The following is a 95,136-nucleotide window of genomic DNA, read 5'->3' as shown; positions in this document are numbered from 1 at the left end:
CTCGCGGTCGAACTCGTCGATCGCCTCGGCGATGACGCGAACCCTCGCCACGAGCGCGGTGAGGGTGCCGTCGCGCGACCAGCGCCAGAACCGGTTGTAGACCGTCTTCCACGGCCCGTACCGTTCGGGAAGGTCACGCCACGCGATCCCGGACTTGGCCTTGAACAGCATCCCGTTGATCACCCGACGGTCGTCCACCCGAGGACGACCCTTCGCGCCCGAGACTGGCAGCAACGGCTCGATCACCCGCCACTGCTCATCGGTCAACTCGTGCCTGCGGATCACGACCCGAAATCAAAGCAGATCAGCTACAACTGCTTTGAGGACACGCCCTAGCCCTCCGCCGCTCCGGGCCGGCTGCTACGGGTCGGCTGCTCCAGGGCCGCTGCTACGGGTCGACGCGCAGGCGGTCGATCAGGTCGAGCACGGCGGCGTGGAAGGTCTCCGGCTCCAGGTCCGGGTGCGCGAGCGCGGTGAGCACGAGGCCCTGCAAGGTCGCCGCCACCGCGAGCCCGGCGGTGCGCCCGCCCACGCACGGCGCCAGGTGCTCGGCCAGGTGCTCGTGGTAGGCGTGGAACGTGGGCCGCAGCGCCGGGTCGTGGGCCGCCGCGACGATCATCTCCTGCACGGCCGCCGCCGCGTCCCGGTGCTCGGTCACCAGCGCCAGCACGTAGTCCGCCGCCAGTCTCGGCAGCTCCTCCGGCGGTCCGGTGGCCGCCGTGGCGGTGAGCCGGTCGTCCACCACCTGGAGCGCCCGCTCGAACATCGACCGGCGCAGGTCCTCGATCGAGGAGAAGTGGTAGGTCACCGACGCGAGCGAGGCGTGGGCGGTCGCGGCGACGGCGCGGTGCGTCAGCACGCCCGAACCGCCTGCGGCGACCACCGCGATGGCGGCGTCGAGCAGCTCGGTGCGCCGCTGCGCGCCGCGGGCGGTCAGGGCGCGTCCGTCGTTCACCACCGGCCCACCCTACGTCCGGGCGTCCTCGCGCGGCGGGAGGCGCCGCGTGATCAGGTCGAACAGGTCCGTCAGCGGCTGCCCGACCTCGCGGCCGAACGCGGTCAGCCCGTAGGTCACCTGCGGCGGGGTGGTGGGCTCGACGCGCCGCCACACCAGGTCGTCCTCGACCAGCACGCGCAGGGTCTGCGAGAGCATCTTCTCGCTGATCCCCCGGACGCTGTCGCGCAGCTCGAAGAACCTGAGGTCGTTGCTCCGCAAGGAGATCAGCACCCAGATCCCCCACCGGCTGGTGACGTGGTCGACCACGTCGCGCGCCGGGCAGTCGGTGTGAAACACGTCATACCGGGCCCCGGAACCACCCTGCGCCAACTGCGAGCCTCCCGCCACGTCCTGAACTTACCCCGAGGTACGTCCTTACCAAAAGTAAGTTCCGGCTCCTAGCGTCCCGTCTCGCGGAAGAGCAACGCTGTGACGAGGAGTTCTCCATGATCGTGGTGACCGGTGCGACCGGGAACATCGGACTGCCGCTGACGCGGGCGCTGACCGGGGCGGGTCGGCGGGTGACGGCGGTGTCGCGCCACCAGGCGCAGGCGCCGGACGGGGCGGTGCACGCGGTGGCCGACCTGTCGGTCCCGTCGAGCATGGCCCCGCTGCTGGACGGGGCGGAGTCGCTGTTCCTGCTGCTGTCCGGCGACCTGCACGCCGCAGGCGCCAACCCCGTCGACCTGATCGACCTGGCCGCGCGCAGCGGGGTGCGCAAGGTGGTGCTGCTCTCGACGCTGGGCGTGGTGACCCGGCCGTTCGGCAGGACCCGGATCGCGATGCGCGAGCTGGAGGACGCCCTGCGCGGCTCCGGCCTCGACCAGGTGGTCCTGCGGCCGGGCGGGTTCGCGTCGAACGCCCTGTGGTGGGCCGAGTCCGTCAGCGCGCAGCGGCTCGTGGTCGCCCCGTTCGGCGACGTCGGCGTGCCGGTCGTCGACCCGGCGGACATCGCCGAGGTCGCGGCGGCCTGCCTGCTGGACGAGACCTGGAACGGGTCGGCGCTGGAGCTGACCGGCCCCGAGCTGATCACGCCCCGGCAGCAGGCCGAGGCCGTCGCGGACGCGCTGGGCGAGCCGGTGCGCTTCCACGAGCTGAGCCGGGCCGAGGCGAAGGAGGCCATGTCCCGGTCGATGCCCGGCGAGCTGGCGGACGACACCCTGGACATCCTCGGCTCGCCGAACGAGGCGGAGCTGCGGGTGAGCCCGGACGTGGAGCGCGTGCTGTCGCGGGCGCCGCGCGCGTTCGCCGAGTGGGCGGCGCGCAACGTCGCGGCGTTCCGCTGATCCCGGCGCGGGCCGGTGGGTGGCCGAAGGCGCGCCGACCGGCCCACGCGCGCCCGCGTCCCCGACGGCCCCGGCGACCGTAGAGTGGCCGGGGCGGGCGCCCGCCGGTGGTCGGGCGGGCGGAGAGGAGCGGGGCTTGTCGGACAGCCGGGAGCGGACCGATTCCAGCAGGCCGGTCACCATCTCCTACATCGCCGCCAGCGCGGGCGTCTCCGTGCCCACCGTCTCCAAGGTGCTCAACGGCCGCTCGGGCGTCTCGGCGGGCACCAGGGCCCGCGTCGAGGCCCTGATCGACGAGTACGGCTACCGCAAGTCCAGCGCGACCGGGCGGGGCGCGGTCGTGGACCTGGTGTTCGACGAGCCCGCCGACATGTGGGGCGTGGAGATCATCCGGGGCGTGCAGCGGGTCGCGCGCAGGCACGGGGTCGGGCTGGTGCTGTCCGAGTTCGGCCCGAGGGGCAGCTCGGTGCGCTACTGGATCGACGACGCGCTGGACCGCCGTCCCTCCTGCGTGGTCACCGTCGCGCAGCTCTCCGCCGAGGAGCGGGACCGGTTGCGCGCCAGGGGAATCCCGTTCGTGGTGTTCGACCCGACCGGCGAGCTGCCCGACGACGTGCCGTTCGTCGGCGCGACCAACTGGTCGGGAGGTCGCGCGGCCACCCGGCACCTGACCGCGCTCGGCCACCGCAGGATCGGCGTGCTCACCGACCGGGACGACGTGCTGTTCTGCCGCGCCCGCCTGGACGGCCACCGCTCCGCCCTGGAGGACGCGGGCATCGCCGCCGACCCCGCGCTCGTCGCGCGCGGCCCGCTGACCGTGGAGGGCGGGTTCACCGCAGCCCGAGCCCTGCTGACCCTGCCCGACCCGCCGACCGCGCTGTTCGCCTGCAACGACCTGCAGGCCCTCGGCGCCTACCGGGCCGCCCGCGAGGCCGGGCTGCGCGTGCCGGAGGACCTGAGCGTGGTGGGCTTCGACGACCTGCCCGTGGGCGACCTGGTCGACCCGCCGCTGACCACCGTGCGCCAGCCCCTGGCGGAGATGGCCGCCGCGGCGGCGGAGCTGGCGCTCGCGCTGGGCCGGGGCGAGCGCCCGCCGCAGCTGGGCGTGGAACTGGCGACCACCCTGACCGTCCGCCGCAGCACGGCCCCGCCGCGAGCCTGAGCGGCTACCGGTGGTCCCCGCCGAACGCGGTCGGCGGGGACCACCGCTCAGCCGACCAGGTTCACCCAGAACGTGTCGTCGTGGAGGACGCGGTCCCAGTTGTACCAGTTGTTGAGCTGGGTGCCGCCCTCTCGGTTGTGCGTGGCGGAGATCAGCCTGCCGGACACCGGACCACCGCTCGCCCCGCCCTCCCGCACCGAGGCGAACGGGTACTCGTCGCATTGCTGGATCCGCCAGTTCCACCCGCCGGGGTTGGCCTGGCGGCACTGGGCCTTGGGGCGCTTCCGGTTGTCCCGCTGGATCTTGGCGTCCCTGACCCTGGTCAGCGGTGGGCCGTCCGGTCCCCCGTTGTCCCAGCGGCCGGGCGCGCCCAGCTGGTTCTGCGCGTGGCGGATGTGGTCGATCAGGTCGCCGAGGGGGTAGGCGGTGTCGTTCTTGTCGTAGGTCAGGTACGGGCTCACGTTGTGGAAGACGCACGCCTTCTTGCTGCGCAGCTTCACCGAGTCGCACCGGCTCTCGACGTGGTCGCTGTCCAGCTGGAACGTCTCGCCCGCGTGCCCGGCGCCACCGACACCGGTGAACCGGCTGTGGATCCGCACCGGGACGACCGCGTCACCGGTCAGCTTGAGGTCGATGATGCTGTTGTCGGTCAGCACCGTCTCGAAGACGTTGTTGCGCTTGGCCTTGACGTCCCCCAGGGTGGCGAGCTGGGCAGGTTGGTGGTACGCGCTGCACGAGGACTTCCCCCGCACGGCTACGCAGCCCGCCAACGCCCCCACGCGGGCGTCGTCCTCGAAGCTGCCCAGCCTCTCGACGGCGTCGAAGGTCTTGCCCCAGATGTGGAACTTCCGGTTGCGCGCGTCCGCGTAGCCCAGCCAGATCGTCTGCACCGCGAGCAGCGCGTACACCCGGCAGTTGCCGTTGTTGCAGGTCGACCGCTCCCAGTTGACCGTGACTGCTCGGCACCACCGGTAGTGGTTCTTCGTCCACCCCTTCGCACTGCCCGTCTGGCTCGCACGGGCCGGGTCGCGGCACTCCGCCTCGAAGGCGGCGTCCCACCCGGTGGCCACCTCCGGCAGCGGGTCGGCCTTCTTCTCCGCGCCCACCTCGCCCGGTCGTGGGGTGCCGAAATCGGCGATCTTCACCTCGTAGAACTGGTCACCCGACTCGGAAAGCGGTTTCCCGTCGAGCGTGGTCTCGAAGACCCGGCTGACCAGGGTCTCCCCCGTCCCAGGCGCGGCGGGTGGCGCGGCGATCGCCGCCGGGGTCGAGGTGGCGATCAGGACACCGACGACCAGTAAGGACACCAGGACGCGCACGCGCTCCCCCATCGTCTTCGCCGCTCCGGTTCGCATCGACCGGGGGCTCACGCGATCAGATCCATCGTGTCCCACCCGTAGCCCACGACGGTCGGGCTGTGGAACGTCAGGTCGCCGTTGTGCGCGCCCGCGTTGCGGTAGACCACCAGCTCGCCCCGGCTGTTGCGGGTCACGATGTCGGTGTGGTCGTCGATGGTGACCGTCATCAGCGTCATGATCTGCACCGTGTGCCAGCCGAGGCCCACCCGGACCGGCGGTTCGAAGGTCGCCGTGCCCTCGTACCAGAGGCCGTGCCGGTACAGCTGGAGCGAGCCGTCGCTCCGGCGCGCGACGACGTCGGCGCGGGCGTCGTCCGAGGTCAGCTCGGCGACCCCGAGCCAGTCCACGGTGTTCCAGCCGTAGCCGATCGGCTCCGGCGGCGCCCAGGTGTTGACCTCGTCGAACACCCCGGTGTGCTCGTAGACGTACAGGGTGCCGTCCGGCCACCGGGCGACGATGTCCTGCTCGCCGTCGTCGGTGACGTCGGCCACCGCGAGCGCGGTGATGGGCGCCCAGCCGTAACCGACCTCGATCACCTCGCCGAAGGTGCCGTACCCCTGCAGCAGACCGCTTCCTGGGTACACCACCAGCGTGCCGTCGGTGCGCCGACCGATGAGGTCCGGGGCGAAGTCGCCGGTCACCTCGGACACCGCGATCCAGTTCAGCGCCTGCGTGCCGGACAGCACCGCGTGACGCGTGGGGAACGTGCTCGTGCCGTTGTACGTCCCGCTGTGCGGGTAGAGGTAGATCGTGCCGGTGGCCGCCTCCCTGGCGAGCAGGTCGGACCGCCCGTCACCGGTCAGGTCGTGCCACTGGGCCGGGATGGTCACGGCCGCCGCGGACACGTCGGACGCCGTCGCCGGGGCGTCGGGCCCTGGGGCGGCGACGACCGGCGCACCCGAGGTGGTGGCGAAGGTCAGCGCTACGGCCGCAGCGGCCAGCGCACGGCGATTCTTCCGTTTCCGCCCCGGTAAAAGTGCTCTCACGTGGGTCTCCTCCTCGGTGCTTCTCCCCCGCGCCCGCCGGATCGGCGGTGCGCGCACCCGCCCGCCAGCTCAGCTCCTGCCCGCTCAGCGCCCGGCGTCCCGCAGCGCCTTGTCGTAGAACTCCCGCAACCGGTCACCGCCCGCCTTGCGCCACCGCTCGCCCAGACCGTCCACTTCGGACAGCTCGGCCCGCCCGCGCAGGACGTCCGCCGTCCGGTCCGCGAACTCCTTGGCCAGGGTGGCGAACTCCGGCGGCTCCTCCACCCGCAGCCCGAACGCCAGCGGCTTGGTCTGGTGGCCCCACTCCCGCGCGTACCAGGCGTGCTGGGCGCGCACGAGGTCCGGGTGGTCGGTGGTCGTGATCGCCTCCGGCGGGCCCGCCGCGAAGCCGTAGGTCAGCGTGATCTCCTTCTGCCCCAGCGGGGTCAGCGCCGGGTTGCCCCGCTCGTCCCGCGCGCTGTGCACGCCCTCCACCCCGTACCGCAGCAGCCGGTGCTCCTCGGTGCCGATCGGCGCGGCGGCGAAGTCGCACAGCCGCAGCAGTTCGCGCACCCGGTCGTCCGGGACGTCCTTGCGCACGAACGCGACCATCGCCGTCGGCGCGGCCACCGGGTAGGTCGGCTCGCCGCCGTCGTGCGCGAACAGCGGCAGCGCGGTCATCCGGAAGCCGGGGTCGGCCGGCCGCTGCTGCGCGACCTGCTCGGCCCACGCGCCCATGCCGCCCTGGTTCACGACCATCTGCCTGGACGCGAACAGCTCGTTGCTGCGGTTCCAGTTGCCCGCCACGATGTCCGGGTGCACGCACCCCGCGTCGTACAGGGACCGGGTGAACCGCACCGCCTCGGCGTACCAGGGCGCTTCGAGCTGGTTGAGCAGCTTGCCCGAGTCGTCGCGCACCCAGTCGCCCCGGCCGCCGAAGGCCCGCACGAGCGAGCGGAACACGTCGCCGAGCGCCCACCGGTTGTTCGCGGGGTCGTTGAGCCGCTTGGCCATCGCCGCGAACTCCTCGGCGCTGCGCGGCGGCTCGACCCCGAGCTGCTCGAACACGTCGTCCCGGTAGAACAGCACCTCGGGGAACAGCTGGCCGGGGTAGGGCACGCCGTGCAGGCGCCCGTTGTGCACGCACGCGTGCCACGAGTCGGTGGGGATGTTGGCCAGCATCGGGTAGTCGGCCACCCGCTCGCCGGACAGGAAGTCGGTCAGGTCGCGGAACACCTCGCCGACGCCCTCGCTGAACCTGGGCGGCATGGTGAAGGTGGGCACGACGGTCAGCTCCGGCACCTGCCGCGCCGCCATCAGGGCGGCGAGCTTGGCCTGGTAGTCGGCGCCGGACACGGTCTCGAACCTCACCGCGCCGCCGAGGCGCTCGTTGACCGCGTCGTAGTAGGAGTTCTGCCCCAGACCCGGCGCGGGCGGCCAGAACGACGGGGTCATCGCGGTGACGTCGGCGCTGAGCACCGCCCCCTGCACGGCCCGCACCGGGGCGGCCGGGTAGGACAGGTATCCGGGCACCGAGCCGTTCACGCCCGGCAGGTCCGGCTTGGCGAACTCCACCGGCCGGTGCGCGGGCAGCAGCGCCGCGAGCGCGTCGCCGCCGAGCGCGGAACCGCCGCGCGGGGCCGGGGCCTCGCACCCGACCAGCGCGGCGCCGCCCGTGGCGGCGAGGAGCCCTAAGAACGCCCTGCGGTCCACTGCCATGTCGGGGTTCCCCTCATCGGGTCGGGTCGACGGGTTCGTGCTCGAACCGGTCGAAGTGGACGGTGCCGCTGGTGGCGCGCACGCCGACGACCCGGCCGGTGAAGCCGCCCGCGACCTCGGTGGACAGGTAGCGGCCGTCCAGCGCGGCGAGTTCGGTGACCGCGCCGTCGGGGTGGACGACGCGCAGTGCCACGGTGTCGGGGCCGGTGCGGGCGTCGGTCAGGCGCCGGGTCTCGGTGATCCCGATCTCCAGGACGACCTCGCCGGGGCCGACCTCGGCGCTGCCCAGCTCGGAGCGGAACGGGCCGACGTGCGCTCGGGCGGTCGCACGGCCCCCGGACACCTCGATCCCGTAGTGGTGCCGGTCGTCCAGGCGCACCACCAGGCCACCGCTGCCCTCGGTGGCGTCGACGACGACGCGGGTCCGGCACGAGCGGTGCTGCTGGCGGATGCCGACGAACTCGCCCTCGGCGGCGTTCTCGGACCCGGCGGCGTTCTCGGGCACAGAGGCGTTCTCGGGCCCGGAGGCGTTCTCGGGCACGGAGGCCTTCTCGGGCCCCGCGCGCAGGGTCAGCCAGCCGGGGCGGGCGGTGGTGGTGCACCGCTCGGGGGAGCGCTCGCGGAGCGAGATCCAGCGCGGGTGCAGCCTCGGCGCGTCGAAGTGGTCCAGGACCAGGTCGGCCCACGGCTCGGCGGGGCCCGCGACCGGCTCGCCGACGACCGGCCAGCCGTCGACCCAGGTCACCGGGGCCAGGAACGTCTCCCGGCCCAGCACGTGCCACCCCGGCGTGCCGCCGCCCGGTCGCACGCCGAGGAACACGAGCCACCAGCTGCCGTCCACGGCCTGCACCAGGTCGCCGTGCCCGGTGTTCTGCACCGGGTCGTCGGTGCCCCGGTGGGTGAGGACGGGGTTGTCGGGGTTGGGGGTGAACGGTCCGTTCACCGACTCGCCCCTGGCGATGGACACGGCGTGCCCGCGCTCGGTGCCGCCTTCGGCGATCAGCAGGTACCAGTGATCGCCGATCTCGTAGAGGTGCGGCGCCTCGGGGGCCTTCGCTCCGGGGGTGCCCGACCAGATCCGGACCTGGTCGCCGAGCGCCTCCCCGGTGGTGGTGTCGATGCGCACCTGGGTCACCCCGGCGCAGGTGCACCAGCAGTTGCCGTCCTCGTCCCAGGCCAGGTCCGGGTCGATGCCGTGCACACCCGGCAGCGGGATCGGGTCCGACCACGGCCCGGCCGGGTCCTCGGTGTGGAAGAGCAGGTTCCCGCCGCCGGAGACGTTCGTGACGATCAGCCAGAACCGGCCGTCGTGGTGCCGCAGCGTCGGCGCGTAGAGCCCGCCGGACGGGGTGGCCTCCGCGAGCCGCAACTGCTCGGGCCGGTCCAGGGCGTTGCCGATCAACGTCCAGCTCAGCAGATCACGGCTGTGGAAGACCGGGACGCCGGGGAAGTACTCGAAGCTCGAACAGGCCAGGTAGTAGTCCTCACCCACCCGGCACACGCTCGGATCGGGGTGGAAACCAGGGATGATCGGGGTGCTCATCTCACCGTCTTCGGTCGGGCCTCATCGGTGCGGAAAATTTCGGGAAGTGCTCGGGAAACTTTCTGCCGTGCGGACCGTACCCACGGCCGCAGTGCAGGTCAACGGGGCTGCCGCATTCGACTCGCGTTCGACCAGAATATTCGACGGCGCGCCGGGAAAATAATGCTCACATCGTCGATGACAGGTCAGTCGTTGACGCTTTTCCGACCCGCTGCGTAGCATCCGGCACCGAAACTCCCCACGTTTGCGTGAAAGAAACTTTCCTGCGCTCCGAGCGGTCAAGGACGGTGTCGTCGTGAACTCGCACCCGCGCGCAACCCGGTGGTCCACCCGCCTGCTGGCCCCGGCCCTCGCCCTGCTGCTGGCGGCGGGCCCGCTCTCCGCCACCGCCTCCCCCGCCCCACCCGAGGTCGCGCCACCGGAAATCGCGGCGCCCGCCGACGCGCGGTCGGTGGTCGCGGCCATGCAGCCGGGGTGGAACCTCGGCAACACCCTGGACGCGATCCCCGACGAGACCTCGTGGGGCAACCCGCGCACCACCAGGGCGCTGCTGCGCCACGTGCGCGAGCAGGGCTACCGCAGCGTCCGCCTGCCGATCACCTGGAGCAACCACCACGGTCCCGCGCCCGACTTCACCATCGACCCGGCGTGGCTGGCCCGCGTCCGCGAGGTGGTCGACTGGTCGCTGGCCGAGGGCCTGCACGTGATGGTGAACCTGCACCACGACTCGTGGCAGTGGCTCAACACCTACCCGACCGACCGCGCGAACGTCCTGGCCCGCTACACCGCGCTGTGGACGCAGATCGCCGCCGCCTTCCGCGACCACTCCTCGAAGCTGGTGTTCGAGAACATCAACGAACCCCAGTTCGCGGGCACCTCCGGCGACGAGGAGAACTACCGGGCGCTGCACGAGCTGAACGCCGAGTTCCACCGCGTCGTGCGGGGTTCCGGAGGTGGCAACGCCACCCGCCTGCTGGTGCTGCCCACCCTGCACACCAACGCCGACCAGGGCCGTCTCGACGCGTTCCTGGCGGGCTACGAGTTGTTGCGGGACACCAACATCGCGGCGACCGTGCACTTCTACGGGTTCTGGCCGTTCAGCGTGAACATCGCCGGGTACACCCGGTTCGACGCCGAGGTGGAGCGGGACCTGGTCGACACCTTCGAGCGGGTGCGGCGCAGCCTGGTCGACCGGGGCGTCCCGGTGATCGTCGGCGAGTGGGCGCTGCTGAACTACGACCACAACCGGCCGGGCGTGATCGAGCGCGGCGAGTTCCTGAAGTTCCTGGAGGCCGTGGGCCACCACGCCAGGACCCGAGGCCTGACCACGATGCTGTGGGACGCGGGCCAGTTCCTCGACCGGACCGCCCTGCGCTGGCGCGACCAGGGCCTGCACGACCTGATCAGGTCGAGCTGGACCACCCGCTCCGGCACCGCCGCGAGCGACCGCGTCCACCTGCCGCGCGCACTGCCGATCACCGCGAAGTCGCTCGCCCTCAACCTCAACGGCACCGCGCTGCGCAGCGTGCGGGCGGCCGGTCGAACCCTGAAGGCGGGCACGGACTACACCCTCTCCGGCACGACGCTGACCTTCACCGCCGCCGCCCTCACCAGGCTGGCGGGCAACCGCGCCCACGGCGTCAACGCGACCGTGGAACTCCGCTTCTCCCAGGGCGTCCCGTGGCCGGTCGACGTGATCAGCCACGACCCGCCGGTCCAGTCCGCGGCCACGGGAACCACCGCGTCGTTCGCGGTCCCCACCCGGTTCCTGGGCGACCAGCTCGCCACGATGGAGGCCCGCTACGCCGACGGCAGCCCGGCCGGACCGGCGAACTGGACGCCGTACAAGGAGTTCTGGCAGCACTTCCAGCCCGATCCAGCCGGGAACCGGATCATCCTGAAGCCGGAGTTCTTCGCCGAGGTCGCCGACGGCCCGGTCACCCTGGTGTTCCACTTCTGGAGCGGCGAGCGCACCACGTACCGGATCACCAAGGCGGGCGACCAGGTCACCGGGAGCCCGTGAGCCGCCCGGTAGGGAGGGGCGGTCGGGCAGGGCAGTCGGGACGGGCGGTCGGGACGGGCGCGAGCCGGTCGTCCCGACCGCCCCTCAGACCGGGAACCCCACGCCGGTCAGCCGCTCGGAGACGTCCCACAGCCTGCGCTGGACGTCCAGGTCGTGCGACTGCGGGCTGGACAGCACCACCCTCGGGTGCCCCTTGACCTCGCCCCGCCCGCCGGGCCCGTAGTACTGCGCGCCCAGCACCGCCGGGTCGGTGGCCGCGCGCAGGGTCGGCAGCGCGCCCATCGGCGCGGGCTGGGTGAGCAGCGGCGCGAGCCAGCCGATCGGCACGCGGATCGCGGCCGGGGTGTTGCGGGCAAGCTCGGTGTTGGACACGCCGGGGTGCGCCGCGACCGCGACGGTGCCGCCGCGCGCGGCGAGCCGTCGCTGGAGCTCGTACGTGAACATCAGGTTCGCGAGCTTGGACTGGCCGTAGGCGCCGACCCGGCTGTACTCGCGCTCCCACTGCAGGTCGTCGAAGTGGATCGCCGCCTGGATGCGGTGCCCGGTGCTGCTGACCGTCACCACCCTGGAGCCGGGCACCGGCAGGAGGCTCTCCAGCAGCAGCCCGGTGAGCGCGAAGTGCCCGAGGTGGTTGGTGCCGAACTGGAGCTCGAAGCCGTCGCGGGTGGTCCGCCTCGGGGTGTGCATCACGCCCGCGTTGTTGATCAGCAGGTCGATCCGGGGGTGGGCGGCGCGCAGGGCGGTCGCGGCGGCGCGGACCGAGTCCAGCGACGTCAGGTCGAGCTCCTGCACCAGGACCTTCCCCGCGATCCGCTCGGCGGCCCGCTCCCCCTTCGCCGCGTCCCGGACGGCCAGCACCACCGTCGCGCCCCGCTCCGCCAGCACCCGCGCGGTCTCGAAGCCCAGCCCGGTGTTCGCGCCGGTCACCACCGCGACCCGGTCGCTCTGGTCGGGGACGTCCCGCTCGGTCCAGTTCGCACTCATCTCGCACCCCTCTTAACGCACCGCCGGTCTGTTACCGGTCGGAACATTAAGAGACCGGCGGTCTCATGTCAAGAGACCGCCGGTTCGTTGTAAGCTGCCCCGGTGACGTTCCAACGGGCCAGGAGCGAGGAGCAGCGGGAGATCCGCCGCCGCGCGATCCTGGACACGGCGGCGGCGATGCTCGACGAGATGCCGGTCGCCGAGCTGAGCCTCAACGAGCTCAGCCGCCGCATCGGTCTGGCCAAGTCCAACGTGCTGCGCTACTTCGAGACCCGCGAGGCCGTGCTGCTGGAGCTGCTCAACCGCTTCCTGCGGGAGTGGCTGGCCGCGATCACCGAGGAGCTCGGCGACGTCGACCCGAGCCGCTCCGCCGAGCAGCGGGCCACCCGCCTGTCCGAGGTCCTGAGCCGCTCGCTGGCCGACCGGCCGGTGCTCTGCGACCTGTTCGGCGCGCAGGGCGGCGTCCTGGAGCAGAACGTCTCCGCCGAGGTCATCGCCCGCCACAAGCGCGCCTCGCTGGCCACCCTGGCCGACGCGACCGCCCTGGTGCGCGGCCACGTCCCGGAGCTGGGCGAGGCCGCGCAGGCGTACTGCCTCCAGGTGCTGGTGCTGGCGGGCGCGCTGTCGGCGTACGTCCCCCCGCCCGCAGGCCTCCTGGCCGCCTACCGGGCCGACCCGACCCTGCCCGTGCTGCACACCAGCCCGGAGGACACCACCCTGCACGACCTGCTGCGCGGCGCGGTCGCGATGACCACGACGGGGGCGCTGCCCAGGCCGTGAGCTAGAGCTCGTGCCCGGTGGTCACGTCGACGTGGTCCGGCAGCGGGTCGTGGCGGTCGCCGACGGTGAGGGTGCCGGTGAGCTCGAACAGCAGGATCGTCGCCCCCTGCTCGGAGAACGGCTTGTGCTCGGCGCCGCGCGGCACGACGAGCACCGCGCCCTGCGGGAGGGTCACGACGCGCTCCGGGTCGCGCAGGGCGATGTCCAGCTGTCCGGACAGGACGAGGAAGAACTCGTCGGTGTTGTCGTGGCGGTGCCACACGTGCTCGCCCCGGACCTTGGCGACGCGGACGTCGTGGTCGTTGACGCGCGTGAGGATCCGGGGGCTCCACAGGGCGTCGAAGGTGGCCAGCGCGGTGGTGAGGTCGACGGGTTCGGTGCTCATGCCCGTCATCGTGCGCGCTGCGGACGACGGGTGGTGAGTGCTAGAAATCGCACATGTCGCAAGAATCCTCTCAGGACGTGCACCGGGTGGTGGTGCTCGTGGACGAGGGCTCGAACCCGTTCGAGCTGGGCGTGGCCGCCGAGCTGTTCGGCCTGCGCCGCCCGGAGCTGGAGCGGCCCTGGTACGAGTTCACGCTGTGCGCCGCCGAGCCGGTGACCAGGATGCACGCCGGGATGTTCGCCCTGACCGACGTGCCCGGCCCGCAGGCCGCCGACCGCGCCGACACCCTGATCGTGCCGAACCGCCCCGATCCCGAGGTGCCGCCGTCACCCGAGGTCCTGGCCGTGGTCCGCCGGGCCGCCGCACGGGGCGCGCGCCTGGTGAGCTTCTGCACCGGCGCCTTCACCCTGGCGGCGGCGGGCGTGCTCGACGGCCGCCCCGCCACCACCCACTGGCGCTGGACCGACCTGTTCACCGCCCGCCACCCGCGCGTGCTGCTGCGGCCGGACGTGCTGTTCGTGGACGACGGGGACGTGCTGACCTCGGCCGGGAGCGCGGCGGCGCTGGACCTGGGGCTGCACCTGATCCGCCGGGACCACGGGGCGGAGGTGGCGAACGCGGTCAGCCGCAGGCTGGTGTTCGCCGCGCACCGGGAGGGCGGGCAGCGCCAGTTCGTGCCGCGCCCGGTGCCGGTCGTGCCGGACGTGTCGCTGGCGCCGCTGCTGGACTGGGCGCGGGAGCGGGTGGACCGGCCGCTGGGCGTGGGGGACCTGGCGGCGCGCGCGGCGGTGAGCCCGGCGACGTTGCACCGGAGGTTCCGCGACGAGCTGGGCACGACGCCGCTGGCCTGGTTGACGCGGGAGCGGGTGGCGCTGGCGTGCCGGTTGCTGGAGGCGGGTGAGCGGCGGTTGGACGCGGTGGCGGTGGGGAGCGGGTTGGGGACGACGAGCAACCTGCGGGCGCAGGTGCGGCGGCATACGGGGTTGTCGCCGGACGCTTATCGGCGGAAGTTCACGACGGTGGCGGGGGTTCGGGCTGAGCCGGGTGGCGCGGGGTGATCCGCTCGCGCGGCGGGGGTGGTGGGTGCTCGAACCCGTCGTCCACGGGTGCGCGGGCTTTCCGGCGTGACCGACCGTGCTTTCGGGACGGCGCTGCCCACGGGCGGGGGACGGGGCAAGCAGGACAGGCATGATCGACATTCCGTGGGCGGGGTGTGACCGGAGCAGGTGGGGGTTGGGCGTGGCGCGGTGGGGATCCGGTTCAGCGTGGGCGGTGGGGTCGGGGTGGCTGGAGCCGGTTCGGGTTCGGGTGGTGGCTCGGCGGCGGGCGGCCGATCACCGGCGGGCCCGCGCGGTGGACCGGGCGCCTCGGCGGCGGGCGGCCGGGGTGGTCGGGGTGCTGGTGGGGGTCTTGGCGTTGCTGCTGGCCGACCGCGTGCACCGGGGGGCGGTGGACTGGCGGCCGGTGTGGGAGTGGGTTCGGGCGCGCGGGGTGGTGGCGGCGCTCGTGGTGGTGGGTGCGGTGGCGGTGATCGGCGGGGTGCGGCGGTGGGGTCCCGACCGGTGGAGCGCGCGGGACGAGGAGCGGCGGGTGCGGCCGATCCGGTGGTGGGTGGTGGCGCTCGCGGTGGCGCTGGTGGTGGGCGCGGGGTGGGCCTCGGTCGTGGTGCTGCTGCGCGTGCTGCCCGGTGCGGCGGCAGTGCCCGAGGGGTCGGCGGTGGTGGCGCTGGAGGTGGTCCGGCTCGGGTTGAGCGTGGCCGCCGGGGTGGCCGGGGCGCTGGTGCTGGCGGTGACGGTGCGGCGGCAGTGGCTCGGCGAGCGCGCCCAGCTGCACACCGAGGCGGACACCCGCGAGCGCCGGGTCAACGACCTCTACGGGTCCGCCGCCAAGCAGCTGGGCAAGGACTCCGACCCGCTGGTGCGGGCCGGGGCGCTCCGGTCGCTGGAGAGCCTGGCACAGGCCTACCCCGAGCAGCGCCAGCGCGTCGTCGGCCTGGTCTGCTCGCTGCTCCGGGCGCCGTGGACCCCGCCGGGCGCGGTCCGGGCGCGGGGGACGGCGGAGGAGGTCGAGCGGCAGGAGGAGTCGCTGGTGCGGCAGACCGCCCAGCGGTTGTTGACCGACCACCTGCGGCCGGAGCGCGGGCGGTGGGGGCGCGTCCGCGACCCGCGCTTCTGGGCGGGGATCGACCTCGACCTGACCGGTGCGCGCCTGGTCGACTTCGAGGCCGACGGCATCGAGGTGGGGAGCGCCCGGTTCGACCGGGCCGCCTTCGACGGCGACGCCCGGTTCGACGACGCCGCCTTCCTCGGTGGCGCGCGGTTCGACGCCGCCGCCTTCACCGCGACGAGCCGGTTCTCCCGGACCGCCTTCACCCGCGACGCCTCGTTCGACGACGCGGTCTTCACCGGCGCCACCGAGTTCCACGGCACGGCCTTCACCGGGGAGGCCCGGTTCACCGGCGCGACCTTCAGCGGCGACGCCCGGTTCACCGAGGCCGTGTTCACCGGCGACGCCGGGTTCCACCGGGTCACCTTCGCGGGCGACGTCCGGTTCACCGGGGCGGTCTTCAGCGGCGCCCGGTTCAACGACACCGCGTTCGCGGGTGACGCCTGGTTCCATAGGACGGCCTTCGTGGGCACGACCCTGTTCCGCAGGGCGGCTTTCGACCGCGACGCCCGGTTCGACGAGACGGTCTTCACCGGTGACGTCGACTTCCGCGAGGCGGAGTTCGCCGGTGACGTCTGGTTCCAGGGCACGGACTTCGGCGGTGGCGCGCGGTTCGACGACGCCGCCTTCGTCGGCACCACCCGGTTCTACCGGGTCGACTTCGCCTCGGCGCCTGCTTTCGACCGCGCCGGGTTCGCCGTTCCGGCCAGGTGCAGAAACGTGCTGGCGCCCGGCGGTTCCGCCCCGCCGGGGTGGGTGGTGGACGGCGCCTCGGACCCGGTGGCGCGCCGCCGGACCGGGTCGGCCCGCTGGGCGCCGGTGCCGCTGGTCCTGCCCTGCGGCGCGGGACCGGAACCGGGTGGCCACCTCACGCGCGGCGCGGTCGGCGGCGCGGCGAGAGCGGCGCGCCGGTGGAGCGTGGCGAGCCGGGGATGATCACGGTGCCAGCATCACGGCACCGACATCACCACGCTGAACCCCCGCACCGCCCCCGAGTCCTCCCCCACCGGCTCCCCGTCGACCGCGATCCAGGCGTGCGCGGCGAACGGCTGGGTGACCACGCCGGTGCACCACTGCGGCCACGTGCCGCGCAGCCTGCACAGCAGCGCCGCCGCGATGGAGCGCTGCAAGCACCTCGGCCCCGCGCACGCGATGCTCACCGACACCACCGCCGTGCGCGCCCGCAGGGCCTGGGCGGTGGTCGCGGGGCGGGCGCCCCGGCTGGCGAGCAGCAGCGCGCGGCGCAGGCGGTGCGGGGGCAGCCTGGTCAACGCCCTCGCCGCCGTGACCGCCAGGAGCGCGGCGGGGCGCTGCCGCCACGGCAGGCGGTCCGCCGATTCCAGGGTCATGCGCAGGCCGCTCACCCGGCGGTCACCCCCGCGTCGCGCAGCGCGGACACCAGGTCGTCCACGTCGGCCCTGACCGCGTCCGCCGCGTCGGGGAAGCGGGCGCCGAGGTCGGCCGCCGCCGTGTCGGGGGTGCCGCCGTCCAGCAGGTGGCGCAGCACGAGCGCGCCGGTGCCGTTGACCATCCAGTAGCGGCCGGTGCGGCCGTCGAGCAGGACGAGGCCGTGCGGGGTCGTGGTGACGGTGACGTGCGGGACCAGGGCGAAGGTCATCGTGCCTCCTCGGCGGGCAGCGCGGCGGGGTCCAGGGCCCGGAGCCACAGCTCGCAGGCGAGCGTCGGGTCGAACGGCATGAGCGGGCGGGCGTCGGCGTGCGCGCCGCGCAGGACGTGGCGCAGCGGCGCCGGGTCGATCAGGCCGCGCGCGGCCAGCCGCGAGTCGGCGAACAGCGCCAGCAGCTCGTCCCTGCGCGCGCGCAGTCCGGCGTACAGCTCCGCGCTGGCGTCGTTCTTGGTCTCGCGGCGCAGCACGTCGGCCGGGACGAGGCCGCGCACCGCCGTGCCGAGCACGGGTTTGAAGCGGTGCTGGTCGATCCGGTCGGCGAACCGCAGCGACAGCACCGCCTCCAGCACCCGGTCGTCGGTGAAGGGCGCCTCGAAGGTCACGCCGGACGCCGAGGCGATGCCGGAGTTGCGGCGCACCGCCCTGCCGTTGACGGCGGTGATCCGGATCATCTCGTGCTGCGCGGGGATCGGCGAGAGCGGTTCGAGGTCCGACGCCGCGGCGTCGCGCAGGGCGCGCCGGACGGTCGCGGCGGCGTCCCGGCCTGCCCACGGCGGCAGCAGCGGCTCGACCTCCCACGCGGGCGCGCCGAACGCGGTCGGCGGGCGGCCGAGGCGGTCGGCCTGGTCGGCCAGCCAGCGCGGGTAGGAGCGGTGGAACGCGAGCACGCCCGCCGTGGCTGCCAGCGACCAGCGGCGGTGGGCGCGCATGGCGCGGGCGTGCCGCACGGCCGCCGCGGGCCGCTGCCGCGCCAGGGCGTGCAGCGCCATCGTGCCCGCGTGGAACAGCTCGTCGCCGCCGATGCCCTGCAGGTGCCTGCGGGACCCGAGCGCGGCGACCGCACCGGCCAGGTGCTCGTTGGTGGCCCGGCCCCTGGCGAACACCAGGGGTCCCTGGCGGTCGTGGCGGACCCGCTCCAGCGGCGCGAACCAGTCCGGCGCCCGGCCCGCCGGGACGACGACGTGGTGCGCCTGCCCCAGCGCGGTCGCGGCGCGGGCGGCCTGCTCGCGGTCGTCGGAGAAGCGGCCCAGCGCCTCGTAGTGGACGGTGACCAGGTCGGCCGGTCCGCGCGCGGCCAGGAAGCACAGGGTGGTCGAGTCGAGGCCGCCGGACAGGTCGGCGCTGACCGTGCCGCCCTGCCGGGTACGGGCGGCGACGGCGTCGAGCAGCGCGTCGCGGACCGCGCCGCCGTCGCCGAGCGGCAGGACCGGGTCGGGCGGGGTCCACCACCGGCGGGTGCGGCAGGAGCCGTCCCGGTCGACCTCCAGGCACTCCCCCGTCCTCGGGACGCGCACGCCGCGCCACGCGGTGCGCTCGCCCAGCGGCCACGGCGGGCCGAACGGCGCGAGCAGCTCCAGCGCGAGCTGCTCCTCGTCGACCTGGGCGCCGATCAGGTCGGCGAGCAGGTCCGGCCGGTCGGAGACGAGGGTCGCGCCGTGGACGACGGCGTGGCAGACCTGGCGGGCGGTGGACAGCGTGCCCTGGGCGCGCACCCGGCCGTCGATCGAGGCGAGGGCGTGGAAGCTGCCCGCGATCGCGCGGAGCAGCGGGTCGAGGTCGGCGGTGGAGCGCACCGCGCCCAACCGGCGCGTCAGCTCGCCGGGGGTGGTGAGCGCCGGCCCCAGGAGCACGAGGCGGTTCGGGCCGTGCTCGGCAACGGTGATGTCGTCGTCGTGCCAGTCGCCGACGAGCCACGGCCTGCCCGAGTGGTGCCTGATCTCCTTCGGGCCCACCCCGTCGGCCGGTGTCGGTGGGAGCGCGCGGTCCGGGAGCACCAGGAAGGTCATCGTGGATCTCCGCCCGTCAGCAGGGGAACGCGCCCGCGACCGGTCCTGCGCGGCGCCGGTCGCGGGCGCGTCGTCGATTCCTCAGCGTCGATTCCTCAGCGTCGATTCCTCAGCGGTCCTTCCCCGGTCGGGGGATCAGAACCACCAGGCGCCCCAGGGACCGTCCAGCCAGTAGCCCCGGTTGGTGAGCTGGGTCAGTTCGGCGAAGTCGCCGATCTCGACCAGGCAGGGGGCCTCGTACACCTCGACCGCGTTCTCCATGCTGTCCTCCGGGCACTTCGTGGATGAACCGCGCGGCGACCGGGAGAACCGGCCGCCGGAACCATCCTCACCGCCCGGCCCGGCCGCCGTATTGGACGAAATCGCCATTCCCGCCGCGCGGCGCCGCACCGCTTCGGGGGTCGATCCGGTGAGCAGGCGGCACTCGCGGGTGAAGTGGGCCTGGTCGTAGAAGTCGCACTCGGCCGCGACGCGCGAGCCCGGCAGGCCGTCGGAGAGCAGGCGCAGCGCCCGGTGCAGGCGCAGGACCCTGGCGGCGGTCTTGAGGGGGACGCCGAGCTCGGCGGTGAAGCGGCGCGAGAGCTGGCGGTGGCTCCAGCCGGACGAGGCGGCGACCTGCGAGATCAGCGCGGCGCCGTGGACCTGGCTGAGGGCGTGCCAGGTCTGCCTGACCGGGGTGGGGACCGGGGTCGCGCGCTCCCAGAGGCGCAGCAGTGCCGCGTCCAGGGCGTGCAGGCGGGTGGGCCGGTCCGGTGCGGTGGCCGCCCTGCGCAGCGGTTCGGCCAGGGCGGTGGCGTGCAGGCGGGCGCCGCGCGAGCCGAGGACGGCGGCGGGATCGGCGTGGCCGGTCAGCGCGGCGACGGCCCAGGGGTGCACCAGGGCGTCGATCCGCGCGCAGTCGCGGCAGGCGGGGTCGGGGTCGGCGGTGAAGCGCGCCAGCGGTGGTTCGCAGACCACGTGCGCGGGTGGCGGGAATCCGGTTCCGGCGCGCGCGGGAAAGTGGAAGGACAGGGTGGCGGTGGCGTCCGGGGGTTCGCGTCCGTCGACTCCGGTGCGGTAGCGGATCACCGCTTCCCGCAATCCGCCGCGCGGGTGCGGGGTGGGGACGGTGAAAGGCGCGTCGGCGGTGGCTGTCACGAAAACCCCCAGGCTTCGGACTCGTCGGGGGAACGTAGCAATCGCGTTCGACGCCGGGTATCAGCCGAACGGTTCACGTGTTGGCGGAATGATTTTCGTGTTTTTGCGGATCATTGGCGCGTGGTGGCGCTTCGGGGTTTTCGTCCGCGAGGCGCGGGAGTCGGCGCTAGCCTGCGGCGAGTGGACTCACCTGCGGCCCAGCCCCGCCCCCCGCGCCCCGTCGAGCAGTACTTGCGGGAGCTCCCCCGCAAGCGGATCGCCGCCGGGGTGGTGCTGCGCGACGGGGCGGGGCGCGTGCTGCTGCTCCAGACCAGCTACAAGGCGAACTGGGAGGTCCCCGGCGGGGTCGTGGAGGAGGGTGAGTCGCCGTGGGCGGCGGCGGCGGCGCGGGAGCTGCGGGAGGAAGTGGGGCTGTCCCGGCCGCACGGGCGGTTGCTGGTGGTGGACCACGTGGCCGAGCACCGGCACGAGGGGGTGGTGCGGCCGGAGGGGGTGGCGATGCTCTTCGACGGTGGGCTGATCACGCCGGAGCAGGTGGCGGGGCTGGTGTTCGGGGACGGGGAGATCGTCGCGGCCAGGTTGTGCCCGCTCGACGAGGCCGAGCCGCTGGTGCGACCGATGATGGCCGCCCGGTTGCGCGCGGCGCTGGAGGCGGTGGCCGAGGGGGTGGTGGCGCTGTGCGAGCAGGGGCGGCGGGTGGGGTGACGCCTGCCCCGCTCGCGGGGGCCGGTCAGGTCCGGGGGCAGCGGGTGGGCGGGCAGCGCCCGGTCCAGCTCCCGGCCAGGGGCGCCCGGCCAGTCCCGGTCGAGCGCGGGCACGCCGGGCAGGGGGCGGAGCCGGCGCGCGACCGCCTCGCCCGCGCGCACGCCGGTGACCGGTGGTGGCGGCAGCGGGACGCGCCGGGCGGCGACACCGGTGGGGCTCACCGGAGGCTCCCGCGCACACGGGCCGGGTGGCCGTAGGCGATGGCGCCCCCGCGCAGCACGGCGAACGGCCCGGCGTGCAGCACCACCGGCCTGGCCACTCCCAGCTCGTCGCAGGGCACGAACAGCGCGAACCGGCTGATCGCAACGCCCCGGTCGGCGTGCAGCAGCCCGAGCCGCTCCAGCTCGGCGGCAGGGCGCTCGCGCCCAGGGGTGGTGGGCGCGTTGTCGTCGGTCTTCATCCTGGCCTCCCGTCGCGGCGCGGGTCGGTGAGGTGGCCGCGAGGACCCCAGCACACCGGCCGGGGCGGTGGAACGACCAGGGTTCTTGCACGCTGCGGCACGGTTTTGCGCAACACGCACAACGGCAGTCCGCACCCGGAAGACCGGAGCTGGGGTCGGATCGCGGGTCTGAGCGAGGAGAGCGCGGGCGATGCCGGACTGGCTGACCGACCAGGTGCGAACCGCCGTCGAGAGCGGCGACGCGGGTTCGATCGTGCGCGCGGTGCGCACCCCGCCGAGCCCCGCTGGGGTCGGCCGGGTCTTGGCCGCGCCGGAGGAAGACGGGCCCATGCGTCGACGCACCGTGCTGACCGGTCTCGTGGGGTTGGCGGGCGCGGGCGCGCTCGGCGCCCCCAGGCGGCGGGAGCCGTCGTGGACCCGGTCGGGGTGTTGCGCGCGAGCGTGCTCGACCCGTTCCCGGCCGCCACCCGGCCGGTCGGGCTGGAGGCGCTGCGCCGAGCAGGCGCGCCGGGAGGCCGCCGAGGTCGAGGACCACTGATCGCCGAGGCTGCGGCCGTCGCGCCGGACCCCGTCGACGTGCGGCTCCACGAGATCAGCGTCCGGTGCGCCCTGGGCGACTGCGGCACCGCCGTGGCCCTGGCGCGCGGGCTGGCCCCCGACCGCGTCACCCCGGTCGAGCACCGCGCCCCCTGCTGGACCGACCTCGCCCAGGCCCTGCACGGCTGGGGCAGGCACGCCGACAGCTACCGGGCCCTGCGCGCGGCCGGACTCCTCGCGCCCGCCGAGGTGCGCTACCGCAAGTCGGTCCGGGCGGTCACCGAGGGGCTGCTGCGGCAGCGCTCCGGTGACGACCTGCCGGGGCTCAGGGCGCTCGCGGCCCGCGCGGGCATCACCGGCTGACCCACCGGTCCGCCCGCGCGGGCCCACCCGGTCAGGCGAACAGCTCGCCCAGCAGTTCCGGGCCGATCTCGATCGGGGCCGGGCGGTACGACGGGGGTTCGCCCAGGCCCAGCTCGCGCACCAGGAAGTCCCAGCAGCGGGTTCGGACGTAGGACAGGTGGTCGATGAAGGCGTGCTCCGCGCCCGGCACGATCAGCAGGTCGAAGTGCTTGTTCGCGGCCACCAGGGCGTCCGCCAGGCGCAGGGCGTGGGTGGGGTGGACCCGGTCGTCCAGCTCGCCGTGGACCAGGAGGAGCTTGCCCCCGCAAGCGGTCCGCCAGTGCGACGTTGGAGGTTCGGGCCCAGGCCTCGGGGGCGTCCGCGCCGTCGTAGGCCTCGATGAAGTCGGCGCTGAAGGTGGTCGCGTCGTGGTAGCCGGACAGGGACACGCCGACCCGGTAGAGGTCGGGGTGGTCGAGCAGGGCGCGGACCGAGGCGTAGCCGCCGCCGGAGTGGCCGAAGGCGGCCACGCGGGTCAGGTCGAGCCAGGGTCGGGTCTCGGCGAGCTGGCGCAGGGCCGCGACGTGGTCGGCCAGGTTGCCGCCGTCCGCGAGGCGGCCGTAGGAGGCGTCGTGGAACGCCTTGTCCCGGCGTGCCCCGGCCGTCCAGGGCGATCACGGCGAAGCCCAGTGCCGCCAGCGGGTCCGCGTCAAGGCCCATGCCTCCGGGGTCGAAGCACGGGTCGACCCTGGTGACCTGCGGGCCGGGGTAGATCGTGTCCACCACCGGGTAGCTGCGGGACGGGTCGAAGTCGTGCGGGAGGTGGAGGACGCCGTAGAGGTCGGTGACGCCGTCCGCGGCCTTGACGCGGAAGCGCTGGGGCGGGGTCCAGCCGGTGGCGGTCAGCGCTTCGGTGGAAGCGCTCTCCAGTTCCAGCAGGACCTCGCCCGACCAGTCGCGGACCACGGTCACCGGCGGGATGTCCACTGTGGACATGGAGTCCAGGTGGAAGTCCGCCGCCGGGATGACGGCGTGGTCGAGGGCGTCGTGGGTCAGCGGGGTGAAACCGGTGCCGTCCAGGCGGACGCGGCACGTGGTGCGCCGGTACGGGTCCTCCGGGACCAGGCCCGGAGGCGGTGAAGTGCACGACGCCGTCGGCCACGCGCAGGATCCGCCGCACGGCCCACTCCCCCGACGTCACCCGCCCGATCAGCTCTCCGGTGCGCAGGTCGTAGCGGTAGAGGTGGCCCCAGCCGTCGCGCTGCGAGTACCACAGGACCTCGTCCGCCAGCACCCGCACGATCGGCGGCTCGTACGCCCACTGGTTCGGCTCGACGCGGGTGGGTCCGGACTCGCTGAGCACCGTGGTGACCTCGCCGGTGGACGGGTCCATCCGGTGCAGGGACAGGGTTCTGCGGTCGCGCGGCTGGCTCAGGTAGTAGACCGCCGCGCCGTCCTCGGACCACCACGCCCACCCGGCGGCGACCGGGGAGAGCATGGCCGTCGTGAGCGGTTCGCCCTGGGAGCGGACCACCTCGCCCGTCCCGACGTTCAGGACCACCAGCTCGCACAGCGGCAGGTGCTCGTCACCGGCGTGCGGGTAGTGCTGGGGGTGGGTGCGCGGGGGCGCGCCGTCCGGCGGGGCGGACTCGACCAGGTGCGCCTGGCGCACCAGGCGCTCGTCGGTGCGGTGGGTGAGGACCCTGGTGGAGTCCGGGGACCAGGACGCGGCGGGCGGCAGGTGGGGCAGGCCGATCTTGCGGAGCAGGGTGGCGTTGCCCAGCGCCTGGGGGCTGGCGCCGTAGGCGTGGTCCGGGGCGCCGTCGGTGGTGAGCGGGCGCTCGGCGCCGCCGGGCAGGGCGCGGACCCAGAGGTCGTCGCCACGTCTGGAGATCGCGTGCCCGCCGTCCGGGGACGGCACTTCGAGGGGCGCGATCGGCGGTGGGGGTTGCTGGGTGGCCAGGAGGTCGGCGAGGGCCTGCTCGGTCAGGTCGGTGCGGGTGCGCGCCGCCGGGTCGGCCAGGGTGTGGCGCTTGCCGTCCGGGGTGTCGATCGAGTACCAGAAGCGGGCGCCGCCGTCGATCCACTGCGGACGGACCTTGTCGCCGACGACGAGCTCGCCGGGGCGGGCCGGGCGGCGGAGGAGGAGTTCGGCGGTGCGGTAGTTCTCGGTGAGGTCCACGGCGGGTTCTCCTTGTGTCGCCCAAGTCCTGGGCCCGTTGTTTCTGACATCGCAAACGCTACGTTGCGTTCACTGATCGAGCAATCAGCTTGTTGCGTTGATCGGGAGTTTCAGCAGTTCAAAGGCATGGTTTCATTGCAATGGGTTTGAAGATCAACGCAACAGGGGTGAGCTTGCGTTGCAATGAGGTGAGAATGAAAGCTAAGCTTCGGGCGTTCGACGAGAGCGCAGAGGAGAACCGGGTGCCCGGAGGCAGGCTCACCACGCAGGAACGCCAGCAGATCGCGCTGGGGCTGGCCGACGACCTCCCGTACGCGGAGATCGCCCGACGGCTGGACCGGCCCACCTCCACGATCACCCGCGAGGTGATGCGCAACGGTGGCCCCGTCGCCTACCGGGCCGACCTCGCGCACCGCGCCACCGAGCAGCGGGCCCACCGGCGCAGGCAGGCCGCCCCGCGCGGGCCGCAGGCGCACGGGCAGGACGCGCGGGCCGTCGACGAGTTCGAGGAGTCGTTGGCGGCGCTGTTCGTGCGGCAGGGGCTGCCGAGGATGACGGCGGGCGTGCTGGCCTGCCTGTACACCACCGACACCGGCTCGGTCACCGCAGCGGACCTGGTGCGGCGGCTGCGGGTGAGCCCGGCGTCGGTGTCGAAGTCGGTGGCGTTCCTGGAGGGGCAGGGGTTGATCCGGCGGGAGCGCGACGAGGGCCGCCGCGAGCGGTACGTCGTGGACCCGGACGTCTGGTACCAGTCGATGATCTCCAGCGCCCGCTCCAGCGCGGACATGGCGGTCGCGTTCCGCTCGGGGGCGGCCGTGCTCAGCCCCGGCGCCCCGGCGGCCGTGCGGCTGGAGAACATGGCGCGGTACGTGGACTTCGTCGCCGAGAGCCTGGCCACCGCCGCCGAGCAGGCCCGCGCGCTCCTGCACGGCGGGGTGGACGAGCGGGCGGCGGGATCGCCGGAAGTGTCAGGGGGGAGCGCTAGCGTCGCGCCATGACCGATCTGCCCGGAATCCAGCGGCGTGAACTGGCCGCTCTCGTCGAAGACCTGGACGCGCTCGCGCCCGAGCGGTGGCGCGCGGCCACGCTGTGCCACGGGTGGGACGTGGAGGAGGTCGTGGCGCACCTGGGCGCGGCGGCCACCACGAGCATGGGGCGCTGGGTGCGCAGCATGGTCGGCGCCCGGTTCGACGCGGACCTGCACAACCGGCGCAGGCTCAGCGAGTTCCGGGGCGCGGACCCGCAGGAGACGCTGGAGCGGTTCCGGGCGGTCGGGCCGATCTCGCTGCCGACGCGCTCCTCCCCCGCCGGGCTGGGCGAGCTGCTGGTGCACGCCGAGGACATCCGCAGACCGCTGGGGCTGCGGCGCTCCCCCGACGCCGAGGGGCTGCTCGCGGTCGCGCGCTTCTTCGCCGCCAAGGACTTCGCGGTGAACAGCAGGACCCTGGTGCGGGGGCTGGGGTTGCGGGCGTCCGACGCGGACTTCCGCAGCGGGGACGGCCCCGAGGTGCGGGGGCCGCTGCTGTCCCTGGTCATGGTGATGGCGGGGCGGCGGGCGCACCTGGCCGACCTGGCGGGCGCCGGGGTGGCCGAGTTGGACGGTCGGCTGGGCGCGACGGGCGCGGCCTGAGCGCTGGCGTGCCGGCTGAGCGGGCGCGGCCTGAGCGGGTTCGGGCTGAGCGGGTTCGGGTGGGCGCGCGGGGAATCGTGGTCGGTTCCCCGCGCGGGGCCTGGTACGGTGGCCGCGATGAACACCTACGTGAACGGAACGGGGGTCTCTTTCGCGCAAGGTGAGTGCTGATGCACCACGCCTTGACCGCGAACGAAGATCTCCGCCTCACCGCCTGGTCGCACGCGCGCTCGTTCGCCGTGCCGACTTCCATGATCGAGTCCGTCGCTGCCCGCAGGGCGGTCGGCGACTGGGCCGGTGCGTGCGCCGCAGCGCGCGTCGACGTCGATCTGGACCTCAAAACCGCAGGTCGCGCCCGTGGCGAGCAGTTCGTCGCCCGACTTCGCGACGACCTGCGCCACCTCGCCCCCGACCTGCTGCGCTGGCACTTCCCCCGGATCGCCCCGGACGGACTGCTGCGGTCGGGGATCACCGCCACGCTGGCCCGGTACGGGCCCGGCGGGGTGCACCTCGTGGCGCGCACACCACCGTCGTGGGCGGGCGCGGGGCAGCGGATCAGCCTGGCGCTGTGGGACCCCGACCGGCCTCGGGACGGGGCGGGGCGGCACCCGCACCCCCGACCCGACCGGCGGTTCCGGTTCGACCTGCACCGCCACCTGTGGGACGCGCGCAGGGCCGGTGAGCTGCGGGAACGCGGTGGCTGGCCGACCATGTCCGAACCGGACGCCCCCGGCCCCGCCGCGTCCGGTCCCGCCGCCCCCGGCGCTGTCACGTCCGGCGCTACCGCGACCGGTGCGCTCGTGGTGGAACCGGACGCCGCCGAGGTCCTCGCGCTGGTCGACGGCTGCGCCGTGGACCGGTGGGCGGACGAGGCTGCGCTGCTGCTGCGGGCCGACGGGTCCGAGGGCCGCGCCGTCACCGTGCGGCTCACCTCCCGGCACCGGCTGGTGCTGCGCCTGGACGACGCGCGGGAACCCCGGCTCACCGGGGAATCCCGGCGCGACCGCAGTCGCGTGCGCGCGGTGCTGCCCGACGCGGCCACCTGGGTGCCGCCGGACGTGGAGCTGCTGCGGGCCGGGTTGATCGAGCTCGACCGGCTGCACCCGCTCGTCGCGGCGGCGCTGCGGCCCGGTCACGGCCCACCCGGCGCGCCGCGAAGTCCTGACGCGCCAAGGGGTTCGCGCCTGGTCGACTGCCGGGGCGCGGCGCACCGGATCGCCGTCGTCGACGGGGTTCTCGTCCCGCTCGACCACGACCCGGTGGAGCTGCGGCGCGAGGAGCTGCTCGTCGCGCTGGGCGGTCCAGGGCTGCCGTGCCTGCGGGCGATCGACGAGGTGCACCGCGCGCCGGAGTCCCTCGTGGACGTCCGGGCGCGGTTGGACCACGGCGACGCGGCTGGCGCGCTCGACGTCGTGGAAGGCCTGCTCGGGCCGGAAGCCGTGCTGCGCCAAGGGGTTCTGCGCGACGAGCTGGACGCCGCCGCGCGGGGCAGGATCGCGCACGGGCTGTTCCGGGCCGGGCTCGGCGGGCGCAGGACGCCCTTCCCCTGGAACTGGGAGAACCGTCGCGGGGTCGCGCCCCGCCTGCGCCGCTCCGCGCACCGGATCCCGCTCCACCACTGAACTCCTCCCCCCGCAGGCCGCGCCGTCGTCGACGCGCGGCCAGCGACTCGACCCCAAAAGGTGAACTGATCATGACTTTGACGCTGACCACCGCTCCCCCGACGACCCGCCCCGATCCGCTGGGCGCCGCCGCCGACCTCCTCGCCCTGCTCGGGGAAACCGACACCGAGCCGCGTCCGAACGAGCAGCTGGAGGCGTTGGCGCTGGCCGTGTCCGCCGACCTGCCGGTGCTGCTGTGGGGTGAGCCGGGCATCGGCAAGACCGCCGCCCTCACCCAGCTCGCCGACTCGCTCGACCTGCCGCTGACCACCGTGATCGCCAGCGTGCACGAGCCGTCCGACTTCGCAGGGCTGCCGGTGGTCGGTGACGACCCGGCCGTGCAGGGCGTGCCGATGGCCCCGCCGGACTGGGCGGTGCGGCTGGTGCGGGCCGGTCGTGGGCTGCTGTTCCTGGACGAGCTGTCCACCGCGCCGCCCGCCGTGCAGGCCGCGCTGCTGCGGGTGGTGCTGGAGCGCCGGATCGGGGCGCTGCGCCTGCCGCCGGGGGTGCGGATCGTGGCCGCCGCGAACCCGCGCTCCTCCGCCGCCGACGGCTGGGAGCTGAGCCCGCCGCTGGCCAACCGGTTCGTGCACCTGGGGTGGTCGCACGAGCACGAGGTCGTGGTGCGCGGGCTGGGCGGGACGTGGCCTCGGGCCGAGCTGCCTGCGCTGGACCCCGACCGGCTGCCCGAGGCCGTGGCGTTCGCGCGGCGGGCGGTGTGCGGGCTGCTGACCGGGCGGCCCGCGCTGGTGCACCGGCTGCCGAAGAACGAGGTGGCGCGCGGCGGGGCGTGGCCGTCGCCGCGCAGCTGGGAGATGGCGCTGCGGCTGGTCGCGTTCGCCACCGCCGCCGACGTCTCGCGGGACGTGCTGTCGCTGCTGGTGCGGGGCGCGGTCGGGGACGGGCCGGGGCTGGAACTGCTGGCCGCCGTGGACCGGATGGACCTGCCCGACCCCGAGGAGCTGCTGGCCGACCCCGCGTCGGTCGTGCTGCCCGAGCGCGGCGACCTGCGGCAGACCGTGCTGGACGGGGTGGTGGAGGCGGTGCGCTCGCGGCCGGACCGGGGGCGGTGGGACGCGGCGTGGGCGATCCTGGCGCTGGCGCTGGAGACCGGCGCGCCGGACGTGGTGGTGGTGCCCGCGTCCACGCTCGCCGCGCTGCGCCGGGAGGACTGGGAGGTGCCCGCGACGGTCGAGCGGCTGGCCGCGGTGGTGTCGCTGGGCAGGCGGGCGGACGCGGCGGCGGCTGCGGGGCGCGGGCGGTGACGGCGCTGGACGAGGAGAAGCTGTACGCGGCCCGGTTGCACGCGGTCCGGCTCCGCCCGTACCTGGCGACGGCGCTGTTCGCGCTGCGGGTGGTCGAGTCGCGGGCGGTGCCGACGATGGCGGTGGACGAGCACTGGCGGTGCTACGCGTCGCCGGAGTTCGTGGAGCGCACGCCGCTGGTGGAGCTGGCGGCGGTGTGGGTGCACGAGGTGTCGCACCTGCTGCGCGACCACCACGGGCGGGGCGAGCGGTTCGCGGACGAGCACGGGCTGCGCGGGCCTGCCGAGCGGCTGCGGCGCAACATCGCGGCGGACTGCGAGATCAACGACGACTCGTTCGACGACGAGCTGCCGCTGCCGGAGGGCGCGGTCCGGCCGGAGCTGCTGCGGCTGCCCGCCGGGTTGCTGATGGAGGAGTACCTGCGCCTGTTCCGGCTCGGGCCGCACACCGACGCGTTCGCGTGGCTGGACTGCGGAAGCTGCGTCGACGGGTCGGCGCGGGGGTGGGACCTGGGTGCGGACGGCGCGCGCGGGCTCAGCGCGCGGGAGCGCGACGCGGTGCGGTTCCGGGTGGCGGAGGGCATCAGGGGCAGGCCGGGGAGCGCGCCGAGCGGGTGGGAGCGGTGGGCGGAGAAGGCCTTCCACCCGCCGCAGCCGTGGCGCGAGCTGCTGGGCGCGGCGGTGCGGTCGGCGGTGACGAGCGGTGGCGCGGCGCAGGACTACACCTACGGGCGGCCCTCGCGCCGGTCGGCCGGGCTGCCCGGGGTGGTCCTGCCGAGCCTGCGCCGCAAGCCGCCTCGGGTGTGCGTGGTCGTGGACACCTCGGCGTCGGTGAGCGACTCGGAGCTGGGCAGCGCGCTGGTGGAGATCGCGGCGATCGTGCGGGCGGTCGGCGGGCGGCGCGACCTGGTGACGGTGCTGTCCTGCGACGCGGCGGCGCACGTGACGGGGCCGCTGTGCGCGGTGGAGGGGATCGAGCTGGTGGGCGGGGGCGGGACGGACCTGCGGGTGGGGTTCGCGCGGGCGGTGCGCCGGTACCGGCCGGACGTGATCGTGGCGCTGACGGACGGGCAGACCCCGTGGCCGAGCGCGAAGCCGCCGTGCCGGGTGGTGGTGGGGCTGTTCCCGCGCCCGACGTGGGTGAACGAGGCCGATCCGGACTACGCGCCTGCCGGGCCGCCCGCGTGGGCCCGTGTGGTGGAGGTGGGGTGAGGGGGCTCGCGGCGACGGCCTCCCCCGCTCACTCCGACCGCAGCGTCCGCGACGGCGGTTCGCCGTAGGCCGCGCGGTAGTGGGCGGCGAAGGCGCTGGCCCGGCCGAAGCCCCAGCGGGCGCTGACCTGGGTGACCGTGGTGTACCTCGCGTCCGAGGCGCGCAGTTCGGTGCGGGCGGCGTCGAGGCGGACTCGGCGCAGGTAGGCCATCGGGGTGGTGGACAGGTGGCGGCGGAAGGCCAGTTGGACGGCCCTGGGGGTGACGAAGGCCGCCGCCGCGATGTCCGGCATGGCGATGTCGCGGTCCGCGTTGGACTCGATGAAGGCGATCGCCCTGCGCAGGGTGTGGAAGTGGGCGTCCCGGCGGGTGGCGGCGGTCGGTTCGGCGAGCACGGTGCTGGGGAAGGCCGCCAGGACCGACGCGGCCAGGTAGCGCTGCGCGGTCGCGAGGAGCAGCGGGGTGGTGGTGGCGTCGGGGGCGGTGAGCACGTCGTCGCGCAGGTGGGTGATCGCGGCGCGCAGGCGGGTCGCGGCGGCGTCGTCGTGGGGGCGGTGGTGCAGGAGGACGGCCCGGCCGCCGCGCGCCCGCGACCTCGGCGAGCAGGGCCGGGTCGAGCGCGGTGACCCTGGTCCTGGCCCTGCGCACCCGGCCGGTGTGCGGCAGGTCCGGGGGGCCCGCGGAGAACAGGTCGCCGGGGCCGAACGACTCCAGGGACCGGGTCCCCTCGCCGAGGTGGCCCTCCGCGGAACCGGCCACGACGTCGCACAGGAGCACCGCGCCCAGCGGTTCGACGGCGTAGGACAGGTCGAGGTCCAGGTCCAGGTCGTCGACGCTCACCGCGTCCGCGACGACCCTGGTGGCGCGCAGCCGCGCCGGGCCGGTGGAGCCGGTGATCCTGGTCGGCGCGTACGCCTCGCTCAGGAACTCCTCGACGCGGCCGAGGTCGGTGCTCTCGAACGTCAGCACGTGCGGCTTCGGCGCGGGGTGGTCGGCGGTGGCGGCGAGGGCCCGGTCGAGCGAGTCGGTCCTGGGCGCCGACCGGCCGGGGTCGACGAGGTCCAGCGCCTCGGTGACCGCCGGGGTGGCGGGGTCGACCAGCAGCGCGCAGGGGGCTTTCCGGCGGGCGAGGGCGATCAGCGCCCGCGCGGTCCGCACCGGCAGCACGGTGACCGCCCGCAGGTCGAGCACCACGCCCGAGTCCCGGTCCACCTCGGACAGCGCGCGGGCCAGCTCGTCCCACGCCGCGACCGACCGGTCCGTCAGCGCCAGCACCGGGACGCCGCCGTACCGGCGCGTGCCGAAAGTCGCGCTCCCCACCACCCGCGCCCCTCCCGATGATCGGCGCCGTCTTCCCCCGGTCGTCCGGACGGGCACCTTCCCCCATTTCACGCAGACGGTGCGACGGGAGGAAACGCGCGAAGCGAAGTGCGCGGACCGGAAAACGAACAGTACGCGTCCCGCTCAGCCGGACGAGTGATCGATTCCACCTGGACGGGGCGCGATCGGGCCCGTCCCCGCGCTCGGCCGCGCGCACCGCGCACGGCGTGCTCGATCCCGGTGGACAATGGCTGCCGCAGGTGATCACCGGAGGGTCCGCGGAGGGGTCGGCGATGCTGTCGGAGCACGAGCGCGGGGCCGTCGACCGGCGGGTCGGCGAGGCGTCGCCGGTGCGGGAGGTATTCGACCAGCTGCCGCTGCTGGTGTTCTCCATGGCCGGTCCGGAGCTGAGGCTGGTGGCGACCACGGCGGCCTACCGGGCGTTCGTCGGCCGCTCGGAGGTGATCGGGCTCCCGGTCCGGGAGGTGTTCGCGGAGACCGAGGAGCAGCGGATCGTGGAGATCTTCGAGCGGGCCCGCGCCACCGGCGAGCCCGCCGAGCTGCGCGAGATGCGCGCGCACTTCGACCACGACGAGGCCGGGCGGATCGAGATCTTCGTGGACTTCACCGCCACCCCGCGCCTGGGGCCCGGCGGCGAGGTCGTCGGCGTCACCGTGCACGCGGTCGACGCCACCGAGCGGGTGCGCGAGCGGCGGGCCGCGCAGGCGCGCACCGACGAGGCCGAGCGCCGCTACGAGCAGGCGCTGGACGTGATCGACGCCCTGCAGCGCCACCTGCTCCCCGAGGGGCTGCCGGTGCTGCCGGGCGTGCGGATCGCGGCCAGCTACCTGCTCGCGGACGCGGGCACCGCCGCCGGTGGCGACTGGTTCGACGCGGTCGCGCTCGCGGACGGGCGGGTCGGGCTGGTCGTCGGGGACGTGGTGGGGCACGGGGTGGCGGCCTCGGCGACGATGGGGCAGCTGCGGGTGCTGCTGTCCGAGCAGCTGGCCGCCACCGGGGACGTGCTGGCGGCGGTCAGGGCGGCCGACGCGGCGGGCGAGCGGGTCAGGGGCGCGCGGGCGGCGACGGTGTGCGCGGCCGTGCTGGACCCGGCGACCGGGGCGCTGGAGTACTGCACGGCGGGGCACCCGCCGCCGCTGCTCGCGCCCGCCGGTGGCGCGGCCCGCTACCTGCCGACGACCGGCGCCGGACCGCTGGGCGTGGGCGCCGAGCGCGGACCGTCGGCCGTGCGCGCCGAGCGGCTCGGGCCCGGTGATCTGCTGCTGCTCTACAGCGACGGCATCCTGGAGCGCCCCGGCAGGCCGCTGCCGGAGAGCGCGGCCGAGCTGGCGCGGGTGGCCGCCGACGCCGCCGCCGCCGACCGGATCATGCGCGGGGACGTCGAGCTGGCGGTGGAGCGGGTGTGCGCGCAGACCGTGGAGCTGCTCACCCGCGTCACCGGGCACACCGACGACATCACCCTGCTGGCCGCCCAGCTCGCCGAGCCGCCCGCGCCGCTGGCGGTGACCGCCGTGGCGGACGAGAGCGCGCTGGCGGGGATCAGGGTCGCCCTGGACGGGTGGCTGGCGGGCGCGCACGTCGGCGCGGGCAACCGCGACGCGGTGCGGCACGCGGCGGTCGAGCTGATCACGAACGTGCTGGACCACGCCTACCTGGACTCGGCCGAGGAGCACGCCTTCACCCTGGACGCGGCGCTGTCGGCGACGGGCCGGTTGTCGATCCGGGTGGCCGACCGGGGCCGGTGGCGGGAGCCGCGACCGTCCGCCGACCGGGGGCTGGGGTTGCAGATGGCGCAGCGGTTGATGGACGGGCTGCGCGTGGAGCACGACGAGCGCGGCACCTCGGTCACCGCCGAGCTGCGGCTGACCCGGCCCGCGCGGTTGATCACCGCCGGGCTCGCGGCTCCCCCGCAGGTCGGCGCGCAGTCCGATCCGCTGCTGGTGCTGGAGCAGCCGGGCGCGCCGGGGCCGAGGATCCGGGTGGACGGGCCGGTGGACGCGGCGACCACCGCGACGGTGCGGCGGGAGGTGCTGTTCGCCGGGTCGACGGGGGCGCGGTCGTTGACCGTGGACCTGACCGGGGTGACGCACCTGGCGAGCGCGGGGGTGGCGGCGCTGCACGGGTTGGTGGCGCTGCACCGGGAGAACGGGACGGAGCTGGTGCTGTTCGCGCCGCCGGGGACGAACGCGGGGCTGGTGCTGTCGCTGGTGGGGTTGGCGCACCGGACGGCGGACCCGGACTCGGACTCGGACCCGGACTCGGACCCGGACCTGGGCTCGGCGGAGGAGAAGGACGGGGAGGGCGGGGGCTGAGCGGCCGGGACGAGGGCTGAGCGGCCGGGACGAGGGCTGAGCGGCCGGGGCGGGCGCACGAGTGCGGTGCGCGGGGCGCGCCACCACCGCTAGCCTGCCGCGATGACCGCAGGGGGCATCGTGCGCCGCTCGGCTCGGGCGCTGCTGTTCGACGGACGCGGGCGGGTGGTGCTGATCCGCCGGACCAGGCCGGGCCGGGAGCCGTACTGGGTGCTGCCCGGCGGCGGGGTCGAACCCGGCGACGCGGACCACCGGGCGGCGGTGGCGCGTGAGCTGGTCGAGGAGCTGGGCGCGGTCGCCGCGATCGGCGAGCAGGTGTTCCTGGCGAGCGAGGCGGTCGCGGGCGGGGTGCTGGTGGCGCACGTGCATCTGGCCCGGTTGCTGGGCATGGACTTCGACGCGCGCACCGACGACGAGCCGACGGACCCGTCGTACGGCAAGTTCGCCCCGGACGTGGTGGCCCTGCACGACCTGCCCCGCCTGGACCTGCGGCCACCGGGGCTCGCCGGGTGGGTGGTGGCCAACGCGCTGGCGCTCGGCGTCGACGCGGCGGCGCTGTAGTCGGCGCTGTAGTCGGCGCGACTGATCGTTTCGTGCCGCTTTACGTGCCGCCACCCAGCACGTATTACTATTACGTGCCATGACCTGCCTATCCTGCGGAACCCCCCTCCCACACCGCACCGGACCTGGCCGTAAGCAGCAATACTGCGACTCGACCTGCCGCAGCGCCGCACGCAGGCAGCGGGAGTCCGTCAACTCAGACTTGACATCCCCCGCCCCCGCCGGAACACTCGGCGCCGTCAAGGCCGCGCACCGCCAGCTCCTCGAATCCCAGGAACTCCTGCGCGACGCGGTCGAGCGGGCCCGCGCCGAGGGGCGCACGTGGCAGGAGATCGGAGAGGTCTTGGGCACCAGCAGGCAGGCGGCGTTCCAGCGGTTCGGGCGGCCGGTCGACCCGGACACCGGGCAGCCCGCCGTGGGCCTGGCCGGGGCCGCCGACCGCGCTCTCGTGCTGCTCGGCGACTGCGTCGCGGGCCGGTTCGACCGGATGCGCGAGGACTTCGACCGGACCATGCGGCGCGAGTTGACGCCCGAGCACCTGGCCACGGTGTGGGCTCGGGTCGTCGGCAGCGTCGGGCGCTTCGAGCGGTTCGGGGAACCGGTGCAGCACGCCGCCGGGGACATCACCGTGGTCGACGTCCTGCTGGAGTTCGAGGCGGGCCAGGTGACGGCCACCGTCAGCTTCGACCGCGAGGGGAAGGTCGCCGGGTTGTTCTTCCGGCCGGCCTGACCCCTCGGAGGAAGGAACCATGATCCGTCGTTTCCTCAGCGCGGGCGCCGCGATCGCGCTGCTGCTCGCGCTCACCGCAGCACCGGCCACGGCCGCCCCACCGTCCACTCCGGACAGCCAGTTCGCCTGGCTGCTCGACGCCTCCACGCGCGTGCCGGTCCCGGCCGACGAGGTGGCCGCGCACCTGGACGCCCCGATGCTGGCCGCGATCGGCGGGGCGGACGGGTTCAACCAGACCCTCGGGTCGCTGGGCGTGCTCACCGCCGGGGCCGTGGTCGAGCGGACCGCGACCGAGCTGCGGCAGGTCGTCGGCAGCGCGGTCGGCGACCTGCTCGGCGTCGTCACGGTCGACGGGACCGGGTTGGTCGTGGGGCTGCGGTTCTCCCCCTACCTGCCCGCGCCCACCTCGTGGGAGCAGGTCGACTCGGCGCTCACCGCGCTGGCGCCGCGCGTCTCCTTCACCGCCGCCACGATCACGCCCGAGGGGTGCGTGCCCGTGCACGGCCTGGACGAGCGCACCGCGCGCCCGCTCGGCTCCGCGTTCAAGCTCTACGTGCTCGGCGCGCTCGCCCGCGAGGTGAAGGCCGGGCGGCTGTCCTGGGACACCGAGCTCCCGCTGCGGGAAGCGTGGAAGTCGCTCCCCTCCGGCGTCCTGCAGGACCAGCCGGACGGGACCGTGCTCACGCTCGCGGAGCACGCCGAGCACATGATCTCCATCAGCGACAACACCGCCACCGACCACCTGATCCACACCCTCGGGCGCGGTGAGGTGCAGCGGCAGTTCGCCCGGTTCGGCAACACCACCCCGAACTCGCCGATGCCCACCACCCGCGAGCTGCTCACGCTCAAGGGCTTCCAGTACCCGGTGGCGGCCACCGTGTACGGCGCGCTGCCGAACCGGCTGCGCGAGGCGGCGCTGAACGCGATCGGCCGGGTGCCCAGGACCTCCGTGCAGCCGTGGGCCGAGCCCAGGAAGATCGACCAGCTGGAGTGGTTCGGCTCGCCGGTGGACATGTGCTCCGCCATGGCCGGGCTGTGGGAGGACCACGACCCGCAGGTCGACCGGGCCATGTCGCTCAACGACGGCGGGATCGCGCTGCCATCGGACCGGTTCCCGACGGTCTGGTTCAAGGGCGGCTCCGAACCGGGGGTGCTGACGCTGAGCTACCTGGTGCGGCGGGCCGACGGCACGCTGCTCACGGCCAGCGCCATGCTGTCCGACCCGGTGAACGCGATCGACGAGGCGACCGCGGCGCCCCAGCTGCTCGCGGTGCTGCGCGGGGCGCTCCAGCTCGCGTGACCCCGTTCAGCCGCAGGGAAAGCGGGCCGCACGCGAGGTGCGGCCCGCTTTCGCGTCGCGGGGTCGGTGCGGGGTCGGCGCGAGGTCAGCGCAGGGACGGCCCGGTCGGCTTCAGCGCCGCGGCCCGGTCGGTTCCGCGCTCGACCGGTTCCGCCGCGCAGGCCAGGTCGCGCGCCGGGCGCTCGCCGGTGGCGAGGAACGTGGACACCGCGTCGTTCGCGCACCCGTTGGCGCCGAACAGGTACGCGCCGTGCCCGCCCTGGTCGGCGGTGACCAGGACGGCCCGCCCGCCCAGCGCCGCGCGCATCTCCCGCGCACCGGCCAGCGGCGTGCCGGGGTCGCGCTCGTTCTGGGCGATCAGCACGTTCGCCGGGCCCCGGTCACCGATCCGCACCGGCCCCTCGACCCGCTCGCGCGGCCAGAACGCGCACGGGTTGACGCTCGCCGTGGACCCGCCGAGCATCGGGTGGCGGATCCGGTCCACCGCCGCGTTGCGCTGGTACTCCCGGACCGACGACGGCCAGCGGGTGTCACCGCAGACCACGTGGAACCGGGCCGCCAGCAGGTTCTCCACGCCCGCGATCGGCGGGTCCTCGGGCAGCGGCCGGTCGGCTTCCAGCGCCTGCCAGATCCCGGCCAACTCCGGCATGTCCGCGTCGCTGTAGAGCGAGCCGAACGTCACCGCCCGGAACATCGTCCCGTCGACGCCCCGCACGGGCGTGACGTCCAGCCGCTCGGCCAGCTCGAAGAACTTGGCGGTGACCTGCTCGGGCGTCGCGCCCAGTCCGTACTCGGGGTGGGCGACCACGTGCGCGGCGAAGTCCGGGAACCGGTCCTGGAGGCCGAGTGCGAAGCGCCGCATGGCCTTCACGTCGTAGCCGTCCGGTCCGAGGCTGCTGTCGAGCACGATCCGGTCGCCCCGGTCCGGGAACAGCGTCGCGTACACCGCGCCCAGGTAGGTTCCGTACGAGTAGCCCAGGTAGGAGATCCTGCGCTCCCCCAGCGCTTCCCGGACGCGGTCCACGTCACGCGCGGTGTTGGCGGTGGTGATGTGCGGCAGCAGGTCGGCCGTGCCGGAGGTGGCGCACTGCCGGGCGATGGTGCGCGCGTAGCCGACCTCGCGCGCGACGTCGGCGTCGGTGCGCGCGTACGGCGGGAAGTTGCCGCGCGCCTGCTGCTCCGGGGTGAGGTCGCAGGTCACCGGGCTGCTGCGGCCGACGCCGCGCGGGTCGAAGCCGATGATGTCGTAGGAGTCCAGGACCTCCTGGGGCATCCCCAGCGCGGGGAAGTAGGCGGGGAGGTCGACGCCCGCGCCGCCGGGACCGCCGGGGTTGGTCAGCAGCACGCCCCTGCGGCGCTCGGGGTTCCGGCTGGCCAGCTTGGAGATCGCGATCTGGATCTTCCGGCCGCCGGGGTCTCGGTAGTCGAGCGGAACCTCGACGGTCGCGCACCGCAGGGTCGCCGGGACTGGTTGCTCGCACGGGCCCCAGCGCACGGCGGAGCCGGGTGTGGCGGCGCCGGGCGCGGCGGACGCGGTGGGGACGATCGTCACCGCCAGCGCGGTGAGCACGACGGCCAGGGAGAGGTTTCTGCGCATGGTGGAAAGCGTTTCCCGGCGGGCGGGTGCGGCGCATCGGCCGGACGGCTCGGCCGACCCCCGACCCCGGTCCGGGGCACGACCGCGACTTAGGTCGAACCCGGTCGCGCCTTCGGTCGGCTGCGCGGACCGGCGCGGACGGGCCATGATCACCGGGTGGACACGGGTGGCGCGCCTCGGCTGGAGTGGTGGCAGCACGCGTGGCGGTTGGCGGTGGCCGGGGCTTGCGCGGTCCCGTTCTGGCTGATCACCGGTGAGCTGCTGCCCGAGGGCGCGGCGCGCGCGTGGTTCGCGATCGGCGATCCGCTGGTGGGGCTGGGGTGCCTGGTGCTGCTGCTGTGGCGGCGCGGGTTCCCGCTCGCGGTCGCCGTGCTGACCTCGGTCGGCGCGGGCGCGTCCATGCTCGCGGGCGGGGCGGCGCTGCTGGCGCTGTGCTCGCTGGCGACCAGGCGGCGACCGGTGGAGATGGTGCCCGCGGCGGTGGTCTACGTGGTCGCGTCGCAGGTCAACGCCCAGGTCTACCCGCTGGACACCGGCAACGCCCCGTGGTGGCTGCTGCTCGTGCTGCCGGTGCTGATCGCGGACACCGCGCTGGCGGTCGGCGTGGCCGTCGGGGCGCGGCGGGCGGAGCTGCGGTCGTTGCGGGAGCGGGTGGCGAGCGCGGAGCGGGAGCAGAGCGCGCGGGCCGCGCAGGCGCGGGCCACCGAGCGGAACCGGATCGCCCGCGAGATGCACGACGTGCTGGCGCACCGGATCTCGCTGGTGGCCATGCAGGCCGGGGTGCTGGACCACCGCAGGGACCTGAGCGGGGAGGACGCGGCCGAGCTGGTGCGGGGCATCGCCGAGGGGTCGCGGCAGGCCCTGGAGGAGCTGCGGGACGTGCTGGGCGTGCTCAGGGCCTCCCCCGACCTCGACCTGCCGCAGCCGCCGTCGCTGGACCGGGTTCCGGAGCTGGTGGAGGGCGCGCGCTCGTCCGGGCTGGACGTCGGGTTCGACAGCGCGGTGTCGGGCCGGGCGCCGGAGAGCGCCGGGCGGACGTGCTACCGGATCGTGCAGGAGGGGCTGACCAACGCGGCCAAGCACGCGCCCGGTTCGCGGGTGGAGGTCGGCGTGAGCGGTGGGGCCGGGGTGGGGTTGCGGGTGCGGGTCGCGAACTCGCGCGGGGCGGGGGCGGCTGTGCGGGCGCCGTCGTCCGGGTACGGGTTGCCGGGGTTGGCCGAGCGGATCGCCCTGGTGGGCGGGGAGTTCGAGCGCGGGCCGACGCCCGGCGGCGGGTACCTGCTGGTCGCGTGGTTGCCGTGGCGCGACGCGGGGAGGGCGTGAGCCGGTGGACCGGGTGCGGGTGCTGGTCGTGGACGACGACCGGCTGGTGCGGATGGCGCTGCGGCTGGTGGTGGACGGCGAGCCGGACCTCGTGGTGGTGGCGGAGGCGGCGGACGGGGACGCGGCGGTGGCGGCGGTGGCCCTGGAGCGGCCGGACGTGGTGCTGATGGACGCGCGGATGCCCGGCCGGGACGGGCTGAGCGCGACGGCGGAGATCCTGTCCCGGCCGGAGCCGCCCGCCGTGCTGGTGCTGACCACGTTCGACTCGGACGAGCTGGTGCTGGGGGCGCTGCGGGCGGGCGCGCTGGGGTTCGTGCTCAAGGACACCCCGCCCGCGCGGATCGCCGACGCGGTGCGGACCGTGGCGGGCGGGGAGCCCGCGCTCTCGCCGCAGGCGGTGGCGCGGCTGATCGCGGCGGCGACCGGGCCGCACTCCGGCGAGGCGCGGCGGGCGGTGCGGGAGGGGGCGCGGGAGCGGTTGGCGGGGTTGACCGAGCGGGAGCTGGAGGTGGCGCGGGGGATCGCGGAGGGGCTGGGGAACTCCGGGATCGCGGCGCGGTTGGGGATCAGCGTGGCGACGGTCAAGGCGCACACCGGGAACTTGTTCGGCAAGCTCGGGGTGGACAACCGGGTGCGGATCGCGTTGCTGGTGCGGGACGCGGAGGGGTGAGGCCGGAGGGGTGGCGCTCAGGGGGTGACGCTCAGGGGGCGGGGATCAGGGGGCTCGGTTGAAGCGGGAGCAGGACGGCTCGGACCAGTGCGCGGGGAAGGCGTGCTCGGTCCAGACGGCCTCGGTGATCCGGAAGACCGTTTCGCGGCCGGTGCTCGGCGGGAGCGCGGGGGTCGCGGCGGGTCGGACCTCGGCGGCGCCGGTGAGCTGGAGGGTCGCGCCGGAGTTCCAGTCGGGGAAGAGCAGGCCCGCTTCGGGGTTGGTGGTCAGGTTCCCGTTGGTCATGAGCATGGCGTTGCCGCCGTAGTCGGGCCAGACCAGCTCGGTGGGCGAGATGGGCGTGACGAAGCCGGGGTCGCCGCCCCGGTGCGAGACGTCGGCGCCGGTGGGGGCCGAGGTGGCGATGAAGAAGGTGTCGGCGCTGGCCACCAGGAGGGAGGCGCGCAGACCGAGGGATGACGTGCGGCGGACCACCGGTTCGCGGCTCGGGGGCGCGCTCCCGGTGGGGACTCGGGACTGGATGTGCTTGGGGCAGTTGCCGAACGCCTGGTGGACGTCGATCTCGCCGCCGGTGTCGGTCGGGCGCCAGCGGCCGTTGACCCGGAACCTCCTGCGGGCGGCCAGGTCGATGGCGAGGGCGCCGACGTCGGTCTCGTGGCGGAGGGCTTCGGCGAGGGGGTCGGTGGGGAGCGGGGCGGCGGTGGCGCGCAGGGTGCGCGGGGTGGGGGCGGAGAGGAAACCGCGGTGCCCCAGCAGGGTCGTGGCCCACGGGCGGCCTTCGCGGTCGCGGGCGCCGAGGACCAGCATGGTCTGCCGGGCCAGGAAGTCCTGGGCGGCGGGCGGGAGGGCGTCGGAGATGATCGGGCGGATCCTGGCCGCGAGCTCGGTCAGTCCGGCGGCTCTCTGTGCGGCCAGTTCACCGGGGTGGTAGGCGAGCCGGTCGACGCGGGTGGTCATGGCGCTCCCTTCGCTCAGGTCGGGAGAGGTCTGCGCGAGTTATTTTTACCGATCGTTCGGTAAATATCAAGTGGCGGAGAACCACCGGGACGTGCCTGCGGACGGTCGAGCAGCAGGGGCCGAGCGGAAGGGGCGAGACGGAGAAGGCGGAAACGAAGGGGCGGAAGCGCCCCGCGTCACTCCCCCGGCGCCAGGAGGTCCGGCAGCAGCGCCAAGGTCTCGCCGAACGTGCCGTTGTCCCCGGTGACCCGCGCCAGCACCAGCGCGCCCTCCACCCGCAGGAACGCCTGCTTCGCCGCCGCCTCGGCCTCCTGCGGGGCGCGGCCCGCGCGGCGGGCGGCCTCGGCCATCGCGGCGATCCACGACTCCGCCAGCGCGCGCGAGCGCTCCCGGACCGGTTCCGGGGCGCCGGTCAGGGTCATCGTGTCCAGGGCGCAGGACAGGGCGCCCGCGCCGTAGAACCCGCCCAGCCTGCGCGCGGTCTCCGCGATCCCCGCCCGGACGTCCGCGTCCTCGCGCATCGGGGCCAGGACCACCGCGAAGCGGCGTTCCACCTCCGCCAGGACGGCCAGGGCCATCCCGTCCTTGCCCTCCGGGTAGCGGTGGTACAGGCTCGCCCGCTTCAGGCCCGTCGCGGCCGTCAGGTCGCCGATCGAGGTGCCCGCGAACCCCTTCTCGCGGAACACGCGCACGAGCAGGTCCAGCAGGCCCGCGTCGGTGATCGAGGGTGGGCGGGGCACCCGGTCAGGCTACCGAACCCCCGGTCGACCACGCCCCCGTCGCGGGTAGCCTCGCCCGATGCGACCGCTCAGGTACTCCATCAACGTCACCGTCGACGGGTGCTGCGACCACCGGGTGATCCCGGCGGACCTGGAGCTGCACCGGCACCACGCCGCGAACATCGCGCGGGCCGACGCGCTGCTGCTCGGGCGGGTGACGTACCTGATGATGGAGCAGGCCTGGCGGTTGCCCGCCGGGAGCGCGGGGGCGACGGGCGAGGACCCGTTCGCGCGGACGATCCACGACGCCCGCAAGCACGTCGTGTCGAGCACGCTGGAGCGGGTCGACTGGAACGCGGAGCTGGTGCGCGGGGACCTCGCCGACGCCGTCCGGGAGCTCAAGGACGAGCCGGGGAACGGGCTGCTCGTCGGCGGGGTGGCGCTGCCGCTGGCGCTGGCCGGGCTGGGGCTGATCGACGAGTACGAGTTCGTCGTGCACCCCCGGATCGCCGGGCGCGGGCCCTCGCTGTTCGCCGGGCTCTCGGAGCACGTCGACCTGCGGCTGACCGGGACGACCGGGTTCGCGTCCGGCGCGGTCGCGATGCGGTACGAGCCCAGGGGGTGACGCCGGGGTCGGGTCAGCTGCGGCCGAGCAGGTCGGCCGTCAGCACCGTCCCGCCGAGGCCCCAGCCGCCGTCGGCGACCTCCTCCACCAGCACCAGGGTGCTCGCGCGGGCGCGTTCGCCGTACACGTCGGCGTAGGCGTCGGTCACGGCGTCGATCAGCTTCTTCTTGGACTCCGGGGTCAGGGTGCCCCTGGGGACCTTGAGGTTGGCGAACGGCACGGCGGTGCTCCTTCTCGTGGTGATCGGCTAGAGGGCGGCGTCGGCGGGCAGCAGGTCCGCGATGCCGACCCGGCGGTAGAACTCGACCCGGAGGCGGTCCGCGACCGCCGAGACGACCTCGCTGCCGTCCCGGCTCGGGTCGACGTGGACGCGGAACGGGCGCCGCGCGGCGGGCAGCCCGACGACGCGGGTGATCTCGTCGGCCACGTCCTGCGCGTCCGCGTCCGGCGGGACGAGGGCGGCCAGGCGGTCGGCGATGGTGGCGCGCAGGTCGCCGTAGTGGTGGTCGTAGGCGGCGGCGCGGGCCTGGTCGGCGGGGCGGCCCGCGTTCGCGAAGTGGTTGGTGCCCGAGGTGAACGCGCCGGGGACGACGACGGTGGTGCCGACGCCGAAGCGGATCAGCTCGGCCGCGCCGCTCTCGGCGAGCGCGTCCATCCCGGCCTTCGCGGCGAAGTACGGGGCCAGGAACGGCGGGTGGCCGCCGCGCGTGGAGGAGCTGCCCACCCACACCAGCAGGCCGGAGCCCCGCTCGCGCAGCAGGGGCAGCGCGGCGCGGTTGACCCGGTGGGCGCCGATGGTGTTGACGTCGTACAGGTCGGCCAGCTGCTCCGGGGTGAACGCCTCGGCCGGGCCCTCGACCATGTGCCCGGCGTTGTGCACCACCACGTCCAGGCGGCCGTGGCGGCGCGCGGTCTCGGCGACGGCCTCGTCGGCCGACTCCTGCGAGCGGACGTCCAGGTCCACCGTGGACAGTTCCAGGCCCTCGGTTCCGGCCAGTCGGGCGAACTCCTCGGCCACGGGGGCGTTGCGCCCCGCGACCGCGCGCATCCCGGCCACGACGGCGTGCCCGGCCCTGGCGAGGGTCAGCGCGGTGAGGCGGCCGAAGCCGCTCGACGCGCCGGTGATCAGGACGACCTCCGCCGGGTGGCCGTTCGCGGCGCTCCGGTGCTCGGTCATGACGCCCTCCTCCGGTTGGTAGCAGCGATAGCGCTGCTTCGTTTCGTTGATACGAGAACCGTAGCACGGTGCCCGAATCAGCGCTAGCGGCGTGACGTACCATCGATTCGTGGAGGTCACCCCGGAGAGCGGCGCACCCCGCCGCAGGCGCGGCGCGGCAGGTCCCGACGACGACGCGGCGGTGCGGGCCGCGCTGGTGGAGGCCGCCGGGCGGCGGCTGGCCGCGTCACCGGACGGCGAGGTCGCCACCCGCGCGGTGTGCGAGGAGGTCGGCGTGACGCAGCCGGTGCTCTACCGGCTGTTCGGGGACAAGCGCGGGCTGCTCGACGCGGTCGCCGACGCCGGGTTCGAGCGGTACGCGCGGCGCAAGCGGGAGCTGGAGGCGACCGGCGACCCGGTGGCCGACCTGCGCGCCGGGTGGGACGACCACATGGCGTTCGCCGCCGCGAACCCGGCGCTGTACCAGCTGATGTTCGCGCCCCGGCCGCACGCGGGATCGACCGCGCACCAGCGGATCCTGGAGCTGCTGGAGGCCACGCTGGTGCGCTGCGCGGCGGCGGGCGCGCTGCGCACCAGCCCCGAGCGCGCGGCCCGGCTGATCCTGCCCGCGAACGTGGGGGTGGCGCTGAGCCGCATCGCGCAGCCCGCGCTGTACGACGACCCCGAGCTGTCCCACCGGGCGCGGGACGCGGTGTTCGCCGCCGTGCTCACCGACGCGGGCGCGCCCGCCGGGCCCGATCCCGTGCGGGCGGCGGCGCGGCAGCTGCGGTCCCGGCTGGCCCTGCACGGGACCGGCGAGCTGGAACCGGCCGAGAGCGCGCTGCTCGACCGGTGGCTCGAACGCCTCGACCAGCCCGGCTGAGCGGCGGGCCGGGGGTCAGTCGCGCAGCCCGTCCAGCAGCTCGACGGCGCGCTCCCACTCGTCGGGCACCCGCACGAGCCAGGCGCCGCCGTCGAACGCCTCCACCTCGGCCACCCGCTCCCCGGCGCGCTCGGCGACGATCAGGCAGTCGATCGTCTGCTCCTGACCGTCCGCGAACCGGAGCAGCTCCTCCCAGGTAAACGGGACGCCCTCCGCCCGCACCCGGTCGCCGAACTCGGGCATCCCGCCGGGCGCCACGCCGACGCCGTCGAAGTCCAGCACCACCCACGTCCACCGGTTCTCGGGGATCGCCGCGAGCACGTCGGACAGGTGGACCGGCCCCGTGGCCCGCGTGCGCGTGGGCAGCTCCACCTCGATGATCAACGGCCTGCCCTCCCGGTCAGCGGGTCGTGGTCGATCCCGTCCGCACCAGGCTATTACCGGCGCCCAAACCGGTTTCCCCGCCGGGACGGGAGTTCCGGCGCAGCGCGCGGCCGAGGAGCAGCAGGCCGAGCAGGAACGGGTAGATCGCGGTGCGCTCGACGAGACCGACCAGCACGCCGGTCTCCGCCGCGAGCAGGGCGACGTAGCCCACGATCCCGGCCAGGCCGAGGACGCCCAGCGCCACCAGGGCCCTCCCCCGCCGCCGGGGGACGCCGAGCGGGTGGTGGGCCGCGCCCAGCAGGATCACGAGCGCGTTGCCCGCCGTGAACGCGGCGAACGCCCCGAGCGCGTGGTGATCGGCCGCGCCGCTGTCCAGCGCGTCGCCGTCGCCGGGGAACAGCGCCACCACCGCGCTGCCCGCCGCCAGCACCGCCGCCGTGACGACGACGGGCAGGTGGCGGGTGCGCGGCAGGGGCAGCGCGAGCACGCCCGCCAGCACGACCAGGCCGAACAGGACCAGGCCCGCGTTCATCACCGGGGCCAGCGGGGAGAGCATGAACTGGCCGAACGCGGTCGCCGGGCCGCGCACGCCCAGGGCGCTGATGAAGTGGTGCGTGTAGCTGTAGGGCGGGTCGGTCCAGGCCGCGGCGGTGGTGAACTCGGCCGCGAGGTAGACGCCGGGACCGGCGATCAGGGCCGCTCCCGCCGCGCGGTAGGACTTGGGGGTGGGCACGTGCTGCCTCCTGCGCTGTCGGATCGGTGACGCGGGCAGCGTGCGGCGGGGCGCTGACACGGCGCTGACACGCGGCCGACGCGGCGCGGAAGCCCTTGTCCCGCACTGGGAGGATCAGCGGGTGGACGGGAGCGCGGGGGTGCGGGTCGGGCTGCTCGGCGCGTTCCGGGTCCGCCGCGACGACGTAGCCCTTGACGTGCTGGGGAGGCGGGTGCGGGCGCTGCTGGTGCGGTTGGCGCTCGCCGGTGGGCGGGCGGTGGAGCCGGGCGCGCTGGTCGACGCGATCTGGGGCGACGAGCCGCCCGCCGGGCCGGGACCGGCGTTGCAGGCGCTCGTCTCCCGGCTGCGGCGGGCGCTCGGCGCGCCGGGCGCGGTCGTGCTGGGGGTGGGCGGGTACCGGCTCGTGGCGGACGTGGACGTGGCGCGGTTCGAGGAGCTGGCCGCGCGGGGTGGGGAGGACGCGCTGCGGGAGGCCGCCGCGCTGTGGGGCGGGCGGGTCGGGGCTGAACCGCAGGCCGTCGCGGCCGTCGCGCCGCGCGTGGCGACCCGGTTGGCGCGGCTGTCGATCGAGGTGGTGCTGGACCTGGCGGAGGTCGAGCTGGCGCTCGGGCGCACCGGGGCCGCCATCGCCGGGGCGAGCGGGGTGCTGGCCGAGCACCCGGCGCACGAGCGGGCCGCCGGGGTGCTGGTGGACGCGCTCGCGGGCGCGGGTCGGCAGGCCGAGGCGCTGGCGGTGTACGAGCGGGTCCGCGCGGCGCTGGCCGACGAGCTGGGCGCCGACCCCGGCACGGCCCTGCGCGAGCGCCACCTGCGGCTGCTGCGCGCCACCCCGCCGCCGCTCCCCCGGCCGAACGCGCTGCCCGCGCCGGTGACGGGCTTCCTCGGCCGGGACGCCGACCTCGCCCGCGTCGCCGACCTGCTGGCCGCCGGGCGGCTGGTCACCGTCGTCGGGCCCGGCGGGGTGGGCAAGACCCGGCTGGCCGTGGAGGCGCTGCGCCGGGACCCGGACGCGCTGCTGGTGGACCTCGCGCCGGTCGCCGAGCCCTCGGAGGTCGTCGCCGCCGTGCTCGCCGGGATCGGGCTGCGCGGCGACCGCGACCGGCCGGGCGGGGACGCGGTGGCGCTGCTGACCGCCGAGCTGGCGGCGCGCAGGTCGGTGCTGCTGCTGGACAACTGCGAGCACCTGGTCGACGCCGTGGCCCACCTGGTCGCGCTCCTGCTCCCCCGCTGCCCCGAGCTGCGCGTGCTCGCCACCAGCCGGGAACCCCTGGCGGTCGACGGGGAGGCGCTGGTCCCGCTGGGCCCGCTCGCGCTGCCGGGGACCGGGGACGGGCTCGCCGAGGCGGTCGGCACGGCCTCGGTGCGGTTGTTCGCCGAACGGGCGTCGGCGGTGCGCCCCGGTTTCGCCGTCGACGCGACGACGCTGCCGGACGTGGTGCGCCTGGTGCGGGCGCTGGACGGGCTGCCGCTGGCGCTGGAGCTGGCCGCCGCCCGGTTGCGCGCCCTGCCGCTGCCCGACCTGGTGGCCGGGTTGTCGGCGCGGTTCCGCCTGCTGGCGGGCGGGAACCGGGCCGCGCCGCCCCGGCACCGCACGCTGCGCGCGGTGATCGCGTGGAGCTGGGACCTGCTGGACGGGCCCGAGCGCGCCGTGGCCGAGCGGATCTCGGTGCTGCCCGGCGGGGTCACCCCGGAGTCGGCCGCCGCCGTCTGCGCGGGCGCCGTGCCCGCCGACGAGGTGCCCGAGCTGCTCGCCGCGCTGGTCGACCGGTCGCTGCTGAGCCTGGTCGGGGATCGGCGGCGGATGCTGGAGACGGTGCGCGCGTACGGGGTCGAGCGCCTGGCCGCCGCCGGGGACTTGAGCGCCGTCCGCGACCTGGCCGCCGCGCACGTGGCGGGGGTGCTGACGGGGCAGGACGCGGTGCTGCGCGGGCCGGGGCAGCGCGCGGCGGTGGCGGCGATCGGCGCCGAGCACGACAACGCCCTGGCCGCGCTGCACCACCGGTGCGCCACCGGGGACGCGGACGGGGCGCTCGCGCTGGCGCTGTCGCTGGTCTGGTACTGGCAGGTGTTCGGCCGCCAGTCCGAGGGCGCGCACTGGCTCGGGCGGGCGCTGGCGGTGCCCGGCGGGCCGTCCCCTGAGCGGGACTGCGCGCGGGCCGCCCACCTGCTCGGCCTCGCCGACGGCGGGCACGGGGTGGGTGATCGCGGAGAGGTGGCGGCGCTCGCGGACCGGGTGCTGGCGCACCGGGGGCTCCCCGGTCACCTGCGGGTGTTCGGGGCGGTCCTGCTGTTCCTGCTGGGGCGCGGCGAGGGGGCGTTCCGGGAGCTGGGCGCGGGTGGCGGGTGGTTGTCCGGGCTGGCGCACCTGTTCCTGGCCGAGCTGGCGGAGAACGCGGGCGAGCTGGACCGGGCGCGCGGGCACGCGGAGGTGTCGCTGGCCCGGTTCCGGGCGGCCGGGGACGGGTGGGGCGTGGCGGGGGTGCTGCCGGTGCGGGCGCGGGCGCGGCGGTACGACGACCTGGACGGGGCGTGGGCGGACCTGCGGGAGGCGCGGGCGCTGGAGGGGGAGTTCGGGGCGCTGAGCCCCGGTGACCGGGTGCGGGCGGACCTGCGGTGGGTCGACCTGCACGAGCGGCGCGGTGAGACCGGGACGGCGCTGGAGGTGCTCGCCTCGGCCCGTGCTCGGGGGGAGCAGGTCGCGGTGGTGGACGCGCGGGAGGCCGCGCTGCGGGTGCGGCTCGGGGACCTGGGGCGGGCGGGTGAGCTGCTGGCCGGGGTGGGCGGGGCGGTGGGCGACCTGGCGCGGGCCGCGCACCGGGTGGCCTCGGGGGACCTGGCGGGCGCGGAGCGGGCGTTGCGGCGGGCGCGGGTGGTGGCGGCTGCGAGCGGGGAGCTGCCCGCGCTGGCCCCGGTGGCGGTGGGGGCGGCGGCGCTGGAGCAGGCGCGGGGGCGGTGGGCGGGGTCGGGGGTGCTGCTCGGGACGGCCGCGCGGTTGCGGGGCGCGCACGACCGCACCGACCCCGTGGTGCGCGAGCTGGTCGACCGGGGGCGGGCGGCGGTGGGCGCGAGCGCGTTCGCGGCGGCGTACGCGCGGGGGTGGGAGGCGGAGCGGGACGTGGCGGCGGCGTTCGTGGTCTGAGCGCCGGGGGCAGGCGGGCGGGGTCGGGCAGTCGGGGGCGGGCAGTCGGGAGCAGGCGGGCCGGGTCACACGTCCAGGGATGCCGTCCAGTCCGCGATCGTCCGGACGTCGGCCTGCGTCGGGAAGACCTTCCCGGTGAGCACGCGGTGCACCTCGGGGTCGTCGTCCAGGCAGCCGTCGGCCAGGACGGTGAGCTGGAAGTCCAGGTCGGCTGCCTGGCGGAGGGTGGACAGGACCACGCCGCTGGTCGCGATGCCGGTGAGCACCAGGTGGTCGACGCCCTGGGCGCGCAGGACGAGGTCCAGGTCGCTGCCCGCGAACGCGCTGACGCGGCGCTTGGTCACCACCACCTCGTCGTCGAGCGGCGCGGTCTCGGGGTGGAAGTCGGTGGCGCCGGAGCCTCGGGGCGCTGCGGCGAGTCGGCCGAACATCTTGTTGCGCGGGTGGACCTCGGCGTAGTCGGGGCGGAAGCCGACGCCGACGTGGATCACCGGCACGGACGCGGCGCGGGCCGCCTCGAGCGCGGTGGCGAGCCTGGGCAGGTAGGTCGGGTCGGGGTAGCGGGCGACAACGGCGGGCTGGACGTCCATCACCAGCAGGGCGGGGGTGGGGATCTCGGGCCTCGTTTCGGTGGTGGCGGCGCGGGGGGCCGCCGGTGGGGGTCAGGGGTGCGGGGGCGCCGGGGTGAGCAGGCTGGTGACGGTGAGCAGGCGGTCGGCGAGTTCCTCGGGGCGCAGCGGGTCCTCGGCGCGCACGACCCAGTCGTGGACGATCGCGCCGGTGCCGTGGGAGATCAGCACGGCCAGGTCGCGGGCGGCCTGCTCGTCCACCTCGCCCAGGTTGGCGCGCAGGGCCTCGGTGGTGATGAGGGTGCGGAAGAGCTCGGCCAGGGCCTCGGCGAGCCGCCACGCGCACGGGCCGGTGAGCACGGCGCGGTAGAAGGGTCGGTGGTCGGCGAAGTGGCGGGCCACGACCAGGAGGCGGGCGTGGCGCGGGGCCCGCGGGTCGGCCAGGTGCGGCAGGAGCTCGCGCCGCACCAGGTCCGCCGCGGCGGCGACGAGGAGCGTGTCGCGGTCGCCGAAGTGCTGGTAGAGCAGCTGCCTGCTGACGTCGGCGGCCTCGGCCAGGTCGGTCACCGGGACCGCCGCCCCGCGCTCGGCGACCAGGTCGACGGCGGCGGCCATGAGGGCGGCCCTGGAGCGGGCGACCCGACGGTCGGGGCGGGTGGTCACGGAGGAGAAACTAGACAGGTGTCAATAAATGAGCAAGTGTCGCCGAACGTGCGCGCGGGAATCTCCGGTGCGCGGGGCGGGCCCCTGGCGACATGATCACGCGATGACCGAGGTGAGGACGCGCCCGTACGCCGACCCTGCGGACCTGCGCGCGATGCAGGGGTTGGCGCGGCGGATCTGGACGCCGTCGAGCCGGTGGCACGTCGGCGATTTGGCCTGGCAGCGGGGCCAGCACACCGGGCGCGAGGCCGAGTGGCCGACCGCGCTGTGGGAGGCGGGCGGCGAGGTGGTGGCGTGGGGGTGGGCCGAGCTGCCAGGTGAGCTGGCGCTGCTGGTCGACCCGGCCCGGCCGGAGCTGGCGGGGGCGGTGCTCGACTGGTTCGCGGGCGTGGCCACCGCGCCCCGGCGGTCGGTCACCGTGCTGGACTCCGAACCGCACCTGGTCGCCGCGCTGGAGGCTCGCGGGTACGCGGCTGGGCGGGCCGCACTTCCGGCACTCGGTGCGCGCGCTGGACGACCTGCCGACGCCCGAGCTGCCCGCCGGGTACCGGGTCCGCGCCGTGCGGGGCGAGGAGGACGTGGCGGCGCGGGTCGCGGCGCACCGGGCGGCCTGGTGGCCGTCGCGGGTCACCGAGGAGAGCTACCGGGCGGTGATGGGGACGTGGCCGTACCGGCCGGAGCTGGACCGGGTGGTAGAGGGGCCGGACGGGCGGTTCGCGGCCACCTGCCTGATCTGGTTCGACGAGCGCAACGGCGTGGGCGAGCTGGAACCGGTCGGGGTCGACCCCGGTCTTCGGCGGCGCGGGCTGGGGCGGGCGGTGTGCTTGGCGGCGCTGGGCGCGCTGCGCGAGGCGGGCGGGCGGTCGGCGGTGGTGTACCCGCTGCACGGGCACCCCGACCACCCCGCGCCCGCGCCGCTGTACCGGGGGCTGGGGTTCCGCGAGCACGCCCGCACGATCACCTTCACCGCGCCGGAGGCGCGCGGGTAGCAGCGGCCGGGCGGGGTGGGCGGACCCGGCCTGGCCGCTCGCCAGGGCGCCGATGGGGCGCGCACCGGCTGGGCGGGCTCGTCGACGACCGTCGCAGCGGTGAGCGCGCCCTGCCAGCAGGCCCTCGGCGGGTCCGCCTGGAACTGCCCCGACGGCCTCCCCGCCTGCCCGCCTGCCCGTCCGGCCGGGCGCCGAACCCGCCTCAGGCGTGCTCGACCGCGCGCACCGATCCCCCCGCCACCACCGGCATCGGGACGTGGTGCACGGTCGTCGGGCCTCGGTCCCGGCGGGGGCGGGACAGGAGGAGTTCCACGGCCGTCGCGCCCAGGCGGTGGTGCGGCAGGGCGACGGTGGTCAGGCGTGGGCGCATCCAGGCGGCCACGGGGTGGTCGTCGAAGCCCACCACGGAGACGTCGTCCGGCACGGACAGGCCCGCCTCCGCGAGCGCCTGGCAGGCGCCGAACGCCAAGCGGTCGTTGAAGCACAGGAGCGCGCGGGGGCGGTGGTGGGACAGGAGGTCGAGGGTGGCGCGGTAGCCGTTCTCGGGCATCCACTCCTGGCACGGGCGCACGCTCTCCACCTCCACCCCGGCCGCCGCGAAGGTCTCCAGCGCGCCGGAGAGGCGGGCCACGGCGGCGATGTGGCGCGGGTCGATCGCCTCGGCCGTGGGCCCGGTGCCGATCAGGTGCACGCCCTCGCGGTGCCCGGCGTCGAGCAGCACGCGCGCCGCCGAACGGCCGCCGCCCCGGTCGTCGGGGAGGACGGCGTGCGCGGGGAAGTCGTTGGCGGGCAGCACGTTCAGCAGCACGGAGGGGCCGTCGCGCAGCGCGTCGGGGACGTCGAGGAGCCGGGGGAACCTGGCCGCGAAGACGACGCCCTCCACCCGCTGGGCGCGCAGCGAGGCCACCAGCGCCGCCTCGACGTCCCGGTCGCCGCCGCTCTCCCCGGCGAAGAGGGTGAACCCGTGCCGGTGGGCGGCGTCGACCGCGCCCTCGATCAGCTCGCCGGACAGCTTGGCCGAGGCGACGGCGTCGGAGACGAAGCCCAGGGTCCTGGTGCGGGAGGCGGAGAGCAGCGTGTCGCGGCGGTAGCCGAGCTGCTCGGCGGTGGCCCGGACCCTGCGCTCGACGGCGGTCGAGATGCGCAGCTCCCTGGCGCGACCGGAGAGCACCAGGGAGGCGGTGGGCACCGACACCGCGCAGGCGGACGCGACGTCGGCCAGCGTCACGCGCGTCCGCCTGCCCGCCTGCGGGGATGTGCCCGTCACCCGTTCCTCCCGTCACCGGTCGCGCGGCAGCCCCGCGCGAGGTCCTACCCCATCGTGCAGGCCGCGCCGTTCAAGGAGAACCCCGAAGGTGGGGCCGCGTCCCCGCTGTGGGTGACCTGGTAGCCGATGCCGACCCTGCCACCGGGTGGGATCGCCGCGTTGTAGCCCGCGTCGCGGGCGGTCACCCGGCCGGAGCCGGGCGCGTACGAGGCGTTCCAGCCCGAGGTGATCACCTGGCCTGCGGGGAGCGTGAACTCCAGCGACCAGCCCCGCACCTGCGTGGTCCCGGTGTTGGTGATGCCGAGCTCCGCCGTCAGGCCGTTGCCCCAGGCGTTGACGGTGGCCGACACCCGGCAGGCGCCCGGCTGCGGTTCGCCGGGCGTGGTCGTGGTCGTGGTCGTGGTGGTGCCGGTGGGGTCGGGGTCGGTTCCGGCGAACTGGGTGAAGAACCGCCAGGTCTCGTCCGGCGCCCACGTCCTGGCGCCGCTGTCGCCGGGCGCGCCGTCCTGCGGCGCGGCGATGTGGCCCTCGTCGAACGCGACCCAGCGCACCGGGTGGCCCGCACGGCAGCCGGTGTAGGTGGTGCCCCGGTGGGTCAGGCTGCCCTGGGACGGCTCCGGCGGGTTCTGCGCGGCGCAGCCGTTGTTGCGCACGAACCGGTCGCGCATCGAGCGCCCGCCGGAGATGGCCAGGACGCTGTCGCGCAGGCCGTGGATCCCGAGGTAGGCGATGGGCTGCGCGCCGCCCGCGCAGCCGCTGAGCACGCCGCCCGCGATGACCGCGACCGCGCGGAACGCGGTGGGCCGCGAGCAGGCAACCGAGTAGGACATCGCGCCGCCGTAGCTGAAGCCGGTGGCGAAGCGCTGGGTGGTGTCCACGCACAGGCCGGTGTCGAGCTGGCGGACGATGTCGTCGACGAGGGTGATGTCCTCGCCGCCGTTGTTGGCCCAGCCGTTGTTCAAGCCCTGCGGGGCGACGAAGATCGTGCTGTCGCCCGCCAGGCGTCGCAGGCCGTAGTAGGACCAGACGTCGCGCTGCACGGTCTGGCCGGTGGCGACGTCGTTGGCGGTGCCGCCGAGCCAGTGGAAGCCGAACACGACGCGGTGGGCGCGGGTGCGGTCGTAGGTGTCGGGGAGCTTGAGGACGTAGGTGCGGGTCTTGCCGCTGCTGGTGATGGTGCGCGTGCCGCTGGCGAGGGCGGGGGCCTTGCCGCAGCCCTCCGTGGTGGCGCTCGCGCCGGGATCACCCGCCGCTCCGCTCGCGCTGGTGGTGATCAGCCCCGCCGCGAAGGTGAGCAGCGCGATGGCCGCTGCCGCGAGGACCCTGTTGCGCGCCAAGGGATCTGCCCTTCGTGTGGTGGTCATGGGGTGGTCAGGTCGAAGCGCCGGGCGGTGACCGCGCCGCCGAGGGCGGTGGTGGCGTGGTTGAAGACGGCGAAGCGGTAGCCCATGAAGAAGCGCCAGTCGTTCTTGAGCGTGAAGGCCGGGCCGAAGGCGGTGAAGTCGACGCCGTTGGTGCTGTAGGAGAACCTGACCTGCCTGCCGCTGCCGGGGCGGATGTCGGCGTTGGCGCGCAACCAGATCCGGGTGCCGTTCAGGTCGGCCCCGGCGACCTCGTAGCCGGTTCCCGTCGTGCGCCACGAGCCGTCCATGGTCAGGCCGGTGACGGAGACGACCCGGTTGCGGCCGTTGTCGCGCTTGACGCCGATCCACGCCGAGGAGTCGCGCAGCACGGCCAGTCCGGTGCGGTCGCCGTCGCGCATCGCCGACAGGTCCAGTTCCACGGTGCCGGTGGAGGTGGGGCCCTGGATGCGGTGGGTGAGGGTGTTGCGGGCGGAGTACAGGTCGTTGGTGACGGTGGCCGTGGACAGGCGCAGGCCGTTGCCGACGCTGTACTTGGAGGTGTCCGGGTTGTGGTTCCACTCCCACTGCGGTCCGAGCGCGGAACCCGCGAAGGTGTCGGCGCCGATCATGGGTTTGACCTGGCGCGGGGGCGCGGGCAGGTTCGGCTTCGGGTAGGTGGCTCCCCAGCCTCCGTTGACGGTGGTGACGCGCGGCCAGCCGTCCGAGGTCCAGGTGATCGGCGCGAGCACGGGCACGCGCCCGCCGGGGTAGGCGTCGACGAACGCCAGGTAGTGCCAGTCGCCGTTCTGGGTCTGCACCAGGCCGCCCTGGTGCGGCACTCCCCCGCCGGGGATCGGCGACGGCAGGTCGAGCAGCACCTGCTGGATCGAGTACGGGCCGAACGGGCTGGCCGACTTGAGCACGTACTGGCCGTTCGCGGGCCTGGTGAGCCAGATGTAGTAGTTGCCGCCGCGCTTGTAGAAGCGGGCCCCCTCCAGGGTGCCGATGTTCGACGGGGTCTGGAACACCTGCTGCGAGCGGACCTCCGACTTCCCGTCGGCGGAGAGCTGGGCGACGCTGATGGTGGTGTTGCCGTGGGCGACGTACAGGGCGTCGTCGTCGTCCACGAGCATCCCGGCGTCGTAGTAGCACTTGTTGATGGTGGTGTGCTTGGACCACTGGCCGTCCACGGCGGTGGCGGTGTAGAGGTGGGTGCGGGCGAAGTCGACGCAGCCACCCCAGTAGAAGGTGCGGTTGCTCTTGCGGTGGGCCAGGAACGACGCCCAGATCCCGTTGACGTAGGCGCGGGAGCCGTTGGCCAGGTCGTACTTGGCGTCGAAGTCGAGGCGCGGCACGGAGTGGCCGGCGAACTCCCAGTTGACCAGGTCGTAGGAGCGCAGCACGGGCGCGCCGGGCGAGTAGTGCATGGTGGAGGCGGAGTAGTAGTAGGTGTCGTCCACGCGCAGGACGTCGATGTCGGCGAAGTCCTGCCACAGCACGGGGTTGGTGTAGGTCTCGGCCGCGCGGGCCGGGTGGGTGGTGGTGGTCAGGCTCGCCGCCACGAGGCCGAGCACGGCCAGGGCGATGGGCGCCCATCGGCGTTGACGGGGCATCGGTGTGCCTCTCCTGGTGTCCGGGAGTTGGCTCTGGGCGCGGCGGCGGTCGTGGCGGCGGTGGACTTGTCGGGCGCGGCGGCGGTCGTGGGGGTCAGCAGGGGGAGTTGGTCTGGGTCAGCAGGCCCAGCCGCCAGGGCAGGCGGTTGTAGTCGCCGGAGGCGTTGGGGTCCAGGCCCTGGTACAGGTAGCTCAGCTTGCAGGGGTTGATCTCCATGCTCTGGTCGGTCCCGCTGCGCACCAGCTCGCCGTGGCTGATGTCGCGCGTCCACTGGCCGCCGGGGAACGTGGTGTTGTTGGCCCTGGCGAACGGGTTCGACTCGCTGTCCGCCAGCGCGGTCCACGGACCGGTGATCGCCGGGGCGGTCCAGGAGCGGAACCAGCGGCGGCCGTCCGAGCCGATCGCCTCGTGCAGCATGAGCCACTGCTCCCTGCCCGCGACCTTGTAGACGTTGGAGGCCTCGAACAGCCGGTTGCGGTTGCTGTCCTGCATGGCGATCACGGTGTTGGTGAAGCCGTTGGGGAACTGGGCGAGGCTGGTCTCCGAGCGGTACAGGTGGCCGTTGTCGTCGGAGGAGAACAGGTAGCACTTGGCGGTGTCGCAGACGGTCCAGAAGTCGACCCAGTAGCCGTTGCCGATGTTGTCGCGGATGATCTGCGGCATCCCGTTCGCGTAGAAGTTCCTCGGCGCGGACCAGGACGCGGGGTTCTCGATGTCGGCGGTCGTGGAGTACGAGGCGTTGGAACCGGTCTGGTACACCAGGTACCACAGGCGTTGCGGGGCGAAGTAGAACACCTGCGGCGCGGCCCGGTAGCCCGTGCCGATGCCGGAGCGGTCCAGGTAGTAGTGCGGGGCCGAGGCGGCCTGGGACCAGTCGGTGAAGCTGGTGTGCACGAGGTTGTAGCCGGTGGTGTAGACCGAGGCGAACACGTGGTAGCGGCCGTTGTGCCGCACCACGCTGGGGTCCTTGACCGCGACGTTGGCGTGCGCCTGGTCCGGCTTGGGGCCGATCAGCGCGCCGCTGGAGGACCAGCGGAAGCTGCTCGGCAGCGAGCCGCCCGGCTGCTGCGGGGTCGTGGTGGTGGGCGGTGTGGTGGTCGGGGGCGTGGTGGTCGTGGGACCGGCTCCTCCCGTGCACGCGGTTCCGTTGAGGCTGAAGGAGGTCGGGTCCGGGTTGGCCCCGGTGGCGGTCGCGGTGAACCCGAACTCGACGCGACCGCCGGTGGGGATGGCGGCGTTGTAGGAGGCGTTGCGGGCGCTGACCCGCTCGCCGCTCTGGGACACCTCCGCGCTCCAGGCCTGCGCCACCCGCTGGCCCGCGCCGTAGGCCCAGGTGAGCGTCCAGCCGTCGACGGCGTCGCCGACGTTGGTGATGGCCACGCTCGCGGTGAAACCGCCCTGCCACTGGGAGGTCGTGGTGTAGGCGACCGAGCAGCCGGGGGCGGCGGAGGCCAGGGGCGGGAGTGCGGCGAGGGTGGCCACCAGGGCCAGCGAGGTGGCGGCGATCGCGCCGACCCCGGTCCGCTGCGGGGTGAACAGCCTTGCGAGGCGCATGGTCGCCCTTCGTCGTCGTCGACGGGTGGTCGGCGCGGCCGACCGGGAGCGGCGGGGTGGGGCGGCACTCCCCCGCCCACTGGACTGTAGCCAGGCGGTTTGCGCTGGTCAAAGCTAAAGTCCGGGGGGCGTTTTAGCTTCGCGCGCAAAGGTTTCGCAAGGTTTTCGGGTGCGGGCGGCGGGGTCAGGGGCGGACCCGCACGACGGTGAACGGGAGGTTCGGCTCGGCGATCTGGTACTGGAAGTTGACCACCAGCAGGTCGTCGCCGTCGAAGGCCGCCGTCGACGGGACGTCCATGCCCCTGCCGTTGATCCGGCGCAGCACCGTGGCGCGCGAGTCGTCCTCGCTCAGCCGCAGGACGCTGATCTCGCCCTCCGGGTGGAACAGGCTGGTGACGCTGTACAGGTCGCCGTCGCGCAGGAGCAGGCCGTCCGAGCCGATGTCGGTCACCCCGCCCAGGTCGACCGGGGTGACGGCGCCGGTCCGGGTGCTGACGCGGTAGAACGCCTGGGAGTTGGTGTCGGCCATGATGACGTGGCGGCCGTCCGGGGTGACCACCAGGCCGTTGCCGTTGATGCCCTCCTCGTAGCGCACCGGGGAGTCGGTGAGGTCCACGAACGTCCGCAGTGGCTGGTGGACCTGCGGGCTCGCCAGCTGCGCGGCGGTGATCCGGTAGAGGACCGGGCGGAACGAGTCGGTGACGTAGGCGTCGCCGTTCGGGGCGATGGCGACGTCGTTGACCAGGCCGTCGCGCGCGCCGGAGTCGAACACGTGCAGGAGCGCGCCGGTCCGGGTGCTGTGGACGAAGACCTTGCCGGTGGCCCCGCCCGCGACGACCAGCCTGCCGCCCGTGATCTTCATGCCCACGGCGGTGGTGCGGCCGTGCTGACCGGCCGGGAGGAAGGGCTCCAGGGTCGGGCGGCCGACGTGGCCGCGCCAGATCGTGCCGTCGGTCGTCCCGCTCACGTAGAAGTGCGGCGTTCCGGGGTCGCGGGCGATGCCCTCGGGGTAGGCCCGGTCACCGGGGACGGTGTAGCGGTCGACGCGGTGCTGGGGTGCGGGGTGGTGGTCTGCGGGGTGGTGGGACGCGGCTGCGGGCGGGGTGAGGGGGGTGAGGAGCAGGGTCGCGGCGAGGGCGGTGCCGAGGAGGGGGCGCATGGTGGGCTCCGGGGTGGTGAGCGGATGGGAACTGCTGCCATGCAAGCGGTTCCGGGCCCGGGGTGGCAGGAGGCGTTCATCGGGGGGATGATCTCCACCCCCCTCGCGGGAGGAGGGGCCGCCTAGAGTGGTGGGGTGGGCAACGGGGTGCGCTCGGTGGGGAACCGGGCCGACGTGCGGGACTTCCTGATCAGCAGGCGGGCCCGGATCAGTCCGGGGCGGGCCGGGTTGCCCTCGGGTGGGCGGCGGCGGGTGCCGGGGTTGCGGCGGGAGGAGGTCGCGCTGCTCGCCGGGGTCAGCGTCGACTGGTACACCCGCTTGGAGAAGGGGCACATCGGCGAGGTGTCGCGGGAGGTGCTCGACGCCGTGGCGGGGGTGCTGCGGCTGGACGAGGAGGAGCGGGTCTACCTGTTCGACCTCGCGCGCGCGGCCCGGCCCGCGCGCCGGGTCGCCGAGGTGGAGGAGGGGCTGCCGGAGAGCGCGCGGTGGTTGCTGGACGGCATGACGCTGTCCTCGGCGATGATCACCGGCAGGCGCCAGGACGTGCTGGCCGCGAACGCGCTGGCCCGCGCGCTCTACGCGCCGCTGTTCGCCAGCGGCGCCACGACCGGGAGCGGTCGGGCGAACCTGGCCAGGTACCACTTCCTCGACCCCGGCGCCCGCGACTTCTACGGGGACTGGGGCGGCACGGCCGACGTGCTCGTCGCCGCGCTGCGCGCCGAGGCCGGGCGCGATCCGCGCGACGTGGGGATCCGCGAGCTGGTCGGGGAGCTGACGGGGGCGAGCGGCGAGTTCCGGGCGCGGTGGGCCGCGCACGACGTGCTGCTGCACCCGCGCGGCGCCAAGGTCTTCCGGCACCCCGTGGCGGGGACGCTGAGCCTGAGCTACCACTCGGTGGACCTGCCGGTCTCCGCCACCGAGACCCGGCACGTGTGCGCGTGCACCGCCGAACCCGGCTCGGTCGACGAGGAGAGGCTGCTCTCGCTCGTCGGACGGGCCGGGGGCGCGACGCGGGTCGGGGGCGGGGTCGAGCCGGAGGTCGACGGACGCTGACGCGCTCGCGGCGGTGGCACGCCCCCTGCGCGTCCGGCGCTAGAGCGTCAGCGCCATCCCGATCGAGTCGGGCGCGGTCTCGGTGAAACCGTGCTTCAGGTACAGCGGGCGGCCGGGCGGGTCGGCCAGCAGGGTCACGAACGCGCCGGGCGGGGCGGCCTCGCGGATGCGCTGGAGCAGGGCGGTCATGACCGCGCCGCCGATGCCCCTGCCCTGGTGCTCCGGCAGCACGGCCATGTCAACGATGTGGAAGTACCAGCCGCCGTCGCCGAGGACGCGCCCCATGCCGACGGTCTCGCCGTTCGCGTGCGTGACGTGGCACGAGGCCCAGGCGCCGGGCAGTGCGGCGGCGGCCTGCTCCGGGGTCCTGGGCGACAGACCGGACTCGGCGCGCAGGCGGAGGTAGTCGTCGGTGGACGGCGGGGTCGGGTGGAGCTCGTAGTCCCGGTGCACGCGGTCAGGCTCTCACGGGCGCGGGTGGGGTCGCCCCAGGCCTGCCCGACGATTTCCACGTCGGTGGGGACGCGGGTGGGCGTCTCGCGGATTTTCGACATGGCCGGGCCTGACGAGACGCTGCGGTACCGGTGAAAAGGGGCCCGCCGGGGACGTTGCCGACAGTCCCCGACATCCCCCGGACGGGCTCCGGGCAATGCGGGCGTCGCTGCGGGTTTCCCTCCCACGTCGAACACCACCACCGCGCGGCTCCGACGCCCCGACGCGGGGAACACCTGTTCACGGGCGGGACGAGCGGGAGCGGGGACAGGGCCGGAAGTGGGCACAAAAGGCCGGGGAACGAGGTTCGACAAACGCAGTCGAATAGGGCTCGGGACATTTACCGAACAGCCGGGAAAGAGTTTTGCCGAACCCGCACACCAACCTCACCGGAAAGACGGGCAACAAGACCCTCAAAACCCCCCGACAACCACCCGTGAAACACCCGCCACCCCGACCAGGTCACCGACTGACATCACGCTCAGTCAGTATCAACACGCCCCACCCGCAGGGCGGAGCGCGACGAGCCCGGCCAACCGGGCAGCGAGCGGGCACCTCCGTTCGGCCCAGCGGAGGGCCAAGCTCGCACGTAGCACGGGTTGAACCTACCCAAGGGCAGCTCAACCCGTTCGGAGCAGAGTGGCGCCGGTCACCTCAGAAGCAGTCACAGTTGGCAACAACTCCAGTCCACGCGGCGTGGCATCAACCGGACCTGCCCCGATCACACCCGCCGGTGCAACCGAATGCAGCAGGGATATCTTTCCCGCCCCCTCGGCGGTTAACCGGGAGGGGAGCTAGGCCCACCCCTAAGCCGCTTGCCCACATGCCCAACAATGGTGAAGATGGAACGGCGGACCGCACCGCGAACGCGAGCCGAACCCCGCGAGAGGGCGCGGTGAACGAACCTGAAAAAGTTACCGCCGCGTAACTGGCGGGTCGAGTGCCCGCCCCGCGCGCGGTGGAGGGCATAACGGGCTTCAGGAGCTTGGCCACCCGGTCCCGACGGCCGAGCCGTCTTCCGGACCACACCTCCTCGGACCACGGAAAGGACCACTTCCCCAGTGGAGCTTCTGCGCGCACCCGAGATCCAGTTCGCCGTCGAGCACCTCGCGGTGGACCTGCCGGACCGGGCGGGACGGGCGTTCCTCGTGGACGGACCACCCGCCTGCGGCAAGACGACGGCGCTGCGGCGCCTCGTCGACCGGATCGCCGCCGAGGACCACCTCGTGCTCACCGCCACCTGCACCCCGCCGGAGACCGAGCTGCCGTTCGGGGTGCTCGCCCAGCTGGTCGCCTCCCCCGGCATGGCCAGGGTCGACCCGCGCCTGGTCGCCGACCTCGGCGAGCTGCTCGCCCCGGCGACGCGGCCGGTGGACGAGGCTGCGCTGCTCCAGCTCTACCACTCGCTGTGCGCGGCGCTGATCGCGCTGTCCGAGGAGGTGCCGCTGGTCATCGCGGTGGACGATGTCCGCCACGGCGACACCGCCTCGCTGCACGTGCTGCTGCAGCTGGTGCACCGGCTGGACACCGCGCGGGTGCGGCTGCTGCTCACCGACGACCTGCTGCTGCCGGTGAGCTTCCCGCCGCTGCGCTACGAGCTGCTGCGCCTGCGCGGCCTCGGGCTGGTCAGGGTCGCCCCGCTGCCGACCGCGCGGGTGCGGGAGGAGGCGGTGCGGGCGGTCGGCGCGGACGTGGCCAAGCGGGTCGACTTCGCCGCGCTGACCGGCGGCAACCCGCTGCTGCTGCACGCGCTGGTGGTGGACGTGCTGGAGGCGGGCGAGCCGCGCGAGATCGGCTACGGCAACTCGTTCCTGTCCTGCCTGCACCGCAACGAGCCGCTGTTCCTGGACACCGTGCGCGCGCTCGCCGTGCTGGGCCGCTGCTCGCCGTCGGACCTGGGGCGGGTGTCCGGGAACGAGCCGGAGCAGGTCGCCCAGGTGCTGAACGCGCTGCAGGAGTCGGGGCTGCTGGACGAGGACGGCTTCCGGCACGACGCGGCCCGCCGCGCGGTGGTCGCGGACACCCCGGTCGCCGAGCACGAGGTGCTGCACCGCAGGGCCGCCCGGCTGCTGCGCGACCAGGGCGGCTCGGTCACCGACATCGCCGACCACCTGCTGCGGGCGGGCCGGATCACCGACCCGTGGGCGGCCGACCTGCTGGTGGACGCGGCGGAGCTGGTGGTGCAGCGCGGCGAGCCCACGGCGGCGGTGGCGCTGCTCCAGCGCGCGCTCGACTGCAGCCCGGACCGGGAGCGCCGGACGGCCGTGCAGGCGCGGCTGGCCACGGCCGAGTGGCTGGTCAACCCGTCGACCTCGGCCAGGCACCACACCGCGCTGCTGGCCGCGTTCCACGCGGGCCGGTTGTCGGTGCGCGACAGCGCGGTGCTGATGAAGCACCTGCGCTGGGCCGGGAACACCGCCGACTCGGACGCGGTGCTCGCCCGGCTGCGGACCGACCCGCGCGCCGCCGAGGAGGTGCCGGTGCTGGAGCACTGGCTGACCAGCACCTACCCCGGCGCGGCCCGGCCGAGGGCGGCGCCGGGGCGGACCTCGGACTCGGCGCGCACCAGGGCGGACCTGGTGCCGAGGGCGACGGCGGTGCTGCTGGACGTGCTGGTGGCCGGGGACAGCGACGACGTGGCGGGCCGGGCCGAGGCGGTGCTGCGCGAGTTGCAGCTGGCCCGCGAGTCGGGCTGCTACGGCGGGGCGGCCGTGCTGGCGCTGTCCGCGCTGGTCTGCTCCGACCGCGCGGACGTGGCCGCCGCGTGGTGCGAGCAGCTGCTGTCGGCGCGGGCGGCGCCGCTGCTGCCGATGCCGCGCGCGCAGGTGCTGGCGCTGGCGGCCGAGTCGGCGCTGCGCAGGGGCGACCACCCCGGGGCGGACGAGCTGGCGCAGGAGGCGCTGACCGTGGTCTCCCCCACCGCGTGGGGCGTGTCGGTGGGGTTGCCGCTGAGCACCCGCATCCTCGCGCTGACCAGGATGGGCCGCTACGACGAGGCGGCGGCGGTGGTGGCGCAGCCGGTGCCGAACGGGGTGTTCGGGCACCGCAACAGCGTGGACTACCTGTACGCGCGCGGGCACTTCTTCCTCGCGCGGGAGCGGCCCCGCGCCGCGCTGGGCGACTTCCTGCTGTGCGGGGAGCAGCTGACCCGGTGGGGGCTGGGCAGCGGGTGCGCGCCGGTGCCGTGGCGGACCGCCGCGGCGGAGACGTGGCTGGCGCTGGGCAACCGGGACCAGGCGCGGGCGCTGATCCACGAGCAGCTCGGGCGGCCGGGCACGGACAGCCGCCGGGCGCGCGGCCAGGCGCTGCGGCTGCTCGCGGCGACCAGCTCGGTGAAGCGGCACCCGCAGCTGCTGCGGGAGGCGATGGCGGTGTTCGAGGCGGTGGACGACAAGTACGAGCTGGCGCGGACCCTGCGCGACCTGGGCAGGGCGCAGCGGGCGCTGGGCGAGAACAAGCTGGCCCGCCGGGTGATCCGGCGCGGGTGGCACGTCGCGCGGATGTGCGAGGCGGCTCCGCTGTGCGAGGAGCTGATGCCCACCTCGGACGGCCTGGTGCCCGCGCAGCTGACGTCGACCGCCCGCAGGTCGGACCTGGACCGGTTGACCAGCTCGGAGCACCGGGTGGCCGCGCTGGCCGCGTCGGGGCTGACCAACCGGGAGATCGCGGTGAAGCTGTACGTCACGCACAGCACGGTGGAGCAGCACCTGACGCGGGTGTTCCGCAAGCTCGGGATCAAGCAGCGGGAGCAGTTGCCGCCGGAGCTGAGCGTCGACCGGTCGAAGTGACGCGCGGGGAGCGGCCCGGTCCTGCGGGACCGGGCCGCTCCCCGTTCGGTCCGCTTCCCGTTCAGGCGCGGGGCATCGCGGCCAGGGTGGTGGCGACGACCCGCTCGTCCACGTCCCGCACCAGCTCGACGCCGTTCGGGCCGTCGAGCACGAACGCCAGGCCACCGGTGGACTTCTTGTCGCGGCGCATGAACCGCAGCAGCTCCTCGTCGGACACGCCCGGCGGCAGCGCCACCGGCAGCCCGTACCCGGCGACCACGGAGCGGTGCTCGGCCACCCGGTCCCCGTCGATCCGGCCGAGCGCGCCCGCCAGGCGGCCCGCGAAGACGGTGCCGATCGCGACGCCCTCGCCGTGCCGCACCTCGAAACCGGTGGCGAGCTCCAGGGCGTGGCCGAGGGTGTGACCGTAGTTGAGGGTGTGCCGCAGGCCGGAGTCGCGCTCGTCGGCGGCGACCACGCGGGCCTTGAGGGCGACGCTGGCCGCGACCTGGTCGAGCAGCGGCAACCGGTCGAGGCCGGGCGCGCCGATGAAGTGGCAGCGGGCGATCTCGCCGAGGCCGTTGCGCAGCTCGCGCTCGGGCAGGGTGGCGAGCAGGTCGAGGTCGCACAGCACGGCGGCGGGCTGCCAGTAGGCGCCGACGAGGTTCTTGCCCTCGGGGAGGTTGACCGCCGTCTTGCCGCCGACGCTCGCGTCGACCTGGGCGAGGAGCGAGGTCGGCAGGTGCACGACCGGGGTGCCCCGGTGGTAGAGCGAGGCGGCGAGGCCGACGGCGTCGGTGGTGGTGCCGCCGCCGCAGGAGACGACGACGTCGGCGCGGGTGAGGCCGAACTCGGCGAACCGGCTGCACAGGTGGGCGACGGCGCCGAGGGTCTTGTCGCGCTCGCCGTCGCGGGCGGGGAGGACCAGGGAGGGGACGCCGGGGTCGGGGGTCTGGTCCGCCGGGCGGGCGGTGACGACGACGGCCCGGCGGGCGCCCAGGTCGCGCACGACCTCGGGGAGGAGGGCGCGGACACCGGGTCCGATGTGGACGGTGTACGAGCGGGGGCCGAGCTCGACCCGGACCTCACGGGTGGTCGCGGCGGGGGCGGGACGGGTGGAGCTGGGCACTGCTTCCTCCTGGGGTGGGACGCGGGTGGTGACCCGATCGGGCGGCGGGACAGGGCTGATGGGGGCGCACTCGGGCAGGAAGGGGAGCGCGTTGGGGGGCGATCGGGCAGGAACTCGGACGAGGTGGGCGACTGGGAGCGGTCCCAGTGGTCGAGCGGGGAAACGGTTGGGAGGTAAGGCGATCAGGTGGGGGCGTGGGCTGACGGACGTCGGCTGACGGGCACGGGCCGAGGGGTGGTCGTGCGCGGCTGACGGGTGGTCGTGCGCGAGCCGACGGGTGGTCGAGCGCGGACCGACGGGTGGTCGTGCGGGGTCAGCCGTGGTCGCGGCTGGCCGTCACGAGGGCGGTGCGCAGGGTGAGCGCCGCGCGGGCCGCCACGGCCGCGCTCACTCCGAGGCGGTTGTGGGTCAGGGCGGCCTGTTCGCACAGCAGCGGCAAGGCCGGGCGGCGGCGGTCGGCGGCCGTGCGGAGCTGTTCCAGGTAGCGCCGCCACGCGCCCGCGGGGCCGACCACCCGGCCGCCCGGCGGTCGGCCCTGCGCGGCGACCGCCGCCTCGGTGCGGGCGGTCGGGCTCAGCGGTCTGCTCCAGCTCTGCCAGCAGTGGAAGAGGAACGGGGGTCGGGCCGGTTCCGGGGCCAGCGCGACCAGTTCGGCCAGGTGGTGCAGGACCGTGGCCTGGGCGCCCGCCTCGCCGAGGTCGTCGCCCCAGCCGGGGCCCGTGCCCGCCGCGACGGCCACCGCCAGGTCGCTGGACGCGGTCGCCACCTCCACCAGCTGCTCGACCGGCAGGCCGTCGTCCGCCTCGGCGGGGTCCACGCGCAGGCCTCGGTCCGCCGCCTCGGCGCACAGCACGGCGAGCACCGGGCCGCGCGCGGCCTCGGTCGTGCCCAGCCACAGCGCCACCCCCGTCCCCGCGCCGCGCAGGAAGGACCAGTGCGCGGCCCGGTCCCGCGCGCGCAGCTCCCGCACCACGGCAGGCAGCACGCCGGTCACCGCGCGCGGTTCGGAGGAGCCTCCGCCGTCCGCGAGGAGCCAGCCCGACCAGGACGGCGCGCCCGTCTCCTGAGGTCCGCCGATGGGCGCTTTCGCGGCGCCGGTCCGCGTCATGTCCACCACCACTTCCACCTGGGCGAGAACGTGTTCTGCGGGATCACCGCGCTGTTCCGACGACGCCGACGATAACGGCGCGCAATACCCGGAATTCACCGCCAAAACAGGTCAGGGGGGTGCAGGGGGATGCCTTAGGGGGCGAGTGCGCGCAAAGCGGAAGAAGAATCGGAAGCACAGGCAGGAGCGACTTCCCAGCGCAGGCCGCAGGGCCGGGGTCCGCACCCAGCGGACACCCCGGTCCTGCCCGTGCGCGCACCGAAGGGCGTGGTGACATGCTGCGGACCGACCTGATCCGCCCGGTTCCCGAACTGCTGAAGGCGGGCGCGGATCGCTTCGGCGACAAGACCGCCTACTCGGACGGTCGCCGTTCGGTCGGGCACGCGGAACTGGAACGCCGCACGCGGCGTCTCGCGGGTCACCTCGGGCAGTTGCGGCTGCACCCCGGCGACCGCGCGATGATCTGCCTGGGAAATCGCGTCGAAATGATCGAGAGCTATTTCGGCGTGCTCCGCGCGGACGCCGTGGCGGTTCCGGTGAACCCGCGCTCGACCGACGCCGAGCTGAGCCACCTGCTGTCCGACAGCGGCGCCCGGCTGGTGATCACCGACGCGGCGCGGGCGGAGCGGTTCGACCGGTTGCGCGCCGAGCGGTTCGGCGACCTGACCGTGGTGGCGGTGCAGGACGGGCCGCTGCCGGACGGGGTCGTGCCGTTCGAGCCGCTGGCCGCCGGGGAGCCGGAACTGCCCGCGCGCGACGGGCTCGGGCTGGACGACGTGGCCTGGATGCTCTACACCTCCGGCACGACCGGTCGCCCCAAGGGCGTGCTGTCCACGCAGCGCAGCTGCCTGTGGTCGGTGGCCGCCTGCTACGTGCCGGTGCCGGACCTGCGCGCCGAGGACCGGGTGCTGTGGCCGCTGCCGCTGTTCCACAGCCTGTCGCACATCGCCTGCCTGCTGGCCGCCACGGCGGTCGGGGCGAGCACGCGGATCGTGGACGGCACGTCGGCGCAGGACGTGCTGACGGCGCTGGAGCAGGAGCGCTCGACGTTCCTGGCAGGCGTGCCGACGCTGTACCGGTACCTGGTGGACGCGGCCCGCGAGCGCGGGTTCACGGCCCCGGACCTGCGGGTGGGCCTGGTCGGCGGGGCGGTGACGACGGCGGAGCTGCTGCGGGCGTTCGAGGACACGTTCGGCGTGCCGCTGATCGACGCCTACGGCAGCACCGAGACGTGCGGGGCGATCACGGTGAACTGGCCGTCCGGGGAGCGGGTGGCCGGTTCGTGCGGGCTGCCGGTGCCGGGGCTGACCGTGCGGCTGGTGGACCCGGAGACGCTGCTGGACGTGCCCGCCGGGGAGGAGGGCGAGTTCTGGGTGTCGGGGCCGAGCGTGATGCTGGGCTACCACAACCAGCCCGAGGCGACGGCCGAGGTGCTGCGGGACGGCTGGTACCGGACGGGCGACCTGGGGCGGCGCGACGGGGCCGGGTTCTGCGCGGTGACCGGGCGGATCAAGGAGATGATCATCCGGGGTGGGGAGAACGTGCACCCCGGCGAGGTCGAGGCGGTGGTGCGGGCGGTGCCGGGGGTGGCGGACGTCGCCGTCGTCGGCAAGCCGCACGACGTGCTGGGCGAGGTGCCGGTGGTGTTCGTGGTGCCTGCTGCGGGCGGGTTCGACCCGGCGGCGGTGCTGGCGGCGTGCCGGGAGGAGCTGTCGTACTTCAAGGTGCCCGAGGAGGTCTACGAGATCGAGCGGGTGCCGCGCACGGCGTCGGGGAAGACGACCCGCCACGTGCTGCTGGAGCTGCCCGCGCGGTTGCGGGCGGCGTCGAGCGGGCAGTTCCAGTCGCTGCTGCGGCTGGACTGGGTGCCAAGGACGGTGCTGCCGGGGGACGACGCGACCGCGAGCTGGGTGCTGACCGACGGCGACCCGCTCGGGGTCGCGGAGGGGCTGCGGGCGACGGGCGCGCTGGTGCGGATCGGCGAGCCTGGTGGGGAACCGGTGGCGGGGGGTGGGCCGGGCGCGGGGGAACCTCGGGCGGACGGGACCGGCGCGCGGGTGCGCGCAGGCGAGTCGGGTGCGGGCGGCGTGGGCGGACCTGCCGTGGACGGCGCGGACGTGGGCGAACCGGCCACGAGCGAGTGGGGCGCGGGCGAAGGCGGCGCGGGCCGGAGCGCTCCGGGCACGAGCGGCCGGGGTGGCGGCGCTCCGGGCGGGGGTGATCCGCACCTGGACGGCCTGGACACGGATGAGTCGGGCGAAGGCGGCGCGGGCCGGAGCGCTGCCTGCGCGGGCGGCCGGGGTGGCGGCGCTCCAGGCGCGGGTGAACCGCACCTGGGCGGCCAGGTCGGCGGCGAGCCAGGCGCGGGGGAACCGCACCCTGGCGGCGCGGGCGCGGATGCGTCGGGCGGCGAAGGCGGCTCGGGTCGGAGCGCTCCGGGTGCGGGTGAGGTTCCGCAGGTCGTGCTGCTCGCGGTGGTTCCCGGTGAGCGCGGCGAGGTCACGCGGGACGTGGACGCGATCGCCGACGGGGTGGCCCGGCGGCTCGTCGGGTGGCTCACGGACGACCGGCTCGCGGGGGCGCGGTTCGTCGTGGCCACCTCGGGGGCGGTGTCGACCTCGCCCGAGGAGGACTTGCGGGAGTTGCGGCTGGCCCCGGTGTGGGGTGTCGTCCGGTCGGTGCAGGCCGCGTTCCCCGGCCGGGTCGTGGTGGTCGACCTGGACGCGTCCGGGGACGGGCGGGCCTCGGCGTTGGCCGGGGTGGTCACGGGTGGGCACGAGCAGGTCGCCGTGCGCGGGGGCGTGCCGCTGGCGCCCCGGCTGGCCAGGGTGTCGGTGCCCGCCGAGGCCGTCCCGGCTCCGGCGCTCGACCCGGACGGGGTGGTCGTGGTCACGGGTGGGGACTCGGTGCGGGGCGCGGCCCTCGCGCGGCACCTGGTGGCCGCGCACGGGGCCCGGCACCTGCTGCTGGTCTCCCCCGACGGTCTGCCCGACCAGGCCGCCGCCGACCTGGAGGCCGGGTTCGCGGCGGCAGGCGCCCTGGCGCGGTCGGTGGTGTGCGACCCGGCCGACCCGGCCGCGCTGCGCGCCCTGCTCGACGCGCAGGACCGGCCGGTCGCGGCCGTCGTGCACGTGCAGGGCGGGCGGTCGCTGCCGGACTCCGCGCGCGCCCTGGTCACCCTGCACGAGGTGACCCGGCGGGCGGCCCCGGCGCTGTTCGTGGTGGTCACGTCGGTGGCCGGGCTGCTGGGCTCGGCGGGCGACCCGGCGCGCGCGGCGGCCGACCGGTTCGCCGAGGCGCTGGTGCGCAGGCGCGCCGATCGGGGGTTGCCCGGCCTGGCCGTGGCCTGGGGGCCGCTGCCCGGCGAGCCCGTGCCGCCCGGCGCGGGGGCGCTGCCGATGGCCGAGGCGCTGACCTCGTTCGACGCCGCGCTCGCCGCCGACCGGGGGTCGCTGGTGGTGCTCGGGCTCGGATCGCGGCGCGCGGCGGGCGTGGTGCCGCCGGTGCTGCACGACCTGGTCGACGGCGGACGCGCGGCCGGGGTCGCGCCGGGCGCGGTGGCCGAGTTCCGGCGCGGGCTCGCCGAGGCGGGCGGGCAGCGGGCCCGGCGGATCGCGCTGGACCTGGTGCGCGCGCACGTCACGTCCGCGCTCGGCCTGCCCGAGGACACCCCGGTGCGCGCCGACCAGGCGTTCCGCGACTTCGGCGTCACCTCGCTGACCGCCGTGGCGCTGCGCGACCGGATCAACGCCGCGACCGACGCGTCCCTGCCCGCGACGGCGGTGTTCGACCACCCGACCCCGGCCGCGCTCGCCGACCACCTGGTGCGCGAGGTGACCGGGGACCGGCCGCAGGTCGCCGAGGCCCGCCGGACCTCGCGCGCGGACGAGCCGGTGGCGATCGTCGCCATGGGGTGCAGGCTGCCCGGCGGGGTGGCCTCGCCCGAGGACCTGTGGCGGCTGGTGGACGGGGGCGTCGACGCGATCGGGCCGTTCCCGACCGACCGGGGCTGGGACCTGGACGTCCTGTTCGACGGGTCCGACTCGCCGGGCCGCTCGTACGTGGACCGGGGCGGGTTCCTGCCGGGCGCGGGCGACTTCGACGCCGGGTTCTTCGGGATCTCGCCGCGCGAGGCGCTGGCGATGGACCCGCAGCAGCGGCTGCTGCTGGAGGTGGTGTGGGAGACCGTCGAGCGGGCCGGGATCGACCCGCGTTCGCTGCACGGCACGGACGTCGGCGTGTTCAGCGGCCTGATGCACCACGACTACGGGGTCGAGCCGGGGGCGGCGCCGGAGGGGCTGGAGGGGTTCGTCAGCACCGGCAGCGCGGGCAGCGTGGTGTCCGGGCGGGTCGCCTACGCGCTCGGGCTGACCGGTCCGGCGCTGACCGTGGACACCGCGTGCTCCTCGTCGCTGGTCGCGATCCACCTCGCCGCGCAGGCGCTCCGGTCCGGGGAGTGCTCGATGGCGCTCGCGGGCGGGGTGGCGGTGATGGGGCAGCCGACCTCGTTCGTGGAGTTCTCCCGGCAGCGCGGGCTGGCCGGTGACGGGCGGTGCAAGTCGTTCTCCGACGACGCGGACGGCACGAACTGGGCCGAGGGCGTCGGCGTGCTGCTGCTGGAGCGGCTCTCGGACGCGCGCCGCAACGGGCACCCGGTGCTGGCGGTGGTGCGCGGGAGCGCGGTCAACCAGGACGGGGCGTCGAACGGGCTCACCGCGCCCAGCGGCCCGGCGCAGCGGCGGGTCATCCTGCAGGCGCTGGCGAACGCGGGCCTGCGACCGTCCGAAGTGGACGCGGTGGAGGCGCACGGCACCGGCACGGCGCTCGGTGATCCGATCGAGGCGCAGGCGCTGCTGGCGACCTACGGGCAAGGCCGCGCCGAACCGCTGTGGCTGGGCTCGCTCAAGTCCAACCTCGGTCACGCGCAGGCGGCGGCGGGCGTCGCGGGTGTGATCAAGATGGTGCTGGCGCTGCGGCACGGCGTCCTGCCCCGGACCCTGCACGTCGGCACGCCCACGTCCGCGGTGGACTGGTCGGCGGGCGCGGTCGAGCTGCTGACCGAGGCCAGGCCGTGGCGGGCGAACGGGCGACCGCGCCGGGCGGGCGTGTCCTCGTTCGGGGTCAGCGGCACCAACGCGCACCTCGTGCTGGAGGAGCACGGGGGACCCGCGCCGGTCGAGCCGGGCTCCCCCGGTCTGGTGGTCACCGGCGGCGCCGTGCCGCTGGTGCTGTCCGGGCGCACCCGCGCCGCGCTCGCCGCGCAGGCCGCGACCCTGCTCGACCACCTCGGCGGCGGAACCGACCTGGCCGCGCTCGGCCGGGCGCTCGCCACCACCCGCACGGCGTTCGAGCACCGGGCCGCCGTCGTGGCGCGGGACGTCGACGCCGCGCGGGCCGGGGTGCGCGCGCTCGCCGAGGACCGCCCCGCGCCGGGGCTGGTCACCGGGCAGGCCGACGTGGACGGCCCGGTGGTGTTCGTCTTCCCCGGCCAGGGCGCGCAGTGGACCGGCATGGGCCGGGAGCTGCTGGAGACCTCGCCGGTGTTCGCCGCGCGGCTGCGCGAGTGCTCCGAGGCGCTGGAGCGGTGGACCGGCTGGTCCCTGCTCGACCTGCTCGCCGACGGGGCCGAGCTGGACCGGGTCGACGTGGTGCAGCCCGCCTCGTGGGCGGTGATGGTGGCGCTGGCCGCGCTGTGGGAGTCGTGCGGGGTGCGGCCGGACGCGGTGGTGGGGCACTCGCAGGGCGAGGTGGCCGCCGCGTGCGTGGCGGGGTGGTTGTCGCTGGACGACGCGGCGCGGGTGGTGGGGCTGCGCAGCCGTGCGATCGCCGGGCACCTGGCCGGGCGTGGCGGCATGATGTCGGTCGCCGCCGGGGCGGAGCGGGTGGCCGGGCTGATCGCGGACTGGCGGGACCGGGTGTCGGTGGCCGCCGTGAACGGGCCGTCCGCGACCGTCGTGGCCGGGTCCGCCGAGGCGCTGCCGGAGCTGGCCGCGCACTGCGAGCGGGAGGGCGTGCGGGCCCGGATCATCCCGGTGGACTACGCCAGTCACACCGAGCACGTGGACGCGCTCGACGGGGTGCTGCAGGAGGTGCTGGCGGGTGTCACCGCGCAGGCGGGGCACGTGCCGTGGCTGTCCACGGTGGACTTGGACTGGGTCGACGTCACGCGGCTGGACGCCGACTACTGGTTCCGGAACCTGCGCGGGACCGTGCGGTTCGCCGACGCGGTGGCGGCGCTGGCCGGGTCGGGGCGCCGGGTGTTCGTGGAGGTGTCGAGCCACCCGGTGCTCACCGCCGCGACCGGCGAGGTGCTGGAGGCGGCCGGGGTGCGCGACGCGCTGGTGGTCGGCTCGCTGCGGCGCGACGACGGTGGGCCGGAGCGGCTGCTGACCGGGCTGGCCGAGCTGCACGCGCGCGGTGTCCCGGTGGGGCTGGACGAGGTGTTCTCGGGCGTGGGCGGGCGCGTGGAGCTGCCGACGTACGCGTTCCAGCACGAGCGGTACTGGCTGGTGCGCGGCCCGGTGACCGGGGACGTGTCGGGGTCGGGGCTGGTGGACGCGGCCCACCCGCTGCTCGGCGCGGTCGTGCCGCTGCCGGGCACGGGCGGGGTGCTGCTGTCCGGGCGGCTCTCGCTGCGGCGGCAGCCGTGGCTGGCCGAGCACGCGGTGGCGGGCCGGGTGCTGCTGCCGGGCGCGGCGATCGTGGAGCTGGCCGTGCGCGCGGGCGACGAGACCGGGTGCGGGGTGCTGCGCGAGCTGGTGATCGGGCAGCCGCTGGTGGTGCCGCCGGACGCGGAGGTGGACCTCCAGGTCCTCGTGGGCGGCCCGGACGAGGAGGGCGCGCGGGAGCTGCGGCTGTACTCGCGGACCGGGGCGGCGGCGGAGTGGGTCGAGCACGCGGCGGGCGCGCTCGCCCCCGGCGGCGCCGACGACGGGACGCGACTGGACGGGCAGTGGCCGCCAGCGGGCGCGGAACCCGTCGCGCTGGAAGGGTTCTACGAGAACCTGGCCGAGCTGGGCTACGGGTACGGACCGCTGTTCCGGGGGCTCGCGGCGGCGTGGACGCGCGACGGCGAGGTGTTCGCGGAGGCCGTGCTGCACGGGGAGGCGTTGTCCGGGGAGGCCGGGTCCGGGAACGGGTTCGGCATCCACCCGGCCCTGCTGGACGGGGCGCTGCACGCGGGCAACCTGCGCGTGCCGCCCGCGCCGGGCCGGACGCTGCTGCCGTTCGCGTGGAACGAGGTGCGGCTGCACGCCACCGGGGCGACGGCGGTGCGGGTGCGCGTGCGGGCGACGGGCGAGGACTCCCTGGCGCTGGAGCTGTTCGACGCCGACGGCGCGCCCGTGGCGAGCGTCGGCGGGCTGACCCTGCGACCGGCGGTCGCGGGCGCGCGCCCGGCCGAGTCGCTGCACGAGGTGGAGTGGACCGAGGTCGCGGCGGGCGGCGCCCCCGGTCTCGCGGTCGCCGACACCAGGGACTGGGAGGCCGCCGCCGACCTGCCGACCCGGTCCCGCGAGCTGGCCGCCCGCGCGCTGGAACTGGTGCGGGACCGGCTGGCGGGCGCGGACGGCGCGCCGCTGCTGGTGATCACCTCGGGCGCGGTGGCGGTGGCCGACGACGCCGAGGTCACCGACCCGGCCGCCGCCGCCGTCTGGGGGCTGCTGCGCTCGGCGCAGTCCGAGCACCGCGGCCGGTTCGCGCTGGTCGACGTCGACGGCGGCACGGCCGCCGAGGTCGCCGCGCTCGTCCCCGCCGACGAGCCGCAGGCCGCGCTGCGCGCCGGGACCGCGCTGGCGCCGCGCCTGCGCCGCCTGTCCCCCGGTCTGGCGCCGCCCGCCGGGCCGCACTGGCACTTGGACGCCGTCACCACCGGCACGCTCGACGGCCTCGCGCTCGTGCCATCGGAACCGGCCCCGCTGCGGGCGGGCGAGGTGCGGATCGAGGTCAGGGCCGCCGGGCAGAACTTCCGGGACGTGCTGGTGGCGCTGGACGGCGTCGCGGGCCAGGAGGGCGTCGGCGGCGAGGGCGCCGGGATCGTGACCGAGGTCGGCCCGGAGGTGACCGGGTTCGCCGTGGGCGACCGGGTGATGGGGCTGTTCCCGCGCTCGTTCGGGCCGCTGGCCACGGCCGACGCCCGCACCGTGGCGCGGGTGCCGCGCGGCTGGTCGTTCACCGACGCGGCGGCCGTGCCGGTCGCGTTCCTGACCGCGCTGCACGGGCTCCAGGACATCGCCGGGCTGCGGGCCGGGGAGACGGTGCTGGTGCACGCGGCGGCGGGCGGGGTCGGTCAGGCCGCCGTGCAGCTGGCCCACCACTTCGGGGCGCGCGTGCTGGCCACCGCGCACCCGGCCAAGCACCCGGTGCTGACCGCGCTGGGCGTGCCCGCCGACCAGCTCGCCTCCAGCCGCGACCTGGCCTACGCCACCGAATTCGGCGAGGTGGACGTGGTGCTCAACTCGCTGGTCGGCGAGCACGTGGACGCCTCGCTGGGGCTGCTGCGCGCGGGCGGCCGGTTCGTGGAGATCGGCAAGAACGACGTCCGGGACGCGGTCGAGGGCGTGCGCTACCGGGTGTTCGACCTGGGGGCCGACGCCGGGCCGGACCGGATCGGCGAGCTGCTGGCGCAGCTGGTGGACCTGTTCGAGTCGGGCGCGCTCCGGCCGCTGCCGGTGCGCACGTGGGACGTCACGCGCGCGGTGTCGGCGTTCCGCGAGATGAGCCGGGGCAGGCACACCGGCAAGATCGTGCTGACGATCCCGCGCCGCCCCGACCCGGACGGCACGGTGCTGATCACCGGTGGGACCGGCACGCTCGGCGCCACCGCGGCCCGCCACCTGGTCACCGCGCACGGCGCGCGGAACCTGCTGCTGGTCGGCAGGCAGGGCCCCGACGCGCCGGGGGCGGCGGAACTGGCCGAGGAGCTGCGCGGGCTGGGCGCGGACGTGCGGGTGGTGGCGTGCGACGTCGCCGACCGGGCCGCGCTCGACGCCCTGCTCGCCTCGATCCCGGCCGGGCGCCCGTTGACGGCGGTCGTGCACGCGGCGGGCGCGCTGGACGACGGCACGGTCACCTCGCTCACCCCGGACCGGTTCGACGCGGTGTTCCGCCCCAAGGTGGACGCGATCGCGCACCTGGACGAGGCGACCCGCGACGCCGACCTGGCCGCGTTCGTCGTCTACTCCTCGGCGGCGGGCGTGCTCGGCAACGCCGGTCAGGGCAACTACGCGGCGGCGAACGCCGTGCTGGACGCGGTGGCCCGCACCCGGCACGCCCGCGCGCTCCCGGCGACCTCGCTGGCCTGGGGCCTGTGGAGCGACACGAGCGCGCTCACCGCCACGATGGACGGGCGCGCGGTGGAGCGCACCCGGCGCGCGGGCGTGCTGGGCATGGGCAACGACGAGGCGCTGGCCGCGCTGGACGCGGGCCTGGCCTCCGGGCTGCCCGCGCTGGTGGCCGCCAGGATCGACCCGGCCGCGCCGCGCGACCCGGCGTCGGCGTCGCCGCTGCTGCGCGGGCTGGTGCGCGCCACCCGCCGCACCGCCGCCGCGCGCGAGCGGGCGGGCGGGGGCGGGCTGACCGGGCGGCTGGCCGGGGCGTCGGCCGCCGAGCAGGACGAGCTGCTGCTGGAGCTGGTGCGCGGCGAGGCCGCCGCCGTGCTCGGGCACGCGAGCGCGGAGCGGGTCGAGCCGCAGGTCGCGTTCCGGGACATGGGCTTCGACTCGCTCACCGCGGTGGAGCTGCGCAACCGGCTGGCCGCGGCGACCGGGCTGCGGCTGCCCGCGACGGCGACGTTCGACCACCCGACGCCGGTGCGGTTCGCCGCGCTGCTGCGGGCCGGGCTGGTCGGTGCGGAGGACACCGCGCCCGCGCCCGCGGCGCCGGTGACCGGAGCCGCCGACGAGCCGATCGCGATCGTGTCGATGGCGTGCAGGCTGCCCGGTGGCGTGGTCGACCCGGCGGGGCTGTGGGAGATGCTCACCGGGGAGCGGGACGGCATCGTGGACTTCCCCGACGACCGGGGCTGGGACCTGGAGTCCCTGTACCACCCGGACGCCGACTCCCCCGGCACCTCCTACGTGCTGCGCGGCGGTTTCCTGGAGGACGCGGGCGGGTTCGACGCCGGGTTCTTCGGCATCTCCCCGCGCGAGGCCCTGGCGATGGACCCGCAGCAGCGGGTGTTCCTGGAGACCTGCTGGGAGGCGTTCGAGCGCGCCGGGCTCGACCCGACCGCGCAGCGCGGCACCGACACCGGCGTGTTCGCCGGGATCATCGACCAGGACTACGGCGTGCGCGCGGGCGCCGCCCCCGAGGAGCTGGAGGGCTACCTGCTCACCGGCACCGCCACGTCGGTGGCGTCCGGGCGGGTGGCCTACCTGTTCGGGCTGGAGGGTCCCGCGGTCACCGTGGACACGGCGTGCTCGTCGTCGCTGGTGGCCGCGCACTGGGCGGTGCAGGCGCTGCGCCGGGGCGAGTGCTCGATGGCGCTCGCGGGCGGCGCGACCGTGATGGGGCGCCCGTCGGCGTTCGTGGAGTTCTCCCGACAGCGCGGGCTGGCCCGCGACGGGCGCTGCAAGGCGTTCGGCGCGGACGCGGACGGCACCGCGTTCAGCGAGGGCGCGGGCGTGCTGCTGCTGGAGCGGCTGTCGGACGCGCGGCGGCGCGGGCACCCGGTGCTGGCGGTGATCCGGGGGTCGGCGCTGAACCAGGACGGGGCGTCGAACGGGCTGACCGCGCCCAGCGGCCCGGCGCAGCAGCGGGTGATCCGGGCGGCCCTGGCGGACGCGGGGCTGCGACCGTCCGACGTGGACGCGGTGGAGGCGCACGGCACCGGCACCGCGCTCGGCGACCCGATCGAGGCGGGCGCGCTGCTCGCCACCTACGGGGCGGACCGGGACGCGGGCGCGCCGGTGTGGTTGGGGTCGCTCAAGTCCAACACCGGGCACACCCTGGCGGCGGCGGGCGTGTCCAGCGTGATCAAGATGGTGCTGGCGCTGAACCACGGGCTGCTGCCCCGGTCGCTGCACGTGGCCGAGCCGAGCGCGGCGGTGGACTGGGAGTCGGGCGGCGTGCGGCTGCTGACCAGCGCGCGGCCGTGGCCGGAGAGCGGGCGGCCCCGGCGGGCGGGGGTGTCGTCGTTCGGGATCAGCGGGACGAACGCGCACCTGGTGCTGGAAGCCGCGCCGGTGGAGGAGGGCGTGGGGGCGCGGAGCGGGGCGGCGGCAGCGGGAACCGGGGTGGCGCAAGGCGGTGCGGCAGCGCGAGGGATCGCGGCAGTGCCCGGCGGCGCGGCGGTGCCAGGGCCGGATGCCCTGGCGGGTCTCGTGCGGACCTCCGGCGTGATCCCCTGGCCGTTGTCGGCCCGCTCCGCCGACGCGCTTCCCGCGCAGGCCGCGAAGCTGGCCGCCCACGTGCGGGCGCACGACGGCCTCTCGCCGCTCGACGTCGGCTGGTCGCTCGCCACCACCCGCACCGCGCACCCGCACCGCGCCGTGCTCACCGGCGGCACCCGCGAGGCGCTGCTGTCCGCCGCCGACGCGCTCGCGGGCGGCGAGGCCGACCAGGCCGTGCTCACCGGCTCCGCCGTCGGGTCGGGTGCGGCGAAGACCGTGTTCGTGTTCCCCGGTCAGGGCGCGCAGTGGACCGGCATGGGGCGGGAGCTGCTGGAGACCTCGCCGGTGTTCGCCGCGCGGCTGCGCGAGTGCGCCGACGCGCTGGCCCCGCACACAGACTGGGACCTCCTGGACGTGGTGCGCGGCGCGGAGGACGCGCCGGGGTTCGAGCGGGTCGACGTGCTCCAGCCCACCTCGTGGGCGGTGATGGTGGCCCTGGCCGCGCTGTGGCGCTCGTGCGGGGTGGAGCCGTCCGCCGTGCTCGGGCACTCGCAGGGCGAGGTCGCGGCGGCGGTGGTCGGCGGGTACCTGGAGCTGGGCGACGCGGCGCGGTTGATCGCGCGGCGCAGCAGGGCCATCGCGCAGGAGCTGACCGGGCGCGGCGGGATGCTGTCCGTGCTCACCTCCCCCGACCGGGTCGCGGAGCTGCTGGAGCCGTGGGCCGGGAAGCTGTGGATCGCGGCGGTCAACAGCCCCGCGTCCGTCTCGGTGTCCGGTGACGCCGAGGCGCTCGGCGAGTTCGTGCGGGTGCTGGCCAAGGCCCGGATCAACCGGTGGCGGCTGCCCGGCGTGGACTTCGCCGGGCACTCCGGGCACGTGGACGGGATCGCGGCCCGGTTGCGCGCGGAGCTGGCCGACGTCACCGCGAAGGCGGGCGACGTGCCGTGGCTGTCCACGGTGGACGGGCAGTGGGTGGAGCACACCGGGCTCGACGCCGACTACTGGTACCGCAACCTGCGCGACGTGGTCCGCTTCGACGAGGCCGTCCGCGCGCTGGTCGACACCGGGCACCGGGCGTTCGTGGAGGTCTCCACGCACCCGGTGCTGACCACCGCGATCGGCGAGGTCGCCGACGAGCGGCAGGACGTGCGGGTCGCCGTCGCGGGCACGCTGCGCCGCGACGACGGCGGCGCGGACCGGGTCGTCGGCGCGCTCGGCGAGGTGGTCGCCTCGGGCGTGGCGGTGGACTGGGCGGCGGTGTTCGCCGGGACCGGGGCCGCGGTGGTGGAGCTGCCGACGTACGCGTTCCGGCACGAGCGGTTCTGGCTCACCCCGTCCGGCGGCGACGTGCGCGCGGTGGGGCTGCGGCAGGCCGGGCACCCGCTGCTGGGCGCGGTGGTCAGCGTCCCGGACACCGGCGGGGTGCTGCTGACCGGGCGGTTGTCGCCGTCCGCGCAGCCGTGGCTGGCCGACCACGCGCTGTCCGGCGTTCCGCTGCTGCCGGGGACGGCGCTGGTGGAGCTGGTGGTGCGCGCGGGCGACGAGACCGGCACGCCGGTGGTGGCGGAGCTGGTGCTGGGCAGGCCGCTCGTGCTGCCGACCACCGGGACGATCCAGGTGCAGGTGCTGGTGGGCGAGCAGGCGCGGGACGGGCGGCGGCCGGTCGCGGTGTACTCGCGGCCGGGCGACGACCGGCCGTGGACCGAGCACGCCTCGGGCTCGCTCGCCCCGGAGGAGGGCGCCGCGCCGGAAGCGGAGGGCGGGGAGTGGCCGCCCGCCGGGGCCGAGCAGGTGGACCTCGGCGGCTTCTACGACGGCCTCGCCGAACGGGGTTACGACTACGGCCCGGCCTTCCGGGGCCTGGTGCGCGGCTGGGTCAGGGGCGACGAGGCGTTCGCCGAGGTCGGGCTGCCCGACGACCAGCACGGCGCAGCGGCCCGGTTCGGGCTGCACCCGGCGCTGCTGGACGCGGCCCTGCACGCGGCCTCGCTGTGCGCGGGCCACGGCCGGGGCACGGCGCTGCCGTTCACCTGGACCGGCGTGCGGCTGCACGCGGCCGGGGCGACGGCGCTGCGCGTGCGGGTGCGGGCGGACGGGCCGGAGCGGTTGTCGCTGCGGGCGAGCGATCCGGCGGGCACGCCCGTGGTGACCGTCGGGTCGCTGCTGCTGCGCGCCGCCGACGCGGACCGGCTGCGGACGGCGACGACGGCGGACGACGGGCTGCACGTGCTGGAGTGGACCCCGCACCCGCTGCCAGGGGGGACGACCGCCTCCCCCGCCGTCCTGGACACCAGGGCGTGGGAGCTGCCCGAGGGCGTCGGGCGGGCCGAGGCGATCACCACGCGGGTGCTCGCCGAGGTCCAGGCCGCGCTCGACGGGACCACGCCCCTGGTCGTGGTGACGCGGGGCGCGGTGGCCGTGCACGACGACGCCGAGGTCACCGACCCGGCTGCCGCCGCCGCGTGGGGGCTGGTGCGCGCCGCGCAGGCCGAGGAGCCCGGACGCGTCGCCGTGATCGACGTCGACGACGCCTCCGAGGCCGCGCTGCCCGCCGCCGCGCTCGCCACGGCCGCCGAACCGCAGCTCGCCCTGCGCGGTGGGGCGGCGTTCGCGCCGAGGCTGGTCGAGGCGTCCGGGTCGCTGGCCGTGCCGGACGGGCCGTGGCGGCTCGACAGCACCGGCCGGGGCACCCTGGAGAACCTGGCGCTCGTGCCGACCCCCGCCGCCGGGGCGCCGCTCGCGCCCGGACAGGTGCGGATCGCGGTGCGGGCGGGCGGCCTGAACTTCCGGGACGTGCTGATCGCGCTCGACGCCTACGAGTCGGAGATCGGCACCGAGGGCGCGGGCGTGGTCGTGGAGGTCGCGCCGGACGTCACCCGCGTGGCCGTGGGCGACCGCGTGATGGGCATGATCCCCGGCGCGTTCGGGCCGCTGGCCGTCGCGGACGCCCGCACGGTGGTGCGGATGCCGCGCGGCTGGTCGTTCACGGAGGCGGCCGGGGCGCCGGTCGCGTTCCTGACCGCCCTGCACGGGCTGCGCGACCTGGGCGGTCTGGTGGAGGGCGAGACCGTGCTGGTGCACGCGGCGGCGGGCGGCGTCGGCATGGCCGCCGTGCAGCTCGCCAGGCACTTCGGGGCCGAGGTGCTGGGCACCGCGCACCCGTCGAAGCACGCCGCGCTGGACCTGCCCGCGAACCGGCTGGCCTCCAGCCGGGACCTGGCCTACGCCACCGGGTTCGGCCCGGTCGACGTGGTGCTGAACTCGCTGGTCGGCGAGCACGTCGACGCCTCGCTGCGGCTGCTGCGCGAGGGCGGCCGGTTCGTGGAGATGGGCCGGGCGGACCTGCGCGACGCGGACGAGGTGGCGCGCGCCCACCCCGGCCGCGCCTACCGCGCGTTCGACCTCGGCCGGGACGCCGGGCCGGACCGGATCGCGGAGCTGCTGGTGGAGCTGGTGGGCCTGTTCGAGTCGGGCGCGCTCCGACCGCTGCCGACCAGGGTCCTCGACGTGGTGCGGGCGCCGGAGGCGTTCCGGGCCATGAGCCAGGGCAAGCACATCGGCAAGATCGTGCTCACCCCGCCGCGCCGCCCGGACCCGGACGGCACGGTGCTGGTCACCGGCGGCACCGGCACGCTCGGCGCGGCCATGGCCCGGCACCTGGTGGACGCGCACGGCGCCCGGCGCCTGCTGCTGGTCAGCCGCAGCGGCCCCGACGCGCCGGGCGCGGCCGAGCTGGTCGCGGAGCTGGCGGAGCGGGGCGCGCAGGTCCGGCTGGCCGCGTGCGACATGTCCGAGGAGGACGCGCTCACCGCGCTGCTCGCCTCGATCCCCGCCGCGCACCCGCTCACCGGCGTCGTGCACGCGGCGGGCGCCCTGGACGACGGGGTGGTCACCGCCCTGGACGCGGACCGGGTCGCCTCGGTGCTGCGGCCCAAGGCCGACGCGGCGCTGCTGCTGCACGAGGCCACGAAGCACGCCGACCTGGCGCTGTTCGCGCTGTGCTCGTCGGTGGCGGGGGTGCTGGGCAACGCGGGCCAGGCGAACTACGCCGCCGCCAACACCTACCTGGACGCCCTGGCCCAGCACCGCAGGGCCGCCGGGCTGGCCGGGCTGTCGCTGGCCTGGGGCCGCTGGGCGCGGACCAGCGCGCTCACGGCCGGGCTGCCCGCGCAGCAGGGCGGTCGCCGCGAGCTGGTGCGCCCCATGGACACCGCGTCCGCGCTGCGCCTGCTCGACGCCGCGCTCGACGCGGGCCGCCCGACCGTGGTCGCCGCCGAGCTGGACGTCACGGCCGCCACCGCCGCGAACCCGGTGCTGCGCGGCCTGGTCCGGCCCGCGCGCCGCGCCATGGCCGCCTCCGCGCGGGACGAGCGCGGCGTGGCCGCGGCGCTGGCGGGGCTGGGCGAGGCCGACCGGCGCCGGTTCGTGCTGGACCTGGTGCGCTCGCACGCCGCCGTGGTCCTGGGCCTGGCGGGCAAGGAGGCCGTCGACGCCGAGCGCGCGTTCAACGAGACCGGGTTCGACTCGCTCACGGCGGTGGAGCTGCGCAACCGGCTCGCCGCCGCGACCGGGCTGCGGCTGCCGTCCACGCTGGTGTTCGACCACGCCACCCCGGCCGCGCTCGCCGAGCACCTGCGCGCCGAGCTGACCGGCGACGGCCTGCCCGAGGCGCGGGCGGTCGCCACCTCGGGCGCGCGCGACGACGATCCGGTCGTGATCGTCTCGGCGAGCTGCAGGCTGCCCGGCGGCGCGGACTCGCCCGAGGCGCTGTGGGAGCTGCTGGAGCAGGGCCGGGACGCGATCACCCCGTTCCCGCGCGACCGGGGCTGGGACCTGGAGGCGCTCTACGACGCCGACCCGGACCGGCCGGGCAAGAGCTACGTGCGCGACGGCGGGTTCCTGGCCGACGCGGCCGGGTTCGACGCCGAGTTCTTCGGCATCTCCCCGCGCGAGGCGCTGGCCACCGATCCGCAGCAGCGGCTGCTCGCGGAGACCTCGTGGGAGCTGTTCGAGCGGGCGGGCGTGGACCCGGTCTCGGTGCGCGGCAGCGACGTCGGCGTGTTCGCGGGCGTGATCAACCAGGAGTACGGCGTGCACAGCGGCACCACCCCCGCCGAGCTGGAGGGGTACGTGATGACCGGCTCGACCACCAGCATCGCGTCCGGCCGGGTGGCGTACCTGCTCGGGCTGACCGGGCCAGCCGTCACCGTGGACACCGCGTGCTCGTCGTCGCTGGTGGCGATCCACCTGGCGGCGCAGGCGCTGCGGTCGGGCGAGTGCTCGATGGCGATCGCGGGCGGCGCGACGGTGATCGCGAAGCCGGGCGGGTTCGTGTCGTTCTCCCGGCAGCGCGGCGCGGCCCCGGACGGGCGGTGCAAGGCGTTCGGCGACGACGCGGACGGCATGGCGTTCGCCGAGGGCGTGGGTCTGGTGCTGCTGGAGCGGCTCTCGGACGCGCGGCGCAACGGGCACCCGGTGCTGGCGGTCGTGCGCGGCACGGCGCTGAACCAGGACGGGGCGTCGAACGGGCTGACCGCGCCGAACGGGCCCGCGCAGCAGCGGGTGATCCGGCAGGCGCTGGCCAACGCGGGCCTGTCCCCCGACGAGGTGGACGCGGTCGACGCGCACGGCACCGGCACCGCCCTCGGCGACCCGATCGAGGCGCAGGCGCTGCTCGCCACCTACGGGCGGGACCGGGACCCGCGGCGACCGCTGTGGCTGGGGTCGGTCAAGTCGAACATCGGGCACACCCAGGCGGCGGCGGGCATCGCGAGCGTGCTCAAGATGGTGCTGGCGATGCAGCGGGGCGTGCTGCCCGCGACCCTGCACGCCGACACCCCGACGACGGAGGTCGACTGGGAGTCGGGCGCGGTCGCGCTGCTGACCGGGTCCCGGCCGTGGCCGGAGACCGGGCGGCCCCGCCGGGCGGGGGTGTCGTCGTTCGGCATCTCCGGCACCAACGCGCACGTGCTGCTGGAGCAGGCCCCGCAGGACGCGCCCGCCGCGCCGATGGCCCCTCGGGGGGCCGGGGTGGTGGAGGCGGTGGCCTGGCCGGTGTCCGGGCGCACGCCCGCCGCGCTGCGCGCCCAGGCCGCGCGGCTCGTGGCGCACCTGGCGGGAACGCGGGCGGGTGCGGCGGACGTGGGCTGGTCGCTGGCGGGCACGCGGTCGGCGTTCGGGCAGCGGGCGGTCGTGGTGGCCGGGACGGCGGAGCAGGCCCGCGACGGGCTGGCGGCGCTGGCCGAGGGCCGCTCGTCGGCGCTCGTGACCTCCGGTGCGGCCGAGGTCGACGGGCGCGTGGTGTTCGTGTTCCCCGGTCAGGGGGCGCAGTGGGTCGGCATGGGCGCGGAGCTGCTGGAGGCGTCGCCGGTGTTCGCGGAGCGGTTGCGCGAGTGCGCTGCGGCGCTGGAGCCGTTCGTGGACTTCGACCTGATCGAGGTGCTGCGGGAACGTGACTCGCTGGACCGGGTCGACGTGGTGCAGCCCGCGTCGTGGGCGGTGATGGTCTCGCTCGCGGCGGTGTGGCGCTCGCTCGGCGTCGAACCGGACGCGGTGGTCGGGCACTCGCAGGGCGAGATCGCGGCGGCGGCCGTGAGCGGGGCGCTCAGCTTGGCCGATGCCGCAGCCGTGGTCGCCTTGCGCAGCAAGGCGATCGCCCAGGATTTGGCCGGGCTCGGCGGCATGATGTCCGTCGCCCTGCCCGCCGACGCGATCGACCTGAGCGGCTACCCCGACCGCCTGTGGATCGCTGCGCTCAACGGGCCGACGTCGACCGTCGTCGCCGGTGACGTGGACGCGCTGCGCGAGCTCCACGCCCACTACGAGGCCACCGAGGTCCGGTCCCGGATCATCCCCGTCGACTACGCCAGCCACACCGGCCACGTCGACGCCATCCGCGAGCGGCTGGCCGAAGCCCTGGCGCACGTGCGGCCGAGGGCGGGCACGATCCCGTGGCTGTCGACCGCGACCGGAGAGTGGACCACCGGCGAGGACGCGGGCGCGGACTACTGGTTCCGCAACCTGCGCGGCGCGGTGGGCTTCCACGCCGCGATCACCACCCTCGCCGGGCAAGGGCACCGGGTGTTCGTGGAGGTCTCCAGCCACCCCGTGCTCACCACCGCGATCGAGGCCGCGATCGAGGCCGCCGGACCCGCCGTGGTCACCGGCACGCTGCGCCGCGACGACGGCGGCCCCGACCGCCTCCTCACCAGCCTCGCCGCACTGCACGTGCGCGGCGTCCGCGTCGACTGGGACGCGGTCCACGCGGGCAGCGGAGCCCGCAGGATCCCGCTGCCCACCTACGCGTTCCAGCACGAGCGCTACTGGCTCGCCGAGCCGGACGCGCCGCAGGCGGTCGCGGACGCCCCGTTCTGGGACGCCGTCGACAGCGGCGACCTGGCCGCGCTCGCCGGGTCGCTCGGGGTCGAGCCCGCCGTGCTGGAGCCGGTGCTGCCCGGCCTGACGTCCTGGCGGTCCCGCAACCGGGACGGCGCGACCGTGGACGACTGGTCGTACCGGATCGGCTGGGAGCGGGTGGACGTGCCCGCCGCCCCGCTGTCCGGGACGTGGCTGGTCGTGGCGCCCGAGGCGGGCGCCGACGACACCTCGGTCGCCGAGGTCGCGGCGGCGCTGGCCGCGCGCGGCGCGACGCCGAGGATCGTGGCGGCGGGCGCGGACCCTGGGGACGAGCCTGCCGGGGTGCTGTCGCTGCTGGCCTGGGACGACCGGCCCGCCGAGGGCGGCACGCTCTCGCGCGGCGTCGAGGACGCGGTCGCGCTGGTGCGGGAGGCGGTGCGGCGCGGCTGGTCGGCCCCGCTGTGGTGCGCCACGCTCGGCGCGGTGGCCGTCGCCGACCCCGGTGAGGTGACGGCCGAGTTCGGGCCGCAGCTGTGGGGCACGGGCGTCGTGCTGGGCCTTGACCTGCCGGACGTCTGGGGCGGTCTGGTCGACCTGCCCGCGCGGCCCGACGGCGTGGCGCTGGACCTGCTGTGCGCGGTGGTCGCCGGAGCGGGCGACGAGGACCAGCTGGCGGTGCGCCCGTCCGGGGTGTTCGCGCGGCGGATGACGCGGCGGCCGGTCGCGTCGGCGCCCGCGTGGCGACCGCGCGGGACGGTGCTGGTCACCGGCGGCACCGGCGGCCTCGGCGGCCACGTCGCCCGGTGGGCGGCGGAGCAGGGCGCGGAGGACCTGGTGCTGCTCTCGCGCGGCGGCCCGGACGCGCCGGGCGCGGACGCCCTGGCCGAGGAGATCACCGCGACCGGCGCCCGCTGCGCGGTGCTGGCCTGCGACGTCACCGACCGGGACGCGCTGGCCGGGGTGGTCGCGGGCCTGCCGGACGGGCCGCTGTCGGTGGTGCACGCCGCGGGCGTGGCCCGACCGGGTCGGCCGCTGGCGGAGACCACGCCGGAGGAGTTCGCGGCGATCGGCCGGGGCAAGGTCGCGGGCGCCCGCCTGCTGGACGAGCTGCTGGGCGGGCGGGAGCTGGACGCGTTCGTGCTGTTCTCCTCCGGCGCGGCGGCGTGGGGCAGCGGCGGGCAGGCCGGGTACGCGGCGGGCAACGCCTTCCTGGACGGCCTCGCGCACCGCAGGCGCGCCCGTGGGCTCGCGGCCACCTCGGTGGCCTGGGGCGCCTGGGGCGGGGTCGGCACGGTCGACGAGGTGCTGGGCGAGCAGTGGCGCCGCGCCGGGCTGCTGACCATGGACCCGCGCCTGGCCACGCTCGCCCTCGCGCACGCGGTCGGCTCGGGCGAGGCGCACGTGGTGGTCGCGGACGTCGACTGGGCCCGCTTCGCCCCCGCCTACGCCCTCGCCCGGCCCCGGCCGCTGCTGACGGCGCTGCCCGAGGTCACCGACGCGCTGGCCGTGCCGGACGCGCCCGCGGGCGGCGACGGGTTCGGGGCGCGGCTGGTCGGCCTGCCGCCCGCCGAGCAGGAGCGGCTGCTCACCGAGCTGGTGCGGGCGGAGGCGGCGGCCGTGCTCGGCCTGGGCGGCATCACCGGCGACCGGGCGTTCCGGGAGGTCGGGTTCGACTCGCTCACGGCCGTGGAGCTGCGCAACCGGCTCGGCGCGGCCACCGGGCTCACCCTGCCCGCGACGCTGGTGTTCGACCACCCGCGCCCGAGCGCGCTGGCCGCGCACCTGCGGTCCGCGCTGGGCCCGGCCGCCGCGCCGGTGGACTCGGTGGCGGGTGTGCTGGCCGAGCTGGACCGGTTGGAGACGGCCATCCCGGCCCTGCCGACGGGCGAGATCAGCCGGTCCCGGCTGGAGCTGCGGCTGCGGCGGCTGAGCGCCCGCGTGGGCGAGCTGGTCGCCGCGAACGGCGAGCGGGCGAACGGCGCGCGCTCGAACGGCGGGCGCGGGGCCGCCGACGAGCTGGACGACGCGGGGGCCGAGGACGTGCTCGCGTTCATCGACCGGGAGTTCGGGGACGCGTGACCCCCGCACCCGACCCCCACCCCGGCCCTCACAACGACGACCCCGGCGAGGAACAGATGGCGAACGACGAGAGGCTCCTCAGCTACCTCAAGCGGGTCACCGCCGACCTGCACAGCACGCGGGAGCGGTTGCGCGAGGCGGAGTCCGGGGCGGACGAGCCGATCGCGATCGTCGGCATGGCCTGCCGGTTCCCCGGCGGCGTGCGCACCCCGGACGAGCTGTGGGAGCTGGTGGCGTCCGGCCGCGACGGCATCGGGCCGTTCCCGGACGACCGGGGCTGGGACCTGGACGCGCTGTTCGACCCCGATCCCGACGCCACCGGCCGCTCCTACGTCACCGAGGGCGGGTTCCTGGACGACGCGGCCCTGTTCGACGCCGGGTTCTTCGGGATCTCCCCGCGCGAGGCGCTGGCCACCGACCCGCAGCAGCGGGTGCTGCTGGAGACGGCGTGGGAGGCCTTCGAGCAGGCGGGCATCGACCCGACCTCGCTGTCCGGGCAGGACGTGGGGGTGTTCACCGGGGTCGCGAACGGCGACTACGCGCTGACCGTGGACCGGGTGCCGGAGGGCTTCGAGGGCTACCTGGGCATCGGCGGGGCGGGCAGCATCGCCTCCGGGCGGATCTCGTACTCGCTCGGGTTGGAGGGCCCCGCCGTCACGCTGGACACCGGCTGCTCGTCGTCGCTGGTCGCGATGCACTGGGCCGGGCACGCGCTGCGGGCGCGGGAGTGCTCGCTGGCGCTCGCGGGCGGCGTGATGGTGATGGCGACGCCGGGCGGGTTCGTCGGGTTCTCCCGGCAGCGCGGCCTGGCCCGCGACGGGCGGTGCAAGTCGTTCGGCGACGGCGCGGACGGCACGTCGTGGTCGGAGGGCGTCGGCCTGCTGCTGCTGGAGCGGCTCTCGGACGCGCGCCGCAACGGGCACGAGGTGCTGGCCGTGGTGCGCGGGTCGGCGATCAACCAGGACGGGGCCTCGAACGGGCTCACCGCGCCGAACGGGCCGTCGCAGCAGCGGGTGATCCGCGCGGCGCTCGACGCGGCCGGGCTCGGGTACGCGGACGTGGACGCGGTGGAGGCGCACGGCACCGCCACGGTGCTGGGTGATCCGATCGAGGCGCAGGCGCTGCTCAACACCTACGGGCGGCACCGGGACGGGGCGCAGCCGCTCTACCTGGGGTCGGTCAAGTCGAACCTCGGGCACACCCAGGCGGCGGCGGGCGTGGCCGGGGTGATCAAGGCGGTGCAGGCGATGCGCCACGGGGTGCTGCCTCGGACGCTGAACGTCGGCACGCCCACCACCAAGGTCGACTGGTCCTCGGGCGCGGTGGAGGTGCTGGCGGAGGCGAGGCCGTGGCCGGAGACCGGGCGCCCCAGGCGGGTCGGGGTGTCGTCGTTCGGGGTCAGCGGCACCAACGCGCACGTGATCCTGGAGCAGGGGCCGGACACCGTCGAGCCCGCTGGGGAAGCGGGTGGGTTCGGGCCGGTGGCGGCGGGCGGCGGGACGCCGTGGGCGCTGTCCGGGCGCACGGCCGCCGCGCTCGCCGACCAGGCGCGGCGGTTGGCCGGGCACGTGACGGCCGAGCTGCGGGCGGAGGACGTCGGGTTCTCGCTCGCCACCACCAGGGCGCACCTGGAGCACCGGGCGGTGGTGGTCGGCCCGGACGGGCTGGCGGCGCTGGCCGAGGGCTTGCCGTCCGCGCTGGTCACGACCGGTGAGGCGGACGTGAGCGGCAAGGCGGTGTTCGTGTTCCCCGGTCAGGGGGCGCAGTGGGTCGGCATGGGGGCCGAGCTGATCGACGTGTCGCCGGTGTTCGCGGAGCGGTTGCGCGAGTGCGCGGAAGCGCTGGAGCCGTTCGTGGACTTCGATCTCGTCGAGGTGCTGCGGGAACGTGACTCGCTGGACCGGGTCGACGTGGTGCAACCCGCGTCGTGGGCCGTGATGGTGTCCCTCGCAGCGGTCTGGCGATCGCTGGGCGTCGAACCGGACGCGGTGGTCGGGCACTCGCAGGGGGAGATCGCGGCGGCGGCCGTCAGCGGGGCGCTCAGCCTGGCCGACGCCGCGGCCGTGGTCGCGTTGCGCAGCAAGGCGATCGCCCAGGATTTGGCCGGGCTCGGCGGCATGATGTCCGTCGCGCTGCCCGCCGGTGACGTCGACCTGAGCGGCTACCCCGGACGGCTGTGGATCGCCGCGCTCAACGGGCCGACGTCGACCGTCGTCGCCGGTGACGTGGACGCGCTGCGCGAGCTCCACGCCCACTACGAGGCCACCGAGGTCCGGGCGCGGATCATCCCGGTCGACTACGCCAGCCACACCGGCCACGTCGACGCCATCCGCGACCGCCTCGCCGAGGCATTGTCCGGCGTGACGCCGCGCGCGGGTGAGGTGCCGTGGCTGTCCACGGTCACCGGAGAGTGGACAACCGGCGAGGACGCCGACGCCGACTACTGGTTCCGCAACCTGCGGGGCGCGGTCGACTTCCACACCGCCATCACCACCCTCGTCGCCGAAGGCCACCGGGTGTTCGTGGAGGTCTCCAGCCACCCCGTGCTCACCACCGCCGTCGAGGCCACGCTCGAAGGAACCGGACCCGCCGCCGTCACCGGCACGCTGCGCCGCGACGACGGCGGCCCCGACCGCCTCCTCACCAGCCTCGCCGCACTGCACGTACGCGGCGTCCGGATCGACTGGAAGGCCGTGTTCGCGGGCACGGGCGCGCGCCGCGTCCCGCTGCCGACCTACGCGTTCCAGCACGAGCGCTACTGGCTGGACCGGGGCGCGGCGGCCGGTGACGTCACGGGCGCCGGCCTGGCCGACGCGGCGCACCCGCTGCTGGCCGCCGTGACCCAACTGCCCGGCACCGGCGGGGTGCTGCTGAGCGGGCGGCTGTCGCGGGCGACGCACCCGTGGCTGGCCGAGCACGCGGTGAGCGGGACCGCGCTGGCCCCCGGCACGGCGCTGGTGGAGCTGGCGCTGCGCGCGGGTGACGAGGTGGACGCGCCCGTGCTGCGCGAACTCGTGATCACCCGGCCGATGCCGGTGCCGGAGCGGGGTTTCCTGCACGTGCAGGTGGACGTGGCGGGTCCGGCGGACGACGGGTCGCGCGCGGTGCGGATCTGGTCCCGCGCCGAGGACGCGGCGAGCGAGACGGCGCGGTGGACCGAGCACGCCACCGGCTCGCTCGCCCCGGAGGACCGGGCGGCGCCCGCCCGCGCGACCGGCGCGTGGCCGCCCCAGGGTGCGCGAGCCGTGGACGTGGACGACTTCTACGACCGCCTCGCGGGCGCGGGCTACGAGTACGGGCCGCTGTTCCAGGGCCTGACCGCCGCCTGGGCCGGTGACGGCGAGGCGTGGGCGGAGGTGGTGCTGCCCGGTGAGGCGGGCGGGTTCGGCGTGCACCCGGCGCTGCTGGACGCGGCGCTGCACGTGGGCACGCTCTGCCTGCCCGGCGGGCCCGGCTCGCGCACGCTGCTGCCGTTCGCGTGGACCGGGGTCCGGCTGCACGCCACCGGGGCAGGCGCCGTGCGGGTGCACGCCCGCGCCACCGGGGACGACGGCCTGGTGGTGGAGCTGCGCGACGCGGACGGGGAACCGGTCGTGACGGTGGACGCGCTCGTGCTGCGCGAGGCCGACGCCGAGCACGCGCAGGCCCCGAACGCGACGGCCGACGCGCTGTGGCGGGTGCGCTGGGTGGAGCAGCCGCCCGCGCCCGCCGCGCCGGGCTGGGGGCTGCTGGGGCCGTCCGGGCACGCCGGGTTCGCCACCCTACCGGTGTTCGCCGACCCGGCCGCCGTGGCGGCGCTGCCCGAGGGCGACCGGCCCGCGGTGGTCGTCGTGGACACCACCGCGTGGCGGGCCCCGGAGCAGGACGTGCCCGAGGCCGCCCGCGCGTTCGCGGTCCGCGCGCTGGAGCTGCTGGTGGCGTGGCTGGGCGAGGACGCCCTCACCGGAACCCGGCTGGTGCTGGTGACCGGCGGCGCGGTGCCCGTGCGCGGGAACGCCGAGGTCACCGACCCGGCTGCGGCGGCGGTCTGGGGCCTGGCGCGCTCGGCGCAGTCGGAGCACCCGGACCGGGTGTGGCTGCTGGACGTCGACGCGCTCGACGCCGTGCCTGGCGCGCTGGCCTCGCCGGAGCCGCAGCTGGCCGTCCGGGCGGGCGCGGGGTTCGCGCCTCGGCTCGGCCCCGCCGACGCCGCGCCTGGCGCGCTGCCGGTCGACGGACCCGTGCTGGTCACCGGCGGCACCGGCACGCTCGGCGCGCTCGTGGCCTGCCACCTGGTCACCGCGCACGGCGCGGAGCGCCTGCACCTGGTGAGCAGGCGCGGCCCGGACGCGGCAGGCGCTCAAGAACTCCTGGACGAACTGCGCGGGCTGGGCGCGGAGGTCGAGCTGACGGCGTGCGACGTGGCCGACCGGGCGGCGCTCGCCGCGCTGCTGGCGCGCGTCTCCCCCACCGCCGTGGTGCACGCGGCGGGCGCGCTGGACGACGGCCTGCTCACCGACCTCACCGCCGACCGGTTCGACGCCGTGCTCCGCCCCAAGGTCGACGCGGTCGCCCACCTGGACGACTTGCTGGGGGCCGTGCCGCTGGTGGTGTTCTCCTCCGCCACCGGCACGCTCGGCACGCCCGGCCAGGCGAACTACGCGGCGGCCAACGCGGTCGCCGACGCGCTCGTGCAGCACCGCCGCGCGCGGGGCCTGCCTGGCGTGTCGCTGGCCTGGGGCCTGTGGTCGGACACCAGCGGGCTGACCGCGACCATGGACGCCGCCGACGTGGCCCGCACCCGCCGGGGCGGGGTGCTCGGCCTGGACGCGGCGCGCGGCCTGGCGCTGCTGGACGCCGCGCTCGGCGCGGACGACGCGCTGCTGGTGCCGATCCACCTGGACACCGCCGCGCTGCGCCGGGGAACCGACCCGGCGCCGCCGCTGCTGCGCGACCTGGTCCGCCGCCCCCGCCGCACCGCAGGCGCCGCGCGGCAGGCGGCCCTGCCGCTGGTGGCGCGGCTGGCCGGGCTGGACGCGGTGGAGCGCGAACGGGCGCTGGTGGGGCTGGTGCGCGCCGAGGCCGCCGCCGTGCTCGGGCACGGCGGCCCGGACGGCATCGGGCAGGACCAGCCGTTCCGCGAGGTCGGGTTCGACTCGCTCACCGCCGTGGAGCTGCGCAACCGGCTCGGCGCGGCCACCGGTCTCGCGCTGCCCGCGACGGTGGTGTTCGACCACCCGACGTCCGCGCGGATCGCGGAGCACCTGCGGGAGCTGCTGTTCGGCGCGGAGGCGGCCCAGGTCCCGGCGCGGCGGGAGGTGGTGGCCGACGACGACCCGATCGCCGTGGTGGGCATGGCGTGCCGGTTCCCCGGCGGGGTCGCCGACGCGGACGGGCTGTGGCGGCTGGTCGCCGAGGAGCGCGACGGCATCGGCCCGTTCCCGACCGACCGGGGCTGGGACCTGGCGGCGCTGTTCGACCCGGACCCCGACCACGCGGGCACCTCGTACGTGCGGGAGGGCGGGTTCCTGGACGGGGCGACGGGGTTCGACGCGCCGTTCTTCGGCATCTCCCCGCGCGAGGCGCTGGCGATGGACCCGCAGCAGCGGCTGCTGCTGGAGGTCGCCTGGGAGACGTTCGAGCAGGCGGGCATCGACCCGCGCTCGGCGCACGGCACCGACACCGGCGTGTTCGCGGGCCTGATCTACCACGACTACGGGGAGGCGGCGGGCGAGCTGCCCGAGGGCGCGGAGACCTACCGCAGCACCGGCACGTCGGGCAGCGTGGTGTCCGGGCGCGTCGCCTACGCGCTGGGGCTGACCGGGCCCGCGCTGACGATCGACACGGCGTGCTCGTCGTCGCTGGTGGCGATCCACCTCGGCGCGCGGGCGCTGCGGGCGGGCGAGTGCTCGATGGCGCTGGTCGGCGGGGTGACGGTGATGTCCACGCCCGGCGGGTTCGTGAGCTTCTCGCGGCAGCGGGGGCTGGCAGCGGACGGGCGGTGCAAGTCGTTCTCGGAGGGCGCGGACGGCACCGGGTTCAGCGAGGGCGTCGGCCTGGTGCTGCTGGAGCGGCTCTCGGACGCGCGCCGCAACGGGCACGAGGTGCTGGCCGTGGTGCGCGGGTCGGCGATCAACCAGGACGGGGCCTCGAACGGGCTCACCGCGCCGAACGGGCCGTCGCAGCAGCGGGTGATCCGCGCGGCGCTCGACGCGGCCGGGCTCGGGCACGCGGACGTGGACGTCGTGGAGGCGCACGGCACCGGAACCTCGCTGGGTGATCCGATCGAGGCGCAGGCGCTGCTCGCCACCTACGGGCAGGACCGCGAGCAGCCGCTGTGGCTGGGCACGCTCAAGTCCAACCTCGGGCACACCCAGGCGGCGGCGGGCATCGGCAGCGTGATCAAGATGATCCAGGCGATTCGGCACGGCGTGCTGCCGCGCACCCTGCACGTCACCGAGCCGACCTCGGCGGTGGACTGGGGCGCGGGGTCGGTGGAGCTGCTGACGCGGGCGCGGGAGTGGCCGGAGGCGGGACGTCCGCGCCGGGCCGGGGTGTCGTCGTTCGGGGTCAGCGGGACGAACGCGCACGTGATCCTGGAGCAGGCCCCCGAGTCCGCGGCGGTGGAGGCGGGGGCAGAGGCGGGTGTGCTGCCGTGGGTGCTGTCGGCCCGCACGCCCGAGGCGCTGCGGGCGCAGGCCGATCGGCTCGTGGCGCACCTGGGCGGTGAGCCGCCCTCGGCGGGCGTGGCCCGGTCGCTGGTGCTGGGGCGGGCGGCCCTGGAGGAGCGGGCCGTGGTCGTGGGCGACCCGGCGCGCGCCGGGGAGGCGCTGCGGGCGCTGGCCGAGGGGCGGCCCTCCCCCGCGCTCGTCACCGGGCGGACCGGGGTCGAGGGGCGCGTGGTGTTCGTGTTCCCCGGCCAGGGCGCGCAGTGGGTCGGCATGGGGCGCGAGCTGCTGGAGACCTCGCCGGTGTTCGCCGAGCGGCTGCGCGAGTGCGCGGCCGCGCTGCGCCCGTACACCGACTGGGACCTGGTCGAGGTGATCACCTCGGGTGGCGCGCTGGACGACGTGGACGTCGTGCAGCCCGCGTCGTGGGCGGTGATGGTGTCCCTCGCGGCGCTGTGGCGCTCGCTCGGCGTCGAGCCGGACGCGGTGATCGGGCACTCGCAGGGCGAGATCGCCGCCGCGACCGTCGCGGGCTGGTTGACCCCGCAGGACGGCGCGAAGATCGTCGCGCTGCGCAGCCAGCTCATCGACGAGGAGCTGACCGGGCTCGGCGGCATGATGTCCGTCGCCCTGCCCGCCGCCGAGATCGACCTGACCGGCCACGAGGGCCGGTTGTGGGTCGCGACGGTCAACGGGCCGAGCGCGACCGTGGTCGCCGGGGACACCGGGGCGCTGGAGGAGCTGCGGCGCGGCTATGGCGAGGCGGTCCGCACGCGGGTGGTCCCCGTGGACTACGCCAGCCACACCGGGCACGTCGACGCCATCCGCGACCAGCTCGGGCGGATGCTCGCCGACGTCACCCCGCAGCCCGGTGGGATCCCGTGGCTGTCGACGGTGACCGGCGAGTGGATCACGCCCGGTGACAACGACGCCGACTACTGGTTCCACAACCTGCGCCGGACCGTCCGCTTCGCCGACGGGATCGGCACGCTGCTCGACACCGGGCACCGGGCCTTCGTGGAGGTCTCCACGCACCCCGTGCTGGCGGCGGCGGTGCAGGAGAGCGCCGAGGCGGCCGGGGACGCGCGGGTCGCCGTGACCGGCACGCTGCGCCGCGACGACGGCGGTTGGGACCGGGTCCTGACCGGCCTGGCCGAGCTGCACGTGCGCGGCGTGGACGTGGACTGGACGCGGGTGCTGCCCGAGGCGGGGCGGGCTCCGCTGCCGACGTACGCGTTCCAGCACGAGCGCTACTGGCCGGAACCCGCGCGCCCGGCCGCCGCGCCGGACGGTGGTGACGACGCGCTGTGGGCGGTGATCGAGGGCCGTGACGCGGCGGACCTGGCCGGGGAGCTGGCCGTGGACGAGGACTCGCTGGCACGGGTGCTGCCCGCCCTGACGTCCTGGCGGCGCCGCAGCCGGGCCAGGAGCGCGCTCGACGGCTGGCGCTACCGGGTCGACTGGGTCCCGGTCCCGGTCCCGGTCCCGGTCCCGGTCCCGGCGGGCGGGTCTGGGCTGCCCAGCGGAGCGGCACCGCCCGGCGGATCGGCGGTACCAGGCGGATCGGCGCTGTCAGGCGGGTCCGGGTCGCCCAGCGGGTCCGGGTCGCCCGAAGGGGCAGGGTCGCCTGGAGAGGCAGGGTCGCCTGGAGGGGCAGGGCTCTCCGGCGGATCGGCGCTGCCCGGCGGGGCCAGGTCGCCCGGCGGAGCGGCGCTGCCAGCCGGGTACGGGTCACCAGGCGGATCGGCGCTGCCCGGCCGGGTGGCCGTGGTGGTGCCCGCGAACGACGAGCGGGCGCGGGCGGTCGCGGACGGGCTGGCCGCGCGGGGTGTGGACGTGACCGTCGTGGCGGTGGTCGACGCCACCCGCGACGGGCTGGCGAAGGCGCTGCCCGACCGCCCCGACGCCGTGGTGTCGCTGCTGTCCTGGGACGCGGGGGCCGACGAGCCGGGCGCGCCCGGCTCGGCCACGGCCGCGCTGGTCCAGGCGCTGGCCGACCGGGGTGTCACCGGGCCGCTGTGGTGCGCGACCGGGGGCGCGGTGAGCGTCGCGGGCGAGGACGCCGACCCCGGTCAGGCCGCCGTGTGGGGGTTGGGCGGGGTGCTGGCGCTGGACCTGCCGGAGGCGTTCGGCGGGCTGGTCGACCTGCCGCAGCAGCCCACCGGCGCCGACCTGGACGCGTTCGCCGCCGCGCTGGCCGCCCCCGGCGGCGAGGACCAGCTCGCGGTGCGCGACGGCCGCCTGCTGGCCCGCCGCCTGGTCCGCGACGGGGCCGACGCGCCGGAGTGGACGCCGCGCGGCGCGGTGCTGGTCACCGGCGGCACCGGCGGCCTCGGCACGCACGTGGCCCGCTGGCTCGCCCGCTCCGGGGCCGGGCACGTGGTGCTCGCCAGCCGGTCCGGTCCCGCCGCCCCCGGCGCGGCCGAGCTGGCCGCCGAGGTGGAGGCGCTGGGGGCGCGGTGCAGCGTGGTGGCGCTCGACGTGGCCGACCGGGACGCCGTCGCCGCCGTGCTGGCGGACGTGGAGCGGGACGGGCCGCTGACCGCCGTGGTGCACGCGGCGGGCGCGGGCCTGGCCCCGACGCCGGTGGTGGAGCTGACCGCCGGGCGGTACGCGGACGTCGCGGGCGGCAAGGTCGAGGGCGCGCGGGTGCTGGACGAGCTGCTGGGCGAGCGG

63 protein-coding genes and 1 pseudogene (1 of these 64 only partly in view) are annotated in these 95,136 nt (G+C 75.8%); 28 read left to right on the top strand and 36 right to left on the bottom strand.

Going from position 1 to position 95,136, the window contains the following annotated elements:
- From LV78_RS28735 to LV78_RS28725, 3 genes are all read right to left on the bottom strand, one after another.
- The coding region (locus tag LV78_RS28735) for a transposase (RefSeq protein WP_253848807.1) at positions 1-282 on the bottom strand (282 nt) is incomplete at its 3' end.
- 106 nt (positions 283-388) lie between these two features.
- Positions 389-958, bottom strand: coding sequence for a TetR/AcrR family transcriptional regulator (locus LV78_RS28730; RefSeq protein ID WP_253848794.1), 570 nt, complete (start codon positions 956-958; stop codon positions 389-391).
- A 9-nt stretch (positions 959-967) separates the two neighbouring features.
- A complete protein-coding gene (locus LV78_RS28725) occupies positions 968-1,345 on the bottom strand; it encodes a winged helix-turn-helix transcriptional regulator (RefSeq protein WP_253848793.1) in 378 nt (125 codons plus the stop codon).
- Positions 1,346-1,443: 98 nt separating this feature from the next.
- Between LV78_RS28725 and LV78_RS28720 the strand changes: the two genes are divergently transcribed.
- A complete protein-coding gene (locus LV78_RS28720) occupies positions 1,444-2,283 on the top strand; it encodes an SDR family oxidoreductase (protein WP_253848792.1) in 840 nt (279 codons plus the stop codon).
- 136 nt (positions 2,284-2,419) lie between these two features.
- Positions 2,420-3,445, top strand: coding sequence for a LacI family DNA-binding transcriptional regulator (locus LV78_RS28715; protein WP_253848791.1), 1,026 nt, complete (start codon positions 2,420-2,422; stop codon positions 3,443-3,445).
- Between the two features lie 47 nt (positions 3,446-3,492).
- On the opposite strand, the gene LV78_RS28710 is transcribed toward LV78_RS28715, so the two are convergent.
- The 4 genes from LV78_RS28710 to LV78_RS28695 all read right to left on the bottom strand — a co-directional run bounded on the left by LV78_RS28710 (position 3,493) and on the right by LV78_RS28695 (position 9,030).
- Positions 3,493-4,800: a NucA/NucB deoxyribonuclease domain-containing protein gene (locus LV78_RS28710; protein WP_253848790.1), complete on the bottom strand. Its 1,308-nt coding sequence runs from the start codon at positions 4,798-4,800 to the stop codon at positions 3,493-3,495.
- Between the two features lie 11 nt (positions 4,801-4,811).
- Positions 4,812-5,789 (bottom strand): hypothetical protein, encoded by a 978-nt coding sequence (locus LV78_RS28705; protein WP_253848789.1) that lies wholly within the window; start codon positions 5,787-5,789, stop codon positions 4,812-4,814.
- An 84-nt stretch (positions 5,790-5,873) separates the two neighbouring features.
- Entirely contained in the window at positions 5,874-7,487 is a 1,614-nt protein-coding gene (locus LV78_RS28700; protein ID WP_253848788.1) for an extracellular solute-binding protein, read from the bottom strand.
- 13 nt (positions 7,488-7,500) lie between these two features.
- Positions 7,501-9,030 carry a glycoside hydrolase family 43 protein gene (locus LV78_RS28695; protein ID WP_253848787.1) on the bottom strand — a complete coding sequence of 510 codons (1,530 nt, stop codon included), beginning with the start codon at positions 9,028-9,030 and terminating at the stop codon, positions 7,501-7,503.
- A gap of 295 nt (positions 9,031-9,325) precedes the next feature.
- Between LV78_RS28695 and LV78_RS28690 the strand changes: the two genes are divergently transcribed.
- Entirely contained in the window at positions 9,326-11,053 is a 1,728-nt protein-coding gene (locus LV78_RS28690; RefSeq protein ID WP_253848786.1) for a cellulase family glycosylhydrolase, read from the top strand.
- Positions 11,054-11,137: 84 nt separating this feature from the next.
- Here LV78_RS28690 and LV78_RS28685 read toward each other — a convergent pair whose 3' ends face one another.
- Positions 11,138-12,037: an SDR family NAD(P)-dependent oxidoreductase gene (locus LV78_RS28685; RefSeq protein WP_253848785.1), complete on the bottom strand. Its 900-nt coding sequence runs from the start codon at positions 12,035-12,037 to the stop codon at positions 11,138-11,140.
- A gap of 102 nt (positions 12,038-12,139) precedes the next feature.
- Here LV78_RS28685 and LV78_RS28680 point away from each other — a divergent pair, with 102 nt between their 5' ends.
- Entirely contained in the window at positions 12,140-12,817 is a 678-nt protein-coding gene (locus LV78_RS28680; RefSeq protein ID WP_253848784.1) for a TetR/AcrR family transcriptional regulator, read from the top strand.
- Position 12,818: 1 nt separating this feature from the next.
- Here LV78_RS28680 and LV78_RS28675 read toward each other — a convergent pair whose 3' ends face one another.
- Positions 12,819-13,202: a cupin domain-containing protein gene (locus LV78_RS28675; RefSeq protein ID WP_253848783.1), complete on the bottom strand. Its 384-nt coding sequence runs from the start codon at positions 13,200-13,202 to the stop codon at positions 12,819-12,821.
- Positions 13,203-13,255: 53 nt separating this feature from the next.
- Here LV78_RS28675 and LV78_RS28670 point away from each other — a divergent pair, with 53 nt between their 5' ends.
- Complete coding sequence (locus tag LV78_RS28670) at positions 13,256-14,260, top strand: GlxA family transcriptional regulator (RefSeq protein ID WP_253848782.1); 1,005 nt, start codon at positions 13,256-13,258, stop codon at positions 14,258-14,260.
- A gap of 337 nt (positions 14,261-14,597) precedes the next feature.
- A complete protein-coding gene (locus tag LV78_RS28665) occupies positions 14,598-16,304 on the top strand; it encodes a pentapeptide repeat-containing protein (protein WP_253848781.1) in 1,707 nt (568 codons plus the stop codon).
- A 14-nt stretch (positions 16,305-16,318) separates the two neighbouring features.
- Here LV78_RS28665 and LV78_RS28660 read toward each other — a convergent pair whose 3' ends face one another.
- From LV78_RS28660 to LV78_RS28645, 4 genes are all read right to left on the bottom strand, one after another.
- A complete protein-coding gene (locus tag LV78_RS28660; protein WP_253848780.1) occupies positions 16,319-16,732 on the bottom strand; it encodes a lasso peptide biosynthesis B2 protein in 414 nt (137 codons plus the stop codon).
- Positions 16,729-16,986, bottom strand: a complete 258-nt coding sequence (locus LV78_RS28655; RefSeq protein ID WP_253848779.1) for a lasso peptide biosynthesis PqqD family chaperone — start codon at positions 16,984-16,986, stop codon at positions 16,729-16,731. Before LV78_RS28655 ends, LV78_RS28660 begins: the two co-directional genes overlap by 4 nt.
- Positions 16,983-18,782 (bottom strand): asparagine synthase-related protein, encoded by a 1,800-nt coding sequence (locus LV78_RS28650; protein WP_253848778.1) that lies wholly within the window; start codon positions 18,780-18,782, stop codon positions 16,983-16,985. The genes LV78_RS28655 and LV78_RS28650 overlap by 4 nt, the downstream gene beginning before the upstream one ends.
- Before the next feature lie 135 nt (positions 18,783-18,917).
- Positions 18,918-19,919: a helix-turn-helix domain-containing protein gene (locus LV78_RS28645; RefSeq protein WP_253848777.1), complete on the bottom strand. Its 1,002-nt coding sequence runs from the start codon at positions 19,917-19,919 to the stop codon at positions 18,918-18,920.
- 180 nt (positions 19,920-20,099) lie between these two features.
- On the opposite strand from LV78_RS28645, the gene LV78_RS28640 reads away from it, so the two are divergent.
- Positions 20,100-20,624, top strand: a complete 525-nt coding sequence (locus LV78_RS28640) for an NUDIX domain-containing protein (RefSeq protein ID WP_253848776.1) — start codon at positions 20,100-20,102, stop codon at positions 20,622-20,624.
- A gap of 217 nt (positions 20,625-20,841) precedes the next feature.
- Here the strand turns inward: LV78_RS28640 and LV78_RS28635 are convergent, their stop codons facing one another.
- Positions 20,842-21,084 (bottom strand): hypothetical protein, encoded by a 243-nt coding sequence (locus LV78_RS28635; RefSeq protein WP_253848775.1) that lies wholly within the window; start codon positions 21,082-21,084, stop codon positions 20,842-20,844.
- Between the two features lie 411 nt (positions 21,085-21,495).
- Between LV78_RS28635 and LV78_RS28630 the strand changes: the two genes are divergently transcribed.
- The gene (locus tag LV78_RS28630; protein WP_253848774.1) at positions 21,496-21,984 is read left to right on the top strand and encodes a hypothetical protein; all 489 of its coding nucleotides are present in this window, start codon (positions 21,496-21,498) and stop codon (positions 21,982-21,984) included.
- A gap of 31 nt (positions 21,985-22,015) precedes the next feature.
- Here the strand turns inward: LV78_RS28630 and LV78_RS28625 are convergent, their stop codons facing one another.
- The 3 genes and pseudogenes from LV78_RS28625 to LV78_RS28615 all read right to left on the bottom strand — a co-directional run bounded on the left by LV78_RS28625 (position 22,016) and on the right by LV78_RS28615 (position 24,145).
- Complete coding sequence (locus tag LV78_RS28625) at positions 22,016-22,273, bottom strand: prolyl oligopeptidase family serine peptidase (protein WP_301307526.1); 258 nt, start codon at positions 22,271-22,273, stop codon at positions 22,016-22,018.
- A gap of 79 nt (positions 22,274-22,352) precedes the next feature.
- Positions 22,353-22,559, bottom strand: a pseudogene (locus LV78_RS28620) (alpha/beta hydrolase family protein); the annotation flags it as partial.
- A gap of 113 nt (positions 22,560-22,672) precedes the next feature.
- Positions 22,673-24,145, bottom strand: coding sequence for a DPP IV N-terminal domain-containing protein (locus LV78_RS28615; protein ID WP_253848773.1), 1,473 nt, complete (start codon positions 24,143-24,145; stop codon positions 22,673-22,675).
- A 242-nt stretch (positions 24,146-24,387) separates the two neighbouring features.
- Between LV78_RS28615 and LV78_RS28610 the strand changes: the two genes are divergently transcribed.
- From LV78_RS28610 to LV78_RS28590, 5 genes are all read left to right on the top strand, one after another.
- On the top strand, positions 24,388-25,143 hold the full coding sequence (locus LV78_RS28610; protein WP_425546874.1) for a helix-turn-helix domain-containing protein: 756 nt from the start codon (positions 24,388-24,390) through the stop codon (positions 25,141-25,143).
- Entirely contained in the window at positions 25,140-25,775 is a 636-nt protein-coding gene (locus LV78_RS28605; RefSeq protein ID WP_253848771.1) for a maleylpyruvate isomerase family mycothiol-dependent enzyme, read from the top strand. The genes LV78_RS28610 and LV78_RS28605 overlap by 4 nt, the downstream gene beginning before the upstream one ends.
- Positions 25,776-25,945: 170 nt before the next feature.
- Entirely contained in the window at positions 25,946-27,397 is a 1,452-nt protein-coding gene (locus LV78_RS28600) for a hypothetical protein (protein ID WP_253848770.1), read from the top strand.
- Positions 27,398-27,468: 71 nt separating this feature from the next.
- Entirely contained in the window at positions 27,469-28,701 is a 1,233-nt protein-coding gene (locus LV78_RS28595) for an AAA family ATPase (protein ID WP_253848769.1), read from the top strand.
- Positions 28,698-29,912, top strand: coding sequence for a vWA domain-containing protein (locus LV78_RS28590; protein WP_253848768.1), 1,215 nt, complete (start codon positions 28,698-28,700; stop codon positions 29,910-29,912). The genes LV78_RS28595 and LV78_RS28590 overlap by 4 nt, the downstream gene beginning before the upstream one ends.
- A 28-nt stretch (positions 29,913-29,940) precedes the next feature.
- Here the strand turns inward: LV78_RS28590 and LV78_RS41805 are convergent, their stop codons facing one another.
- On the bottom strand, positions 29,941-30,402 hold the full coding sequence (locus LV78_RS41805) for a helix-turn-helix transcriptional regulator (protein ID WP_253848767.1): 462 nt from the start codon (positions 30,400-30,402) through the stop codon (positions 29,941-29,943).
- Positions 30,403-30,770: 368 nt separating this feature from the next.
- Between LV78_RS41805 and LV78_RS28580 the strand changes: the two genes are divergently transcribed.
- From LV78_RS28580 to LV78_RS28560, 5 genes are all read left to right on the top strand, one after another.
- A complete protein-coding gene (locus LV78_RS28580) occupies positions 30,771-31,391 on the top strand; it encodes a hypothetical protein (RefSeq protein ID WP_253848766.1) in 621 nt (206 codons plus the stop codon).
- 133 nt (positions 31,392-31,524) lie between these two features.
- Positions 31,525-33,564, top strand: a complete 2,040-nt coding sequence (locus LV78_RS28575; protein WP_253848765.1) for a SpoIIE family protein phosphatase — start codon at positions 31,525-31,527, stop codon at positions 33,562-33,564.
- 102 nt (positions 33,565-33,666) lie between these two features.
- A complete protein-coding gene (locus LV78_RS41110; protein ID WP_301307477.1) occupies positions 33,667-34,125 on the top strand; it encodes an NUDIX domain-containing protein in 459 nt (152 codons plus the stop codon).
- Positions 34,126-34,327: 202 nt separating this feature from the next.
- Positions 34,328-34,855 carry a DUF3887 domain-containing protein gene (locus LV78_RS28565; RefSeq protein WP_253848764.1) on the top strand — a complete coding sequence of 176 codons (528 nt, stop codon included), beginning with the start codon at positions 34,328-34,330 and terminating at the stop codon, positions 34,853-34,855.
- 19 nt (positions 34,856-34,874) lie between these two features.
- Entirely contained in the window at positions 34,875-36,155 is a 1,281-nt protein-coding gene (locus LV78_RS28560; protein ID WP_253848763.1) for a serine hydrolase, read from the top strand.
- 85 nt (positions 36,156-36,240) lie between these two features.
- Here the strand turns inward: LV78_RS28560 and LV78_RS28555 are convergent, their stop codons facing one another.
- Positions 36,241-37,752: an alpha/beta hydrolase gene (locus LV78_RS28555; RefSeq protein ID WP_253848762.1), complete on the bottom strand. Its 1,512-nt coding sequence runs from the start codon at positions 37,750-37,752 to the stop codon at positions 36,241-36,243.
- A gap of 156 nt (positions 37,753-37,908) precedes the next feature.
- Here LV78_RS28555 and LV78_RS28550 point away from each other — a divergent pair, with 156 nt between their 5' ends.
- Positions 37,909-39,075, top strand: coding sequence for a sensor histidine kinase (locus LV78_RS28550; protein ID WP_253848761.1), 1,167 nt, complete (start codon positions 37,909-37,911; stop codon positions 39,073-39,075).
- A gap of 4 nt (positions 39,076-39,079) precedes the next feature.
- Positions 39,080-39,745 carry a response regulator transcription factor gene (locus tag LV78_RS28545; protein WP_308208769.1) on the top strand — a complete coding sequence of 222 codons (666 nt, stop codon included), beginning with the start codon at positions 39,080-39,082 and terminating at the stop codon, positions 39,743-39,745.
- A gap of 45 nt (positions 39,746-39,790) precedes the next feature.
- On the opposite strand, the gene LV78_RS28540 is transcribed toward LV78_RS28545, so the two are convergent.
- Together LV78_RS28540 and LV78_RS28535 are read right to left on the bottom strand one after the other, a co-directional pair.
- Positions 39,791-40,702: a pyridoxamine 5'-phosphate oxidase family protein gene (locus LV78_RS28540; RefSeq protein WP_253848760.1), complete on the bottom strand. Its 912-nt coding sequence runs from the start codon at positions 40,700-40,702 to the stop codon at positions 39,791-39,793.
- Between the two features lie 176 nt (positions 40,703-40,878).
- Positions 40,879-41,442 (bottom strand): TetR/AcrR family transcriptional regulator, encoded by a 564-nt coding sequence (locus LV78_RS28535; RefSeq protein ID WP_253848759.1) that lies wholly within the window; start codon positions 41,440-41,442, stop codon positions 40,879-40,881.
- Between the two features lie 58 nt (positions 41,443-41,500).
- Between LV78_RS28535 and LV78_RS28530 the strand changes: the two genes are divergently transcribed.
- On the top strand, positions 41,501-42,046 hold the full coding sequence (locus LV78_RS28530; protein ID WP_253848758.1) for a dihydrofolate reductase family protein: 546 nt from the start codon (positions 41,501-41,503) through the stop codon (positions 42,044-42,046).
- A gap of 13 nt (positions 42,047-42,059) precedes the next feature.
- Here LV78_RS28530 and LV78_RS28525 read toward each other — a convergent pair whose 3' ends face one another.
- On the bottom strand, positions 42,060-42,266 hold the full coding sequence (locus LV78_RS28525; protein ID WP_253848757.1) for a 4-oxalocrotonate tautomerase family protein: 207 nt from the start codon (positions 42,264-42,266) through the stop codon (positions 42,060-42,062).
- Positions 42,267-42,293: 27 nt separating this feature from the next.
- Positions 42,294-43,223: an SDR family oxidoreductase gene (locus LV78_RS28520; RefSeq protein WP_253848756.1), complete on the bottom strand. Its 930-nt coding sequence runs from the start codon at positions 43,221-43,223 to the stop codon at positions 42,294-42,296.
- 109 nt (positions 43,224-43,332) lie between these two features.
- Between LV78_RS28520 and LV78_RS28515 the strand changes: the two genes are divergently transcribed.
- Positions 43,333-44,085, top strand: coding sequence for a TetR/AcrR family transcriptional regulator (locus LV78_RS28515; RefSeq protein ID WP_253848755.1), 753 nt, complete (start codon positions 43,333-43,335; stop codon positions 44,083-44,085).
- A gap of 15 nt (positions 44,086-44,100) precedes the next feature.
- Here LV78_RS28515 and LV78_RS28510 read toward each other — a convergent pair whose 3' ends face one another.
- Together LV78_RS28510 and LV78_RS28505 are read right to left on the bottom strand one after the other, a co-directional pair.
- On the bottom strand, positions 44,101-44,469 hold the full coding sequence (locus tag LV78_RS28510; protein WP_253848754.1) for a hypothetical protein: 369 nt from the start codon (positions 44,467-44,469) through the stop codon (positions 44,101-44,103).
- Positions 44,470-44,485: 16 nt separating this feature from the next.
- A complete protein-coding gene (locus LV78_RS28505) occupies positions 44,486-45,202 on the bottom strand; it encodes a DUF998 domain-containing protein (RefSeq protein ID WP_253848753.1) in 717 nt (238 codons plus the stop codon).
- A gap of 121 nt (positions 45,203-45,323) precedes the next feature.
- Here LV78_RS28505 and LV78_RS28500 point away from each other — a divergent pair, with 121 nt between their 5' ends.
- Positions 45,324-48,341 carry an AfsR/SARP family transcriptional regulator gene (locus tag LV78_RS28500; protein ID WP_253848752.1) on the top strand — a complete coding sequence of 1,006 codons (3,018 nt, stop codon included), beginning with the start codon at positions 45,324-45,326 and terminating at the stop codon, positions 48,339-48,341.
- A 65-nt stretch (positions 48,342-48,406) separates the two neighbouring features.
- Here the strand turns inward: LV78_RS28500 and LV78_RS28495 are convergent, their stop codons facing one another.
- The 3 genes from LV78_RS28495 to LV78_RS28485 all read right to left on the bottom strand — a co-directional run bounded on the left by LV78_RS28495 (position 48,407) and on the right by LV78_RS28485 (position 49,990).
- On the bottom strand, positions 48,407-48,931 hold the full coding sequence (locus LV78_RS28495; RefSeq protein WP_253848751.1) for a cysteine hydrolase family protein: 525 nt from the start codon (positions 48,929-48,931) through the stop codon (positions 48,407-48,409).
- Positions 48,932-49,003: 72 nt separating this feature from the next.
- A complete protein-coding gene (locus LV78_RS28490; protein ID WP_253848750.1) occupies positions 49,004-49,573 on the bottom strand; it encodes a TetR/AcrR family transcriptional regulator in 570 nt (189 codons plus the stop codon).
- Positions 49,574-49,669: 96 nt separating this feature from the next.
- Positions 49,670-49,990, bottom strand: a complete 321-nt coding sequence (locus LV78_RS28485; protein ID WP_253848749.1) for a hypothetical protein — start codon at positions 49,988-49,990, stop codon at positions 49,670-49,672.
- An 83-nt stretch (positions 49,991-50,073) separates the two neighbouring features.
- Between LV78_RS28485 and LV78_RS28480 the strand changes: the two genes are divergently transcribed.
- Entirely contained in the window at positions 50,074-50,562 is a 489-nt protein-coding gene (locus LV78_RS28480; protein WP_253848748.1) for a GNAT family N-acetyltransferase, read from the top strand.
- A gap of 202 nt (positions 50,563-50,764) precedes the next feature.
- Here LV78_RS28480 and LV78_RS28475 read toward each other — a convergent pair whose 3' ends face one another.
- The 5 genes from LV78_RS28475 to LV78_RS28455 form a co-directional block, all read right to left on the bottom strand.
- A complete protein-coding gene (locus LV78_RS28475) occupies positions 50,765-51,829 on the bottom strand; it encodes a LacI family DNA-binding transcriptional regulator (RefSeq protein WP_253848747.1) in 1,065 nt (354 codons plus the stop codon).
- 44 nt (positions 51,830-51,873) lie between these two features.
- On the bottom strand, positions 51,874-53,166 hold the full coding sequence (locus LV78_RS28470; RefSeq protein WP_253848746.1) for a CE1 family esterase: 1,293 nt from the start codon (positions 53,164-53,166) through the stop codon (positions 51,874-51,876).
- Between the two features lie 23 nt (positions 53,167-53,189).
- Positions 53,190-54,785: a glycoside hydrolase family 43 protein gene (locus LV78_RS28465; protein ID WP_253848745.1), complete on the bottom strand. Its 1,596-nt coding sequence runs from the start codon at positions 54,783-54,785 to the stop codon at positions 53,190-53,192.
- A 94-nt stretch (positions 54,786-54,879) separates the two neighbouring features.
- Positions 54,880-56,340, bottom strand: a complete 1,461-nt coding sequence (locus LV78_RS28460) for a glycoside hydrolase family 62 protein (RefSeq protein WP_253848744.1) — start codon at positions 56,338-56,340, stop codon at positions 54,880-54,882.
- Between the two features lie 184 nt (positions 56,341-56,524).
- Positions 56,525-57,499: an SMP-30/gluconolactonase/LRE family protein gene (locus tag LV78_RS28455; protein ID WP_253848743.1), complete on the bottom strand. Its 975-nt coding sequence runs from the start codon at positions 57,497-57,499 to the stop codon at positions 56,525-56,527.
- A gap of 135 nt (positions 57,500-57,634) precedes the next feature.
- Here LV78_RS28455 and LV78_RS28450 point away from each other — a divergent pair, with 135 nt between their 5' ends.
- A complete protein-coding gene (locus LV78_RS28450) occupies positions 57,635-58,552 on the top strand; it encodes a helix-turn-helix transcriptional regulator (protein ID WP_253848742.1) in 918 nt (305 codons plus the stop codon).
- Between the two features lie 39 nt (positions 58,553-58,591).
- Here LV78_RS28450 and LV78_RS28445 read toward each other — a convergent pair whose 3' ends face one another.
- A complete protein-coding gene (locus LV78_RS28445) occupies positions 58,592-59,005 on the bottom strand; it encodes a GNAT family N-acetyltransferase (RefSeq protein WP_253848741.1) in 414 nt (137 codons plus the stop codon).
- Between the two features lie 1,100 nt (positions 59,006-60,105).
- On the opposite strand from LV78_RS28445, the gene LV78_RS28440 reads away from it, so the two are divergent.
- Positions 60,106-62,832 (top strand): helix-turn-helix transcriptional regulator, encoded by a 2,727-nt coding sequence (locus LV78_RS28440; RefSeq protein ID WP_253848740.1) that lies wholly within the window; start codon positions 60,106-60,108, stop codon positions 62,830-62,832.
- A gap of 61 nt (positions 62,833-62,893) precedes the next feature.
- Here the strand turns inward: LV78_RS28440 and LV78_RS28435 are convergent, their stop codons facing one another.
- Together LV78_RS28435 and LV78_RS28430 are read right to left on the bottom strand one after the other, a co-directional pair.
- Complete coding sequence (locus tag LV78_RS28435) at positions 62,894-63,940, bottom strand: 3-dehydroquinate synthase family protein (RefSeq protein WP_253848739.1); 1,047 nt, start codon at positions 63,938-63,940, stop codon at positions 62,894-62,896.
- Between the two features lie 313 nt (positions 63,941-64,253).
- A complete protein-coding gene (locus tag LV78_RS28430) occupies positions 64,254-65,048 on the bottom strand; it encodes a hypothetical protein (RefSeq protein ID WP_253848738.1) in 795 nt (264 codons plus the stop codon).
- Positions 65,049-65,323: 275 nt separating this feature from the next.
- On the opposite strand from LV78_RS28430, the gene LV78_RS28425 reads away from it, so the two are divergent.
- Positions 65,324-85,813: a type I polyketide synthase gene (locus tag LV78_RS28425; protein WP_253848737.1), complete on the top strand. Its 20,490-nt coding sequence runs from the start codon at positions 65,324-65,326 to the stop codon at positions 85,811-85,813.
- Positions 85,810-95,136: the 5' portion of an SDR family NAD(P)-dependent oxidoreductase gene (locus tag LV78_RS28420; RefSeq protein ID WP_425546871.1), read on the top strand. Its footprint extends 951 nt past the window's final position; only the first 9,327 of its 10,278 coding nucleotides appear in the window; the start codon lies at positions 85,810-85,812; the stop codon falls past the right edge of the window. The genes LV78_RS28425 and LV78_RS28420 overlap by 4 nt, the downstream gene beginning before the upstream one ends.

The sequence above is a fragment of the Actinosynnema pretiosum genome (assembly GCF_024171695.1).
GTDB lineage: Bacteria > Actinomycetota > Actinomycetes > Mycobacteriales > Pseudonocardiaceae > Actinosynnema > Actinosynnema pretiosum.
This window is presented reverse-complemented; position numbering and strand designations above follow the sequence as displayed.

Excerpts from the sequence above, each read along its gene's own strand:
- LV78_RS28605 (WP_253848771.1), top strand. The coding sequence starts at position 25,140 with ATGACCGATCTGCCCGGAATCCAGCGGCGTGAACTGGCCGCTCTCGTC.
- LV78_RS28670 (WP_253848782.1), top strand. The coding sequence starts at position 13,256 with ATGTCGCAAGAATCCTCTCAGGACGTGCACCGGGTGGTGGTGCTCGTG.
- LV78_RS28560 (WP_253848763.1), top strand. The coding sequence starts at position 34,875 with ATGATCCGTCGTTTCCTCAGCGCGGGCGCCGCGATCGCGCTGCTGCTC.
- LV78_RS28600 (WP_253848770.1), top strand. The coding sequence starts at position 25,946 with ATGCACCACGCCTTGACCGCGAACGAAGATCTCCGCCTCACCGCCTGG.
- LV78_RS28655 (WP_253848779.1), bottom strand. The coding sequence starts at position 16,986 with ATGACCTTCGCCCTGGTCCCGCACGTCACCGTCACCACGACCCCGCAC.
- LV78_RS28695 (WP_253848787.1), bottom strand. The coding sequence starts at position 9,030 with ATGAGCACCCCGATCATCCCTGGTTTCCACCCCGATCCGAGCGTGTGC.
- LV78_RS28540 (WP_253848760.1), bottom strand. The coding sequence starts at position 40,702 with ATGACCACCCGCGTCGACCGGCTCGCCTACCACCCCGGTGAACTGGCC.
- LV78_RS41110 (WP_301307477.1), top strand. The coding sequence starts at position 33,667 with ATGACCGCAGGGGGCATCGTGCGCCGCTCGGCTCGGGCGCTGCTGTTC.
- LV78_RS28555 (WP_253848762.1), bottom strand. The coding sequence starts at position 37,752 with ATGCGCAGAAACCTCTCCCTGGCCGTCGTGCTCACCGCGCTGGCGGTG.
- LV78_RS28530 (WP_253848758.1), top strand. The coding sequence starts at position 41,501 with ATGCGACCGCTCAGGTACTCCATCAACGTCACCGTCGACGGGTGCTGC.
- LV78_RS28595 (WP_253848769.1), top strand. The coding sequence starts at position 27,469 with ATGACTTTGACGCTGACCACCGCTCCCCCGACGACCCGCCCCGATCCG.
- LV78_RS28675 (WP_253848783.1), bottom strand. The coding sequence starts at position 13,202 with ATGAGCACCGAACCCGTCGACCTCACCACCGCGCTGGCCACCTTCGAC.
- LV78_RS28465 (WP_253848745.1), bottom strand. The coding sequence starts at position 54,785 with ATGCCCCGTCAACGCCGATGGGCGCCCATCGCCCTGGCCGTGCTCGGC.
- LV78_RS28460 (WP_253848744.1), bottom strand. The coding sequence starts at position 56,340 with ATGCGCCTCGCAAGGCTGTTCACCCCGCAGCGGACCGGGGTCGGCGCG.
- LV78_RS28650 (WP_253848778.1), bottom strand. The coding sequence starts at position 18,782 with ATGACCTTCCTGGTGCTCCCGGACCGCGCGCTCCCACCGACACCGGCC.
- LV78_RS28520 (WP_253848756.1), bottom strand. The coding sequence starts at position 43,223 with ATGACCGAGCACCGGAGCGCCGCGAACGGCCACCCGGCGGAGGTCGTC.
- LV78_RS28455 (WP_253848743.1), bottom strand. The coding sequence starts at position 57,499 with ATGCGCCCCCTCCTCGGCACCGCCCTCGCCGCGACCCTGCTCCTCACC.
- LV78_RS28700 (WP_253848788.1), bottom strand. The coding sequence starts at position 7,487 with ATGGCAGTGGACCGCAGGGCGTTCTTAGGGCTCCTCGCCGCCACGGGC.
- LV78_RS28575 (WP_253848765.1), top strand. The coding sequence starts at position 31,525 with ATGCTGTCGGAGCACGAGCGCGGGGCCGTCGACCGGCGGGTCGGCGAG.
- LV78_RS28635 (WP_253848775.1), bottom strand. The coding sequence starts at position 21,084 with ATGAAGACCGACGACAACGCGCCCACCACCCCTGGGCGCGAGCGCCCT.
- LV78_RS28710 (WP_253848790.1), bottom strand. The coding sequence starts at position 4,800 with ATGCGAACCGGAGCGGCGAAGACGATGGGGGAGCGCGTGCGCGTCCTG.
- LV78_RS28425 (WP_253848737.1), top strand. The coding sequence starts at position 65,324 with ATGCTGCGGACCGACCTGATCCGCCCGGTTCCCGAACTGCTGAAGGCG.
- LV78_RS28430 (WP_253848738.1), bottom strand. The coding sequence starts at position 65,048 with ATGACGCGGACCGGCGCCGCGAAAGCGCCCATCGGCGGACCTCAGGAG.
- LV78_RS28720 (WP_253848792.1), top strand. The coding sequence starts at position 1,444 with ATGATCGTGGTGACCGGTGCGACCGGGAACATCGGACTGCCGCTGACG.
- LV78_RS28495 (WP_253848751.1), bottom strand. The coding sequence starts at position 48,931 with ATGGACGTCCAGCCCGCCGTTGTCGCCCGCTACCCCGACCCGACCTAC.
- LV78_RS28685 (WP_253848785.1), bottom strand. The coding sequence starts at position 12,037 with ATGAGTGCGAACTGGACCGAGCGGGACGTCCCCGACCAGAGCGACCGG.